This is a genomic window from Bifidobacterium erythrocebi, assembly GCF_012932675.1.
Taxonomy (GTDB): Bacteria; Actinomycetota; Actinomycetes; order Actinomycetales; family Bifidobacteriaceae; genus Bifidobacterium; species Bifidobacterium erythrocebi.
Genome location: NZ_JAAIIF010000013.1, coordinates 1 through 113817, shown reverse-complemented (window position 1 = coordinate 113817; position 113817 = coordinate 1). Strand labels below are relative to the sequence as shown.

Sequence of the window (113817 nt, the reverse complement as noted above, 5' to 3'; positions counted from 1 at the left end):
TGGACGGTTATGCGAGATAGCTTGTCGGAGGGTGTGGAGAACTTGGCGAAGGCCGTCGAGGATTACCGCGACAACAAGCTCGGTATGAACAGGAGCTTCCAGGAGTGTGGCGTGGACGAGGACTTCTTCTGGTCCATCCTCGATCAGGCCGGCATGCGCGCCTACGAGGATCAGTGCACCCCGGCGAACCCGCGTATCCCGCTGATCAACGACATGAAGGACATCGCCGTGGCCGCATACTACGGCGTGCCTCAGGCCGAGGGGCACAAGATTCGCGTGGAGCGCGAAGGCGAGGCTGCCACCGAGGAGACCTCCGAGCGCGTCTGATCGCCGTCAGACAGCCGTTCAGTCGGGAGTCTGCGCATCTCGATCGCTCCATATATATAAGGACGTCGATCATGCGTACGCTCATACTGGTAACGGCTATCGGCAGGCACCGATGAAGAGGTGCCGATAAGACAACAGGAGCCCTGTGGATTCATTCCACAGGGCTCCTTGTCGTTTTTCTATTGCCGAGCGGTACCGTGCAGGGGCGCTATGACTCTGGCGCAATACACGAAATCCATGCGTCATTCTTGTCGTCGAATCAGCCGACGGCATGAACCGGGAATCTGCCACGGAGTTCCTGTAGCGTGGACGGCATGCCTGCATCCTCGAATCCTCGTACGCGCAATAAGAAGAATCTGCACGCCTGCCTGCGTGCATGGCTCCCCGGGCAGCCGGGTGCCGTGATGATGGCCATGTCCCCGGCGCTGGCTGGGTCGGTGACCGCATGGTGCCGCCATGGGTGGTCGGCTGCTTCCTGGTGGCTGACGGCGTGCTGGCTGCTGTGCTATTGCGTGCAGTTCTCCGCCGCGCGCTGGTTCAAGTCGCATGGCAGGCGTCGCTGGCTTGCGCAGCCGCTGGCATACGGCATCATATTGTGCGTCATCGGTCTACCTTTCGTCATCAGGTACCCGGGCATACTGGTCTGGGCCCCGCCTATGGCCGTGCTTGCGGCCATATCGTTCATCGCCTCATGGCAACGCAAGGAACGTTCGCTGTGGTCGAATGCGACGGCCGTGATCGCGGCATGCCTGATGGCCATACTGACCTTCCATTATGGCGAGGCGCCGTCGCCGGCCATTCCACGCATCGAGGGCACGGGCATGCTGTTGGCTTGCGCGTTCGGTGTGGTGCAGTTTGGGTCCGTGCTGTTCGTCAAGACCATGATCCGGGAGCGGGGGAGCGGGAAGTACCTTGCCGCCTCATGGGCATGGCATGTTCTCGCAGTTCTTATTGCGGCGATTGAAGGCGAGGCTTCGCTGGTTGCGCTGTCCGTCATATTGCTGGCCCGTGCGATCACTATGCCGTTCATCTCGATGAAAAGAACCATCAAGCCATTGCATACGGGATTGATCGAGCTCGCATCGAGCCTTCTCGCCTTGGCATTGATCATCTCGGCCGCGGTCTGAATCGGCCTGAAACCATAGCGACACGCCAGGGAAGAGAATAAGGCCGCTTAGTCACGCCCGGATGCTTTAATAAACAAGTTGCCTGTTTTGGGCTCGCAAATTGGAATTAAAAAAGCGAGCGCGGGGTTGCAGCCACGAGAGTGATTGCAATGGGCCGCGCACTGATGATGGATGACCGCCAGTGGACGTATGTCCAACGGAGGCCATGCGCGCCGGTGCCCTTAACACGAAACAGGCTGGTAAACAGTACACGAATCGCTAGAAAGGGCGGACGGCAATGGCGGGACAGAAAATCCGCATCAGGCTTAAGTCCTATGACCACGAGGTCATCGACCAATCGGCGAAGAAGATCGTCGAAACGGTGACGAACGCGGGCGCAACTGTTGTTGGCCCCGTTCCGCTGCCGACCGAGAAGAACGTTTTCTGTGTTATTCGTTCTCCTCATAAGTACAAGGATTCTCGCGAGCACTTCGAGATGCGCACGCACAAGCGTCTTATCGACATCGTGGACCCGACCCCCAAGGCCGTGGATTCCCTGATGCACATCGACCTGCCCGCAGATGTCAACATCGAGATCAAGCTGTAAGGGAGGAGGAACCGCTATGTCGCAAAGAGCAGATCGCAAGGCCCTGCTGGGCAGGAAGCTCGGCATGTCCCAGGTGTGGGATGAGAACGGCTTCTTCGTTCCCGTCACGCTGGTCGACGTCTCCACCAACGTGGTGACCGCTATCAAGACCGACGAGACCGACGGCTACACCGCAGTCCAGATCGGCTACGGCCAGATCGACCCGACCAAGGTGACCAAGCCGCTGGCTGGCCACTTCGCCAAGGCCGGCGTCACCCCGCGTCGTCACCTCGTTGAGGTGCGCGAGGACAACGCCACCGAGTACGAGCTGGGTCAGGAACTCACCGCTGAGGTGTTCGAAGAGGGTGCAGAGGTCGACGTGACCGGCACCACCAAGGGTAAGGGCTTCGCCGGTACCATCAAGCGTTGGGGCTTCAAGTCCTACCGTCGTACCCACGGCTCCCACAAGAACGAACGTCGTCCGGGTTCGGTCGGCGCTTGCGCAACCCCGAGCCGTATTCTGAAGGGCAAGCGCATGGCTGGCCGCATGGGTCATGTGACCTCCACTGTGCAGAACCTCACCATCGTTTCCGCGGATGTTGAGAACGGCATCCTCGCCATCAAGGGCGCCATTCCCGGCCCCAAGGGCGGCATCGTTCTCGTCCGTTCGGCAGTGAAGGGAGCCTGATAAACCATGGCAAACGTTACTCTGAACGTCACTGACGCCAAGGGCGCCAAGACCGGCACCGTTGAGGCTCCTGCTGAGATCTTCGGCTTCTCCGCCGAAGAGGTGCAGGCCCACGTGCCGCTGATCCACCAGGTTGTGGTGGCCCAGCTTGCCGCTGCTCGCCAGGGCACTCACGCCACCAAGACCCGCGCCAATGTTTCCGGCGGCGGCAAGAAGCCGTGGAAGCAGAAGGGCACCGGTCGCGCTCGTCAGGGCTCGATCCGCGCTCCGCAGTGGTACCACGGCGGCGTCGTGTTCGGCCCGCAGCCGCGCAAGTACGACCAGCGCACCCCGAAGAAGATGAAGGCCGCAGCCCTCAAGTACGTGCTGTCCGATCGCGCTAACGCCGGTCGCATCGCCGTCGTTGACTTCGCTGTCGCCGACGCTCCTTCCACCAAGGCCGCTGTTGCTGCACTGACCCCGATCACCGAGAACAAGTTCACCACCGTCGTGCTCACCCGCGACAACGTGAACGAGTGGCTCTCCGTGCGCAACATCCCGACCGTTCACCCGATTTTCGTCGATCAGCTCAACACGTACGACGTGGTTACCGCGCAGTACGTCGTCTTCTCCAAGGAAGCCTTCGAGGCTTTCGTGGCTGCGAAGACCGAGCCGAAGGAGGCCTGATTTAGATGGTCGCTATTCACAAGCCGGCACACGACGTGATTATCAAGCCCGTCGTTTCCGAGAAGAGCTACGCCGCTTCCGATCGTGGTCAGTACACCTTTGTGGTGGCCCCGAACGCGAACAAGGTGCAGATCAAGCAGGCTATTGAAGAGATCTTCAACGTCAAGGTGACGAACGTCAACACCCTCAACCGCGCCGGCAAGCGTCAGCGCACCCGCACCGGTTTCGGCCAGCGTGCTTCCCAGAAGCGCGCCATCGTGACCGTCGCCGAGGGCCAGACGATCGACATCTTCGGTAACTGAAGGCTAGCCGAGAAAAGTTAAAGGAAGAACTACATTATGGCTATCCGCGTATATAAGCCGACGACTGCAGGCCGCCGCAACGCGTCCGTCTCGGACTTCGCCGAGATCACGCGTTCCACGCCTGAGAAGTCGCTGGTTCGCAAACTGTCCAAGACCGGTGGTCGCAACTCCTACGGCCGCATGACCTCCCGCCATCGCGGCGGTGGCCACAAGCGCCAGTACCGCCTCATCGACTTCCGTCGTTGGGACAAGGACGGCGTGCCCGCCAAGGTTGCGCACATCGAATACGATCCGAACCGTACCGCCAACATCGCCCTGCTGCACTACGCAGACGGCGAGAAGCGCTACATCATCGCGCCGAAGGGCATCAAGCAGGGCGACGTCATCGAGACCGGTGCCCAGGCCGATATCAAGCCGGGCAACAACCTGCCGCTGAAGAACATCCCGACCGGTACGATTGTGCACGCCATCGAGCTCCGCCCGCTGGGCGGCGCGAAGATTGCCCGCTCCGCAGGCACCTCCGTGCAGCTCGTGGCCAAGGACGGCGCTTACGCCCAGCTGCGTATGCCGTCCGGCGAAATCCGTAACGTCGACGCCCGCTGCCGCGCAACCGTCGGCGAGGTCGGCAACGAAGAGCACGCCAACGTGCAGCTCGGCAAGGCCGGTCGTGCCCGTTGGATGGGCAAGCGCCCGATCACCCGTGGTGAATCCATGAACCCGGTCGACCACCCGCACGGCGGTCGTACTCGCGGTGGCAAGCCGCCGGTTTCCCCGTGGGGCAAGGGTGAAGTTCGTACTCGCCGTCCGAAGAAGGCTTCGAACAAGATGATTGTTCGTCGTCGTCCGAACGGTAAGAACCGCAAGTAAGGAAGGTCGAGAAGATGACTCGTAGCATCAAGAAGGGCCCCTTCGTCGACGCCCACTTGCAGAAGAAGGTCGACGAGCAGAACGAGAAGGGCACCCACAACGTCATCAAGACGTGGTCCCGCCGTTCTATGATCACCCCTGACTTCATCGGTCACACCTTCGCCGTTCACGACGGCCGCAAGCACGTGCCGGTGTTCGTCACCGAATCCATGGTTGGCCACAAGCTCGGTGAGTTCGCCCCCACGAAGACCTTCAAGGGTCACGTGAAGGACGACAAGAAGGCCCGCCGCTAAAGGAGAGAATGACTTATGGAAGCTAAAGCAATCGCTCGTCACGTCCGCGTGACGCCGCGCAAGGCTCGCCGCATGGTCGACCTCATCCGAGGCAAGCAGGCGACTGAAGCCGTTACCATTCTGAAGTTTGCTCCGCAGGCCGCGTCCCTTCCGGTTCGCAAGGTCCTGGAGAGCGCCATCGCCAACGCTCGCGTCAAGGCCGAAAGGGCTGGCGAGCCGTTCCGCGAGAACGAACTGGTCGTGAAGGAGACCTATGTGGACGAAGGCGTGACGCTGAAGCGTTTCCGCGCCCGTGCCCAGGGTCGTGCCGCTCGTATCAACAAGCGCACCAGCCACATCACGGTCGTCGTTGCCAACAAGGAAGGAGACCGCTAAAGATGGGTCAGAAGATTAATCCCTTTGGCTATCGCCTGGGTGTTACTGAGAACCATCGTTCCAAGTGGTTCTCCGATTCCAACAAGGTCGGCGAACGCTACAGCGACTTCGTGCTCGAGGACGACAAGATCCGCAAGGAAATGAGCAAGGATCTCGAGCGCGCCGGCGTGAGCAAGATCGTGATCGAGCGCACCCGTGACCGCGTCCGCGTGGACATCCACACCGCCCGCCCGGGCATCGTGATCGGCCGTCGTGGCGCCGAAGCCGAGCGCGTTCGCGCCAAGCTGGAGAAGATCACCGGCAAGCAGGTTCAGCTCAACATCTTCGAAGTCAAGAACGCCGCGCTGGACGCCCAGCTCGTCGCCCAGGGCATCGCTGAGCAGCTGACCAACCGCGTGACCTTCCGTCGCGCCATGCGCAAGGCTCAGCAGGACGCCATGCGCGCCGGTGCCAAGGGTATCCGCATCAAGCTCTCCGGCCGCCTCGGCGGTGCGGAAATGAGCCGTTCCGAGTTCTACCGCGAGGGTCGCGTTCCGCTGCAGACCCTGCGCGCCCTCATCGATTACGGCTTCTTCGAGGCCAAGACCACTTACGGCCGCATCGGCGTGAAGGTCTGGATCTACAAGGGCGACATGACCGAACGTGAGTTCGAAGAGCAGCAGGCACAGCAGAACAACCGCTCCGGCCGTCGTGGCGATCGCCGCCCGCGTCGTGGCAACCGTTCCGCAGCCAAGCCGCAGACCGCCGAGGCCCCCAAGGCCGAAGCCGCTGCCGAGGCCCCCGCTGCCACGGAAACGAAGGAGTGAGCAAGAATGCTTATCCCAAAGAGGACTAAGTACCGCAAGCAGCACCGCCCGGTTCGTACTGGTATGTCCAAGGGCGGCAACGAGATCAACTTCGGTGATTTCGGCATCCAGGCTCTGGCCCCGGCCTACGTGACCAACCGCCAGATCGAAGCCGCTCGTATCGCCATGACTCGTTACATCAAGCGTGGCGGCCGCGTGTGGATCACCATCTTCCCGGATCGTCCGCTCACCAAGCACGCGCTCGGTGCTCGAATGGGTTCCGGTAAGGGTACCCCGGAGTTCTGGGTTGCCAACATTCACCCGGGCCGTGTGATGTTCGAGATCGGTGGCGTGTCCGAAGACGTCGCTCGCGAGGCTCTGCGCCGCGCAATCGACAAGCTCCCCATGAAGTGCCGTGTGATTGCACGTGAAGGCGGTGACATCTGATATGGCAGTCGGAACCGAAGAGTACTCCATCAAGAATCTCAACGAGAAGACCAACGCGGAAATCGAAGGCTTCCTGAAGAAGTCCAAGGAAGAGCTGTTCAACCTGCGCTTCCAGTCCGCTACCGGTCAGCTCGACAACACGGCTCGTCTCAAGGCCGTCAAGCATGACATCGCCCGCATGTACACTGTGCTGCGTGAGCGTGAGCTTGGCATCACCGCTGAGCCGGCCGCTGAAACCGTTAAGGAGAAGTGAACATGGCAGAAGAGCGCAACTTCCGCAAGGTTCGCCGCGGTTACGTCGTGTCCGATAAGATGGACAAGACCATTTCCGTGGAGCTTGAGAAGCGTTCGACCCACCCGCTGTACGGCAAGGTCGTTCGTTCCACCAAGACGGTCAAGGCCCATGATGAACACAACGAAGCCCATGTTGGCGACCTCGTGAGTATTATGGAAACTCGGCCTCTGAGCAAGACCAAGCGTTGGCGTCTCGATAGCATTATCGAACGCGCCAAGTAAATAAAAGTTCGGCAAGGCTCGCCGTACACTGGGCGCAGCAGGCGCACCTCTAGGGGTGTTGCTATTGTGGCCATCTGGAAAGATGGTCACTTTGCTGCGCCCAGTGTGCGGGGAGAACCAGCTCGGCTAAGGAGAATCAATGATTCAGCAGGAAACGCGGCTTCATGTCGCCGACAACACGGGTGCCAAGGAACTCCTTGCCATCCGCGTGCTCGGTGGATCGAAGCGACGCTATGCCGGCCTGGGCGACGTCATCGTCGCCTCGGTCAAGGACGCGATCCCTGGCGGATCGGTCAAGAAGGGCGACGTTGTCAAGGCAGTCGTCGTTCGTACCGTCAAGGAGCACCGTCGTGCCGACGGCTCCTACATCAAGTTCGACGAGAACGCTGCGGTTATTCTCGGCTCCGGCCGTGAACCGAAGGGCACTCGTATCTTCGGACCGATTGCTCGTGAACTGCGCGATAAGCGCTTCATGCGCATTGTGTCCCTCGCCCCGGAGGTGATCTGATATGGTAGCCAAGATCAAGAGCGGCGACCTGGTCAAGGTCATCCGTGGCAAGGACCGCGGTAAGGAAGGCACCGTTACCCGCGTGCTCTCCAACGATCGTCTGATCGTCGAAGGTGTTCAGATCGTCAAGAAGCACGTGCGCGCCACCCAGCAGGGTCAGCAGGCAGGCATCGTCTCCGTCGAGGCCCCGATCCATCGCTCCAACGTGATGCTGATCGACCCGGAGACCAAGAAGCCCACCCGCGTCGGCGTGAACGTCAAGGAAGAGGCTCGCGACGGCAAGGTTAAGACCGTGCGTGTGCGCGTTGCCAAGAAGTCCGGAAAGGAGCTGGCATGACCGACACCACTACCGTCGAAGCGCCGGCAACTCCGCGCTTGAAGGTGCAGTACAACGAGCAGATCGTGCCTGAGCTGGAGAAGGAGTTCAAGTACTCCAACCCCATGCAGGTCGCCCGTGTGCAGAAGGTCGTCGTCTCCATGGGCGTCGGCGCTGCAGCCCGTGACTCCAAGCTCATCGAAGGCGCTGTCAAGGACCTCACCGCAATCACCGGCCAGAAGCCGAAGATCACCAAGGCCAAGAAGTCCGTCGCACAGTTCCACCTGCGCGAAGGCCAGGCCATCGGTGCATACGTGACCCTGCGCGGCGATCGTATGTGGGAGTTCCTGGACCGTCTCCTGACGCTGGCTCTGCCGCGTATCCGCGATTTCCGCGGCATCAACGGCCACCAGTTCGATGGACAGGGCAACTACAACTTCGGTCTCACCGAACAGTCCATGTTCCACGAGATCATCCCGGACGAGATCGATCACCAGCGCGGTATGGATATCACCGTGGTGACCAGCACCAAGGACGACAAGGAAGCTTACGCTCTGCTTAAGCACCTTGGCTTCCCTTTCAAGGAGAACTGATATGGCAAAAACCGCTCTGAAGAACAAGGCGGCCGCTAAGCCGAAGTTCAAGGTGCGCGCTTACACGCGCTGCCAGGTCTGCGGTCGTCCTCATTCCGTGTATCGTAAGTTCGGCCTGTGCCGCATCTGCCTTCGCGAGAAGGCTCACCGCGGCGAGCTGCCCGGCGTTACGAAGTCCAGTTGGTAAACATCGACGCTGAAGGTCCGCGGCTGATTCTCCGATAGGGGATAGGCGGCGGAAACCACGGCGAGAAAGGGCACTAGCCCACAATGACAATGACAGATCCGATCGCAGACATGCTTACGCGTCTGCGTAATGCGAGCGCGGCAAAGCACGAGACCGTGGATATGCCGTACTCCAAGTTCAAGGCGAACATTGCCGAGATTCTGAAGCGCGAAGGCTTTATCAAGGACTTCACCGCCAAGGAAGCCAAGGTTGGCCAGACTCTTGAGGTCACCCTCAAGTACGGCCCCAACGGCGAGCGTTCCATCCAGGGCATCAAGCGCATCTCCAAGCCGGGCCTGCGTCGTTACGCAAAGTCCGACTCCCTGCCGATGCCGCTCGGTGGCCTTGGCATCGCAATCATCTCGACCTCGTCGGGACTGCTGACCCAGAAGGAATGCCTCGACCGAGGCATCGGCGGCGAAATCGTCGCTTACGTGTGGTGAGAAAGGAGAGCTGAAACATGGCATCGCATATTGGTAAGCTCCCCGTCACCATCCCGGCTGGCGTGGAAGTCAAGATTGACGGTCAGAATTTCTCGGTCAAGGGCGCCAAGGGCTCCGATTCCTACGTGATCCCCGAGGGCATCACCGCTGCCGTCGAAGGCAATGAAATCGTCCTGACCCCGGCTGATGATCAGCGCACGACCCGTGCAATGCACGGTCTGAGCCGTTCCATCATCGCCGGCATGGTGAAGGGTGTGCACGAAGGCTACACCAAGACCCTGGATATCGTCGGCACCGGTTACCGCGCCGTCGCCAAGGGCAAGGGCATCGAGTTCTTCCTCGGCTACTCCCACACCATTACCGTGAACCCGCCGGAAGGCATCGAGTTCGAACTGCCGAACCCCAACCAGGTGATCGTCAAGGGCACCGACAAGCAGGTTGTGGGCCAGGTTGCTGCGAATATCCGCAAGCTGCGCGCTCCGGAACCCTACAAGGGCAAGGGTGTCAAGTACACCGACGAGCGCATTCTGCGCAAGGCTGGAAAGGCTGGTAAGTGATATGAGCGTAGCTATTCTCGGAAAAGGCAAGAAGGTCGCTCTCAAGCGCCGTCACGCACGCATCCGCAAGCACATCGCTGGTACCGCCGAGCGTCCGCGCCTGGTGGTCACCCGCTCCAACCGTCACATGGTCGCCCAGATTGTGGACGACACCAAGGGCATTACCCTGGTGTCCGCTTCCACTCTGACCGCTGAGTTCGCTGGTTTCGAAGGCACCAAGGTCGAGGCCGCCAAGAAGGTCGGCGAGCTGGTTGCCGAGAAGGCCAAGGCCGCTGGCATCGAGAGCGTCGTGTTCGACCGTGGTGGCAACAAGTACACCGGTCGTGTCGCAGCTGTCGCTGAAGGCGCCCGTGAGGGAGGTCTGGCACTGTGAGCGAAGAAGTGAAGGAAACTCAAGTGGCTGAAGAGACTCAGAACACTCAGGCCGCTCCGGCTGAAGAGAAGTCCAACGACGATCGTCGTGGTGGCCGTCGTGGCCAGCGCGGCGAGGGCCGTCGCGGTGAGCGTCGCAACCGTCGCGAAGAGAACAAGGGCGATGAGCTCCTCGATCGCGTCGTGACCATCAACCGCGTGTCCAAGACCCACAAGGGTGGTCGTACGTTCAGCTTTGCCGCCCTCGTGGTGGTCGGCGACGGCAACGGCACCGTGGGTGTCGGCTATGGCAAGTCCCGTGAGGTCCCGGCCGCTATCGCCAAGGGCCAGCTGGACGCCAAGAAGCATATGTTCAACGTGCCGCGCGTGCGCGGCACCATCACCCACCCGGTCATCGGTCACGATGCCGCAGGTACCGTCCTGCTGCGTCCGGCCGCTCCCGGTACTGGTGTTATCGCCGGTGGTCCGGTGCGCGCCGTCATGGAGTGCGCTGGTATCTCCGACGTCCTGACCAAGTCCATGGGTTCGCCCACCGCGATCAACATGGTGCGCGCGGTCGTCGACGCCCTCAAGAAGCTTGAGGAGCCGGAAGAGATCGCTGCCCGCCGTGGCCTGTCCCTTGAGGAAGTTGCCCCGGACGCCCTGCTGCGCGCTCGCGCCGCCGGCATCGCCGAGGCTCGCAAGGCTCGCGAAGAGGCTGCCGCTGAAGCGAAGGATGGTGAGTGATTCACATGGCTAAGAACCTGAAGATTACGCTGCACCACGGTCTCGTGAACCGTAAGCCGAACCAGCGTGCGACTGCACAGACCCTCGGTCTGCGCAAGATCGGCCAGACCGTTGTCCGCGAGGACACCCCGGCCGTGCGCGGTATGGTCAACGTGCTTCGTCACCTGGTCACCGTTGAGGAGGCTGACTGATTATGGCAGATAACGAAATTCTGCAGATGCACGATCTGAAGCCCGCCCCGGGCGCCAAGAAGGACCGCATTCGTGTGGGCCGTGGTGAAGGCTCCAAGGGCAAGACCTCCGGTCGTGGCGCCAAGGGCCAGACCAAGCGCACGCACGTCCGTCCGGGCTTTGAAGGTGGCCAGCTGCCGCTGTACATGCGCCTGCCGAAGCTGCGTGGCTTCAAGAGCCCGTTCAAGACCGAGTACCAGGTCATCAACATCGCCAAGCTTGCCGAGTTCTTCCCTGAGGGCGGCGAGCTGACGGTGGCCGATCTGGTCGCCAAGGGTGCCGTCCGTGGCGGCTACCCGGTGAAGGTCCTCGGCGATGGCGAGACCACCGCCAAGTTCACCCTCAAGGGTGTGAAGGCCTCCGCCTCCGCCAAGGCCAAGATCGAGGCCGCTGGCGGTTCCATCTCCGAAGACTGATTACGGTTTTCGGTAAGGTGAAATAACTTTGGCCCCCTTGCCTCGTGCAAGGGGGCCTGTTTTTTATGAGATGTGTCCGCACGAAGTAGACACTGTCGACTATGCTCGTGCGGTAGTGAATTTGTTTTATTTGTGGTGTGTCAATTGTGCGCCTAACACCATAAGGGAGGAATCTAGGTGAGGACGTTAATCCAGGCCTTGAAGACGAAGGAACTGAGGAAAAAGATCCTCTTCGTTCTTTTCATCATCATTATTTATCGCATTGGCTCGTTCATTCCTACCCCGGGTGTGGACTACAAGGTCGTGCAGAAGTGCGTTACCACACTGTCCGGCAACCAGGAGAACTTCATCGGACTGGTGAACCTCTTCTCCGGCGGCGCAATGCTCCAGCTGTCCATCTTCGCGCTGGGCGTCATGCCGTACATCACCGCGTCCATCGTCATCCAGCTGCTGCGCGTGGTGATTCCGCGCTTCGAGGCGCTGCATAAGGAGGGTCAGTCCGGCGAGACCAAGCTGACCCAGTACACGCGTTATCTGACCATCGGACTTGCGGTGCTGCAGTCCACCACCATCCTGGTCACCGCCCGTTCCGGTGCGCTGTTCAACTACCAGTGCTCCCAGGTCATCCCCGACGGCTCCGTGTGGAACCTCGTGGTCATGGTCATGATCATGACCGGCGGCACCGGCCTGATCATGTGGATGGCCGAACTCATCACCGACAAGGGCATCGGCCAGGGTATGTCCGTCCTGATCTTCATGTCCATCTGCTCCGGCTTCCTGCCGCAGCTGTGGGAGATTGGCTATGGCACCAACGGCAAGAACGGAGACTGGGGCAAGTTCGCCATCGTGGTGTCTGTGCTGGTGGTCATCCTCATCTTCGTCGACTTCGTCGAACTGTGCCAGCGTCGTATCCCGGTGCAGTACACCCGCCGCATGATCGGCCGCAAGATGTACGGTGGCTCCTCCACTTACCTGCCGCTCAAGATCAACATGTCCGGCGTCATCCCGCCCATCTTCGCGTCCTCCATCCTGGCCATCCCGACCCTGGTCGCGCAGTTCGGCAAGTCCGACCAGTCCTGGGTCAAGTGGATCAACGCCAATCTGGCCAACACCACCTCCGTGTGGTACATCGCCCTGTACGCGCTGATGATCGTGTTCTTCTGCTTCTTCTACACGTCGATCACGTTCAATCCGGACGAGACCGCCGACAACATGAAGCAGTACGGCGGCTTTATCCCCGGCATCCGCGCGGGCAGCGCCACCAGCCGCTACCTGACCTACGTGATGAACCGTCTGAACACCGTCGGCGCCGTGTACCTGCTGTTCGTGGCCCTGATCCCGACCGTGCTGATCATGGCCCTGAACCTCAACACCAAGCTGCCGTTCGGCGGTACGACCATCCTGATCATCGCGGGCGTCGGCCTCGACACCCTGCGTCAGGCGAAGGCCCAGACCGAACAGTTCCAGTACGCCGGTTTCCTGTTCGAGAACACCGACCACAAGGAAGGCAAGTGATAGGCCGTTCCTGACCTAGCATGTTTTACGGAGCGCTACGGAGACAACCTTCGATAGCGCTCCGTTACGTATAACCACCCAACAGAATAGAAAGAGAATTCTCATGCGTCTGCTGATCATGGGCCCCCAGGGCGTTGGCAAGGGCACTCAGGCCGCTCTGCTCGCCGAGCACTACGGCATCCCGGCAATCTCCACCGGTGACATCTTCCGCGCCAACATCAAGGGCAAGACCGAGCTTGGCCTCAAGGTCATCGCCTACACCGACAAGGGCGAACTCGTTCCCGACGAACTGACCAACTCCATCGTCAAGGATCGCCTGGCACAGGACGACACCAAGAACGGCTGGATCCTCGACGGATACCCGCGCAACGCCGCCCAGGTCGAAGCCCTCGATGCCATGCTAGAAGAGCTCGGCACCCCGCTTGACGCCGTCGTCGCCCTTGACGCCGACCACGACGTGCTGATGGCCCGCATCGCCAAGCGCGCCGAGGAGCAGGGCCGCACCGACGATACGCCGGATGCCATCGCCAAGCGCCTGGCCACCTATGCCAAGGAGACCGCCCCGCTGCTGGATACGTACAAGAGCCGTGGCCAGCTGGTCGCCATCGACGGTGTCGGCGAGATCGACGCCATCCAGAAGAACATCGTCGAGGCGCTCGACGCCCGCTGAACCGTTCGCCGCATCCGCATGAGGTAGCGTCATCCGCGCCGCATGACGGATTGGTTTTGGGCCCCCAGGATCATAAGACACGCCGTCTATGATCTTGGGGGCCCTACTGTGTATTCTTGCAAGTTGGTGTTTCTTCGGAAACGTCAAGTAATGCACCCACAAGGATGGACTGGAGCTTATGGCAAAAGACGGTGTGATTGAAGTCGAAGGTCAGGTAGTCGAAGCGCTGCCGAACGCTATGTTTCGCGTTGAACTTGAGAACAAGCACATCGTGCTGGCCACTATCTCCGGAAAGATGCGGAAGAATTACATCCGCATCCTCCCGCAGGATCGCGTGGTGCTCGAAATGAGCCCGTACGATCTGACTCGCGGACGCATTACGTACCGTTATAAGTAAAGGTACAAGTAAAGGAAAACCATGAAGGTCAGCCCTAGTGTGAAGAGGATCTGCGAAAACTGCCGCGTGATCCGTCGTCACGGCCGCGTCATGGTGATCTGCGTCAACCCGCGCCACAAGCAGCGCCAGGGCTGAGCAGATTTCCCTGCGGCATTAGTAACAAGGCACTTTCTCACAGCGCCTTCCCTTGGGAAGCGACGTTGAACCACGGGTACGTAGGCCCGTGCCGGCTTGCCGGACGAGATGGTGCAAGACCTACGGAGAACAGAAGGAATCGCAATGGCACGTCTTGCCGGAGTCGACATCCCTAACGAGAAGCGCATCGAGATCGCCCTCACCTACATCTTCGGTGTGGGTCGCACTCGTGCGAAGCAAACGCTTGCTGCAACCGGAATCAACCCGGATACTCGCGTCAAGGATCTTACCGACGAACAGCTGATTACGCTGCGTAACTACCTCGAAGCCAACTTCAAGATCGAGGGCGATCTGCGTCGTGAGATCGACGCCGATATCCGTCGTAAGATTCAGATCAACTGCTATCAAGGCCAGCGTCACCGTAAGGGTCTTCCCGTGCGTGGTCAGCGCACCAAGACCAATGCTCGTACCCGCAAGGGTCCGAAGCGCACGGTCGCCGGAAAGAAGAAGGCCACCAAGTAGTAGGTGGCACGGCATACGCCACGAGGAGTACACCCTCATCGCGTAGGCCTGCAAGAAATTCGTTACTAGGAAACGAGGATCAATGGCAGCTCAGAAGCAAGCCGCGCGCAAGCCTCGTCGCCGCGACCGTAAGTCGGTCCCGGTCGGGCAGGCGCATATCAAGTCCACTTTTAACAACACGATCATCTCGATCACCGATCCGTCCGGCGCTGTGGTGTCCTGGGCCTCCGGTGGCGACGTCGGCTTCAAGGGCTCCCGTAAGTCCACGCCGTACGCTGCCGGCATGGCTGCCGAGTCCGCTGCCCGCAAGGCGATGGAACACGGCGTCAAGAAGGTCGACGTATTCGTGAAGGGCCCGGGTTCCGGTCGTGAAACCGCTATCCGCTCCCTGCAGTCTGCAGGTCTTGAAGTCGGTTCCATCACCGACGTCACCCCGCAAGCACACAACGGCGTTCGTCCCCCGAAGCGCCGTCGCGTCTGAGCACTATAAGACAATATTCATCCAACGTGCTTATGTTCGGCGAGTGCACCGCCGATCAGAAGCTGAAAGGATACCACAGTGCTTATTGCACAGCGTCCGACTCTTACCGAGGAATCGCTGAATCCTCAGCGCTCCCGTTTTACTATCGAACCGCTTGAACCGGGATTCGGCTACACGCTTGGCAACTCGCTGCGCCGTACCCTGTTGAGCTCGATTCCGGGTGCCGCTGTCACTTCGGTACGCATCTCCGGTGCCCTGCATGAGTTCACCACTCTGCCGGGTGTGCAGGAAGACGTCACCGAGATCCTGCTGAACATCAAGGGCATCGTGCTCACCAGTGAATACGATGAACCTGTTGTGATGTACCTGCGCAAGAGCGGAAAGGGTGAAGCCACCGCTGGCGATATCACCCCGCCTGCCGGCGTGACCATCGCCAACCCCGACAAGCACATCGCCACCCTGGCCGAAGACGGCGAGCTCGAGATCGAGTTCACTGTCGAGCGTGGCCGTGGCTACGTGCCGGCGTCGATGAACAAGCAGGATGCTGAGGAAATCGGCCGCATTCCGGTCGATTCCATCTACTCCCCGGTGCTCAAGGTGAGCTACAAGGTCGAAGCCACCCGTGTGGAACAGCGCACGGATTTCGACAAGCTCATCCTGGACGTGGAGACCAAGCCGGCCATTTCCCCGCGTGATGCGGTGGCATCCGCCGGTTCCACCCTGGTGGAGCTCTTCGGTCTGTGCCGTGAGCTCAACGTTCAGGCTGAAGGCGTTGAGGTTGGTTCCGCTCCCGTCGTGGAGGAGACCAATCCTGAGCATGCCGTGCCGATTGAGGATCTGAACCTCACTCAGCGCAGCTACAACTGCCTGAAGCGTGAGGGCATCCACACCATCGGTGAGCTTGTCTCCCACACCGAGCAGGATCTGCTCGACATCCGTAATTTCGGTATGAAGTCCATCGACGAGGTCAAGGAGAAGCTCCAGTCCCTGGGTCTTTCCCTGAAGGCTTCGCCGCTCGGCGACTTCGACCCCAATAATCTCGAAGGCGGCACTTTCTTCTCCCCGGAAGACGAGTGATCGCATAATCTTCGACCAACCGCTTGACCGGTTCGGATGTTCGGGCTCTTGCCCACCTGAACCGGCCTGGCAAAAGGAGTAACAATGCCTACACCCAAGAAGGGCCCGCGTCTGGCGTCCAGCCCGGCACACGAGCGCCTTATGCTCGCGAACATGGCTACCAGCCTGTTCCAGAACGGCCGCATCACGACCACGCTGCCGAAGGCCAAGCGCCTTCGTCCGCTGGCCGAGCGCCTGATCACCTTCGCCAAGCGCGGTGATCTGCACTCCCGCCGTCGCGTGATGCGCGTCATCCGCAACAAGTCCGTCGTGCATAAGCTGTTCACCGAGATCGCCGAGCAGATGGAGCAGCGCGAGGGCGGCTACACCCGCATCGTGAAGATCGCCTCCCGCACCGGTGACAACGCCGCCGCGGCTATCATCGAGCTCGTCACCGAGCCGGTGAGCCCGAAGAAGGCCGTCGTGAAGGAAGCCGAAGCTGCGACCAAGGTCGCCGCCGAAGCCGAAGCTCCCGCTGAGGAAGCCAAGGACGAGGCCGAGAAGGCTGAGTGAGTCGGTTTTTGACTGACTGAAGAGCCAGGAATCCATGTGGTTCCTGGCTCTTTTCGTATCTTCCGGGGCCGTGGTGCAGCAGGCGGGGGTCGAGTGTGGGGAATGTGTATCTGTCTGTTGGAGGTGGGGCACAGCCTACTACGGCCGAAGGCTCTGGAAGGACGAGGGATTCCGTACTATGGGGGGTTATGAGACTTCGGATTGACTTGGCATATGATGGCGGCGGATTCTACGGATGGGCGGTACAACCCAATATCCGCACGGTTCAGGGGGAGATCGAAAACGCATTGCACCGCATTCTGCGAGTCGCGCCGGACGATGCGAACGAGCCGCTTCGGCTTGTGGTCGCCGGGCGTACCGACACCGGCGTCCATGCCAGTCATCAGGTCTGCCATATCGACCTGTCCGAAGAGGTGCTGGAACGTGCGATCGGGCATATGAAGGTGCCGGCGGTGACGGCGTTGGAACATCGCCTGCAGCGGGTGCTTCCCGACGACATCACCGTCCATCGCATTGCGGTGGCTCCGGATGGATTCGACGCGCGTTTCTCGGCGTTGGAACGCACCTACGTGTATCGCATCGCCGACCGGGGCAGCGAGGTCGACCCACGGCTGCGCGGCTGCGTGCTGCATATCGACGGTGACCTTGATATCGAAACGATGAATCTGGCTGCGGCGCAGACCATCGGGCTGCATGATTTCGGATCCTTCGCCACTCCCAATCCGGGAGGCACCACGATTCGCGAGGTGAAACAAGCCTATTGGGCGAGAGTGCCCGTGCGGCCGTTGATCGCTCAGCCAATGCCGGGGGAGGGGTATGCCGTGCCGACATTCGAATCGGGGCTGGTATGCTTCACCATCGTTGCCGATGCCTTCGCCCGCAATATGGTGCGGTCGCTGGTCAACGGATGTGTGCAGGTCGGGCTCGGCAAGCGCGATCTCGACTGGTTCAGGGGTAAGATGACGGTTCCCAAACGAGAGGGCAGCACCGGGCCAATCGCGCCGCAGGGACTGACATTGGAACATGTTGCCTACCCGGCCGACGATCAGCTTGCCATCCGTGCGCAGGCCATCCGTGCGAAACGCACTCTGTCGTGACTGCATGAAGCGGGGCGAACGGCTTCGCCTCATGTTTTATGGCTTCGCCACAGAGTTTTTCGAGGATGTTTCCAATGTGTCAAGGCCGTAACATCAAGGCCTGCTCGTGGTAACGCCGGTTCACTACGTTCGTTCGTATTGTAGGCGCCGCCAGACGGCGGGAAGCGTTTGAACGAGAGGAAGGGGCCGGGCGAGTGATTGAATCAGCAGCACGCAAATTGGCAAAGGAACTGGTGTCTCGCCGCGAGGAGATCAATCGCGAACTCAGTCGCAACGGTGTGCGTTTCGGCGTGTACAAGGATGGCGAATACCATGACCGGCTGTTCCCCTACGACCCCGTGCCACGCATCATCGAATCCGACGAATTCGACCGGCTCGAGGCCGGTCTCAAGCAGCGCGTGCAGGCCCTGAACGCCTACCTGAACGACATCTATTCCGATAAGCAGATCATCCACGACGGCGTGGTGCCGGAGGAATTCGTCTACACGTCGGCAGGCTACTATCCGCAGGTCAATGGCGTCACGCCTCCGGGCGGCGTGTTCGCGCACATCGCCGGCGAGGACCTGGTCCAGGGCGAGGACGGCCGATGGTGGGTGCTCGAAGACAACCTGCGCATCCCCTCGGGCGCGAGCTACCCGCTGTTCGCGCGCGACATCGAACGGCGTATCAATCCACGACTGTTCCGCGACGTGCACGTGCGCGACAACAGGGACTACTCCCGTCTGCTGCGCAAGGCCATGGATTTCGTGTCCACGGGCGGCATCGCGGTGGTGCTTTCGCCGGGGCGCTACAACTCGGCGTTCTTCGAACACGCGTATCTGGCCGAGCAGACCGGTGCCACGCTTGCATTCCCGGAAGACCTCGAAGTGGTCGACAACAGGTTGTTCTTCCTTGACTATGCGGGCAACAGGCATCGCGTGGGCGTGGTGTACCGCCGTCTGGCCGACGACTATCTCGACCCGTTCGCATTCAATCCGGATTCCGTGATCGGCGTTCCTGGACTGCTGTCCGCCTACCGTGCGGGCAACGTCTCCATCGTCAACGCTCCGGGCAACGGTGCCGCGGACGACAAGGCCATCTACTATTTCGTGCCGCAGATGATCAGGTACTACCTGGGCGAGGAGCCGATTCTGAACAACGCGCCCACCTACATGCCCATGTTCGAGAAGGACCGTGGCGAGGTGCTCGACCGCATCGGCGAGCTGGTGATCAAGGACGTGGCCGAGGCCGGCGGCTACGGTGTGGTGTTCGGCAAGGACCTCGACCGAAGGGAGCGTGGCGAGCTGGCCGATCGGATCAAGGCGGAGCCCAGAAGGTTCATCGCGCAGGAGGTCATCCAGTTCAAGGACCTCGACGTGGTCGACGCGCAGACCGGGCAGACCGTGCCGCGCAAGGCAGATCTGCGTGCGTTCGTGCTGACCGGGCAGAACACGCATGTATGGTATTCGGGACTGACCCGCTATTCGTCCGTGCCGGGGCAGATGATCGTCAATTCCTCCCAGGGCGGCGGGTTCAAGGACACCTGGGTGCTCGCGCCCGAAACGAAGGATGCCGTGCGGCCGGCCGGCGAGGTCACGTCGGTGAACCTCATCCCGCATGTGCGCAAGCATGCCTTGCAACTGGTCACGGCGTCCAAGGCCGATAATCTGTACTGGCTGGGGCGGTACACCGAGCGCGCGTTCACCACGCTGGTGCAGTTCTACCCCTTCTACGACCGTGTGATGGACGAGGACGCCGACGCGTTCCGCCCGTTCGCCCACGCGCTCGACTTGCCTGAGGATTTCGAGGACTTCGACGCGTTCATCGAATCGTTCCTCTACGACGGCGACAATCCGGACTCGGTGCGCAGCGCCATCGTCCGCGCATTCAACAACGCGGTGATCCTGCGCCCGGAACTCTCGTCGCGTCTGCTGCAATACATCGAGCTCGCCCTGACGAACATCACCGATGCCGCGGAGCGCAGCGCCAACGACGAGGACATCTACGCGCAACGCGATGTGGCCGATAACATGCTCGCGTTCTGGGGAGGCATCGAGAATTCCTCGGCGGACAAGGCGCTGAAGGCGTTCATCTTCGTGGGAAAGTACCTGGAGCGCATCGACCTGTACACGCGCTTCCACATGCCCGACGACGATCTTGAACTCGCCTTGCGCAATCTGGAATCGTACGCCCACATGCTTGACGGGCTGCCGTTGCCGCAATGCTTCGTGGACGGGCTGAACTGGTTGCTCGCGCAGCTGCCGCAACGCGGATATGACTGGCTGGTGGTTCGGCTCAAAGCGTTCCTCGACGACTTCCGCAGCCGTGCCATCATGAAGGATGCCAAGGAGAACGGGGCGTTGAGCGCCATGAGCATGGACGCCCACCGCCCGTGATGCACACCGGTGGGTATCGTGAAAGGGCAAACCGTCCGCTCGATTATGGGGCATGATTCATGAAGAAATTGGTGTTTGATTACGAGATGAAGCTGAGCTTCAGCTCGCCGGTCACGAACCACCGTTTCCAGCTGCGCTGCATTCCCGTCACCGGCCCGCGCCAGCAGGTCGTGGATGTCGATATCGCGATGGAACCGCAGGTGGAGTTGGAGACGACGGTCGACGCCTTCGATTCCGTGGTGAAGACGGGATTCATCGCGCAGCCCCATGACGTGTTCAACTACAAGGTCACCGGCATCGCGTTCGTGGACAACGCGCATATCAAGGCCGAACTGTACCGGCCGCTGTATCGGTTCGATTCGGTGCTCACCGTGCCGGGGCCCGCCGTCGAGGCGCTGACCGGGATATGCCAGGCGCGTCTGGAACGCTTGCCGGCGGACGCCACGGAACTGGACCGTGCCAGCGAGATCATGGACGAGGTGTTCAAGGCCTTCGTATACACGCCTGGCTCCACCACGATCAGGACCACCGCGGAACAGGCGCTCGCGCAGCGCAAGGGCGTATGCCAGGATTACGCGCATGTGATGCTGTCCGTGTGCCGTCACTGCGGGCTGTCCGCGCGGTACATCGCCGGCCTGCTCGGCGGGGAGGGGGCGACGCACGCCTGGGTGGAGATATATCACAACGGGCGTTGGATCGGCTTCGACCCGACGCATAACCGCATGGTGGACGACAACTACATCACCATCGCGCATGGGCGTGATTATCGCGACTGCATGCTCGACATCGGCACGTTCTTCGGCGACGATGTCAAGCAGGACCAGTGGGTGAACGCCTCGGTGCACGAACAGCTGCTGTGAGGCGCGGATTGCACGCATGCGGCGTGACACGTCCGACACGATTTGCCGTATTGGTTTTTTATGGCATAATGGACAAGTTGCTTGCAACATATGGATAAGTGTCCGAGCGGTCTAAGGAGCACGCCTCGAAAGCGTGTGAGGGCGAACCCCTCCGCGAGTTCGAATCTCGCCTTATCCGCCATAGCGATGAACCGCAGCCCAACGGCTGCGGTTTTTTGTTGCCTGAAACCGTTGGAATACCGACGTTTGGGCGCACTATTGCGCTATTCGGCAGACTGCGCCAGCATCGCCTCGTCGAGGAGCGGATACCCCAGTTCGTAGGCATGCCAGACGCGTGCCTTGGCCGTATCCGCCAGCCAGGCCAGGGTGTTCTTGGAGATGTGCTTGGAATCCGTCAGCGCGGTGAGGTACGAGCGCGCGCAGTTCATCTCGATTGCGGCGATCGTGGGTGTGTCGAGCTTGGTCGCCGGATCCTGCGTGGTCTGCGGGTTCGCGATCAGATCATCGACCGCATACACCTTCTGCCGCGGGTCCGAGCCGGCGCCGGACAGCGAGAACAGGCGCTGCGCCGCGGTCTTGTGCGCGTCGCTGGCGGCCAGCGTGGCATCGGGCACACCACGTGCGGCTAAAACACCCACCGAGAACCCGGCGCGATCCTCTTCCAGCACGATCCTCGTCAACGTATCGGTGTCCATATCGAGTTTGACCAGCGTCCCGAAATCCACGGTGGGTGCGGAAGCGGGGGAGAGCCCCAGACGCGAGGCGAACTGCTGCGCCATGTAGGAGGATTGGGCGGCATGCACGACGCCTTCGGCGGCGCGAGACGGGCAGGAGGTGGCGACCTTGGACCAGGACGAGGAGGCGATGAGCGCATTGAGATACCGGTCCATCAACGGTCTGCCCGCCGCCATGGCGTTCCTGCCGAGCACGGCGGACTCATAGGCGCTTTCGCAGGTGTCGGGCTTGGCGGCCTCGTCGACCTGCGCTTCGAGATTCGGAGCAGAGCACCCCGCAAGAGACAGAAGAAGGGCCCCGGCCGCCATTGCCGCCAGTGTCTTTACGTCGTGGCGGGAAGTGTCTCGAAGTGTCTGCATAAAACAGTAGAATAAGCACTGACTATGACCATATGAGCCTAGTACGCAATAATTTAAGGGAGGTCTTGCGGAATATGGAACTGGACCTGGCAGGAATTCATAAGCTCGCAGCGGAGCAGGGTATTGACGCTGAAACACTTGATGACGCTCTTTCCGAGGCTCTGCGCCTCGCGTATCTGAAGACGCCGCATGCGGCCAAGCATGCGCGTGTTGAACTTGACGATCGTGCCGGCACGTTCACCGTGTGGGCCGCTGACGAGATTCCCGGAACCCCCACCGAGGACGATCCGCATCCCGCACCCACGCTGGGTGAGGAATACGACGACACCCCCAAGGATTTCGGCCGTCTTGCCGCCGCGACCGCACGCCAGGTCATCACGCTGCTGTTCCGCCATGCCGAGGACGAGAAGATTTTCGGCGCGTTCAGCGGCCAGAAGGGCAAGCTGATCACCGGCATCGTCCAGCAGGACGTCAAGGATCCGTCCAATGTGCATATCGCCGTCGGCGATGTCGAGGCGCTGCTGCCGCGTCGTGAGCAGGTGCCGGGCGAACGGTACCGCCATGGCGAGCGTCTGCGCGTGTACGTGGTGAACGTCGGCCGCGGCCTGAAGGGACCGGAGATCATCGTCTCCCGCTCCCACCCGGAACTGGTGCGCTGCCTGTTCGAACGCGAGGTTCCCGAGCTGGTTTCCGGTGCGGTGTCGATCATGGCCATCGCACGCGAGGCCGGCGCACGTACCAAGATCGCCGTCAAGGCCAACACCGAAGGCGTCAATCCGAAGGGTGCCCTGATCGGCCCCGGTGGCGCTCGCGTCCGTGCGGTGATGGAGAACCTCGGCCAGGAGAAGATCGATATCGTCGACTACTCCGACGACCCGGCGAAGTTCGTCGCGTCGGCCCTGTCCCCGGCAGTGGCTACCGGCGTGCAGGTCATCAGCGACAAGACCAAGACCGCCATCGCCTTCATCCACGACGACCAGCTGTCGCTGGCCATCGGCAAGGAAGGTCAGAACGCTCGTCTCGCCGCCAAGCTCACCGGCTGGAAGATCGGCATCGAGTCCGCTGAGACCCATGCCAAGAAGATGGCCGAACAGGCCGAGCAGGCAGACGAATAATCCATCGCTGTGGGTATGCTTATGCCGGAAATTATCAGGCATAAGTAGGCTCTCAGTCGAATGACGAGGATACACACGAATATGGTTGCACGATGAACAGGCTCACCGTCATCGAGCATTGACTGCGCGGGCGCGTGGTCACAGATAGGAGAACAAGTAGTGGCAAAACCACGCGTATATGAAATCGCCAAGGACCTTGGCCTCGACAGCAAGACCGTGCTGGAGAAGCTGAAGGATATGGGGGAGTTCGTCAAGTCGGCTTCCTCCACTGTCGAGCCCCCGGTCGAGCGTAAGCTCAAGGCCGCGCTGGCTCCGAAGGGCGACGGCGCAGCCAAGGGCAAGGAGCAGCCGAGGGCTGCGGCCCCCAAGGCCACCCCGAAGCCGATGGCCAAGCCGGGCGTGAAGCCCGGTCCCGCCAAGCCGGGCGCGGCAAAGCGCCCCGCAGTGCCAGGCCCCAAGCCTCACAGGAATAACAACAATAACGGCCAGCAGCAGCGCGGCGACAGGCCCGCTGCGCAGCATGGCCAGCACTCGCAGCATGCCCCGCAGGCCAAGCCGGGTGCGCGTCCGGCCAAGCCGGGCCCGAAGCCCACGCCGGCGTCTCATGCCGCACAGGGCGGTTCCTCGGCGCAGCAGCGCCCGCATACCCCGGGTCCGCGTCCGGGCAACAACCCGTTCAGCCGCAAGCAGGGCATGCATACCCCGACCCCCGGTGACATTCCGCGTCCGCACCCGATGGCCCGTCCGACCGTGAACAACAACGAGGACAGGCGCGGCGGCCGTGGCCGTGGCGGCCGTGGCGGCTTCCGCGGAGGACGCCCCGGCCAGGGCCAGGGCGCACGTCCGGGCCAGTGGGGCCAGAACCGCAACGGCGGCGCACAGCGCGGCGGCCAGCAGGGCGGCGGCGCACGTGGTGGCTTCCGCGGCGGCGCAGGCCAGCAGAACAACTTCCCGAGCAGCGGCCCGAACAACGGACCCGCACGTGGCGGCGGCCGTGGTCGCGGCGGCGCTGCAGGCGCATTCGGCCGTCAGGGCGGCAAGTCCTCGAAGGCTCGTAAGAACAGGCTGGCGAAGCGTCGCGAATACGAGGAGATCAAAGCACCGACCATCGGCGGCGTGCGTATTCCGCGCGGCAACGGTCAGGTGATCCGCCTGCGTCAGGGCGCAAGCCTTGCCGATCTGGCCGAGAAGATCAACGTCAATCCGGCGGCCCTGGTCACGGTCATGTTCCACCTTGGCGAGATGACCACGGCAACGCAGTCCCTCGACGAGGCCACCTTCCAGATCCTCGGCGAGGAGATCGGCTGGGACATCAAGCTGGTCTCCGCCGAAGAGGAGGACAAGGAGCTGCTGCAGCAGTTCGACATCGATCTTGATGAAGAGGAGCTGCAGGACGACAAGGATCTCAAGCCGCGTCCGCCGGTCGTCACCGTCATGGGCCACGTCGACCACGGTAAGACCCGACTGCTGGACACCATCCGTCGAAGCAACGTCATCGAAGGCGAGGCCGGCGGCATCACCCAGCGCATCGGCGCCTACCAGGTGTCCGTCACCCTCGAGGGCGAACAGCGCAAGATCACGTTCCTCGATACCCCTGGCCACGAGGCCTTCACCGCCATGCGTGCGCGTGGTGCGGAGCTCACCGACGTCGCGATCCTCGTGGTCGCCGCGGACGATGGCGTGATGCCCCAGACCGTCGAGGCCATCAACCACGCCCAGGCGGCGCATGTGCCGATCGTGGTCGCCGTGAACAAGATCGATAAGCCGGGCGCCAACCCGGAGAAGGTCCGCGGCCAGCTCACTGAGTTCGGCCTCGTGCCGGAGGAGTACGGCGGCGACACCATGTTCGTCGACATCTCCGCCAAGCAGGGCACGAACGTCGACAAGCTGCTGGAAGCCGTGCTGCTCACGGCCGATGCCGAGCTCGACCTGCGCGCCAACCCGGATATGGACGCCCGAGGCGCCACCATCGAAGCCCGACTTGACAAGGGTCGCGGTGCCGTGGCGACCGTGCTGGTGCAGTCCGGTACGCTGCATGTTGGCGATTCGATCGTTGCCGGCACTTCGTATGGCCGTGTGCGCGCCATGCTCGACGAAAACGGCAAGCAGATGAAGGCAGCCGGCCCGTCCTGCCCGGTGCAGGTGCTTGGTCTGACCTCCGTGCCCACCGCAGGCGACCTCTTCCTCGTGGCCGGCGATGATCGCGCGGCCCGTCAGATCGCCGAGAAGCGTCAGGCCACCGAGCGTGCGGCCCAGCTGGCGAAGCGTCGCAAGATCGTCTCCCTGGAGAGCCTTAAGGAGCAGTTCGCCAAGTCCGAGGTGGATATGCTCAACATCGTCATCAAGGGCGATTCCTCCGGTTCCGTCGAGGCGCTGGAAGACTCCCTGATGAAGATCGAGGTCTCCGACGAGGTCGGCATCCAGGTCATCCACCGCGGCGTCGGTGCCATCACCCAGAACGATGTCAACCTCGCGACCGTCGACAAGGCCGTCATCATCGGCTTCAACGTGCGACCGAACCGGCAGGTGGCGGATCTGGCCGAACGCGAGGGCGTGGAGATCAAGTACTACTCGATCATCTACAAGGCCATCGAAGACATCGAGGCGTCCCTCAAGGGCATGCTCAAGCCGGAATACGAGGAGGTTACCACCTCCCACTCCGAGATCCGTGAGATCTTCCGCTCCTCCAAGTTCGGCAACATCGCCGGCGTCATGGTGCAGGACGGCGAGGTCAAGCGTGGTACGAAGTGCCGTATTCTGCGCAACGGCGTGGCAACCGTCAACGACCTGGAGATCTCCTCCCTGCGTCGTTTCAAGGACGACGTCCAGTCCGTCAAGGAAGGCTACGAGGCAGGTATCAACCTCGGCACCTTCAACGACATCGAGATCGGCGACATCATCGAGACCTTCGAGATGCGCGAGATCGAACGCAAGTAGTTGCCGGCCCCGGCGTCGACAACCGTAGTATGAATGGTCAGTGTACGTTCCGTCGCGGCTTTGCCGCAAACCCGGGGCGTGCACTGACTTTGTTTAACGAAGCATATGTCCGGCCCCGCAGGTATGTCGCGGGCCCGGCATTCGGATTCCCGGCAGTCGAACGGCATGGCGTGGGAACCCGCATCACTATCGACAACGCTATGTAAGGATGATTCATGGCAGGAACTAACCCACGAGCCGCACGTATCGCGGCACTGATCCAGCGCGTGATCGCTTCCTCGATGGAAGCCCAGCTGCACGATAAGCGCCTGGCGAACATCACCATCACCGAGGTCCGCGTGACCAACGATCTGCAGATCGCCAAGGTGTATTGGACCCAGCTCGGCCACGAGGGCCATGAGGACGGCGAACGCAAGCGCGCCCAGCAGGCCCTGAACCAGGCCAAGGGACGCCTGCGCTCCCTGGTGGGCACCAAGGCCGGTCTGCGGTTGACGCCGCAGCTGCAATTCGTATTCGACGAGGTGCCCGGCGAGGCGCATGAGATCGAAGACATTCTCGCCGTGGCCCGCAAGCGCGACGAGGAACTCGCCAAGGCCCGCGAGACCGCCCAGTACGCCGGCGAGGCCGACCCCTACAAGCATCCCGAGGAGGAAGCGGACGACGCCGAATCGGATGATTGGGACGACGAAGACGATTGGGACGATGACGACGAAGCCTGATCCCTCCGGCCTGCTTCTGGTGGACAAGCCGCAGGGCGTCACCAGCTTCGACGTGGTCGCGGCCGTGCGTGGAGCCCTGCATATCAAGAAAGTCGGTCATGCCGGCACCTTGGATCCAATGGCGACCGGTCTGCTGGTGATTGCATTCGGTCGTGCCACGCGACTGTTGAGCGCCATTGTCGAGCACGACAAGACCTATGAGGCGACCATTCGCCTTGGGCTGAGCAGCACGACCGATGACGCCGAAGGAACGATCGGTCGCTTCGAGGGTTCCGAAGATTCGGATTCCAACGGCATGTCGTTGCCGAACGACCCGGAGCAGGCGCGCCGACTGGTGGAACGCGCTATCGACGAGCGTTTCCTCGGCACCATCGAACAGGTGCCCAACACGTTCTCCGCCATCAAGATCAACGGAAAACGCGCCTACGATCTTGCCCGCGAAGGCAAGGACGTGGAGCTGAAGGCCCGCAAGGTCACCATCAGCGAGTTCTCCGTGCTCGATGCGCGGCAGGGATATGCCGGTCTGAACGAGGCCGCGGGAGCGCTGGCCAAAACTGCGGATGACGAGCACACGGAGCCCGTGCTGGATGTGGACGTGCGCGTCAGCTGCTCATCCGGCACGTATATCCGTGCACTGGCACGCGATCTGGGCGCTCGGCTTGGCGTCGGCGGATACCTCACCAGGCTGCGCCGTACGCGCGTCGGTCGTTTCGCGCTTCCCGATGATGCCAGCGGCCGTGTCGAATCGCCGGCAGCGCCGGAGCGCGTTATCACGGCGCACGCCGAGACGAAGAGCTTCACGAACCGCGAGGGGGAGCGCATCACCCGCAACCGTGCCGTGCTCGACACGCCTTACGAGCAGGGTGCCGAACGCACCACATGGGTGCTTCGACACGCATTGAGCATGCTGGAGGCGGCTCAGGGGTCCATGCCGACCGTGGCCGTCACTCCGGGCGAGGCGGTGGAGCTGCGATTTGGCCGTCGCATCGAACGTGCGCTGGAACAGGACACCGTGGCCTACGTGCCCGCCGGAACGGAACCGCACGGGGAAGCCGACGTCGTGGCCATCATCGGCCGCGCCAATGCGCACCAGGCCAAGCCGCTCACCGTGTTCCCGGCTCAATGACGCCCGGAACGCCGCCTGCTACAGTGGACGCGGCGCAACGTAAGAACGTGAATACAATCAGCACAACGCGAAGGACATCACGCATGAACATCACGACTTTGATTCCCGACGAGAACGGCGACATCGAATGGCCAGACGTGGATAAGGATCGTCGCATAGTGATCACGCTGGGCTCCTTCGATGGCATGCATCGGGGGCATCAGGCGGTCATCGACCGCGTGGTGGAGCTCGCCAAGCAGCATGACGCCGGTTCCGCGGTCATGCTGTTCGACCCGCGCCCGGCATTCGTGCATGCGCACGGGACCAATGCCCCCGAGGTGGACGCGGACGCGCTCACCGGCGTGGGCGAACGCATCGCCGCCATGGAACAGGCCGGCATCGAACAGGTGTATGTGGTGCGCTACACGCTCGCCTTCGCGGAAAAGTCCTATATCTTCTTCCTTGGACAGCTCACCGGCAAGCTCGGCATGCGCACGCTGGTGCTTGGCGCCGATGCCGCGCTGGGTGCCGGGCGAAAGGGCGATGTGCACGCGATCGCGAATCTCGCAGCCGCCACCGGCGTGTTCGAACTCGACGTGGTGGATGACCGTGGGCCCGGCGAAGTACGCATCCCGCGTGATTGGAAGCCGCAGATGCCCGCCGAGTGGGGCGAGCCGGTCGATCCGCTGGCGAACGCCAACAAGGCGCAACGGCGTGCATGGAGCAAGAAGCATCAGGCCAGGCCCGTGCGTACCTGGAGCTCCAGCAATGTGCGCTACCTGTTGGGCAACGGCAGGATCAAGGATGCCGATGCGATTCTCGGCCATCCGCACGCGGTGACCGGCGAAGTGGTGCATGGCGAGGAACGTGGGCGTTCCATCGGGTTCCCCACAGCCAATCTCGGCACCGACATCACCGGATACCTGCCGGTGGATGGCGTATACGCCGGTTGGTTGGTCGACCTTGGCGAGACTCCCAAGAACGATGATCCCGACGCGCTTGCGGGCCTGGCCCGTGCCGCGGCCAGCGCGCCGCGTTGGCCTGCCGCGATCTCCATCGGCACCAAGCCTACGTTCAGCGAGGCCACTGGCAGGCATGAGCGTGTGGTGGAGGCATACTGCCTGAGCGAGGATTGGCTCGACCTGTACGGCCATACCGTCCGTGTGGAATTCGCCGGCTTCCTACGCCCGCAGGTCAAATTCGACGGGGCGGACGAGCTGGTGGCCGAGCTCAAGCGCAACGTGGAAACCACCAGGCAGATTACCGCCGGCGAGCGGAACTGAATCAAACGGAATCGTCCGGACAATCCGAATCGGCCCGTCCAGTCCAAACAGGACCGGACGGGCCGATTCATATGAGACGAGCCTTCCGCATCATGGATACCCGGCTACTTCGATGAAAGCCCCAACGCGTCCAAGGCATCGCGCAACGAATCGACCTGTATGATATTCAGCCCCGGTATGGCCGTGCGCTTGCGCATGATCGGCACGATCGCCGTGGTGAATCCCAATCGCGCCGCCTCACGCAACCGGTATTCCAAACGCGGCACAGGCCTGACCTGCCCGGTGAGCGAGATCTCCCCCAACGCGCAGGTGGTGCGGGGGATGGGCGAGTGCTTCGCGGCGCTTGCCAGGGCGGCGACGATCGACAGATCGCACCCCGGTTCCTTGGCGATGCCGCCGGCGATGGTGGAAACATACAGGTCATTGCCCAGAAGATTGAGCCTGCCATGGCGATACAGCACCGCAGTAAGCATAGCGATACGGCTGTTGTCCACGCCGTTGACGGCCCGACGCGGGGTGGGAAGCACGGAATCGGTGACCAGCGCCTGCACCTCGATGGGCAGCGAGCGGTGACCGTCAAGCGTGAACGTGACGCAAGTGCCTTCGACGGGAGCGCTGGCGGTGTCGCCGTTCGACGACAGGAACAGGCCGGACGGGTCGCTCACCTCCTCGATGCCCTCGCCGCTCATATCGAAGCATCCGACCTCATCGGTCGGGCCGAAACGGTTCTTCACCGCACGCAGCAGACGCAACGCCGTGGCGCTGTCGCCCTCGAACTGGCACACCACATCCACCAGATGCTCCAACGTACGCGGGCCGGCGATGGAACCGTCCTTCGTCACATGCCCCACCAGCAGCACCGGCACATCCAGCGTCTTCGCGGTGTCGATCAGCGCGCTCGCCACCTCGCGCACCTGCGTGGATCCGCCCGAGATGCCATCGACGTCCTGGGAGATGATGGTCTGCGCCGAATCGACGATGGCGAGCGTCGGCTTGTACCTTTCGATGAGACCGAGCGCCGTGGCAAGGTCGGTGGTCGCCGCAAGCAGCAGATTCGGCTCCACCGCGCCGATTCGTGAGGCTCGCAGACGCACCTGGGCCTGTGATTCCTCGCCGGAGATATACAGTACGGTGCCTTTGGCGTTGCGGCAGGAGCGTGCGATGTTCCCGGCCGTTTCGAGCAGCAACGTGGATTTTCCGATGCCCGGCTCGCCGGCGATGAGCACCACGGAACCTGGAACGATGCCGCCTCCGAGCACCCGGTCGAATTCCTGGAAGCCGGTGGCGACCCGTTCCACGGAATCGGTCCTCACCTCGGTGATCGCCGTGGCGGCGCTCGACGCGATGGCATCGCTCGCCTTGGTACGTGAGGTGCGCCCCGGCTCCGCGGTGCGTGAGCGTGCCGCAGGCCGTGCCTCGTGGAACTCCTCGACGGTTCCCCATTGACCGCACTCGGGGCAGCGCCCCACCCATTTCGGGCCGCTCCAACCACATTCTGAACACAAATACTGCACGGACGTCTTTGCCATGGAACCGACGCTACCGGTGCAAAGCGACAAGTCGGAGCAGGGCATTGAAGCGTCAGACGGCTGTGCCACAATCGGACTATGCCGAATACACGCAGTTCATCGCATCGCAATCTGTTCATCGTCATCATCGCAGCCGTGGTGATCATCGCATTGTCCGTGATGTCGGCCTTCGTGTGGCCGGGTTGGGCATTGAACAAGCAGGCTGATCAGCCGCAGCAGCAACAGCAGGTCGATCAGCCCGCCAAGCCGACCATCGATGCAGTCGCCTTGCCGAAGGATGCCACCGAATTGCTCAAGGCGATGCCCGACAGCGTGCTGAACTTCGCACGGACCAAGGCCGACGAGTCTGAAACCTGGAAGTCGGCTTCGCCATTGGAGGAATACACCCTGACTTATGGCACCGGCAAGAAGGACGGCAACGTCACGCTGGTCGTGGGGCAGTGGAGCGCCTCCGATTCGGCGAAGACGCAGTACGAGTCGTTGATTGGCGAGCTGAGCGGCAAGACGCTTTATTCCGGCGCGGTGAAGGTGCAGGGCAACGAGACGGGCGAGTATGTGATCAAGGCGGATTCCGGGGATGCCGAGTCCGCGACGGCGGTGTGGTACAACGACACGGTGGTGTTCCAGGCCACCGGTTCCGCGGACAACGTGCAGCGCTTTGTGCGCAAGTTCCCATTGTGATACACGAAAGTGGCGCATAGTCCGTAAGAACGTGTATAGTTTGAAAAGTTGCAACTTTACGATTAATCGGAATGGAGGCTTCAGATGGGTTCCGTCATCAAGAAGCGCCGCAAGCGGATGAGCAAGAAGAAGCACCGCAAACTGCTGCGTAAGACCCGCCACCAGCGCAAGTAGTCTTACAAGGCTTTAAGGCATGAAAACCCCGCGAGGCATAACGCCCGCGGGGTTTGTTTTTGCCGTCGGCACATCGACATACAGACTAGTGGATATGGGAACGGCCCGGCGGATAGCGATCCGCCGGGCCGTTCCCATACGCGAGGATAGGTGCGTCACTTATTGGAGTTGGTCAGGATGCGCGGGCCATCCGGGTTGCCCACGATCACGGTGTCGACCATGTTGAGGAACAGGCCATGCTCCACAACGCCGACGGTGGTGATGAGATCTTCGGCCAGCTCGGTCGGGTGATCGATGCGGTCGAGATGCAGGTCGACCACGAAGTTGTTCTCGTCGGTGCGGACCTCCTTGCCGTCCGCGTCCAGACGCAGCACCGGCTTGTAGCCCTTGGCCTCGAACTTCTTGATGACCTGGCCGGCGCCGAACGGAATCACCTCGACCGGCAGCGGGAACTTGCCGATGGTGTCGACGACCTTGGACTCGTCCACGATCCACACGATCTTGTTGGAGTTGGTGGCCACGATCTTCTCCCACAGCAGAGCGGCGCCGCCGCCCTTGATGCCGTTGAAGTTCTTGTCCACCTCGTCGGCGCCGTCGATGGTCACGTCGATGTGATCGACGTCATCGATGTCCACGATCTTGATGCCGAAGCTTTCGGCCTGCTCCTGCGTACGGCGGGAGGTGGTGACGCCGGTGAACTGCAGGCCTTCCTCCTGCACGCGGCGGCCGAGCTCGTCCACCAGGAACTTCACGGTGGAACCGGTGCCCAGACCTGCGATCATGCCGTTGTGAACGAGCTTGGCGGCCTCGATGCCGGCCGCCTTCTTCATGGCGTCCTGTTGTGCCTTATCCATGCCTTCTCCTTGCCTTGTTAACGCTTGTACAGCGTCGTTGCCAATAGTCGCTTCCATCCTACCGTGCGGTGACGGCGATGGCCTGCCGTGTCCATTGTAGTGGGCATGCCGCCTTGCGGTGGCCTATTGCCTGGTGAACGGGGCGTCGGTGATATGCAGGTTGCCATCGCCATCCACGAAGCCGTGCACTTCGATGAACCCATGGACGTGCATGGGTTCCCCGGTGAAATAGGGGCTGGTCTTCGGTGCGGGGAAGAAAACCAGGTCGCCTGAGACATGCAGGCCGGACGAGGCGCCCGTCTGGGCGGTCGATGGGGTCGGTGATGGCGTGGACGGGGAAGCCGAAGTCTCGGTGGGGGAGACGGCACTGGCCTGTGCATGCTGCTGCCCGTCGCTGGCAGGTGCCTGTGCCGGTGCAGAATGTTTCACGGATGGTTTCACGCTATCGTCCGCGGCGGCATCGGCGGTTGCGGCCGTTGTCTTACCGCGATGCTCGTCGTTCCGCGGCACCGCATCGAATCGCGGCCTGAGCGAGTCCGCGCTCGCGGCCCCGTCGAGCACCAGCTGGACATCGGGCGGCACGTCGGTGCCCTTCGCGTAATCGGAGTTCAGCAGAGACCGCCAGCCCTCGATGGGCAGGTACCCGTCCTTGGCCCCCGAACGGCAATCCGAGGCATAGGTGCGCGCCAGCTCGTCGACCAGCTCGTTGCCGGCATTGCCGGCATGGCCCTTCACCCACCGGAAGTCGACTGGTCCTTCGCGCTTGGCGATTTCGGCGTCGATGGCCTTGATCAGTTCGACGTTCTTCACCGGCTTCTTCTGCGCATTCCTCCAACCGTTCCTCTTCCAGCCCTTCACCCACTTGGTCGAGCAGTTGATGGCGTATTGCGAATCGGATTCGATGAGCAGCGGCTCGGTGCCGGGGTGCGCCCGCAGCGCTTCGAGCACGGCGCACAGTTCGCCGATCTGATTGGTGCCGTTGGTGGCGCCTCCGTGATCGTACCCACGTTCATCGTGGTGGTGGCCAGCCGTGCCGCCGGCGTTCTTGGCATGGTCGGCCCAGGCCCAGCCCATGGGGCCGTTGGGATTGCCCAGTGCGGAGCCGTCCGTGGAAATCGTGATTGTCATGCCTATAACCCTACGCCCATCCGGTGCCGCAACGTGTTGTCGAACTCTCCCGGTCAGCCGGCTGAGACCATCACCGAGGCCTGGAATACGCCATCGTTGTGTTCGAAATGGGCGGTGCCATGGTTCCGTTTGGCGATAGTGCATATGGAGGCGGTGCCCAGTCCCTCGCCATCGTGCTTGGTGGAGAGGAAACGGTCGCCTTTGCGGACGATGCGGTTGCCGTAGGAATTATCCACGGCGATGAACATGGTCCGTGGATGCCCCTCATCGAGTCGGATGCGGGCTTTCAGCATTCGTTCGCCCGATTCCTGGGATTGCAGCGCCTCGACGGCGTTCTCCATCAGATTGCCGACTATCGAACACAGGTCGGCGTTATTGAGTCCGATGTCGGCGGGGACAGCCGCCTTGACATCGGGCACCACGCCCAACTGCCTTGCGCGGTCGCAGTAGTACACCAGCACGGCATTGAGTGCGGTGTGCTCGCAGTATTGCATTGGATTGCCGGACGCCATGAATTCATGGTCGGACATCTGCGAGAGGTAGTTTTTCAGCCCCGCCTTGTCGTCCGCATCCGCGAGCACCTGCAGCGTCTGGATATGCTGCCGCAGGTTGTGCCTGACCTGCCGTGCCTCGCGGATGCGGTCGTTCATGTGGGAAAGCTGCATCGTCTGCATGGTGAGTTCGTGCTCATGCTCGGTGGCGACGATTAGCTGCTCGGTCTGCCGCACCAGCAGCCAGAGCAGGGCGTACGACATCACCATGAAGCAGGAATAGACGATGGAGATGATGAAGGCGACTTCCAGCATGCGGCCGTTGAGCAGGATGGTGGTGTTGATGGGGAAGCACCATGTCACCACCGCGGTGGAGACGAACGGCAGCAGCCAGACGAGGTTCCAGAAGCGGTTGCCGATCATGCCGCTGCTGAGCATATGCGGGATGACGACCCGCAGGGGATACCACATCAGGAACGGCATGAGCGTGTCCATGAGCAGCTGGCTGATCAGCCCGGGCCAGCCCACACGCAGGTCGTTCGCCTGCCATCTGAGCACGGCGACATCGAACACCAGCGACAGATAGAAGATGATGGCCACCGCGTAGGCGGCGGAAGCGCAGGCGAACATGGTCTTCGCCAGCGTCAGTCCGGTCAGCCGTTGCAGGGTGAACACGACGATCAGTGCCGTGGGAACGACCAACGCCTGCGTCGGCAAACGGAACGTCGCGCAGACGATGCCGCAGCAGAGAAACCATATCGTGGCCACGCCCATCATGACGCCGCAGGTGCGTCGGGGATTGCTCAGCCGGTTCCAGAAACAGATCAGGCATAGCGCCAGCCCCGTGAGGGCATTGACCTGCTCGCCGACGGCGAACAGGAGATCGTGCGGGGAAGGGATCGTGATCGGTGCGGACGGGAACATCATCGGTCCTTCCGTATGCGCTCGAACATGTACTGCGCGTATGCGCGTCCGGCCTGTGCGGTGGCCGTCTTGGTGATCGGCACGCGCTTGCCGCCGCGCATCACGAACTCGTTGCCGTCGATGCCGGTCGCGTAGTCGAAATTCACCAGTGCGCCGCGTGCGGTCCGGTAGAAATTGCCGAATGAGGTCAGTCGGCGTTCCACATCGGAGAAATTGACGCGTACGCGGATTCTGGAGCCGTTCGAGAAGGTGAATTCCACATAGTGCGCGTGCGAAAGGCAGCATACGATGCAGCGGCGGTCCATGGCGGTGGGCGGCGAGCCGAAGGTCTCCTGCCATGCGCTGGCTTTGCCACCGGGAGAGTTTGGCATCAGCGCGCTGGCCGATGCTCGTTGCGCCATCGTTGCGGTCACGCGATCCATCATCGCCGTAAAGTCTGCACGGTTCACCGGCTTCAGCAGATACCCGCTGGCCTGCACCGCGTAGCCGAGCACGGCGAAATCGCTGCTAGACGTGATGAAGACGATTGGGCAGTCGTCGCGGCATGTACGCAGGGAGCGTGCCACGTCGAATCCGGTGAGCGAATGGGTGTCGGATTCGTCGTCGGTCAGATAGCAGTCCAGCAGCACGAGGTCGAACCGGTGCTGCGACCATGCCTGCAGGAACTCGTCGGCCGTGGCATATGCCTTGATGGTCGGCTGGTCCTCAAGGTCGGCGCGTTCGTCGAAATACGATCGACAGAACAGTTCCAGCACACGGCGTTCGCTCGTGTGGTCTTCCAGTATGGCTATGCGCATCGTTCACCCCCGTTCGGCCTCCCCCGAAGCTTGTGGTTTCAAGGATACTGTGGCTGGGCTTTCCATCATGCGGGATGGGGTGTTTCGTGCTGGAAACCGGTGTTTCGTGCCAACACGCATGAAACCGCCGAATCATGTGGTATAAGGCGGGGAAACGCAAAAGGCGCTTTCCGGATTCTTGCGAACCCGGAAAGCGCCTGTACGGTCTATGACGGCTTATGCGTCGAGTCTGGTCACTCGGCCAGAGCCTTGTCCACGACCTCGGTCGCCTCGGCGAGCACCTTGTCCAGAGCCTCGGGGGACTCGAAGGACTCGGCGTACACCTTGTAGATGTTCTCGGTGCCGGACGGACGGGCGGCGAACCAGTTGTCCTTGGTGGTGACCTTCAGGCCGCCGATCTTGGCGTGGTTGCCCGGGGCCTCGGTGAGCTTGGCGGTGATGTCCTCGCCGGCCAGCTGCGTGGCCTCGACGTCGTCGCCGGTGAGCTTGGCGAACTTCTGCTTCTGCTCAAGGGTGGTCGGGGTGTCGACGCGCTTGTACCAGCTTTCGCCGAAGCGCTCGACCTGCTCCTGGTGCAGCTGTGCCGGGTTCTTGCCGGTCTTGGCGGTGATTTCCGCGGCCAGCAGGTCGGGGATCAGGCCGTCCTTGTCGGTGGTCCACACGCGGCCGTCCTTGCGCAGGAAGGACATGCCGGAGCTTTCCTCGCCACCGAAGGCGACCTCGCCCTTGAACAGCGGGTCAACGAACCACTTGAAGCCGACCGGGACCTCGACGAGCTTGGCGTTGATGGATGCGGCCACGCGGTCGATCAGGGAGGAGGAGACGAGCGTCTTGCCGATGCCGGCGTTCTCCGGCCAGCCCGGGCGGTTGCCGCCGAACAGGTACTCCACGCACACGGCGATGTAGTGGTTCGGGTTCATGACGCCCCAGTTCGGGCAGACGATGCCGTGGCGATCGGCGTCCGGATCGGTGCCGCCGACCAGATCGTACTTGTCCCACGCGCCGTTGTTGAGGGAGTCGACCAGACCCTTCATGGCGTACGGGGAGCTCGGATCCATGCGGATCTTGCCGTCATGATCGATGGTCATGAAGCTCCAGGTCGGGTCGACCTGCGGGCGCACCACGTCGATGGTCAGGTTGTACTTCTCGTTCATGAGCGGCCAGTAGTTGACCGAGGCGCCGCCGAGTGGGTCGATGCCCAGACGCACGCCGGAGGAGCGGATCACGTCGAAGTCGATGACGTTCTCCAGATCGGACACATAATGCTCGCGGAAGTCGAAGCGCTCGACCAGATCGGACTTGATGGCCTGCTCGAACGGCACGCGCTTGACGTTCTTGAAGTCGCCGAGCAGCTCGTTGGCGCGGTCGGCGATGGCGTTGGTGACGTCGGCCGGGGCCGGGCCGCCGGTGACCGGGTCGTACTTGAAGCCGCCGTCGGTGGGCGGATTATGGGACGGGGTGACAACGATGCCATCGGCAAGGCCCTCGCCGGTGAAGCGCTGGGTGCCGTCGGCCGCACGGTTGTGGGTCAGGATGGCCTGGGAGACGACGGGGGTCGGGGTGAAGTCGTCGCGGGAGTCGACGCGCACGCGCACGCCGTTGGCGACGAGCACCTCGATGGCGGTCTTCCAAGCCGGCTCGGACAGGGCGTGGGTGTCGCGGCCGATGTACAGCGGGCCGGTGACGCCGGCCTTCTTGCGGTATTCGGCGATGGCCTGGGTGATGGCCACGATGTGGGCCTCGTTGAACGAGGTCTTCAGGGACGATCCACGGTGGCCGGAGGTGCCGAAGGAAACGCGCTGTTCCGGGATGTTGGGGTCGGGGACGACGTCGTAGTACTTGCCAATGACTTCGTCGACATTGATCAGATCTGCTGGGGTGGCGGGTTTGCCCGCATTAATTGCAACCATGGGCTCTATTGTGCCACGGGCTATGGGCTAATGTGCGGTAATGTCATGTTTTGTTCGTGAAAACGTTGGCATAAATTCGATACACGGCGTGTCGCAAATGATAACGGGCATATGGCGGCAAACCTTTTCTCCACGGCCAAAGGATTTTGCCAAATATGTAAACGTAGTGTAAACTGCTTTTCATTCGATTACTCGCAGGGTTGCTAGTCCATTACGACGCAAGACCTGAGGCGCGGCATTGCATATGCCGTACCTCAGGTCTTTTTTTGTTTTTCGGCGGCAATGTGCGACGACGAAGACAACAAAGAAAAAGGAAGGAAGAGATCATGGCTGAGTCAACCGCGTCTCAGATCATCGCCGCAATCGGCGGTGCAGAGAACGTCCGCAGTCTCACTCATTGCGCCACGCGTCTGCGTTTCGAACTCGTAGATGCCGGCAAGGTCGATCAGGTCCGTCTTGACGGCACCAAGGGTGTGCTTGGCACCGTGCCGCAGTCGGGGGACCGCTATCAGGTCGTCATCGGTGGCGGCGTCGCCAACGTGTACGAGGACATCATGCATCTGCCGGAGATGGCCAATGCCGGCACCGGGTCCGCTGGAAAGCCGAAGAGCACCAGCGAAATGACCAACGCCGAGGTCAAGGCCGCCGAGCGCGCCAAGGGCCGCGGCAAGTTCGCATGGCTTGACTCGTTCTTCGAGTACCTGTCCGACTCGTTCCGCCCGATCCTGGGCGTGCTGCTCGGCGCATCCATCATCATCGCGCTGGTCAACCTGCTCATCTCGATCAACGTCATCCCGAACGACGAGGCCTCCGCCGGCTGGGTCTTCGTGAAGGCCATCTGGAAGGGCGTGTTCTACTTCCTGCCGATCATGGTCGCCTACAACGCCGCCAAGAAGCTGAAGGTCGACCCGTGGCTGGGCGGCGCGATCATGGGCATGCTCATGACCCCGCAGTTCACCAGCCTGATGGACACCAAGACGTTCCACGACACCATGTGCACCACCAACGCCGCACTGGGCACCACCTCCTGCACCGCCAAGATCTTCGGCCTGCCGATGCTGCTGAGCGACTACTCCGGCAACGTGTTCGTGCCGCTGCTCATGGCCGCGGTGCTGGCTCTCGTCTACCACGGGCTGAAGAAGATCATCCCCGAAAGCGTGCAGCTTGTCTTCGTGCCGTTCTTCTGCATGATCATCGTCGGCGCCCTGACCGCCTTCCTCATCGGCCCGCTGGGCGTGTGGGCAGGCAACGAGCTCGGCATCGGCCTGTCCTGGATGAACACCCACGCCCCGTTCATCTTCGCCATCATCATCCCGCTGCTCTACCCGTTCCTGGTGCCGCTGGGCCTGCACTGGCCGCTCAACGCCCTGATGATCATGAACATCAACACGCTGGGCTACGACTTCATCCAGGGCCCGATGGGTACGTGGAACTTCGCCTGCTTCGGCGCCACCGCCGGTGTGCTCTTCCTCGCCATGCGTGACAAGGACCCGGTCATGCGCCAGACCTCGCTCGGCGCACTTGCCGCCGGCCTGCTCGGTGGCGTCTCCGAGCCGTCCCTGTACGGCATCCACCTGCGTTACAAGATGGTCTACAAGCGCATGCTGGTCGGCTGCGCCACCGGTGGCGTCGTCATCGCCATCCTCGGCTGGCTCTTCCCGTCCACCGTCGCCTCCGGCCAGACCGTGCACGGTGTGACCACCACCGCCTTCGCCTTCACCTCGCTGCTCACCATCCCGGTGTTCAACCAGATGTGGGTGTACGGCGTGTCCATCGCCGCCGCGTTCATCGTGTCCTTCCTGATGGTCGCCATGTTCGACTACCGCACCCCGGAGCAGAAGGCTGAAGCCAAGCAGCGCGCCGCCGACTACGCCGCGGAGAAGGCCGCCAAGGCGGAAGTCGCAGCCGCTCCTGCCGCCGCTGCCACTGCTACCGCTACCGCCACCGCAGTGAAGCCCGCCGTGGAAACCACCACCGTCGGCTCCCCGCTGTCCGGCCATGTCGTGTCCCTCGACGAATCCGGCGATCCGGTGTTCGCATCCCGCGCCCTGGGCGAGGGCGTGGCCATCCAGCCGACCGATTCCACCGTGGTGGCCCCGGTCTCCGGCGTGCTGTCCACCGTGGCCGAAACCGGCCATGCCTTCGGCATCAAGACCGATGACGGCGTTGAGGTGCTGGTGCATGTCGGCATCGATACGGTGAAGATGAACGGCGAAGGTTTCGCCGTGGCCGTAAAGACCGATCAGCGAGTGAGTGCTGGTGATACGCTGGTCACGGTTGACTTCGATAAGGTCAAGGAAGCCGGATACAGCACCACCACGCTGATGACGGTCACCAACACCATGGCCCTGGCTTCGGTCACTCCGAGGACGGATATCGATGTGAAGGCCGGTGATGCAGTGCTCGATATCCAGCACTGACGACATCGACGTCGGGAAGGGAACGAAAAACAGTGGAAGTGCTTCGCGTATTCAATAACAATGTCGTCTTGGCAAAGGATGGAAACAGCGAAGTGATTCTCACGGGGCGCGGGCTTGGTTTCCAAGCCAAGCCCGGCCAGCGCATCGACGAGACGAAAGTCGTCAGGCGATTCGTTCCCTCCGACGGGCGTGACCCCGATCATATGGCGGAACTGCTCTCGAACATTCCGCCTGAGATCATCCGTTTGGTTACCGAGGCCATGACGAGGATCGGCATGGACGCTCAGATCGAGCGCCGTCCGGCCCTCGTCATGGCCTTGGCCGATCATCTGACCGGCGCCATCAGGCGCATCAACAAAGGCGTTGAGGTCGAATACCCGCTGCAGGCGGAAGTGCAGTCGCTGTACGCCCATGAATACGAGCAGGCAGAACAGCTCGTAGCCGTATTGAATTCCTATCTCGGCGGCATCCTCCCGGACGGCGAGGTGGTCGCCTTCGCGCTCCATCTGGTCAATGCCGGATTCACCACCGGAGACCTGACGCGCACCTACAAGATCACCGGCGTCATCCAGCAGATGATCAAGGTCATCGAACAGTCATACAACGTCAAACTCGACCAGCACAGCGTCAATGTGGGGCGTTTCATCACGCACCTGCGGTATCTGTTCGTCCGCATCAGCCAGAACAAGCAGCTTGACAGCGAGCCGCAGCCGATCATCGATTCGATCAAGGAAACGTATGCCGACGCCATGCGGTGCGCCGACAAGATCGCCGCGGTCGCTGCGCTGCGCCTGGATGCACGGCTTACCGAAGACGAGATAGCCTATCTTGCCCTGCATGTCTCCCGCGTCACCGCCGATGCCTTGGAGGAAACCAAGGCCAAAGGGCGGCAGACCAAGTAGTAAGCAGTTCTTTGCTCGCGGAAATCCGCGGTTCGGGACGGTCAGGAGACGGAAGGCGTCTCCGGCACGCGCACCGTCAGCGCATGCTTTTCCACGCTGATGCGGATATGCTGCGATTCGCCGAGAATATCGCCGTCGACCTCGGCCAGCGCGGGCTTCTCCAATTCCAGTTCGGCGCTGATGCCCTGGATCTGCTCCACGGTGGAGTTCATGGAGATCGGGTTCTGTTCCGGTTTCTTGGTAACGGTCTGATAGACGATGTCCCCGGCAAGATTCACCCAGCCGATCAGGCCACCGGTCGTATCGAGAATCTCGAAGTCAAGGATGCCGTCATCGTACGAGGCCTCGGGCATCAGGGAGAACATGGGGATCTCCCCGCAATTGCCCGCCATGAACGTGCGGAACGTGAGATTGCTTTTCGAATGGATGCTGCCGTCGGCACCGGTGATGGTGACGGTTCCGTGGTATTTGGGGGCGAACAGGTTCTTCATGCCGCCCACGAAGTACGCGAGCCAGCTGATGTTCTTCTTGAGCTCCGGGTCGGTGTCGTCGATCATCGCGGCGTCGAAGCCGATGCCCGCGATGATGAGAAAGGCATGGGCATGATCCTCGTTCTCGTTGTCCAGAAGCATCATGCGACCCATATCCACGGTGCGTGAGCCGTGCGAGGTGGCCACCGTGAGCGCCGCTTCGATATCACCCACCGGAATGCCCATATTACGTGCGAACAGATTGCCCGTGCCGATCGGGATGATGCCCAGCGCATGCCCTGTGCCGGACAGCGCGCTGGCGACGGTTCGTACGGTTCCGTCGCCACCCACGGCGATCACCACATCGGCACCATGGTCCAGTGCCTCCTGCGCGCAGACGCGACCGTCCTTATCGAGTTTCGTTTCGATGAATTCGATGTCGTTGAGCCCATGATTCGCGCAATACGAGGCGATGAAGCGTCTGTGCTCGCTGGCCTGCGGCTTCGAGGGGTTGATCACGAATGCGTAGTGGACGGAATCATTGTTCCGCTTTCCAAGCACGTCGGCCAATGCGCGACGCTTGCGTGAACGCACCGCGAAAACGATCGACAACACGATGACGATCACGGCCACGATCGCCGCGCAGGTTATAAGCACAGGTTTAGACATGTTCTCTATTTTTGCGAAGAGCCGGGATAAAAAATACATTCTTCGGAACAATCCTCCCCAATCCTGCACGAACGACCCCGGTGCGTCGCTACACGGCACTAGGCTTAGGCTCATGCTTGATATTCAATTCATTCGTGAACACGCTGATGTTGTTAAGGAATCTCAGCGCAAGCGCGGGGAATCCGTCGAACTCGTCGATGAAGTACTGGCCTCCGATGAGGCACGTCGTGCGGCGCTGAGGGATTTCGAAGCCGCCCGTGCGCAGCAGAAGGAAATCGGCAAGAAGGTCGCAGCCGCCTCGGGCGATGACAAGGCCAAGCTCATTGCCGAGACCAAGGATCTTTCCAAGAAGGTCTCCGAATACAAGGCCGCCGCTGATGCCGCTACCGGCGAATACACCACCGCCATGTGGAAGCTATCCAACGTGGTCGAGCCGGAAGCGCCGGAAGGCGGCGAGGACGACTACGTCGTCGTCAAGAAGGTCGGCCAGATCCGCGACTTCGCGGCCGAAGGCTTCGAGCCGAAGGATCATCTGACCCTCGGTCGTGGCGTTGCCGGCATCGATATGGAACGCGGCGTGAAGGTCGGCGGTTCCCGCTTCTACTTCCTGCGAGGCGCCATCGCACGTATGCAGATCGCCATGCTGACCATGGCCGTCGATCAGGCCGAGGAACACGGCTTCACGCTGGCCATCACCCCGACGCTGGTGCGCCCCGAAGTGATGCGCGGCACCGGCTTCCTCAACTCCCATGCGGACGAGATCTACCGTCTGCGCGAGCCCGATGATCAGTATCTGGTCGGTACCTCCGAGGTGGCGCTCGCCGGCATGCACGAGAACGAGATTCTGAACCTTGAGAACGGCCCGCTGCGCTACTGCGGCTGGAGCTCCTGCTACCGCCGTGAGGCTGGTGCCGCAGGCAAGGACACCTCCGGCATCATCCGCGTGCATCAGTTCGACAAGGTCGAAATGTTCGTTTACGCCAAGCAGGAGGACTCCTACAAGGAGCATGAGCACCTGCTGGCCATGGAACAGGAGATGCTGGGCAAGGTCGAGGTGCCGTACCGCATCATCGATACCGCTGCCGGCGATCTGGGGTCCTCCGCGGCCCGCAAGTTCGATTGCGAGGCTTGGGTGCCGACCCAGGGCCGCTACCGCGAGCTTACTTCCACCTCCAACTGCACCGAGTACCAGGCTCGTCGTCTGAACATCCGCGAGCGTACGGAGGACGGCTCCACCCGCGCCGTCGCCACGCTGAACGGTACGCTGGCCACCACTCGTTGGCTGGTCGCCATCATGGAGAACCATCAGCAGAAGGATGGCTCCATCGAAGTCCCGAAGGCCATGCGTCCGTACATGGGCGGCAAGGAAGTCATCGAGCCGACCACGTGGGAGGCCTGATCGGTCGATCAGGACCTATAAAGGTCCAATAAGCCGTTGAGCGGTGCCGGCATTATGCCGGCGCCGCTTTTTCGTATTCCGGCGATATGCCGCATACGGGATATGCGACGTATACGCCGTGTGGGAAGCTCGGGTGTTGATCGTTATGTGGTCGGTTTTCTACATTGTGGATAACTTGTGCATAACTACTGCATGCGGTGGATATGCATACTGTGGATGGCTCTGCGGTGGATAACTATGCCATGCGTGCAGACCTACAGGCCGTGTCGTGGCGGGGAAGGGTGCTTGTACAATGGTCGGAGCGCTTGCCCGGTTATGCGGGTGAGACGATGGGTAGATGTCTGAGCGGTCTAAAGAGACGGTCTTGAAAACCGTTGAGGTGCAAGCCTCCGCGAGTTCGAATCTCGCTCTGCCCGCTTGTTGGGGCTCCGGAATGCCGGAGCCCTTTTTGTTTTGCATGCGTTCCTTGCCGAGTCGATGGTTGCCGAACGCATTCGTATCACTTGTGGTGTTTCTGCGGGATGGGCGCAGTTTCCGTGATGGAAGTGACGAGAAATATGTCATTCCCATCACGGGAATTGTTGTAAAAGACCGCAGAAATCGTCACTGACCCCGCATAGCGATATGCCCCTGCAATGAATCGAAATCAGCGTTGCGTAGCGTGCTCCGACCTCATACGATGCGTCGATTTGCCGCCCATCGGGTCAGTTCGGTGCGGTTCGACAGCTGCAGTTTGCGCAGTACGGAGCTGACGTGTGTCTCCACGGTTTTGACGGAGATGAACAGTTCCGCGGCGACTTCCTTGTATGTGTAGCCGCGCGCGATCAGTCGCATGACCTCCTGCTCGCGGTTGGACAGCCGGTCCAGTTCATCATCGTGGATTGGACCGCCGAGCGCGTTGTTCGTGGACGGGGCGTTCTGGAAGGCGGACAGCACGAATCCGGCCAATTTCGGAGAGAACACGGCGTAGCCTTCATGCACCTGCTTGATGGAGGAGATGAGATCATCGCCGGAAATCGTCTTGGTCACATAGCCCTGTGCGCCGGCGCGGATTACGGAACCGACGTCCTGCGGCGAATCGGATACCGACAATGCCAAAAATACGGTATTGGGGGAGTAGCGACGTGATTTGGCAAGGATCTCCGTTCCGCCGCCACCTTCGCCGCCTGGCACATGCACGTCCAGCAGCACCACATCCGGTTTGGTCTGCGCGATCATCGCCACCGAACCCTCCACGTCGGCCGCCTGTCCGACCACGTCGAAATACGGCTGCAACGTGGCGATGACGCCTGCGCGGAACATTTCATGGTCATCCACGATGGCGATTCTGATGTGCTGTTCCTGCTCGTTCATTGCTGCTCCCTGATGTGATTGGATCGCTGCTGTGCCTGTTGCGTGTGTCGTGCTCATTGTGCCGGCTGCGCCAGCCACTGCGATTGTGCCGGCTGTACTTCCGTATCGTCGTTCGTTGCGGTCGCACCGCCGTCCGCGTCTCCCGTCGCGCCTGAAATCGGCATGTGCATGCGTACCTCTGTACCCCAGTTAGGGCGTGACACGATTTCCACTGTACCGCCACGCCGCTTGACGCGTCCGATAATCGACTCACGCAGGCCCAGACGATTCACGGGCACGGCGTTGATGTCGAAGCCATCGCCATGGTCGCGTACGAACACCTCCACCAGGTTGTCACTGGCCTCGCAGTAGACGGACACGGGCTCACCGCCATGCGTCACGGCGTTGACGAGCGCCTGTTGCGTGGCATCCAGCAGCGCGTCGGTCTGCGCGCTCGGCCGCGCATCGCCCACCGTCACCACCTCGATCGGCTTGCCATGTGTGTCCTCCACCTGCGCGGCGATCTGTTTCAAACCGGCGTTCACGGAACGATCCGACGTGGTGCGCTCCTGGTACAGCCATTCGCGCAGCTCGCGTTCCTGCTGGCGCGCCAACGAGAACACGGTCTGCTGGTCATCGGCATGCAACTGGATCAGTGCCAGCGTCTGTAATACGCCGTCATGCAGATGGGCGGTCATATCGGCGCGTTCCTCCTCACGCTCCTTCAACGCGCGTTCCGTTCCCAAGTCCCGGATCAGCGCCACGATCCATGGCACAATCGCCAGCAGCACGCCGACGAGCAGCGCCAGACCGGCGACCAGCATGGTGAGTGTGGCGTGCCGTGCGGACGGCATCATACGAACATGCGTGGCTATGTAGATTGCATACGCGGCGAAGATGATCGCGATGCCACCGAGCATCGTCCACGATTGGCCCTCTTTCGCATTGAACCGAAACCAGGACACGCCGATGCCGACCGCGCCGAGCAACACCGGCAGAATCAACGTACCTTCGATACCCGTCGCCGCCATCACCGCACACAGGCCCAACGCGATCAATCCCGCCATGGCCAGCAACGCGGGCTTCGGTGCCTGACGAAGCATCTGTTCCAGGCTTTCCGACGATTGCCGGCCGTCTTCCGATGGCGTTTCGACCGTCATGGTGTCGGGTTCCGTCGATTGCGGCCCGACGTGTTGTGTATGTGCCCCATTGTCCGTAAAGCCGTGTGAGCCGTGCCTGCCGTACGGCGCGTTGCCACGTGACAACGGTGCGCTGCCTGCGGATTGGCTGCTCGCGATGACGTATGCCTGCTGTACCGGGTCTCCGGCGGGAATGGTGATCCACAGGAAGATATAGGCGATGAGTCCGGAACCGAAGAAGAAGGACGTGATGACGACGATAAGACGGATCAGATGGACGGACACACCCAGATGCATGCTGATGGCCTTGGCCACGCCCGCGCACACACGTCCGTACGCTGGTCGTAGCAGCGGCAGCCTGGCCGGTCGTGATGGTGTGGGACGGCCTTCGCGCAGGGCCTGCTCGTAGCACCAGCGCATGTAGACCGCGCTGGCCTGATCGTACTGTTCCTGCGTGTACCGCGGTTTGGCTAAGGACTTCATACTTCCATTGTGTCCCGTCAGGGGTGCCGATTCAGGGCTTTCAGCCTGTGTTCAGGGCAGAATCAGGGTGTTCCCTGATACGTATGACAGTTGCGGGTTGCTGTAATGGAGACATGAGCAATGCACATAACAATCCACAGGACGGCTGGCAGGACGCTGGTTCTGCCGGGCCTCAGTCACAGCCCCAGCCGCCGATGTATCAGCCGCAGCCGAATCGCGGCAATCGGTTCTTCGCATGGATCCGTTCCAGCCGGATTACGCGCGGCCGCAACCGTTGGGTCGCCGGCGTGTGCGACGGCGTGGCGCGCCGCTTGGGATGGAATGCCGCCTTGGTCCGCGCGCTGGTGATCCTCACCTCGCTGCTGTTCGGTGCCGGAGCGGCGTTCTACGCATTGGCCTGGTTCCTGCTGCCGGACGAGACGGATGGCCGGATCCTATGTGAGGAACTGATCAACGGCCATTGGGATTGGAACTGTGCAGGCGCGCTGGTATGCGCCGCGGTGGCGCTGTGCCTGCCTGGTGCCGGATGGCTGGCATTCGGCGTGGCCGTGCTGGTCTTCTGGCTGCTGGTGAATCGCCAATCGTATGCTGCAAGCTGGCAGCCGCCGCAGTCGGGCGGACCATGGCCGGGGCAACCCACTCAGCCCGGACAGCCGGTGCAGCCTGCGCAGTCGCAATATGTGCCGCATTCGATGCCGACGGACACGGCCGCCACTGCGGACATGTCCGGCATGTCCGGCATGGCCGGCCAACCGATGCCGCAGCCGACTCGCACCACGTCCTCCGGCTACCAGCAGTATGCGCGTCCCGCCCAATCACCATATCAGACGGTTCAGCAGTCGGTAACCCCTCCGGCCGTGTTCGCCACATCCAATGTGCCACCGACCTTCACCGCGCCGCCGACGGTGGCGGTGCAACCGAAACGCGCTCGTCGCAAGCCCGCCGGACCGCTGTTGGTGCTGGTGACGCTTGGCCTGGCGTTGCTGGCTGTCGCCGGCACCGGCTGGTATACCACCACGGTGACGGTCGATTGGGATTACGCCTTGCGCGTGCTGCGTCTCGCCACGCTATGCTGTGGCGGCATCTGCCTGGGAATCGGCGTGGTGATTGTCGTGCTTGGCTGCATGGGGCGTCGCACCGGCGGCCTGCATCCGCTGGCATGGTGCGCGGCGCTCATGGCCGTGGCGATGACGTTCTGCACGGGTGCGGTGACATGGGAAAGCCGCGATTGGATGATGTCGAATGACTACCACCGAACCGCGGTGTCCGGCATCGTGACATGGAGCGACACCAGTGACGCCCAGATGAAACGGTACGAACAAGGACTGGTAGTGGCCGGCAAGGATTACGCCAACGATGTGCTCGACATCGATCTGAGCGGATATCCGGCCACGCACGGCAAGCACAAGGTCAAGCTCAACGACGGCACATACGGCGAAAGCTCATGCCCGGCGGGGGAACTGAATCTGGTAGTGGTGAACGCCCAAGTGGTGGTCACGCTGCCGGACGGATGCCATTGGTCGGTCAGCGATCCGGACAGCGGCTACACCAATGTCACGGATTACGTGGGAGGGCCGGATGGACTCACGTTCTTCAACGGCACGGGCTTCGTGGGTCTGTCCCTCGATGAGAACAATGATTCGAGACATGGTCATCATGGGACGAATAAGAGCGTTCCGGCGCTCAAGGGCACCACCGATGCCAACGATTCGGACGCGAACGACAACTCTCACGATTCGGTGTATAACGGCATGGATCTCGACAAGGCGTTCGCCACAATCTATGAGAACAAGTGGTATTGGCCATCGGTCGATTCGGACAAGGCACCGGAAGAGCCGGACCTGTTCGTCAACGTCGATGGAACGGTCGGCGGCAGCGTCACCATGCAGTATGCGTCCGACAGCAAGCTGCCATTGGGAACGACGGACGGCCAATCGCATGGTAGCACCGATGAAAAGACCGGCGGAAAGAACGCCGAGCGAAAGAGCACCGACGGAAAGGAAACGAAATGAGTGACGAAGAGACCCGCGAAATGCCGTTGGCGGATGCCATGGGAATCGCGGATGCCGCGGACGAGCCCACGGAACCCCTGCCGGTGCACGATATGCCGGTGCGGAACGAATCGGCGCGTCCGACCGGCTCGGTCGGTCCCTCCAACCTGGTCGACACGGCCGGGCCGACCGACCCCTCCGGCCAGATGCGCATCGGTACGACGGACGGCGATCCGGTGATCCGCCCGTCCGGTCCAAGCACCGGAACCATCGTGCTGGGCGTGTTCTTCTGCCTGATCGGCCTGACGGCCACACTGTGCCTGCTGCCCATCGGCGCGTGGCGGTGGATGCCGAACCCCTCGACGCTGTTCTTCTACATGGTCGGCGGCCTCGGCGCACTGCTGCTCGTCATCTCCGTGGTCTGGGCCGCCGTCGCCGCGGTGCGTCTGCGTCGCCGGGAACGGCAGTCAGCAGAACAGTCCCCAGAAGGCCAGCAGCAGCAACGATAGCGCCGAAGCCAGCATGACGAATACGGATACGATGGTGTGACCGCCGCCCCAACCGGACGTTCCGGTTGGTTCCTTGGAAGCATTGGCATCAGGCTGTGCGCGCAGGTGGGCCGCCGGCACATACGGCGGCCGCGGCAGGCGTACAACGAGATATTCCGTGATCAGCCATGCGAACGCGACGACCTCCAGCCGGCACAACATCACGACGACATGCCAGTTGCGCGCCAGCATCGCCGAATTGTCGGTCAGGGTGATCGCATCCTGCACCACCGTCACCAGGTAGGCAAGGAACACGCAGGTCGCCGCTGCGGCCAGCACCGCATTCACTATGAGCGCGATGCGGCAGGGCAAGGGGAAACTGTAGGTGTTCGCGGTCCGGCGACGGTTTCTGACCATGCCGGCGACCAGCAGCACCAGACCGCCAAGGCAGGCCAGCAGGCAGCAGAGCAGGCATATCGCGATGGCGGACGCCAGCACTCCGAGCGAGGTGACCAGGCCGGGATCGGTCGACGTCGGAGCCGTGAACCGTTGATGTGGCTGGCTCCCCGCGATCATCGGCGTTTTCCAACTGCTCGTCGTGGCTCCGGAGGTGACGGCGTTCACCCAATCCTCCAGATCGTGCGTATAGTGCGCGGCCAACGGCAGTCCGCCATTCGACGTGTCGGACTGCGTGCGCAGCTGATGGTTGGCATCGTAGTACCGCAGCGTCACATTGCGGTTCCCGGCCTTGTTGGCCGCCTGGGTCAGCAGTCGCGCCCCCTGCTCGATTGGCATCGCCGTATCCTGCGTGCCGTAATTGATCAGCAGCGGCATGGTGAGTGAGCTCCGGTAATGCGCGGCGTCGAAATCGGCGTAATTCGGGCCGATGCCGCCCACACTCAGACTGGTGAGTTTGGGAATGATGCGGATGACGGCATCCGGTGCTCCGGCGGTCGTGAGATAGCTGGTGGCCGCCATGGCCATCTGTTGTCGCCCGGAGACCACAGGGGAGGACGTCAATATGGCGAATGCCAGTTCCGGGTGCTCGCTGGTGAGCACGGTCGCGATCCAGGTGCCTTCGGATTCGGCGTAGATGCCGGTTTTTGCGGCGTCGACGCCGGGCCATTGCCTTAGCACCTTCAACGATTGCGCGTAGTCGTTCGCGCTGGACTGGTAGTCCCTGCTCAGCATGGAATAATTGTCGAGTCGTTTGTCCGGCACCAGCGTGGTGATGCCGGCCGAGGCCATGGCGTTGGCGATGTCGCCGAACGCCTCCGACGATCTGCCGGTTCCCGAACCGTGCAGGAATAGGCAGGCGGCATGCCCGCTGGGTGCGCCGATCGGCTCGCGTACGATCGCCTGTGCGGACAGCGTGCCGGTGAGCTTGACGGTGATATGCGTCTCCTTGGTGCGGTAGCGGCCTTCCTGCGGCGTGGCGATGCCGTTGGCGCGGATCGACGTATCGGATGATTGCACCGTGATATGGTCCGTAAACGGCTCTACCCGCCACCGTGGCGTACATGCGATGCCCAAGAGGCACAGCACCGCTGCAAGCACCAGCGCGACCGCTGCCGTCAACGCGACGGTCAGGCCTATGCGTCGGCCTGTTGTATTCAGCTGATGCGGTTTCTTCGGTTCCTCTGATTCGTTCGGTTCGTTCACTATGGCTCGCACAGTTGCCACTGTAGGACGTCCCGATGGCGATGGGGTTGCTTTGCCCGGCGTTTCGCCGCTACTGCGCCGCTTCCGCCTCGTCGAGCCCGGAAAAGCCGCCGATTTGCACCGTGTTCAGGATTGTCTCCTCGGTGAGGTTGCGGTGATTCCCATCAAGCCGCTTCACAAAATCCCGATACAGCCCCAGCGTGCGTTCCGAATAGGTGCCGAGCTCGCCGCGCAGATACGTTTCGAACGACGTGGCGTCGGCGGTGTCCTCGGCCGTGGTGAGCACGCGCATGGCGCGCCCGAGCTTCGGGTAGCGCTCGCGGAATTCGCTCGCCCAACGCACCTGCGTGGCGATGATCCGCTCTTGCACGGCCACGCGGTCGGCGCTAAGCGCCGGGATATACGGTTCGATGTTCTCCGCGTATTCCCCGGGGTGCGTGGAGAACATCATGCGCCCGTATTTTTCGGTGACGAGATTGCGGCCGGCGGCGTCGGCACGTTCAAGATCGTCCCGGTAGCTTGCCAGCAGATCGTCCGGCCATGTCATGAACTGGCTGAGACGCATCTGATGGAACACCGGCCAATTGCCTTGGCAGGCGGCACGGCCTCCCGCGTTGTTCGTATGCTGAAATTCGTTCCATTCCAGGCGCACGATGGATTCCATCAGTTCTTCACCACGGTCGGCGTCATGCCGTGGATTTCGTGCGGTGCGCTCGGGGTTTTCGGTGCTGTTTGCCGTCGCCGGTCGCATATCGTCGCTCGTTTCCATCATCGACCTTACAGACTGTGCAGGCAGGGAGCGGCGGAAACGATATGCTCCTCGACATACGGGCGCTGCCATTCCAGAAACGTCTCGCGCGAAGTCGTCAAATCCTCCCGCCGCAGTTCGTCCACGATATCGGAACAGACGCGTTCGACGATCGCATTGATGCGACTCGCAGCCGGTGCCGTCTCATCGGCTTTGACGGGCATGCCGGCTCCTACTGGTGTATCGGCCATCGCGACGCCGAAGCATGCCGTCGAGGCAAGCCGCGATATTTCCTCCAACTTCGGACACATATCGGCAAGACATGTCGCCATACGGCCGCTCAACCGTCGCAGCGCGGCGAAACGCCACTTGTAGTACGGCATATAACCCACCGATACGGGGTTGTTGATAAGAAACACCAGTGAGACCACGGCCTGCGTGAACTCCTGGATACAGGCCATGGCGGCAAGGCCGTCACCCCGCTTCAGCATGCGCGGCAGATTGTATTGCCCAGCCTGTGCGATCATCCCCAAACGGCGGGAAATCAGCGAAAGCCGCACATCCTCCGGCATGAAGGTGAAACCCTGCCTGGTTTTGGAGAACATGCCGAGCGCGTCGGCGAACACCCGACCATTGGTCGCCGTGGCCAGTGTGGATTCGCTCAACGACAGCCATTCGTGCGGCGCGTCCTGTGCAGGCGCCTCGCGATAGCCGGTGAGTGCCTCGAAGAAATCCCCGATGCGGAACACGCCATCCCTGCGCATCGTGCCCTGTGCGCGCGGGGTAGTGGGGGAGCCATACGAGTTCGCGGAACCCGACGAACGCCATTCGCGTGCGATACGCTCGTAATCCTCCTGTAAGGCTTCGCCGATAGCGGCATAGTCCTCGTCCGTGAGCCACAGGCAGAACCGCGCCGAAAAATCATGATCCTGCGAATACGCGTCATCAAAGCCGAAACATTCCGAGCCATAGCCGACCAAACCGGCCGCTATGCGCCCCGCATATTCGGGGTATCGGGTCTGCAGCATAGGCTTACCCGCCTGCTCCCAGAACTCGCGGGCCAATTCCATGCCATTGTGCGGCGAGCCGGTGGTGTCGGAGGTTTGACTGGCGTTTTGGACATGGCCCTCTGATGCACTGCCAGGCGCAGCGACCGACTGACCGGCGCTCGCTGCCGATTCCAAGGCCTCATGCAGATTGGCTTCGGTGGTGCGCCAGTAATCCGTGTCTCGCCCGTACCGAAGTTCGATGACGGACAGCGCCTCACGGTAGTACCCGGCCGCTTCGCCGAACCGTTGCTGCGCGAATCGGACCTGCGCCATGCCGGCCAGTGCAGCGGCATAATGCGCCGAATCGACGCCATACGCGCGTGCCGTTGCATGGATGGACAACGCCTGCGCCGCGTACCGGTCGGCGTCGGCGGTATTGCCGTCGGCGAGCAGCAGCAACGCCAGGTTCGTGTACGAGCTTGCCAGATCGATATCCGCGGCATGATCGCCGTCCGTGCCGCGAAGGATGCCTATTGCCTTGCGTAGTTCGTTTTCGGCCTTATCCCGTCTGTCGGTCTCGCTGTACAGCATGGACAGGTTGTTGTGCAGCGCGGCAAGACGCCGGTCGCTCGGGGAGAGCGTCTTTTCGGCGCAATGCAGGGCCTGCGTGTAGAGATCTTCGGCCTGCTCGTAGTGTTTCGCCGCACGCATCGCGGTGGCGCAGTTGATCAGCGTCGTGACCCAGGTCTCGCTGCCTTCCAGCCCCATGCGCAGCGCCAATTCGATTGCACGCTGCACGATCCACTGGTTCTTGTCGTGCCAGCCTTGGGAACGGTAGAACCCCATCGTCTCGTTGAGCACGGTAAGCAATCCGGCCTCATCGCCGGCGTTTTCCGCGTCGCTCATGGCCTGCTCCAGATAAGGCCACGCCTCGCTGGACGCGGCATGACGGCTGAATATCGAATCCAGACCTTGCAGGAACCGATCGGTGTCGAAGACGGGAGCGCTATCGGCGTCCTGCCGATCCGACCCTTCGTCTTCGGAACCATTGTCCTGCTGATCGAACTGCTGATCGAACTGTGCGGTGAACTGCGCCAGCAGCGCCTCCTCATCGGCCATGAAACCTCCCTTGATCATTGCCGTGTGCCCATGCCAAGCATCTGCCTCCAGTGTATGAGCCGGTATGGCATGGTGGGGCGGTGAGGGGCGTGAAACGACGAAGCCCGATCCGTTCGACGGCGGATCGGGCTTCAAAGTCACAACTGCGCAACGGCGCAACAGCGCAGTCGGTGTGCGTTTTCTGCGGTCAGACGTGCACTTCGCGCATGCGGTTGATGGCGTCGGTATGTGTCTCGTATCGACGGCTGTAGATGATGAGCAGCAGCACGGCAAGCAGGCTGATCGGCGCGCCGGCGATGCCGGTGAAATGGTAGTTCATCGAGGTCGCGGTCAGGGCCGCGCCGCCGACGATTGAACCGACCGCGTTGCCGAAGTTGAACGCCACCTGCACGCCGGCTCCGGCGATCAGCTCGCCGCCGCCCTCGCCGGCCTGCACCATAAGCAGCTGCTGCGGGGAGGAGTTGAAGAACAGCGCGAAACCGATGACGAACGTCAGAATGGCCGTGGTCACGTGATTACCGGGCAGGAAGAACACCAGCAGCAGGCCGCACAAGGCGATGAAATGCGAGAGCGCCGCAGTGGCACCGGCCTTCCACAGGTCGGTCAAACGGCCGCCGACGATACCGCCGACCACCATGCCGAGCCCCGCAAGCACCATCATCATCGGCACCATCGCGGAAGACCATCCGCCGGTCTTCTGCAGCCACGGCGAAACGTAGCTCCACCAGCAGAAAATGCCGGAATTGCCGAAAAACACCGCCAGCAGAATGAGCCATGGGCCGGGGTGCGTGAGGAAGCGGAACTGTCCCTTGATGCCGGCGTCCTTGATCGGAGCGACGAACGGCACCCATGCGATGACGAGCGCCATCGTCATCAGTGCCCACGCGGCGAGAATGGCGAAGGCCATGCGCCAGGAAAGGAATTCCGAAAGCATGGTTCCGGCCGGCACGCCGAGCATATTCGCCACGGTCTGCCCGGTCACCATCATCGACACGGATTGTGCCTCCTTGCCCTTGTCGGCAAGCGTTTTGGCGATTAGCGTGGCGGTGCCGAAGAACGCGCCGTGCGGCAATCCGGAAATGAAACGGGCCGCGATGAGCATGGGGGAGTTGACGGCGATGGCGCTCAGGGTGTTGCCCGCAAGCGCGATGGCCATGAACAGGATGATGAGGTTCTTCGGCGGCACCTTGCGTCCGAATACCAGCATCAGCGTGCCGAAGCACACGCCGATCGCGTAGGCGGAGATGTAGTGACCGGCGGCCGGAATGCTCACGTGCATGGTTGCGGCGGCCTGGGGCAGGATGCCCATCATCACGAATTCGGCGGCACCGAGGATGAATGCGCCGGAGGCAAGTGCGAGAATGCTTTTCTTCATATGATCCTTTGGGGGTTTGTGCTGTGTGGGAGCGTTCCGAGCATAGATGCCCTGTGTTGCGTGCATGGCACGGTTGTTCCGAATCCGCCGAAGGCGGGTGCTGAATGAACGCTGGAGGGGCAGCGATTCCGGGCAAAAGAAAAGGCGGAACATTTCTGTTCCGCCTTAGTTGTCGGGCTGGCGGGATTTGAACCCGCGGCCTCTTCGTCCCGAACGAAGCGCGCTACCAAGCTGCGCTACAGCCCGTTTGGCAACGTCCGTCAGTCTACAGCAAGGTCCCATGCGGACGCAAATCCGAGTGTCGTTCAGCGTGTCGCGTTGGAATATGGCCGTTTTGCCGATGTGGATATTCGGGGACGTTGGCTGATGCTGGGCGTCGGAGAAGATGATGTCGGATGTTGCCGGATGCCGCCGTGTGCCGAAGCGATTGGCTGGGTGTCTTGAAGGCACCGTCAAATCGCCCGTGTTGCGTACACTTGGCAATCATGTCTGAAGTTGTTGAAAACACTGAGAACGAAGAGGGCGAGAACACCCCTCATATGACCACTGTCGAACGCGCCGAGATGCTGCTTGCGCAGGATGGCGCGATTCGAGACAAGATCAACGACGGTGCCACCTTGGACGAGGCCGTGGACCCGTCCAACAAGGAATTCGGCCCGCTGGCCCACCCGGAGCAGGTGCAGATGCGCGTGGCCAAGCGCGCCATGATGCTCAAGGAAGGCATCCAGCCGTACCCGGTGACTCTCGACGTCACCGCCACCATCGAAGAGGTCCGTGCCAAGTACGACGGCAAGCTCGAAGCGGGCGACGAGACCGAGGACGTGGTCGGCATTGCTGGCCGCGTGCTCTTCCTGCGTAACGCGGGCGGCCTGTGCTTCGTGCAGCTCGCCGCCGGCGACGGCACCAAGATCCAGGGCATGATCTCCAAGAAGGAGATCGGCGCCGACTCCCTGAAGCAGTTCAAGCAGCTGGTCGACCTGGGCGACCACCTGTTCATCAAGGGCCGCGTGATCGCCTCCAAGACCGGCGAACTGTCCGTGTTCGCCACCGAATGGGCCATCGCCGCCAAGGCGCTGCAGCCGCTGCCGGCCCTGCACAAGGAACTGAACGAAGACACCCGCACCCGCAAGCCGTACATCGGCATGATCGCGGACGAGAAGATCCGCAACATGGTACGCAACCGTTCCAAGGCTGTCGCCTCGCTGCGCAAGACCTTCGCCGACCACGACTTCCTCGAGGTCGAAACCCCGATGCTGCAGACCGTGCACGGCGGTGCCGCGGCACGTCCGTTCACCACGCACATGAACGCCTTCGACCTGGACCTCTACCTGCGCATCGCGCCGGAACTGTTCTTGAAGCGCTGCCTCGTCGGCGGCATCGACCGCGTGTTCGAAATCAACCGCGACTTCCGCAACGAAGGCGTCGACGCCACCCACGCCCCGGAATTCACCATGGTCGAGGCCTACCAGGCCTACGGCAACTACGACACCATCGGCGCGCTCGTCAAGCAGCTCGTGCAGGACACCGCCATGGACGTGTTCGGCAGCCACAAGGTGACCCTGCTGGACGGCACCGAATACGACTTCGGCGGCGAATGGAAGACCATCAGCATGTACGACTCCCTCTCCGAAGCGCTGGGCGAGGAGATCGTGCCGAACGGTGGCCCGGACAACCCCGGTACCTCCGTGGAGCACCTGGGCGAGATCGCCGACAAGCTCGGCGTGGAGCGCGATGACGTGGAGAACCACGGCAAGCTCGTCGAGCATCTGTGGGAGCACTTCTACGAGGACAAGCTGTACGAGCCGACCTTCGTGCGCGACTTCCCGGTCGAAACCTCCCCGCTGGTCAAGGGCCACCGCTCCAAGGCCGGCGTGGTCGAGAAGTGGGATCTGTACGTGCGCGGCTTCGAGCTGGCCACCGGCTACTCCGAGCTCAACGACCCGGTCGTGCAGCGCGAACGCTTCGTGGCTCAGGCCAAGGATGCGCTCGCCGGCGACGAAGAGGCCTGCGATATCGATGAGGACTTCCTGGAGGCCCTCGGCGTGGGCATGCCTCCGGCAGGCGGCATGGGCATGGGCATCGACCGACTGCTCATCGCCCTGACCGGCGCCACCATCCGCGAGACCATCACCTTCCCTCTTGTTAAGCCGCTGAACTGAGGCGGAGCCTCAGTTCATATTCGGCTTCACGCGAGGTGCGGCATCCCGCTTGGCAGGATGCCGCCCGAGGAGAAGAACAGTCCTGTGGGCTGTTCGCCGACGAAGGTATCCGTTTCCGCCGGTGCCATCCTCTAAAATCTGTAGCCGCTGAACTGAGGCAAGAAGATCTAAGGGCGTTTCCCGATTGGGAAGCGCCCTTTTCTGTGCCCCAATCCTCTTTTGAAGCCGCATACCCAAACGGGTGACAGCTTCATTGCATCGAACTTCCACCTGCTCTTTGATATGGAAACGGATATGGTTCCGTATTGAAAAGAGGCATGATATGTCGAACCAGGAGAAGGCGGCAGCCACGAAGCGGGATTCCGATTCCGCTGGAGTGCGTGGTTTTCTGCACGAAGTGTTCCTCGACAAGGACGACATCGAGCATGAGCGCAGATTCGATTGCAGGTCACTACCGTTGATCGCCGTCGCATTGGCGGCTGGATGGTTGTATTCGCGCGATGGCAACGCTGCGTATGCGTGCGTCAGCGCGGTGTTCGCGATTGCGTACGCCGTGTATTTCATCGTCAACCGTGGTGCGTATATCGTGCATGTCATCCGTGGGGAGCGCGTGATTCCGGATAGTGCCGGTGCGGGCGCAAAACAGCCATGGAATCCGGCTTGGCTGAGATTGATGACGTCGTTTATCGACAATGACATTGCGTATGCACTCATCGGCGGCTACGGTATTCCGCTGGCCGGCACGGCGGTCATGGTCGTCTACGGCATCTACGGCTGGCATTGGCTGGCGGTTCTCGGTATTGCACTATGTATCGTCTATGCGGCATATTGGCTGTGTTATGCATTCGTCGCCATGCATCGCAGACTGGTCGACGCATTACGTGACCGCAACAGTCGTCTGGAACAGGCGCAGTATCGCATGTCGATGATGGAGCGTGACACCATGCTCGCCAGCAAAACCCACGATACGGTGACCGGCGGGCTGTCGTACATCGCGTTCGTCGCCCAGCAGCATGCGGATGATCCGCAAATCTCCGATACTGAGCGTGCGGCCTGGCAGCGGATCGATGAAACCGCACAACACACGATGGACAATGTCCATGCCGTCATCGACATCCTCGGACATGCCGACGAGGCCGAATCCTTGCGCGCCGATGCTGGGAATCGGAATCGTCTTGCGGTGCAAAACGGCTCGTTCTCCGATACGGTCCGAGCCCATTGCAAAGAAGGCGACAATCGCCTGCATTCGTTGGGATTCGCCGGCGAAAGCCATGTTGCGGAAACAGGGAAACTGTTTGGGATTGGACGCGAACGAACCGACGAATGTGTGCGGCTGCTTGATGAGTTGTACTCCAATATCGCCGGTCATGCCGATCCCAGCCAGCCGTACGCGATATTCGTGAATATCGAGAGCGACCATCTGAACAGCCATCTGCATGTGACGGAAACCAATTCCATCCCCGAATCGGACGAGGGACGTGCATGTCGGAAGCCCGTCTCGGGCAAGGGACTTGCCTTCCATCGTGATGCGATCGAAAGGAGCGGTGGAACGTTGCGTACCTCTCAGGAAGATGACACATGGACGTTGTCTGCCGATATTCCGCTGGAAGGTCGATGATGGAGTATATGAGCGAGCATCCGACGATGCGAATCGGCATTGTGGACAACGACGAGCTGACTTTGGCGGCGTTGTCCGCGTATCTGGAGCATCGGTTCGGCTCGGGAAGTGTCGTCTGGCGATGCGTGCTCGGCAGCAAGGCGGTGCGGCTGTGCCGTGATGAACAGACTCGGCCCGATGTGCTTGTGCTGGATATGTCGCTGTCCGACATGGATGGCGTTGCCGTATGCAGATCGATTCGTAGCGAGAGCGAGAATCTGCCCGTTCTGGCGATCACATCGTTTCCGCTGCATCGGTTCGCGGCGCAGATCGCCGATGCGGGAGGTCAGGGGATCGTGGCGAAACGCAATCTGCGGAACATCGGCATGGCGGTGGAGCAAGTGGCCGCCGGGCTGACGTATATGCCATCTGAATTGTCGGACAGTATGCCGGGGCTGCGGTTCGAAACGGCTGATAAGGCATATGCCAGGCTGTCTCGTGCCGCGGAACGGAAACCCGTTGCACTGTCGGAACGTGAAGAGGCGATCATGCGCGGATACGCGGGTGGCTTGACCACGCAACAGGTGGGTGAACGGCTTGGTCTCTCCGAGAACACGGTCAAAACCCACACCAAGCGTGCCATGGCGAAGCTCAATGCCAGGACGCGCAGCCAGGCAATCGCCATATGGCTCACCGAAAAGTGGGGCCACCCGGAAACCTGAACCGCACGTAGAATGGCGTTCATGCAGTTATCGACTTGGATTCGCGGCGCTCGCCTGAAGACGTTGCCATTGGCGATCGCTCCGGTGATTATCGGCGCCGCGCTGTCATGGCAAGGCGCATTCGTGTATTCGCAGGGCGGCGATCTGCTGCACGAGCCGTGTCCGTTCTTCGGCGGGCAGCATGACCTGGGGGAGTGGAAGCTTGGTTCGTTGGTCGGCGTCTGCCAACGTTCGGTGGGCTGGTTTGCTGTGGTGACGGTACTGTGCGGCTGCGTGGCATTGTTCCTGCAGATCGCCGTGAATTATGCGAACGACTATTCCGACGGTGTGCGTGGCACCGACGAGGGGCGTGCCATCGATTCGGAGAGCCGGCCTGCGGAACGAAATTCAAGACCGGTTTCGGAACCGGATTCGTCTCAAGCGTCGCAGCCCCCGCATGGTCCGGTCCGGCTCGTCGCATCCGGCGTGAGCCCTAGGAAGGTGCTGGCTGCGGCAGGAGTCAACGCGCTGATTGCCTGCCTGTGCGGTCTGGCCGTCATCGCACTGACCGGCTACTGGTGGTTCATTCTGGTCGGCATCGCCTGCCTCGTGGCCGGCTGGTGCTATGTCGGCGGCAAGCATCCCTACGGTTACCACTATCTGGGTGAGATATTCGTCTTCATCTTCTTCGGTCTGGTTGCCACCTGCGGCACGATGTTCGCTCTGACCGGCACGATTTCCTTGGCAGGCGTGTGCGGCGGCGTGAACGTCGGTCTCATCGCCGTCGCGGTCCTGTGCGTCAACAACCTGCGTGACATCGAATCCGACCGTGACCACGGCAAACATACATGGATGACCGCTTTGGGTCGTCGCAACGGTACCGTCTTCACAATCGCGCTGCTGGCCGCTGCCGTGCTGCTGGCCGTCGCGTATGCCAGACTGCAATCGGCATACACGGTTCCGGCAATCATCATGCTGGCGATCACCTGCGCGATATGCGCTGCTGCAGCCGTCGCAATCGCAGGAAAACACTACGGCAAAGCACTGCCGCTCTGCACATTCTCATCGCTGGCGCTCGCCGCCGCATTCGCCGCAACGGCGGCATTCGTTTGAGGCCGACTGCAAACGGTCATGCAGCGGAATGAAAATTGTTTCATGACCGTAACCGAATAATCGTCATCACCGGTTGTGTTGGCCGCACAAGGCGGTAGACTGGCAACTATGACTTACAAACTAGTACTGCTCCGTCATGGACAGAGCGCATGGAATAAAACCAATCAGTTCACCGGCTGGGTCGATGTCCCGCTGACCGAACAGGGCGTCGAGGAAGCCAAGAACGGCGGCCGCCTGCTCAAGGAGAAGAACGTCCTTCCGGATATCGTCTTCACTTCGATGCTGCGCCGCGCCATCAACACCGCCAACTACGCGCTGGACGAGGCTGATCGCCTGTGGATCCCCGTCAAGCGCAGCTGGCGTCTCAACGAGCGTCACTACGGCGCTCTGCAGGGCAAGAACAAGACCGCCATCCGCGAAGAGTACGGTGACGAGAAGTTCATGCTGTGGCGTCGTTCCTACGCCACCCCGCCGCCGGACATCAATCCGGACGACGAGTACGCGCAGAACCATGATCCGCGCTACACCGGCGATCCGGTTCCGGAAGCCGAGTGCCTGGCCGACGTGGTCAAGCGCGTCGAGCCGTACTTCAAGTCCGACATCGAGCCGGAGCTGAAGGCTGGCAAGACCGTTCTGATCGCCGCTCACGGCAACAGCCTGCGCGCCATCGTGAAGATGCTTGACAACCTCTCCGAAGAGGAGATCGCCAAGGTCAACATCCCGACCGCAATGCCGCTGCTGTACGAGCTGGATGAGAACTTCAAGCCGATCAAGCCGCGTGGCGAGTACCTGGATCCGGAAGCCGCCGCTGCCGGTGCCGCCGCCGTTGCCGCTCAGGGCCAGAAGTGATTCATTCCGCTTGTAGCGAATGATGCTTAAGCAAAGCGGGAATCCGTAAGGGTTCCCGCTTTTGCATGCCGGGACGCATGAGGGTGTGCGTCCCGGCGCGGAAAACCGGACCCGAGGAGGAGATGCATGGCTTCGACCACCAAGCGCGCGTTGGAATCGTCGTTGAAAAAGCTGCTGCTCGAAAAGCCGCTGAATAAGATCACTGTCACCGATATCTGCGAGGATTGCGGCATCAGCCGCATGACTTTCTACTATCATTTCCAGGACATCTACGACCTGGTGGAATGGTCATGCCAGGAGGACGCCGGCAAGGCGCTGGCCGGCAATCGCACCGTCGACACTTGGCAGAAGGGTCTGCTGAGCATTTTCAACGTGGTGCGCGAGAACAAGCCGTTCGTCATGAACGTGTACCACTGCGTCAGCCGTGAGCGCGTGGAACGCTACCTGTACGACATCACGTACGATCTGCTGCTTTCCGTGGTCGATGAGAAGGCCGAGGGACTGCAGGTACGCGACGAGGACAAGCAGTTCGTGGCAGGGTTCTTCCGGTATGCGTTTGTCGGCGTGATGCTGGAATGGGTCGCTGGTGACATGAAGGGCGATCCGGAGAAGATCGTCGGCAAGATCGACACCATGATCCAAGGCGATTTCCGTGCCGCTTTGGAACGGTTCGCGATCTGAACATCTAGGCCAGATTAAGTCGTGTTCGGATTGGCGTCGGTGCGGCTGAAACGAAAACAGGGGTATACACATATGTGTATACCCCTGTTGCTTCGCTATCTGCCTTAGTGATGGCTGATTTCGTGTTCGGGAAAACCCTAAGTGACTTATTTGTGGCACCGAATACGGCGTTCCCCAAGTATCGTTGTTGGAATTCCAGCGACGATACTTGGGGATTTCGCCTGCGCATGCCACAAATAAGCCACTTGGCACATATTCGCCGTTTACATGCCGCCGAAGCGTCGGAGCGTCACTTCACGCCGGTTTCCTTGAGCAGCTTCGGAATGTCGGTGTCCTGGATCTTCTTGCCGACTTTCTTGAGCACCAGCTTCTCCAGGAAGTTCAGGTGCATGTCGCTCAGCGGCTTGCCGTCGCGCAGCTTCACCACGGCGTTGAGCAGGTTGCGCACGTCGTAGACCGAGCCCCACACCTCCGGCACGCCGCGATCCACGTCGCACAGCGTGTACACGGCCTCCATGCCGGTACGCATCGAGTATTCGGTGGTGAAGATCGTGTCGCGCGGGGTTTCCGCGAACTGGCCGAGGAACGCGAAGTTCACCGCGCCGTCCGGCACCACATCGGGCCGGTCGCCGGCGGACCGCGGCATGAAGAACGCGTCGATGTACGGCATCATCACTGGCACGGTGTTGGCGTGGTTGCTGGCCAGATCCTCGATCTTGTCGGTCGGCACGCCCATGTGGTAGAGCCATTCGGCGCAGATCTCCTCGCCGGTGCATTCACGCATCGGCTTCTTCACATAGTTGCCCGGCTCGTCGGGGAACAGGCCGTACACCCATACGCACAGCTGATCCTTCGGCTGGTCGCGGAACTGCTGCTGGCGGTTGAGCGTCCAGCTCATCAGCCAGTTGGAGTCCTTCACCGTCACGATGCCGCCGGTCACCACGTGCCCGGTGAACGGGTCGCGCTTGCAGATCTTCTGGATGTATGGCGGGATCTCCATATCAAGCGTGGTGACGGTGGCACTCATCCACTTCGAATGCTCGGGGTCGGAGCAGAACACGTCCGGGTGCCCGAAGCTCGGGTCCTGCTTGGCGATGCGCCGCCACATATCCCAGCCTCCGCCGGGCTTGAGCTCGGGGTTCCATGCGGCCGCGGTGGTCTGCGATCCCATGGAGGAGTTCTCCACGCATCCGCCGTTGGTAATGAACACCAGATCGTTTTCGGTCAGATCGATGCCGATGGTTTCGCCGTCGGAGCCGGTGATGTCGATTCGTGTGGCCTGCTTGCGGGTCTTCGAACTGAAGGGGTTGCGTGCGAATACGCCGGATTCGGCCTGCGCGAGCAGGATCTCGTCCTGTCCGACGCTCGTGTTCGCGCGGACAGGCCCGTCTCCGCCGCCGATGGCGAACTCCACATTCTCCACCTTCGTGTTGTAATGGAACTGCACGCCGTGGCTTTCCAGGTAGGTGATCATCGGCAGGATCATCGACTCGTATTGGTTGTAGCGGGTGAAGCGCAGCGCGCTGAAGTCGGGCAGGCCACCGATGTGGTGGATGTAGCGCTTGATGTACAGCTTCATCTCCAACGCGCTGTGCCAGTTCTCGAAGGCGAACATGGTGCGCCAGTACATCCAGAAGTTGGAGTCGAACACCTTGTCATCGAAGAAGTCGGAGATCTTCTTGCCGTACAGCTCCTCGTCGGGTGTGAAGAACAGCTTCATGATCTCCTGCGATGCCTCGTCCGACAGGGCGAACTTGCCGTCGGTCCCGGCGTCCTTGCCTTGGTCGACGGTGGCTCGGCACAGCGAGTAGTTCGGGTCCTCCTTGTTGAGCCAGTAGTATTCGTCCAATACGGACACGCCTTCGGTCTCGATGGAGGGGATGGAACGGAACATGTCCCACATCACCTCGAAATGGTTGTCCATTTCGCGCCCGCCGCGCATCACATAGCCCAGTCCGGGGATGTTCGCGCCATCGCATGCGCCGCCCGGAACCGGGTCCTTTTCGAACACATGGATGTGATTGCCCGGCATCTGGGCGTCGCGCACCAGATAGCAGGCCGCGGTCAGTGCGGCCAAACCGGTGCCGATGATGTAGGCGTTCTTATGGTCGATGCCCGCTGGCTTCTTCGGACGGGCGAATGCTTCGTAATTGCCGCTGGAATAGTACATGGCTTCCTCCTTTGGAAACGCTTGGCACTGCTGCCATTATGGCTTGGATGGTGCGCGCGTCGCCATGAACAGATGGGGCAATCTGTTCAGTTTTCATGCAAACGGGGCGGATTGTCAGAACGCTGCGTGGCGGAAGTGACGGAAGTTGGCGGAAGCGACGAAGGGAAAAGAAAAACGGCAGGGCCCGGATCGCGTGTGGTGATCCGGGCCCTGCCGCCGTGTCAAAGGGGAGAGCGGAAGTGTATTCGGCGTGGCCTTATTCGGTCATGCCTTCCTTGTCCGGGCCGGGGGTCTTGGACGGGTCGAAGCCGGAGACGATGAACACCACCTGGCGTGCAGCGGAAACGGCGTGATCGCCAAGGCGCTCGAAGAAACGGCCCAGCAGTACAAGATCGATGATCTGCTGCCTGGTCATTTCCACATCCTCGTTGAGTGCCAGGTCGAAGGTCTGCTTGTGCAGCGCGTCGAGCTTGTCGTCGTCCAGGATGATGCGTTCCGCGGTCTTGGCGTCGCGGTCGGCCAGCATGGCCACCACGTTGTCGCTGGTCTCGTCAAGGAACTCCTGCATCTTGGTGAACGCGTCCTTCGCCTCGTCGGGCAGCGGGGAGGCAGGGTATGCGCGGCGGGAGGCTTCCGCCACATGCTTGGCGAGGTCGCCCATGCGTTCGAAGGTGATGGCCAGACGCATGGTGGAGACCACGACACGCAGGTCGGTGGCCACCGGGTTCTGCTTGGCCAGCAGCTTCACGCACTGATCGACCACGCTTTCCTGCAGGGCGTCGAGTTCGGTGTCGCCGTCGATGACGGCCTGCGCGGCTTCGACGTTCGTTTCCAGCAGGGCCTTACCGGCGCCGCGAATGGCTTTGCGTACATTCTGTGCCATGTGGTCAAGGTCGTCGGCGACGGCCTTCATCTCTTCGTTGAAAATAACGCGCATTGTGTTTGTTCGGCCTTTCGTATGTGCTGTGTGCAACCTTGCTCCAGTTTATGCGTTGCACTGCCACCGTGCGAGTGACGACACGTAATGGCAACCGGAAATTGAGGTGCGTTCAACTCGGTGTTCATGTACTGTTCATGTTCGTCACGGTGCGGCATGGGTTTGTCGTCGGTTCGTGTGTTGCGCGTCCTGCGCGCGGCTTATGTGGAACAATGGGCGTATGTCTGATTCTCCTGTCCCCTCGCTGATCGTGTTCGCGGTGTTCGCCATTGTGGGGTTTTGCATTGTCGTACTGCTGGGCACCATGGTGCTCGGTTGGGTCGAGCCGCTGATCGAGCGTTGGTTGGGCGGGGTGTCCTTCACGGAATGGCTGGATGAGCGGTTGCATAAGGTCAGGCGCAAACGCGCGGCGAACGACGACGATGCGGGGCTTGACCAGTCGACGTTCGGCCTGCTGTCGATTCTGCAGAGCGCGTCGCTGGTCGTGGGCGATGACGATGAGGTGATCAACGCGAATCCCGAGGCGTACCGGTTGGGCATCATGCGCGACGATCATATCGTGAACGACAAGGTGCTGGATGCGGTGCACGATGTCCGCGAGCATGGCGGCAGACGTCTGTTCGACATCCAGACCACTACGGTCGCGCGTTTCGAGTCGAGCGCCGATCCGGCGGAGCGCGGGGAGGAAACCGGGGCGTACGGCGTGCAGCGCCCGAACTGGCTGAACGTCACCGTGGGGCGCGTGGATCCCAGCCATGTGGTCGTGCTGCTGGATGATGTGAGCGAGAACGTGCGTTTCAATCAGATCCGCGATTCGTTCATCGTCAACGTGTCCGAGCAGCTGCTCAAGCCGACCGAGGCGCTGAACCGGCTCGCCGATGAGCTTGAGCGCAACGATCTTGACAGTGGGCGCGTGCATACGGCCGCGCATGAGGTGCGCGTCGCCGGCAGTCACCTGAACCATATGGTCGCCGATCTGCTGTTGCTGATCAAGGCGCAGGAGCCGATCGTGCCCAGTGCGGCCAACCGCATCAACGTGATGGAGCAGATTGACGGTGTGGTCGCGTCCATGAAGGACGCCATCCGCGAGGCCTGCCTGCACGTGCAGGTCGAGGGGGATCGTTCGCTGGCAATCAATGGTGATGTCTCGCAGATCAGGACGGCGTTGTCCAAGCTGCTGGAGAATGCGATCCAGTATTCACCGAAGGGCGGTTATATCGGCATTTCCGCCAAGCCTGGCGAAATGGGCGATGATGTGCAGATACGTGTGCTCGACCAGGGCATGGGCATCGCGAAGAGCGAACAGTCGCGTATTTTCGAACGGTTCTATCGCGGTGCCGATCAGGGGGATCGCAAGGTGGACGGCGTGGGTCTTGGCTTGGCGATCGTCAAGCATGTGGCGCTTACCCATCATGGTGCCGTGTCGGTGTGGTCAGTGCCGGGTCAGGGGAGCACGTTCACGCTGACGCTGCCGCTCGCCCGCTGAGCGCTGCCGACCCGTATGCCGCAGGTGCGTCGCGGACTCGCGTGAATGGAGCCGGATATGGTTGTGCCCCGCAGCGAACACTGCGGGGCACAACCATATCCGGCGTTGTTGCTATTGACCCAGACGCCGGTAATCCCAGCGATCGAAGTGTTCCCAGACGAGCAGTATCAGACCGGTGGCCACGCCGCAGATGCACACGATGCAGATCTTCGTCATCTTGAATCCCATCATGTTCAGCACGATGCTGACGATCAGTGCGATGGCCCACAATCCGGTGCCCAGCGAGAACACGATGCGCAGATCCACGCGCACCGGCTTGGGTGCCGGCTTGCGCTGGGCCGGGTCGATGATTGGAGCAAACTTCATAGGCTGTAGCTTACATCCGCTCTGCCACATAATCGATGCAGCGGGTGAGCGCCAGTACATCGGAAGGCTCGACCGAGGGGAACACGCCGATGCGCAGCTGGTTGCGGCCGAGCTTGCGGTATCCGGCGGTGTCCACGATGCCGTTGTCGCGCAGAATGGCGATCATCTGCTTGGCGTTGATCGACTCGTCCAGGTCCACGGTGACTACGGCGTGCGAGCGTGCGCCCTCGTCGGCGACGAAGGGCTTGGCGTATTCGCTGGCTTCGGCCCATGCATACAGCGTGGATGCGGATTTGCTGCAACGCGCTGTGGCCCAGGCCATGCCGCCGTTGTCGTTCAGCCAGCGCACCTGGTTCTCCATCATGATGAGCGTCGCCACCGAAGGTGTGTTCAGCGTCTGGTCCTTGCGGGAGTTCTCCAGCGCGCTGGTCAGCGAGAGGAACGACGGCACCCAGCGGCTTGCGCCGGGCAGGTTCACGTTGGCTTCCACGCGGGCCGCGCGTTCCACGGCGGCGGGGGAGAGGATGGCGACCCACAGGCCGCCGTCCGAGCCGAATGCCTTCTGGGGGGAGAAGTAGTAGGCGTCGGTCTGGCTGATGTCGACGGGCAGCGCGCCTGCGGCGGAGGTGGCGTCGATGAGCGTCAGGGCGCCCTGCTCCTTGCTTCCCTCGATGCGGTGAATCGGCGCGGCCACGCCGGTGGAGGTCTCGTTGTGCGCCCAGCAGTAGGCGTCGACGTATTCGGTGAGTTCCGGCAGACGGTACGTGCCGGGCTCGCCCTCGTAGATCACCGGATTCTCAAGGAACGGTGCGGCTGCAGCGGACTTGGCGAACTTGGCGCTGAACGAGCCGTAGGTGCCGAAGGCCGCCTGGCGTGTGATCAGGGATGCGCAGGCGACTTCCCAGAAGCAGCTTGCGCCGCCGTTGCCGAGTGCGACCTCGTAGCCGTCCGGCAGGTTGAAGAAGGACGCCAGCCCTTCGCGGATGGATCCCACGAGCTGACGCACCGGCGTCTGGCGGTGGGAGGTGCCCAGCAGCGTGGTCGCACCGTCATCGAGCGCGGCGATTTGCTCAGGGCGTATTTTGCTCGGGCCGGATCCGAAACGTCCGTCCTCGGGCAGCATGTCGGTAGGAATCTTCACTGTATTGGCCATAAGCCACTACCCTAGCCATCAGTGCGGATGGGGATGGCGATTCGCCCATGTGCAACGATGCACGTTGTGCATGGTGCGAAATCCGCCGAGCCTCCGGTGTGTCGACCGATGGTCATGGCGGCTTGTACAGTTGGGTGGGAAAGTGGGGACGTGTCTCATGAGGCATGCCCCGAACGATAAGGAGTGATTTGTTATGAGGCATGCTGCGCCAAAAGCGGCCAGGACTTCAAACACCCCGTTCGCCATGATGCGCGCCGCCCGTCCGACCAGGCTGAGCCATGCCGCGCACAGGATCGAAGGCAACGGTGCGGTGCTGGGCCTTGAGCCGGCGGTCGCCGCGAAGCTCAACGAAATCGCGCCTCAGACCAGACGTGCCATGCGTGAGGCCGCTCGTGCGGCCGAACGTCGCAACATTCTTCTCGGCTCCGCGTCGCTCGCCGCTCTGGTGGGCACCGCAGCCACCACCATCAGCCTGACGGGTCCGGAAAGGGTCATGCCTGTGGCGAGTGAGGCCGAATTCACCACCACGCAGGTGCAGAACGTCAAGGCCGCCGCCTCCCGTTCCGATACCCGTGAGGCGTTGGTCTCCAACGAGACCCAGCAGTCCACCAACGAGGGCACTTGGTCCCTGGGCGAAGGCAACGCCAATCTCGACGTGAAGCAGATGTCCCGTTCCCTGGCGAATAACGAGAACGTCGCCAAGCTGATGGACGTGGACGGCGACGCGCTGCCGGCGGGCTTCAACCCGAACCACGACACCGGCGATACCGGCAATGCATACGAATACAGCCAGTGCACCTGGTGGGTGTACGTCCGTCGCCACCAGCTGGGGCTGCCGGCCGGTTCCTATATGGGCAACGGCTGCCAGTGGGCTTCCTCCGCCCGTGCCCTGGGCTATTGGGTGGATAACACGCCTCGTCATGTGGGCGACATCATGGTGTTCCGTGCCGGTCAGGAGGGCTCGGATAGCACGTACGGTCATGTCGCGATCGTAGAGAAGATTAATGCGGATGGTTCCGTCACCACGTCCGAGTGCGGTTCCGTCATGCAGGGCAAGACCTACTCGAAGACGTATCACAACGTCTCCGATTTCGAATACATCCATTACTGACGGTGCCGCCGCGCTGTGTTCCCGTGATGTGAAATGCAGCGGCGTGCAACGTTTTCAGAGGGTGCGTACCTGTGCGGCGTGTTGCGCCATATCAGGCGAACCGTCATGGTGTTGTCCATTTGCACAGGAAACCCTCGCTGGTATTGTAGGTAAACGATGAAGACAGTACAACAAACAGTGTCAATGTTCGTCGCCGCCGTAGCTGTCTGCGCCACATTCGTCGCAGCCGCTCCTGCGGCCGTCGCAGCCGATCAGCCGAGTGTGGTTGCTTCCGAGCGTTCCTTCCCCAAGACCTCCACGGCCCGTAAGGATGTGCTCAAGGAATCCGTATCCACCGACGTCAAGGGCAATTGGGGCGGCATCGAGTCCCTCAATGTGCCGAAGACCAAGTCCCAGGCCGAGAAGGACGCCGAGGCCAAGGCCGAGCAGGAGCGTCAGGAGGCTGCAGCCCGCGCCCAGCAGCAGGCTGCCGCGGCTTCGCGTTCCGCAACCCGTTCCTCGCTGGAATCCTCCAGCTCCGCCGCCATCACCGTGAATCCGCCGGACAGCAAGACCGCCGCCGCGTTGGTTTCCTACGCCGAACAGTTCGTCGGCAAGGTGCCGTACGTGTGGGGTGGCTCCGACACCAGTGGCTGGGATTGCTCCGGTTTCGTCATGTACGTGTTCGCCCAGTTCGGCATCTCCCTGCCGCACAGCTCTGGCGCCCAGGCCGGCTATGGCACCGCGGTGCCGTCGCTTGCCAGCGCACAGCCTGGCGACATCATCGCCAACAGCGCGCATGCCGGCATCTACGTCGGCAACGGCATGGTGGTCAACGCCTTGAACCCGTCCCAGGGTACGCAGATCACCCCGGTCGCATGGGCCTACACCGGCAGCTATTCGATTCGCAGGCTGCTGTAAGCCGCAAAATCGCACAACACGTTGAGGCACGTTCCTGATGGAGCGTGCCTTTTTTTCTACAAAAAACCTGTCTTTGTCGAGTTGAAACATGCCGAGAAGATGGCGGAACACACGGCGTTTCCTTGCTTTTCCAACGATATGTGAAAAACCGAGTTATTCTTGACTGTAGTGACGGCCCATCGTGGGGTCGCCAGCAATCTCAAGGAGGTCGCCATGATCAACGACAAGGCTGTTCTTGTTGGTGTGGATGGATCGAACGCCAGCTACAAGGCCACGTGGTGGGCAGCGAATTACGCCAAGCACGCGGGGCTTACTCTGCAGATCGTCTGCGCCTATTCGCTTCCGAGCTATGCGGCGGTGAGCTTCGATGCCACCTACACCGCTATGGGTGATGACAATGCGGCGCATGCCGACGCACAGGAGATTCTGTCCAAGGCCAAGGCAATCGCCGACGAGCAGGGTGTCGAAGCCACCACGCTCATCGTCACCGGCGACCCGGCCTCCGTGTTCGTGGAGCTGTCCCGCAACTACAACCTCATCGTCATCGGCAACCGTGGCAAGGGCGGCCTTGCGGAGCGTCTGCTCGGCACCACGTCCTCCAGCCTTCCGGCATACGCGTACTGCCCGATCATCGTGGTGCCCTACACCGACGATGACGGCAACCTCATGCACCTGAACAACACCATCACCAAGGTGGCGGTCGGTGCCGACGAATCCAAGTGGGGCGTCAAGGCCCTGCAGATCGCAGGCGATTTCGCCGCATCCTGGAACGCCGAACTTGAAGTGATTTCCGCAGTGCCGGAGGTCAAGGGCGTAAGCGCCGACGACAGCGTCTACGATTCCTACATGGACGATCTGAAGACCCGTGTGGCCCCGCTGCAGGAGAAGTACCCCGACCTGTCCATCAACTGCCGCATCGTGCCGGGTTCCGCCGTGCATACGCTGACTGAGGCCAGCTACAGCCATGATGTCGTGGTCGTCGGTTCCCGTGGCCGTGGCGGATTCACCGGTCTGCTGCTCGGCTCGATCAGCCAGGGCCTGCTACAGCATGCGGTCAGCCCGGTGTACGTGGTGCCGCGCAAGTACGTCGAGGCCGCGGAAAGCCGTCTGGACACGGTTCCGGGCTCTCCGGCGGATGTCAAGCCGAAGCCGCTGGGTGACATCTCCGGTGTCGAGGAGGCTCCGGTGTCCACCGCGTCGAGCGAGGTCGTCTCCGAAATCGAGAAGACCATCGATCCCAAGCGCTGATCCGAACACGCGCTACCGCATCATAACGGAGCGGCATTGTGACGGATGCATAGATGCATATAAGGAAAGCCGACCACCTGCGAAATGCGGATGGCCGGCTTTCCTTATGCTATGCGCTTAAGTCGCTCAGTGCTTGACGGTGACGCTCATACGCACCGGGGTCTCCTGCACATAGGTGTGCTTGACGGTGCACGCCTTGTCCACATGGCGGGAGATGCGCTCGGCGAGCTTGTCGGCGTCCTCGTCGCTCAGTCCGGCACCGGTGGCGTCGACCTCCAGCTGCTCCTCGAAGGCGGTATAGGCATCGTTGTCGGCGTCGTAGGTGCCGTCCACAACGATCTTCGCGCCCTTGCCCTCGCCCAGGGTATGTTCGACGGCGAACTGGCTGGACAGCGCCGCGCAGCCTGCCAGGGCGATCTTCATCAGATCGCCGGGGGTGAACTGGCCACGGCCCTTACCGAACTTGATATGTGCGCCATCCTCGCTGAAGGCGTCCCAGGAACCGTCCTTGTTGCGCTCGACCCACAGTCGCTTTGCCATATGCTTCTCCTTACAACCGATCGGCTACACGTAGCCACGTGACGATATCGCAATCCATTATGCCCCACATGCCGTTCGTGCGGCGCCGCGGTTCCATTCTCGGCGCAATCCCCGTGGCATCATGGTCTCGGCCTTACGTTTGGCTACACTGGAATCCATGGCTTTAACTTCCGAACAACTCGCTCAAATCCGTTCCCGTATCCCCGCCCGTCCCAAGACGGACATCCCCATGCCCTATGAGGATCTGGTACGCAAGATCTTCGCCGAAGGCACGTTGAAGTCCGATCGCACCGGAACCGGCACCATATCGCTGTTCGGCCAGCAGATGAGATTCGACCTGAGCCAGTATTTCCCGCTGCTCACCACCAAGACGGTGTTCTTCAAGGGTCTTGCCTACGAGCTGCTGTGGTTCCTCAAGGGGTCGAGCAACATCAACTGGCTGTTGGAACACAACGTGCACATCTGGGACGAGTGGGCCGACGAGAACGGCGATCTTGGCCCGGTCTACGGCGTGCAGTGGCGTTCCTGGCCGGCTCCCACCCCGGAGGATCCGAACCGCACCATCGACCAGATCTCGAACGTGCTCGACCTCATCAAGAACCACCCCGATTCCCGCCGCATGGTGGTATCCGCCTGGAATCCGGCCGAAGTCGAGAACATGGCATTGCCGCCGTGCCACGCGCTCTTCCAGTTCTACGTGGCGGACGGCAAACTCAGCTGCCAGCTGTACCAGCGTTCCTGCGACATGTTCCTCGGCGTGCCGTTCAACATCGCCTCCTATTCGCTGCTCACGCTCATGATGGCCCAGCAGGCCGGGCTGGAGCCGGGCGAATTCGTGTGGACCGGCGGCGACTGCCATATCTACGACAATCACGTCGAGCAGTTCATCGAGCAGCTGGGCCGCGAACCGTACCCGTACTCGCAGATCCAGATCGACAAGGAGCCCTCGCTGTTCGACTACAAGTACGAGGATTTCCACATCATCGGCTACCGGCACCATCCCACCATCAAGGCCCCCGTCGCCGTATGACGTGGCTGCAGCGGCGCGTCTCCGCCGTCTAATAGACTGGTGAGCCAGTTCCGAGAAACCCAAGGAGTGAGTGAAATGGAGCATGACAGTAATAGCCGCAGCGGCTATCACGAACCCGAGCCCGGAAGTGCCGGGCTGGAGGAATCCGAGGATTGGGGTGACGATTTCCCCAAGACATTCTCGGTGAATTTGATTTGGGCGCAGGCCCGCGACAAGTCGGGGCGGCAGGGGGCCATCGGATACAAGGGCGGTATGCCGTGGCACCTTTCCGAAGACCTGAAGCATTTCCAGGAGCTGACGGTGTCGCATCCGGTGATCATGGGTCGGCGCACATGGGAATCCCTGTCGCCGAAGTACCGGCCGTTGCCGAACCGAGACAATATCGTCATCACGCATGACACGCAGTACCGTGCAATCGGTGCCACGGTCGTCGGCAGCTTGGAGGACGCGCTCGACCTGGCACGCCAGGAAGCCATCCCGGACGACGGGCTCGACCGCTCGGAGATCTGGGTGATCGGCGGCGCGGAACTGTTCCGCGAGGCGATGCCCATCGCCAACAAGGTGTATGTGACCGACATCGACGCGGCGGTCGACGCCGACACCTACGCGCCCGACATCGACGCACTTGCCGAGCGAGGGGAGTGGAGCGTGGTGGATCGTTCGATCCGGTTCACGCCGAAGAACGCGGATTGCGGCATCGACGGATACCGGTTCCGCACGTTCGCGCGTGTGCGCTGAACACAGCCGAACACATCAGACGTTGAGGATGCCGCAGAATCCCTGCGGCATCCTCGCATATTACGAGCCATGAAAAGGAACGATATGACCAACGACACCTATACGGTAATGACAGTCTGCACCGGCAATATCTGCCGTTCCCCGATGGGGGAGATCATTCTGCGGCACTTCTTCAACGAACGTGGCCTCGGCGACCGCGTGAACGTGGAATCCAGCGGTGTCTCCGACGAGGAATGGAGCCATCCGATCGATCCGCGTGCCGTGCACGTGCTGCGCCAGCGCGGGTATGGCGATGAGATTCCGCGCGATCATTTCGCGCACCGCATCAGCCGAGACGAGATCGAACGCACCGATCTGTTCCTGCCGATGACCGCATCGCATATGCATGCGCTGCTGCGCCAGCTGCCGCCGTCGAAGCGCGGCGAGGTGCACATGTACCGCAGTTTCGATCCTGATCTGCCTACGCCGAAGCCCGGTCACGAGAGCCAGATCGACCTGGTCGACCCGTGGTATGGGGGCGAGCATGAGTTCGAGGTTGCCATCGACCAGATCGAGCATGTCGCACCATATATTGTGGATTGGGTGGAGCAGCAGTTGCAGGGCTGAGTTCTCTGTTTGCGAATCTGACCGGCGGAGGCCGGCATACGCATTGACGGTACGTCAAGGCCAATTTGGCCGAACGCACGGTCTTACATCGCGTATGCCGGCCTTCTCTTGTATCAGGGCTATGCGGACGGTTGGTGGCCGTTTTCGCGGTTCTGAGGGGATAGGGGGCGCTGCCTATCGTTCAGGGTGGTGGATGTTGCGGCTTTGGAAACTCATGGAGTTTGGTGACGTGGAATAAGAGACATCACCAAAAGAGGCGGAGATAATGAAAAACCCTCACCGTTTCCGGCGAGGGTTTCAAGTGGTGGCTCCGAGCGGCATCGATCCGCTGACCTAACGATTTTCAGTCGTTCGCTCTACCAACTGAGCTACAGAGCCATAGAGTTGAAAAAACCCGGCGAACCGGGTTCTGACAATTCTAGCGACCCCGGCCGGACTTGAACCGGTGACCTCCGCCGTGACAGGGCGGCGCTCTAACCAACTGAGCTACGGGGCCGTGTTGTTTTCGTTCTTGCGAAGCAACGAGATGTAATATTACAGACTTCTGGAGATGGCGCAACTCTCGGCGTGTCGCGCTTGCGGCAATGTGCTGAAAACGGCTATTTTCCAACGTTTTTGACCTGAAAACACGATATTCGCCCAATCTGGCCGGAGCGCATGGATAATAGAGGACTATGCAGGAAAACAACGAAAAAAACCAGAATATTTCCGACGTGTCGGCGCGTCACGTGCCTGGGCAGGGGGAAAACGGGCATCCCATTCATAAAGTGCTGTCGTTCGTGCGCAGGTCCGGGCGCTTGGATGCGCGGCTGCAGCGTGCGTGGGACAACTATGCCGCTGACTATCTGCTCGACATCAATGCCGGCGAAGGCTCGCTGGACGTGCGCGAGGGGTTCGTGCTCGATGCGGAGTATGCGCGCAAGACGTGGGGCAATGCCAACCCGCTTGTCGTGGAGATCGGCACCGGGCAGGGCGAGAACGTCGTGGCGGCTGCCGAGGCGAACCCCGGCACGAACTTCCTGGCGCTGGAGGTATATGATCCCGGTGTGGCCCACACGCTGCTGCTTGCGGGCAAGAAGGGGCTGAGGAACCTGCGCGTGGCGCAGGTGAACGCCCCCGAGCTGTTCAAGGTCATGGCCGACGGCGTGGCCGCCGAAGTGTGGACGTTCTTCCCCGACCCGTGGCCCAAGAAGAAGCATCACAAGCGCCGCATCGTGCAACCCGAGCTGGCGGGCCAGGTGCGCCGTGCCCTGGCGGATGGGGGAGTGTGGCGCATCGCCACGGATATCGAGGATTATGCGCTGCACGTGCACGAGGTGATGGACGGCCTTGATGGCTGGAAGAACGACGGCGGCCTGACCGTGAGCCTGCCGATCGAGCATGTGGGCAAGGGCAACGCCGATATGGCTGCGGATATGCCGCATGCCGACTTCACCGAATCGGAGCGTTTCGCCGGCCGCGTGCTGACGAACTTCGAGAAGAAAGGTCTTGCGGCCGGCCGTGTGATTCACGACTTCACCTACCGCAAGATATGAGCAGGCGTCTTGCCGGTCGTGGCGCGAGTCCTTGGAAAACAGTGCGACACGCCGTAAGGCCAATCCGATTTGCATGACGTGGCGACTCGTGTATTATTAATCGAGTTGTCAGGCCCCCTTCGTCTAACGGTTAGGACACCAGACTTTCAATCTGACAACGAGAGTTCGACTCTCTCAGGGGGTACCAACACGAGCCGCTGGAAACAGCGGCTTTTCTTTTTATTCCCCAATGGTTTCCGTATTTCGTCCTCTGCCATAATCCCCATGCCTAAGCGTATGTATGACGGCAATGTGTGAGCATGGTGTGGGTAAAAACAAAGACCCGTCGGAATCGCTTCCAACGGGGCCAGTCCATCGAAACACCGCAATCGGCTCGGCTAAAGATTCGCCAGCAGCGGTTTCATATGCTCATAGCATTCCACCGTCTGCAACGCATCGCTCAGGCCACGGTGCTCCTCCTCATCGGCGATGCCGAACCGCTGGATCAGATCCACCAGCCGATGCTGTCGCTCCTGCGGGAACAGCGCGCGGCTCATGCGCAGCGTGTCGATGAAATCGTGCGAGAACGGCTTGCCCAGCGTGCGCATGCAGTTGTCGTACAGGAAGTTGATGTCGAAGTTCGCGTTGTGCGCCACGATCGTGTCATCCGGTCGCAGGTGACCGAGAAAGTCCGGCAGTACGTCGTCGATCGGGCTCGCGCTGCTCACCATCTCGTCGCTGATGCCGGTAAGGCCGGTGATGAAGCCTCCCACGGGCTGGCCGGGATTCACCAGCTTGCTGTATTCGGCGGTGACGGTGCCCTGCTCGACGCGGACCGCGCCGATTTCGATGATGCGGTCGCGTGCCGGGCTGACGCCGGTGGTTTCAAGATCGACGACTACGTAGTTATCCGTCGCGATAAGCAGGCTGTTGCCTTTGAAGTCGCGCTGAGTGGCCATGAATGCTCCGATGTGTGGGGAAGATTGAACGGTGGATGGTGTTGGCGTTGAGGATGTTCAGCGTTCGCTCGCCGCAGTGTGGTTCTGCTTGAGCTCGTCGCGGATCTCCTGCAGCACTGCGAGGGTCTGTTCCTCGGTGGATGGTTCCGTATTCGCGTCGTCCTCCGCGTTGGCCATGTCGCGCAGCTTGTTGATCGGCAGCACGATGCAGAAGTACACGGCCACGCCGATCAGCAGGAAGTTGATGATGGCGTTGAGGATCGCGCCGAACGAGATGGTGGCGCCGTTGAAGGTGATCGTCAGCACGCCGGACATATCCGGCACGCCGCCGATCATGCCGATCAGCGGGCTGATGAGGTGGTTCACGATCGCATTGACCACGGTGGTGACGGCGGAGCCCATGACCACGCCGACTGCCATGTCGATCATCGAACCGCGGGAGAGGAACTTCTTAAATCCCTTGATCGGCCCCTTGTCGGTAAGCGACACGACCTTGCGTGCGGCCTTGTCCACGCTTTTGGCGAGATCCGCCGCCACGGCCTGCGGGTCCGGGTTGCTGTTGTTGCTGCTCATAATCGGACGACTCCTTGAATGAACCTATATAACGTATATGCGTATGGTGTCGTCGACGCCGATGCGGGTTTGCTGATATCGATGCCGACGGACTGCACGCCGTTCTCCATTATGCCCAACCGGGCGAACCCGGGGCGGCTCGTGCGATGCCCCGCGAAATATCACGCGTGACAGTGTGTTGATGTTTCCGTTCACATTGCGACGCGCGTATACTGAATGACTGTTGGAACACGTGAAGAAGCGTGAAACCAAGCAAGCTATAGACAACCGGCTTTCAAAGGAGAATAAGCATATGGTCTACCGCATGATTTTCAACCAGACTGCATATTTCGGCCGTGGCGCGATCAAGGAGATCCCGAATGTCGCCAAGTCCCACGGATTCACCAAGGCGTTCATCGTCACCGATCCGGTGCTGTTGAAGACCGGTACCGTCAAGAAGGTCACCGATGTGCTGGACGAGGTGGGCATGCCGTATGAGGTGTTCGACAACGTCAAGCCGAATCCGCCGGTCGAATGCATCCAGGACGGCGTCGCCAAGTTCGCGGCCTCCGGTGCGGACTTCCTGATCGGTCTGGGCGGCGGTTCCCCGCAGGACACCTGCAAGGGCATCGGCATCGTCACCGCCAACCCCGAGTTCTCCGACGTGCTGAGCCTTGAAGGCGTGGCCGACACCAAGAACCCGTCCGTGCCGATCTTCGGCGTGCCGACCACCGCCGGCACCGCATCCGAGACCACCATCAACTATGTGATCACCGACACCGCCAACAAGCGCAAGTTCGTGGCCGTCGATCCGCACGACATCCCGATCGTCGCCTTCGTGGACCCGGATCTGACCGATTCCATGCCGCGCGGCCTCAAGGTCGCCACCGGTCTCGACGCACTGACCCACGCCATCGAAGGCTACATCACCCCGGGCGCGTGGAGCCTGTCCGACTGCCTGTCCATGCAGACCATCCGCATGATCGCCAAGAACCTGGCCAAGAGCGCGGACGGCGACGTGGCTGCCGGCGAGCAGATGGCCTACGCCTCCTACATCACCGGCATGGCCTACTCCAACGTTGGCCTGGGCCTGGTGCACGGCATGGCGCATCCGCTGGGCGGCCGTCTGGGCGTGGCCCACGGCGTGGCCAACGGCATCCTGCTGGCGCCGGTCATGGAATACAACAAGGACTACACCGGCGAGAAGTACCGTGACATCGCCGACGCCTTCGGCGTGGAGGACGCGTACACCGGAGACATCGAAACAGTGCGCGAGGAGGCCGTGCAGGCCGTGCATAAGCTCACCGTCGACCTGGGCAACCCGACCAAGATCTCCGAGGTCGGCGCCACCGAGGCCGATCTTGAGCCGCTGGCCCACGATGCCTTCCACGACGTGTGCACGCCGGGCAACCCGCGTCAGGCCACGCAGGAGGAGATCCTCAAGATCTACACCAGCCTGATGTGATCGGCTGCGTTGCACCGCCGTCGATCATGCGGGTGCGACGCCAATGATGTGCATGCCCATCGGTCGTCTTCGCGATTCGTGAGACCGATGGGCATGCCGCGTTTTGGACGGCGGAAAGAGAACATATGAAAATGGGGCGTTGCGATTCGTAGGTGAATCGCAACGCCCCATTTGTATGGAAAGCTCTATCAGTAGCTGTGGTGGGTCTGCCAGTAGCTGTAGGCACCCTGCACCGAGCCGTACCGCTGGTTGCAGTAGCTCACGAACCACTTGAACTGGGTCTGGTAGTTGGTTGCCCAATCGGCACCGGCGGAGGCCATCTTGCTACCCGGCAGCGCCTGAGGCAGGCCGTATGCGCCGGAGGAGGCGTTCGTGGCATCCACGCGCCAGCCGGATTCGTGGTTGATGATGTACACGGCGGCGGTGAAGTCGGCCTCGGTGTATCCGTTCGCAATCAGGTAGTCATGGGCCCAGGTCTGCATCTCGGACGCAGGAACCGTGGTGCCCAGGCTGGACGCCGCGCTGGACGACGAGCTCGATGAGGACGAGGATGACGAGCTGGACGAGGACGAGGCGGTGGAGCCGGTTCCCACAAGAATGATCTTGTCGGTCGGAGCCGTCTTGACATACGAGGCGAACGTAGTGGAGGAGACGATCTTGCCGCCTGCACGCGTGACGAGGTTCGTGGCCTCCATCACGCCGTTCTTGCCTTCCTGCTGCACCTTCTCGGTGCCCTTAGGCAGTGCGTCGGTCTCCTTCTTGACGACGTTGAAGGTGATATCCGAATCGGTGGTCTCCAGCGTCGCGCCCGCACGTTCGATGGTGATCACGGTGGATTCGGTGACCTTGGTGTTCAGCGAGGGGGAGACGGTGTCTTCCGGCTCCAGAACGATATCGCCGGCGTCGAGCACGGACTTGACATCCGTGAACTTGGTGCCCAGCACGGTACGGGACTTGCCGTTGATCTTGACGGTGACGTACGACGTGCCGTCCACGGCACCACGCTGGCCGCTACGGGAGACCTCCTTGGAAGCGGCGGTGGCAGAGAACGACGTCGTTGACGCGTGGGAGGAAGTGGAATCCTGATAGAAACTGTGAGAGACGACACCGGCACCTGCAAGCAGTCCGACTGCGCCCACCACCGAGACGAAACGCGTCCATTGACGCTTGCTCAGGGATGCAAGAGTGGGGGTGCTTTTGCGATGTTTCGCCATCTTACTCCTTAACGAAGAATGTGCCTCCGTGGCACACAACCTCTTCCATAATAGCTAGGGCAAAGTACATAGACATATATAAGGCGTATATAAGGCACTGCACGTGCATGGGGCGAGGGGAAGAAGGGGGTATGGAAACCCCATGGTTGCTCTGCGATTGCCCGGTGAACGCCGGTAAATGGAAAAGCGCTTCCCGACGGCCCGTAAGGGATCGGGAAGCGCCGCAAATCCGAAGATCAGTCGACCTTGGCTTCCTTGGCCTGGGCGATCAGATTGTCCAGATCGCCGGCCTGCAGGGCACCGGCCTGCTTGAAGATGATCTGGCCCTTCTTCACCACCATCAGCGTGGGCACGGCCTGGATGCCGGCCGCCTGCGCAATATCCTGGTTGGCGTCGATATCGATCTTGCCGAACACGATATCGCTGTTCTCCGGCTTATCGCTGGCGGCCTCATAGATCGGGCCGAATGCGCGGCACGGGCCGCACCAAGTCGCCCAGAAATCAACGAACACCAGATCGTTGCCGGTGATGGTCTTCTCGAAATCGGCGGAAGAAAGCTGAGTGGTGGCCATGAAGTACTCCTTTGCGCGTGAATCATCTGACTCCACCATCCCACCATAGCCGTAAAACCGCCCATTGTGCGATAGGCGAACACGCGGGCGGCAACAAAACGCGCCATAATGAGACGTATGCCAGTGATGAATGATGAAGTGCCGGAAGAAGGCGATTTTGATGCCGGGCGCGCACGCGGCGAATTCGACCATGTCACGCCCGAGGATTTCATTCGCGGAAACGGTCAGGGCAACCCGCCCGGATGGCTTGGCCCGGACGAAATCAACCGCGTACGCGGCGAAATGCCCATCGCCTATGTCTGCATAGTGCCCGTGCGCACCGATGAGTTCGGCCGCATCAGCCGAATCGGATCGCTGCTGCGCGTCACCGACGACGGATCGGTGGAACGCGCACTGATTTCCGGAAGAGTGCTCTTCCACGAAACCCTGCGCGAAGCCATCGCGCGAAACATCTCCAAGGATCTGGGCGACATCGCCCTGCCGGTCCTGCCGACCAGCCCCCAGCCGTTCACGGTCGCCGAATTCTTCCCGACCCCAGGCGTCAGCGAATACTTTGACCCACGGCAGCACGCCATCGCCCTATGCTACGTGGTTCCGATCGCAGGCGACTGCCACCCGCAGGACGAGACGCTGGACGTGGAATGGGTCGACCCGCATGATGACAACCTCGACGTGTTCCTGCAGCAGATGTGCAACGGGCACGGCCGCATCGCCCAGGCGGCGTTGCGCTGGGCCGGCATCTGAACACGTCACGGCGACTATGCACCCCCACGACCCCAACGACTACGCTGAACGATTGATATACCCGATGGAGCACGGAACACCCCGGAGCGAAAAGAGGAGCACGAATGTTTGAGATTCACAATCGCGTGATCAGGGAAGGCGACGGCACCAGCGCCCCGCTGATCCTGACGAACGCCTACCCGGTGGACGGACGCATGTGGGAGCGCTGCGCGCAACGCATCGCAGCGCTCGCCAACGAGGCCGGACTGCCCGATTTCGCCATCTGGGCCCCCGATATGCCCGGATCGGGGCTTTCGCCGGCCCCCAGCGACGCGCAATCCGGCCGCCGTGCCCCCAACGGCTCCTACCCGGACGCCCTGGATCGCATGGCCGAATCATATGTGGCCATGATGCATGCCGCCGGATACGACAAGGCCGTGTGGGTGGGACTCTCCATGGGCGGCTATCTGGTCACCGACCTGTACCGCCTGCACCCCGAAGCGGTGGCGGGCGTCGCGCTGTGCGACACCATGGCCTCAAGCGACGGCACGGGCGGCGAAGCACGCCTAGAAACCTCCAACGCCTGCGAATCCACGGATTCCGTGCAGCCGGTCATGCATTTCGCGCAGGCCGGCCCCGACGATTCCACGGTGAAGCGTTCGCAGGCGTTCATCGACCAGATGACCGTCTGGATCCACGATCAGAACCCCGCCGGACTGGCATGGAGACAGCGCATGACGTACGGACGCCCGGAACTGGCCGGTGTGCCGGAAAGCATGGACGTGCCGGTCGCGGTAGTCTCCGGAGAGCTTGACCCGACCAGCAATCCCAGCGTCATGAAGCCGCTTGCGCAGCGTATCGGCGGCAACGCCGTGTTCACGCCCATCGCGGATTGCGGGCATTTCAGCGCCGTCGAACACCCCGATACGGTGGCCGCGGCATTGGTCGATCTGATGAAGCGGGTGGACTGACATGGCATTGAATCCTCTGGCACTGACCCAGGTGCTTCCCTTTCTGCCGCTTGCCCAGGGCAATATCGACTATGAGACGGAACGGCGTGGCGAGCCCGATCTGCTACAGACGGTGCTGAACGAGCCGTCCACCACGGTGATGCTGACCCGTGGCGGACTGGTGGCGGTGCCGCGCGGGCAGGGCGCGAAGGCCGACTATGCGAACGCGTCGATGCGTCTGGCGTCTCTTCCTGGCGCATACGTGCTGAAGTCCTTGGCACGGCACCCCGGAGCCGTGGCCATGTTCCTCGGCGGATATAAGGGTCTTGCCGGCACCCAGCATGTGGTCGCGGTCGATATCACACGCATCGACGGCGAATCCGACGGCAATTGCAATGACGGCGATGCCGGAACGGTCGACGGGCAGTTGGCCGGATACGGCGAATCCGGCCAGCCGGGTGCCGACACTGCCGCACAGGCGGATGGAGCGGACATGCTCCAGCAGGCGGCAAGCCGATTCGACTGGGTGGATCTGCGTGGTTTCGCCCCGCACGCCAACGCGCGCGAGGCCGGGCAGGCGACCAGCGCGGTGTCGTTGAGCGTGTGGCATAACCGTCAGCGGCATTGCCCCACATGCGGTGCCCCCGTGCAGGCCGCAATGGGTGGTTGGGCACAGCGCTGCACCAATGAGGCGGACGGCAATCGTCTGCTGTTCCCGCGCATCGAACCGGCCGTGATCACCTTGGTGGTGGATTCCGCCGACCGTATGCTGATCCAGCACAACGCCGCATGGAACAACCCCACGCTGTATTCGGTTTCGGCAGGATTCGTGGAGGCCGGCGAGAACCTTGAGCATGCGGTGCGTCGCGAGGCACATGAGGAGACCGGCATCACGCTGGGGGAGGTCAAGTACCTCGGTTCCCAGCCGTGGCCGTACCCGGCGTCGCTGATGGTGGCGTTCAAGGCCCATGCGCTCGGCACGGATGTTCATGTGGACGGATCGGAAACCGTGGACGCCCGATGGGTGACTAGGGACGAGTACATGGCGCAGATCATCGACGGCAGCATCAGCGCTCCCGGCAAGGCGACCATCGCGCGGTACATGATCGAGCAGTGGCTCGGTCATGAGCTCGCATAGCGTCCGCCATACCCCCCCCGTCGATGTCGGTGAAGCTTGGTATTCCGGCAGTTCACAGTGACCGATGGGAGGGCGTCGTCGTATAGTCTTGGAAGTTAGGGATACAAGAGAAGAAGAACCGAACACAAGGACTACGACAATGGCGAAAGATACGGAACAACTGCATCTGCAGGATTTGGCCGATACCACGGTTATCAATCCGGTGGATGCGAACAAGCCGCAGGGGCTCGATGGCCTGGGCGGTTTCCCTCCTGTGAACGGGGATGGTTTCGTGGGATTCGCCCCCGAAGGTGACGATAACGAGGGGAGCATCGCCGTCAAGGCGAAGAAATCCCATAAGGCGCTGATCGCGGTGCTGATCGCGGTTGCCGTGGTTCTGGCGGCACTGGTCGCGGTGTTCTTCACCATGCGCTGGCATTACAGCGACCGCGTGGCTCCGGGCGTGAGCTTCGGCACGGTCAAGGTGGCCGGGCAGACCCGCGCCGACCTTACCGCCACGGTGAACAAGGCGGTGAAGGATTCGTCCATCGTGGTCAAGGGCGATAACGACCGTCAGGTGTCCGCATCGCTCAAGGATCTCGGCGTGAGCGTGGACGTCGACAAGACCGTGAACGACCTGATGAACGCGAAGAAGTCGGATAACCTGCTGCAGGACATCGTCCGTCTGAACCCGCTTTCGCATGCGAACGTCAAGCTCGCCGCACAGGTGAACACGTATGAGATGAGCAGTTTCCTGTCATCCAAGCTGATCAGCGACGACGAGCGTGCGGTCGCCTCGTCCATCTCCTACGACCCCAATGCGCAGGGGTTCGTCGTCACCGAAGGCCGTGACGGCGATACGCCGGATATTCAGCCGGTCGACGCGGCCGTGGAGCAGGCCATCAAGAAGCCCGGTACCTCCGCCACGGTGGAGATCACCAACAAGCAGGTCGATATGCCCATCACCACGGATGAGGCCCAGAAGACCGCCGACGAGGCGAACCAGCGGCTGACCAACAAGATCGTGCTGACGAACGGCGACGCCAAGCAGTTCGAGATCCCCGTCGACGAGGTGGCGAAGTGGATCAAGCCGAACGGCGATCCGTCGAAGGGTCAGATCACGATCGAGTACGACGCCGAGGCTATCAAGACGTATCTTGCCGCCACGCTCCCGCAGCAGCTCAATCAGGAGGCCGTCTCCCAGGAAGACGTCGTGGATGACAAGGGCAAGGTCATTCTCGAAGCCGCCACCAAGGGCGTGAACGGAGTGACCGTCAAGAACACCGACAACACTGCGGACCAGGTGCTCGCCGCGCTGAAGACTGGTAACGGTGCCACGCTGCAGGTGGAAACGGATGTCAAGAAGTTCGACATCAAGCAGAAGAAGAGCGAATGGCGCATTGTGGTGGACAGATCCAACCAGACCGCCACCGTGTACCAGAACGACCAGGCGGTCAAGACCTTCCCCGTGTGCACCGGCACGAACAAGCATGTGACCGATCTGGGCACGTACACCATCTATCTGCGGTACGCCATCCAGGATATGACGGGTCTCAACGACGACGGTTCCCGCTACCTGTCCAAGGGCGTGAAGTGGGTGAGCTACTTCAACGGTGGCGAGGGATTCCACACCGCCAGCTGGAACAACTACGGCATCGCCCACGGCGACCCGGTGAACTACGGATCGCACGGTTGCGTGAACATGTACGAGGCCGATTCCAAGTGGATCTACGACCACTGCCCGCAGGGCACCATCGTGCAGGTGATCGGCTCGCAGCCTTCCGGCGCGGTTCGCTGACGGCGCAAGACCTGCGCGTGACGATGAATTCGATTTCTTCTGTTAGGGTGTGACACATGAGCGAAGCACAGGATACGCAGTCATTGAATCTCGACGTTCCCGATCATCTGGAATACTCGCAGGACCACGTGTGGGTGGACGCCTCCGGCGACCTCGCGCTGATCGGCATCACCGAATACGCCGCCGAACAGCTCGGCGAACTGGTCTACGTCGATTTCCCCGAGCCCGGAACGCATTTCGAGGCGGGCGACGAACTGTTCGAACTTGAATCATCCAAGGCGGTCGAACCGCTTATCGCACCCGTGTCGGGCACCATCCGCTACGTGAATCAGGCGGTGAGCGACGATCCCAGCGTCGTCAACGGCGATCCGTACGGCGAAGGATGGCTGCTCAAGGTCGAGCTCGACGATGACGAGCCCGACCTGCTGAGTGCCGAGGAATACCTGAAGGTCATTCGATGACCAAGCCCGAAGAAACGGCGGACGCACAGGCCGACGACATGCCCACCGTGCCGATTCCGGCGCGGCATGCCGTCACGACATTCGATGCCGCTTCCTCGCGTGAGCGCATCGAACTCAAGCCGCCGCTGGTGCGTATGGCCCGGCGCGGCATCACCGGCGCGTTCGGGCTCTGGGCGCATTTCGCCACCCGCGCGGCCAAGAAACTCGACTGGTTCCCGCGTGTCAACCCCTACGTGGGGTACGGCACCGAGGAATACTCCAGACTGATCTGCCGTACCGTGTATGCGCCGGAACGCAGCGAATACGGGCGCGCCACACGTGGCATCCGCGGCATGCTGACGGTTCCCGCGCCACATGTCCAGGTGAAGATCCGCATCGACGAGACGCCGCTGGAAACGGTGCAGGTCGGCGACCGAGAAACCTACGACAGGCCCGGCAACAGCCCTGATATCGACAGCGAATACGCCATTTCGGACCGCTCCGGGTATCTGGATCTTCTGGCCGATCACCATCTCGAGCCGGGCGTCCACAAGGTCTCCTACCGCGTGAACGGCCGCAAGCCGGTGAAATCGCACCTGTACACCATCCCCTCGTCGGCGAAGGTCGGCGTGATCAGCGATGTGGACGATACGGTGATGATCACGCAGGCCCCCGTGCTGTGGAAGGCGGCGTGGAACCTGCTGTTCCTGAATCCCTACAAGCGCAGCTCCGTGCCGGGCATGAGCGTGCTGTTCAACAAGATCGCCGACCTGTTCCCCGGAGCGCCGTTCTTCTACCTGTCCACGTCCCCCTGGAACGTGGAGGGTTCGATTCGCCATTTCATCGCCAATCACGGCTTCCCCGAAGGCCCGCTGCTGCTGCGTGACCTTGACCCCCGGCCGAAGAGCTTCGTGCCATCCGGCCCTCAGCACAAGCTTGAATTCGCCGAACAGCTCATGTCCGATTTCCCGGATATGAAGTTCATTTTGGTCGGCGACGACGGACAGCGTGACCCGACCACATACGCCACCATCGCCAGGCGGTACCCGGGGCGTGTGCTTGCCATCGCCATCCGGCAGCTCACCCCGCGCGAGACGGCGCCTTTCGGCATCCATACCAGCCTGACGCCCACGCAGCCCATGCCCGTCACCGATGTGCCGGTGTTCATGGGAACCACCGGGGTGAACCTGATGAAGACCATGCTGCCGTACCTGGCCACGCAGATCGATCTGTAATCCCTTTATGGCACATACGTTTCCGCTTCCGTACTGCCGCTATGCCGGAAGCGGAACGGCAAACCACAGCGGACGCGCTTGCACCCGGTAAACGCTACAATGGACGGCTATGACCGAAAGTGGGAACAGAGACGTACCAGTAGCAAAGCGCGAGCCGTTCACGCGGGAACATCACGGCGATACGTTCGTCGACCCCTATGAATGGATGAGAGACAAGCAGTCGCCCGATGTGCGCGACTATGTGGCGGCGCAGAACCGCCTGTGCGAGGAACGCAACAAGCCGTTGGCATCGTTGCGCAACACGCTGTTCGATGAGCTCAAATCCCATGTGCAGGAAACCGACATGTCGGTGCCCACGCGCATGGACGGGTACTGGTATTTCACCCGGACCCAGCAGGGCAAGCAGTATGCGGTGCAGTGCCGCATGCCGATCGCCGGGCCGGACGACTGGGACCCGCCGCAGGTGGATGCCACGGGCGAGCCGGGAAGCCTGCCCGGAGAGCAGGTCGTGTTCGATGCCAACACCGAATCCGAAGGGCATGATTTCTTCCGCATCGGCGGCATGGATATCAGCAAGGACGGCCGTTGGATGCTGTACGGCGTGGATGTCGAAGGCGACGAACGCTACGACTACCGCATTCGCGATCTGGAATCTGGCGAGGAACTGCCTGAAGTGTTCAAGGGCATTTCCGGCGCATGTTTCACGCCCGACGCGCAGTGGGTGTTCTATACGGTGCTTGACGATGCATGGAGGCCGTGCGCGGTATTCCGTCACCGGGTGGGCACGCCGGTCGATACGGATGCTGAGGTGTTCCGTGAGCAGGACGAACGATTCTGGGCCGGTGTGGGCATGTCATTCGACGAACGCAGCATCGTCATCGGGACGGGGTCGAAGACGACCACGGAAGTGCTGATGCTGCCGGTCGATACGCCGGAAGGCGAGTTCAAGGCGTTCATTCCCCGCGAGAACGGCGTGGAATACGATGTGAGCTTCGCATGCTTCGAAGGGGCAGGGGAGAACGGCGCCGACATTCCCGTCGCGGTGGTGTACCACAATGCGCTGAACCCGAATTTCGAGATCGACGTGATCGATATGCGCAAGCACGAACCGCCGTATCGATTGGGCGAAGGGGTGTGCGTGGCCTCCGGCTCGCCCTACGGGTGCGAACATGGCGATGACGTGGAACCCGGCGCTTCCGCCAGACCCATCGGAGCGCCCTATACCAAGCCTGGCAATCCGGCCATTCTGCAAGGTGCGCACGGCCTGGGCATCGAGGGCATTGCCATCCACCGCAATTTCGTGACGATGTCGTACCGTGCGGAAAGCCTGCCGCATCTTGCGGTGATGACCAAGCAGGCCGCGGCCGAGGACTTCCTTGCGCAGCGCCCGTGGAGGTTCACCGAGCTGGTGCCGCCCGCCCTTGAGAACGACTGGGATGTGGACGAATCCGTGGACGAGGTGAACGAGGAACGTGCCGCCGTATGGCGATCCGTGGGCGGCATGGAAGACGACACCGCCGGGCCGCACGCGGTTCGCGACGCGGCGAATGTGGTCGATGATTTCCAGCGTGCGCAAGGCGACGGCCATGCGGTGCACGGTGCATCCCGCAAGGCGATGACCTCGTCCGACGGGGCGACGGCCGATGCCATGCCTGGTGAGACGCGGCGTCTGTACTCCATTGGTGCCGGCGGCAACCCCTCGTATGACGCTCCGCGTATGCGCTACTCCTTCTCCAGCTACACCAGGCCGGGGGAGCTGCACGATATCGACCCGGCCACCGGCGAGGACCGTCTGCTCAAGCGTGCCACCGTATTGGGCGACTTCGATCCGAGGGATTACATGGAACGCCGTGTATGGATCACGGCCCGTGACGGCGAGCGGATCCCCGTGTCGCTGGTATGGCGCAGGGATGTGCCGACCTGCGATTCGGCCATGTTCATCACCGGGTACGGCGCCTACGAGATCAGCTCCGACCCGGGGTTCTCCGTGGCGCGCATCAGCATGCTCGATCGCGGCGTGCTCTACGCGGTGCCGCATATCCGTGGCGGCGGCGAGATGGGGCGTGCCTGGTACGAGCAGGGCAGAAGACTGAACAAGAAGCATACCTTCGAGGATTTCGTCGACGCCACGATGGCCCTGCAGAACGCGGGGCTGGCGAATCCGTCGCGCACCGTGGCCGACGGCGGTTCCGCGGGCGGCCTGCTCATGGGTGCCGTGGCGAATCTTGCGCCGGACTGCTTCGCCGGCATCGAGGCGGACGTGCCCTTCGTGGACGCGCTGACCTCGATCCTCGACCCGTCGCTGCCGCTCACCGTCACCGAATGGGACGAATGGGGCGATCCGCTGCATGATGCCGAGGTGTACCGGTACATGAAGTCGTATACGCCGTATGAGAACGCGCCGTCCGATGCCGATGACCCGCGTGCCGCACTGTTCCCGAAGATCTTCATCACCACATCGATGAACGACACCCGCGTGCTGTACGTGGAACCGCTGAAGTGGCTGGCCCGCTTGCAGTCGGCCGGCATCGACGCCATCGCCAAGATTGAGGTCGAGGCCGGGCACGGCGGCATTTCGGGCAGGTACAAGCAATGGCAGGAGCTCGCCTACGAGAACGCATGGTGCCTGAGCGTGATGGGAATCACGCATTAGACCGCATAAGACGGCATGTCCACGCAGTGAACTGCTTCATGAGCGGCGGCAACGGCGTGTGTAACGTTCTATGGCATGAGCGAAACAGCAAAGAAGTATAAGATCGCCGTCATCCCCGGCGATGGCATTGGCAAGGAAGTCACCCCGTGGGCGCAGAAGGCGCTTGAGAAGGCCGCTGAAGGCGTGGCCGAATTCGAATACGAGAAGTTCGATCTCGGTGCCGAGCGCTATCTGCGCGACGGTGCGATCCTGCCCGAAGACGAAGAGGAGCGCATCAAGAAGACCGACGCCATCCTGCTGGGTGCCGTCGGTGATCCGCGCATCAAGGCCGGCATTCTGGAGCGCGGCCTGCTGCTCAAGCTCCGCTTCGACCTGGACCAGTACGTGAACCTGCGTCCGTCCAAGCTGTACAAGGGCGTCACCTCGCCGCTCGCCAACCCGGGCGACATCGACTTCGTGGTCGTGCGTGAGGGCACCGAAGGTCTGTACTGCGGTGCCGGCGGCGCCGTCCGCCGTGGCACCCCGAACGAGGTGGCCACCGAAGTGTCCATCAACACCGCCTACGGTGTGGAGCGCGTGGTGCGTTACGCCTTCCAGTTGGCCATGAAGCGCAGGAAGCACGTGACCCTGGTGCACAAGAAGAACGTGCTCATCAACGCCGGCGACATGTGGCAGCGCATCGTCGACAAGGTGGCCGAGGAATACCCGGAGGTCACCCACGACTATCTGCACATCGACGCGACCACCATCTTCCTGGTGTCCAACCCGTCCCGCTTCGACGTGATCCTGACCGACAACCTGTTCGGCGACATCATCACCGACGAGGCCGGTGCCGTGGTCGGTGGCGTCGGATACTCCGCATCCGGCTGCATCAACGCCTCCGACGAATACCCGTCCATGTTCGAGCCGATCCACGGTTCCGCCCCGGACATCGCCGGCCAGAACAAGGCCAACCCGACCGCAGCCATCCTGTCCGCGGCCATGCTGCTTGAGCATCTCGGCTTCGACGATGCCGCCAAGAAGATCCATACCGCCGTGGAGGCCGACATCGAAGAGCTCGGCTCCACCACCCGCTCCACCGACGAGGTCGGTCGCGACATTCTTGCGCGTATGTGACCTGCGTAGGTGATCTGCCGATACAAAAGGCCTGTGGCGAACGCATGCCGTGCGTTGCCGCAGGCCTTTTGGTATTGGTGCGGTTGTGCTCGGGTTTTCGAATGGCTGTGCACAAGGCTGTGCGTCTTGGCGTTTCGGTCGTGTTCTCAATGAATGGTTCGCCCAGGGAGGATGCGAGAATGCTATATTCGGGGCATGAGTGATTTCACTGATCCCAACGGCCAGATTCCTTTCGATACGGGCAACACCGATGTTCCCCAGGCTTCGCAATCTGTGCAATCTTCGCAATCCGATTCATCCATGCCGTCGCCGACCGCGCAGCAGTACATGCAGAATCAGCGGTACGACCAGCCGTACCGGCAGCCCATACAGTCCCAGCCTGCACAGTCGCAATCCGCACAGCCACAGCCTGTGCCACCGCAATCCATGCAGCCGGACTACGGTCAGGCTTCGCCATCCGCACAGTACGGCCAGCCCGCATATTCCCAGACTCCCCAGTACGCACCGCAGTCGCAGTACGCGCAGATGCCCCAGTACGGTCAGCAGCAGCCTCAATATGACCGGACGCAGCCGGCTTACGGCCAGACGCAATCCCAATACAATCAGACGCAGCCGCAATACGGCCAGCCGTACACCCAGCAGTACGGGCAGTATGGGCAGCAGCAAACCGGCTACGATCAGCAGGCATACCGCCAGATGCCCAACTACCAGACCACACCGCAGCCCGCATATGGCGGTCAGCAGAAATCCAAGCTGGCGGCAGGACTGTTCGGCATCTTCCTCGGTGCGCTCGGCGTGCACAATTTCTACCTGGGATTCACCGGCAAGGCGATCGCCCAGCTGCTGCTGTCGTTGATCGGCTGGCTGCTGTTCGGCCTGGGGCCGGTCGTGGCGGGAATCTGGGGATTGGTCGAGGGCATCCTCATCCTGTGCTCCACATACGGGTCGAACTGGCATAGGGATGCCAAGGGAATTGAGCTCACGGATTAAACGCCGCGCGTGGGCTTGCTAGGCTGAAAGCCATGCGAGGCGAATACAAAACCCCCGGCGGCAAACTCGCCGGGGTCTGCGTGGAATACGGTGCCGACGGCCGGCCGCATTGCCGTATCGACGGCGATTTCTTCATCGATGGCGATGACGCCGAGGCGCAGGCCGTCATCAGGGGTATGGAACGACGGCTGGATGCGCAGTTGGATCAGGCTGCCGTACCCGCAGCTATGTCCGCTGCTCACAGGGAAGCCGTGAAACACACTGTGGAACAATCGTTGGCCGAGGTGTTGGGCATGCGTCCGGGGATCCGCATTCTGGGAGCCGGGTCGGACGCCATTGCCACGGCATTCGTTCGCGCGATCGCGCCTGAATGCAGTGAGCGCGGCGAAAACGACGAAAGCAACGAACCTGACAGGAACGAGGGCAAAGGCCGCGCAGCGAAGATCCAGACGCAAAGCCGGCACGCAGGCGGCGAATCGCAAGGCCTGAACCGCGATGAAACAGGGGAGTGGCTGCGCCGCTGGCACGATCTGAGCCCGAACATAGTGCTTGATATTCCGCGCGACCCGGAAGCACAAATGGATACCGATGTGCAGTGGGCCCGCGAGGTGGCGGCCGGGGAACGCAAGCCGACCGTCCGCTTCTGGCAGTGGGCGTCGCCATGCGTGGTGGTGGGGCGTTTCCAATCCATACGCGACGAAGTGCACGAGGACGTGGCGCGGGCACGGGGAATGCAGGTCGTACGCCGCTGCACGGGCGGCGGAGCCATGTTCATCGAACCCGGCAACACCATCACCTACTCGCTGTACGCGCCATTGGAATTCGTCGGCGGCATCGATATCGCGCGTTCATACCAGCTCTGCGACTACTGGCTCGTCCATGCGCTGCGCGGACTGGGACTCGACGCCCGGTTCTCCGGTCTGAACGACATCGCCTCGCAATACGGCAAGATCGGCGGCGCGGCGCAACGCAGGTTCCCGACCCCCCGGGGCGTCGAGACCGCGCACGGGGCGGTGCTCCACCACGTGACCCTCGCCTACGACATCGACGCGGAGGCGATGGAAAGCGTGCTGAACACCTCGCGCGAGAAGATGCGGGACAAGGCCGTACGGTCGGCGGTCAAACGCGTAGACCCGCTGAAACGGCAGACGGGCATGAGCCGGGATGCGCTTGTCGAATATCTGATGGAATCGCTTCGCTCGTTCGCGCGATAGGCGTGCGATGCCGGGCGTGGGCTGCGGATCACGGGCGCGGGCGCGCCGCGAATATTGTGGCTGCGGGTGGAAGGCGCCGGGGATGGCATGGCCATGCTCGCGTTAGAATATGACGAACGGGCGTGCAATCGCCGACCATAGGCGGTTTGAGGAAAGGGCGCAAAGTGTCGGATAAGCCGAACGCAATGCCGGAGCAGGAGAACATTCTGTTTCACACCGCTCTGTTCAGGCAGGTGTCTCCGGAAGAGGCCGGGGAACTGATCGAGCATCTCAATCAGGGGACGTACAACAAGGGTGACGTGATCTTCCGTCAGGGGGCGACGGATCATCGTATGTACCTTCTGGAATCCGGTCGCGTCAAACTGATCAGGGAATCGGCCGACCATCGCGTGCAATTGCTGTCCATCCACGCATCAGGCGAAGTGCTCGGCGAGATCCCGGTATTCGACCCGAAAGGCGGCCCACGCACCGCGTCGGCGCTCGCCATGCACGACGGGACCCATGTGGTGTGGCTGGAACGCGAGGTGCTGTTTCACTGGCTCGATGAGCATCCCAAGGTCGCGGTGGACATGCTGCAGGTGATGGCAGGCAGGATGCGTGAGAACAACGAGCGCATCTCCGATCTGGTGTTCATGGACGTTCCGGCCCGCCTGGCCAAGACGCTGATCAATCTCGCCTCCCGTTTCGGCGAGCCGATGGAGGCCGGTCTGAAGGTGCCGCACGACCTGACGCAGGAAGAGCTGGCGCAGCTGGTTGGTTCGAGTCGCGAAACGGTGAACAAGGCGCTGATGGATTTCGCGAACCGTGGCTGGATCGCACGCGACGGACGGTCCATCGTGATCTACCAGCCCGGCATGCTCATCAGGCGCTCGCGCAGGTAGGCAGATGCGGCGCAGGTAGCGTCGTCCGCACTGTGCGCGGGCGAACCATAAGGCAACCCTACAGAAGGCGGAGTGTCTGCTGAATGCGCGCTGAAGGTTGGAATACCGCTGTTATGCCGTAAATATGTAAGTTGCGTGCATGTTCCGCCAAGACGTCCCATCTTCGTGCGTACGCGTGGCGGAGCGGTACAGTCGCCCCTATAGTATGGGCACCATGCCGAAAAAAGACTCCCTGACACTTCGTCGCGTGCTCTCATTGCTGCTGACCTATGTAATGCTGTGCCTGGGCGGCGGTGTAGTTATGGCCGCGATGTTCGCCCCTGGTGTATTTCTGGCGAACCAGGCGACCAAAGCCGTGGTGCCTTCCCTGAAAGTCGAAGGCGTTGATTTTGATGTGACGTCCCTGCCGCAGAAGTCCGTGATGTACGCTTCCGACGGCACGACGAAGATTGCTGAATTCTATGCCGATAACCGTACCGTCGTCCCGCTGAAGAAGATTTCCAAACCGATGCGTCAGGCCGTGGTCGCCCGAGAGGATCGTCGATTCTTCCAGCACCATGGCGTCGACGTGCAGGGCGTGATGCGCGCCTTCGTGCAGACCTTCGTGAAGAAGGGCAGCATGCAGGGCGGCTCCTCGCTCACCCAGCAGTACGTGAAGAACGTGCTGTCCATGCAGGCCCGCGAAAGCGGCGACTCCATCGCCCAGTACCATGCCTCCGAGCAGACCATCGCGCGTAAGGTGCGCGAGATGCTCATCGCCGTGCAGATGGAGAAGAAGTACACCAAATACGAGATCCTGCAGGGGTATCTGAACATCGCACAGTTCGGAAACCACAACCTGTATGGTGTGGAAAGCGCCGCGAAGCGCTATTTCAACACCACCGCCGCGAAGCTGACCATCGGCCAGGCGGCCACCATCGCGGCCATCACGAAGAACCCCGCGCGCTATGACCCCTCCGAGGAAGGCAACCTGAAGGAATCGCAGAAGCAGCGCGACATCGTGCTCGATCTGATGCTGCAGGAGGGGTATATCACCCAGAAGCAGCATGATGACGCTCAAAGCGTTCCGCTCAAGGACATGCTGAATATCCAGACCGTCGACTCCGGCTGCCAGGTGGCCGGCGACGCCGCGTTCTTCTGCGATTACGTGACTCGTCAGATCCTGAAGAACAAGGAATTCGGCGCGACGGAGGCCGAGCGCAACAAACTCTTGAAGGAGGGCGGCCTGCGCATCGTCACCACGATGGACGTGCACGCGAACTCCGCCGCCATGAACGCGGCCCGCGAGACCATTCCGCCCGATGATCCCTCCGGCTTCGAGGTGGCCATAGCCGCCATCAAACCGGGAACCGGCGAGGTGCTCGGATTCGGTCTGAACCGCATCTACGACGCCACTGACCGTGCCCAGACGGATTCCACCCGTACCGCAGTGAACTATGCCGTCGACGAGGCCGACGGCGGCGGCTGGGGCTTCCAGGTGGGTTCGACGTGGAAGCCGATCAACCTGGTCGCATGGATGCAGAACGGCAAGCCGATCAACCAGGTGCTGCGGACCTCCACGGTCTACAACATCGCCAGCTTCAGCTGCAACGGCTATGGATTCTCGGGATCCTGGTCCGTGCAGAACTCCGGTGGCGGCACCGTGGCGAACGAAAGCCCTCTGCAGGGTCTGGTCATGTCCCACAACACCACCCAAGGCGCAATGGCCCAGCAGATCGGCCTGTGTTCCATCGCGGACGCGGCCAAGTCCATGGGCTACCACAACTCCATCCAGGGCAAGGAGGATGTGTACGATTCCAACTCCTTCCAGGCTCCTATGACCATCGGCGCCGTGCAGGCATCCCCGCTGACCATGGCGAACGTGTATGCCACCATCGCGGCGAACGGTGTGGAATGCACCCCGATCGCCATCACCAAGATGACCAACCAGCGCGGCAAGTCCTACAAGGTGCCGTCCGCGAACTGCCATCAGGCCATCGACCCGAAGATCGCCCAGACCGCCGCATACGCGATCAACCAGGGCGTGACCACGCCGGGCGGCAACGCGGTGGACGCACAGCTGGCCAACAACCGCAAGACCTTCGCCAAGACCGGTACCAACGAGGACACGTACATGCTGACGGCCGGCTTCGTGCCGCAGGTCGCCGCATTCGTGGGCGTGGGCAACGCGGAAAGCCCGCAATCGTTCAACTACAAGACGATCAACGGCGTGACCCGCCCGACCTGGTACGGCATGTACATCGCGGAACCGGCATGGAAGAAGTTCATGCAGACGTACCTGGATACCGCGAAGATCCCCATCGACAACAACTACGGCAATGCCGATGACAAGTACATGACGGGAACCGGGTCGAAGACCGGCACCAGCGTGTCGTCGGGCTCCACCACGACCAACAGGAGCACCACCGGTACCACGATCGGCACCACCAATGGCACGACCGCCAACGGTACGACGACCAATAACGATGCCGCCAACAACACAGGCACCACCAACAACACCGGAACGAACACCAATACCACGAACTAGGCCGCAAGCCTTACGTCCGCTCCGGTAAGGTGCCACGGTGTCTGCCATACGATTTCGCCCGCCATGCACATGCGTGACGGGCGAAACCCGTATGTGGGCCATACGCTAGAATGGGTGCGGACCACCGCACATGGCAAGGAGGGCGCATGGCAGAGGAATTGGATTTCGATTTCCGTGGTTTTGACAGCACGAATCTTCACAAGGAACCGGCAGACAACGCACCGAGCGCTTCGCCGAAATCCGGCAACGATGCCGGCAAGGACAAGACCAACGGCAAAGGCAAGGTCAAAGGCAAAGCCAAGAACTCCGGCGACGGCAAGAAATCCAAGAAGAAGGCCAAGCACGGCGATCGCCCGGCGCTGTTCGAGCCGATGGTGCTGCGCGGCATGACCATCCGCAACCGCGTATGGCTGCCGCCGATGGACATGTACTCCGTATTCGAACGCGACGGACGCCCGACGCAGTTCCACTACCAGCATTACGTATCGCGCGCATTGGGCGGCTTCGGCATGGTCATCGCCGAGGCGACCGCGGTATGCCCGGAGGGGCGCATCTCGCCGTACGACACCGGCCTGTGGGACGACAGCCAGATCGAATCCTGGCGTTGGATCGCGGAAGGCATCAAGGATGCCGGCGCCACGGCCGCCATTCAGCTCAACCATGCCGGGCGCAAGGGGTCGACCGGCTGCTCCGGGCTCGGCTATATCGCCAACACCGTGCCCGCCGAGGACGGCGGCTGGCCCACGGTTGCGCCGAGCGCGATCGCATACGGCAGGTACGCCAAGCCCCGCGCGCTGAGCATCGACGAGATCCACGGCATCACCTGGGCGTTCGCGGCGGCGGCCCGCCGTGCTGTGGAGGCCGGATTCCAGGTGATCGAGCTTCACGCCGCGCACGGATACCTGATGTCGCAGTTCCTCGATCCGCTGAGCAATGTGCGCGAGGATGAATACGGCGGCGACTTCGAGGGACGCACGCGCTTCCTGGTGGAGACCGTGGACGCGGTACGCAGCCTGATTCCGCAGAGCGTGCCGCTGCTGGTGCGCGTCTCCGCGACCGATTGGGCCGCCGGCGGCTGGGACCTCGATCAGACGGTGAGACTGGCCAAGGTGCTCAAGGAGCATGACGTGGACCTGGTGGACGTTTCCACCGGCGGCATCGTCTCCGGCGTGTCCGTGCCGGTCAAGCCGAAGTACCAGGTGCCCTTCGCCCAGCAGGTGCGCGCCCGCGCCGACGTGCCCGTCACCGCGGTGGGCCTGATCACCAAGCCCAAGCAGGCCGAGCATATTCTGGAAAAGGGCGAGGCGGATGCCGTGGAGATCGGCCGTGCCGCATTGCGCGATCCGTACTGGCCGCTGCGCGCCGCGCACAAGCTCGGACTGCCGAAGGACAAGGCCCCATACCCGATGCAGTATGTGCGTGGAGCCTACTGATTGATTGATGGCGTACACTGACGTGTGCCGTTGCGTTGCGAAAGGACGATTATGAGCTACGTTTCCGAGAGTTTCTGGCATGATGCCGTGAACAAGGCCACCACGGACCTGTTCACGTTCGGCTATAAGCACATCATCAAGCCGAATTTCGTGTTCAATGTGCCGCCGGACGAGGCGCACGACCGCATGATCACGTTCTGCAAGGTCACCAAGCGCGTGCCGCCGCTGATGTGGGCATGCCGCGAAATGCTCGACTACACCGATCCGGTGCTGGAGACCGAGGTCATGGGCGTGAACTTCGCCAACCCGTTCGGCCTGTCCGCCGGCCTTGACAAGAACTGCGATATGCCGGTGCTGCTGGACAATGCCGGATTCGGCTTCGAGACGGTGGGATCCACCACGTCCCGCCCGTGCCCGGGCAACCCGAAGCCGTGGTTCCACCGCCTACCCGAATACGATTCGATGATGGTCCATGTGGGCTTGGCCAACATCGGTTCCGACAAGGTGATCGACCGTGCCGAGAAGGCCTGGACGAACGCGCGGAACATGCAGGTCTCCGTCTCGATCGCCCGTACCAACGACGACAAGGTCGGTGATCTGGACGAGGGCATCGAGGATTACTGCATCTCCATGCGCCGTGCGGCCGGCCGTACCGCGATGGTGGAGGTGAACGTCTCCTGCCCGAACACCACCGCAGGCGAACCGTTCACCGAAAGCCCCGAGAACCTCGACAAGCTGTTCACCGCGCTCGATGGCATCGACCGCCCGCAGCCCACACTGGTGAAGCTGCCGCTGAACAAGTCGTGGGGCGAGCTGCATGAGCTGCTTGACGTGCTTGCCGAGCACAACGTGCAGGGCGTGTCGCTGGCGAATCTACAGAAGGACCGCACCGGGCTGGACATTCCGCGCGACTGGGAGGGCGGCCTGTCCGGCGGCCCGTGCACGCGTGCCTCCGAGGCGCTGGTGGCCCAAGTGCGCCGCACGTACGGCGATCGTTTCGCAATCGCGGGCATCGGCGGCGTGTTCACGCCGGAGCAGGCGTATGCAAAGATCCGCGCCGGCGCCGATCTGGTGATGTTCATCTCCTCGCTCATGTACCGCGGCCCGCAGCAGATCACCGTGCTCAAGCGCGGTCTTGCGCAGCTGCTGAAGCGCGATGGCTTCGAGCATGTGGCCGATGCCGTGGGCGCCGACCTGTAATCGCATTCGGAATCATATTCGGACGAAAAACTGCACATATTGCGATATGAAAACGCACAAGCTGTTTTGATTAATGGTGTATTGCGTGCGATAATGTGCACATGATTTCGTCACAACGCCAACATCTGATTCTCAGCCGACTGCGTACCCGCGGAGCCGTTCGTATAACGGCGCTGAGCAAGGAGCTTGGCGTTTCCGCAATGACCATCAGACGCGACATTGCGGAGCTGGCGGACAAGGGCTTGCTCAAGCGCGTGCATGGCGGTGCCGTCACCACCAGCACGCTGTTGAGCGAGCCGTTGTTCTCCGTCAAATCGCAGATGGACATCAGTCTCAAGGACGCCATCGCGCAGGAAGCCGTGAACTACGTGTCGCCCGGCGACGTGATCGCTATCGGCGGCGGCACCACGGCATATGTATTCGCCCAGCACCTGCTGGAAAGCCAGCAGGCCAGCGGCATCACCATCCTCACCAACTCGATTCCCGTCGCGGAACTGGTGCAGGCGCTCGAGTCGAAGGACGTCGAAGTCATTGTCACGGGCGGTGTGACCACCCGCTCCAACTCGCTGGTCGGCCCGATCGCCGACAAGGTGATCGCTTCGCTGCGCGTGAACACCGTGTTCCTGGGCACGCATTCCGTCTCGATCCCCAGGGGCTTCCTCATGCCGAACTCCCTCGAAGCCGCCACCGACATGGCGATGATGGACATCGCCGACCGCACGATCATCCTGACCGACCACACGAAGTGGAGCTGCACGTCGCTGTCGCTGTTCGCCAGATTCGAGCAGGTGGATACGGTGATCACCGACGACGGACTCGACGCCGACACCGCCGCGAAGACGCGCGAACTGGTGAACGAACTGGTATTGGCCAAGCAGATCGAACCGGAAGCCGAGGAGACGACCGGCAAGCGCAAGTAAGGTGTTCGCGATACGTTCGTGAGGCGTTCGCGTGGATTACCGCGATTCGTGCGGATCATGCGAAACGTCTGTGTCGCCTGTAGCGTTTGTGTCGCTTGTACCGCTTGGCACGTCAGCTGAATCCATGGCCGTTTCAATGGACTTCTCCGCGGCCTGCGCCTCGATGCGCTCATCGAGCACGGCCTGCGCCTGGCCGATGAACGAAGCGCAATACATCAGAATCTGCGCGATGAAGCTGAACCAGATCAGCACGCCGATGAACACGCTGAACGGGGCCAGCAGAGGGTTCGACGTCGCACCTCCCAGCAGGCGGCTTCCCAGCAGCTGAAGTATGGAAATCACCAGGCCGCCGATCAGACAGACGAATACGGTAAGACGCTTGTCGCACCGGATGCGGGCCACGAAACAGAACATCAGCGCCATAAGCAGAATATTGAGCACCAGGCCGATGAGAAAGCCGGAAAGATCAAGCAGCATCGAATTCGCAAGCGTGGTGTTGGATTCCGGCAGCATGGCGAGATCGTGAAGCAGATTGACGATGCGGCGTACAATGCCGCCCGAAATTACGCCGGCGATACTGGAGACGACGAACATCAGCGCCACCAGAATGAAGGCAACGGCATCGAAGAATCGTATCTGGATCGGGTCGAAGAAAGGCTTGGGACGATCCATCATCGTCCAGGCGGCGTTGCGCCACGCATCAAGACAGCACAGCACCTTCCATATGAAGATACAGAACGTCAGTACACCGGTCCAGGTCATGGTCGATGAGATTCCATCCACCATCGAATCGGTGATGCTCAGCCCTGGAATAGTGCGTTCAAGAGTGGAGATGAACCAATCGAGCATCGTGGTGTTCTTGGTGAAGAACAGCGTGACGACGGCGAATACCGTCCAGATGCCGGAGAAGAACGCGAACAGCAGGTTGTAGGCCATGCCGTTGGACAATGTTCCGCCGTTGCGCCTGGCGAAACGATTGATGACGCTTCCGGGAAACGAATTGTTCCAGAACACGAACGCGTGGTCGATCAGCGTCAATGCCCGCATGATGATGCTTCTCATGACTCCACTGTAAATGACTTTTCGCCGCCGCGCCGGGTGCGGCACGAGTCTTGCGGTTTGTGATCCGTGGATCACCGATAGGTACGACACGCCCGGCTGGCTTACGAGGAATGTGTATTCGTGATAGGTTGACCACTGTTTTCCAAAACCGCATGGCATAGCCGATATACGAGGTGTGTGCCGTGCGGTTTTTCTTTGCCCCGAGAACAGGCAGTGAGGCCCGGATCCGCATATGGCGATCCGGGCTTTTGCATGCCGGCATGCAACCACATGCAGATGCGCAATGCGGTGACTGGACGGCTCGGGCGAAAGAACCATTGAGATAAGACGAACGAACAAGACGAAAAGAAAGACGAAGGGAAACCGTGTCACAAAGCGCAGCAACGCAACACGCTCCATCGAATCATGATCAACCCCAATTCAAGCATCCGCATAAGGTGATGCTTGGCCTGTATATCGGCGCGTTCCTGGGCATGCTGTCCGAAACGTCCATGAACATCGCCCTGCCCGACCTGTGCGATGCGTTCGGCATCACCACCGGCACCGCGCAGTGGATGGTTGTCGGCTACATGCTCGCCATCGGCGTGGTGCTGCCGTGCGTCGGATTCCTGCTCAAGTGGATCAAGGCCAAGACGCTGGTGCTGTTCGCATTGGTCTGCTTCGCAGTCGGCTCCGCGCTGTCCGCATGCGCTCCGGTATTCGCACTGGTGCTGGCCGGTCGAATCATCCAGGGCATCGGCACCGGCATTGTGCTGCCGACCATGTATGCCGCGATCATGCGCGTGTTCCCGCCGTTTATGATCGGTGCCGCCAACGGTGTGGCCGGTCTGGTGATCATGTTCGCGCCGGTGATCGGCCCGACCCTGTCCGGCATTCTGATCGGCGCGTTCTCCTGGCGTGCGATCTTCGTGCTGTTCGCCGTTGTGGCGCTCGTTGCCATTGTGTGCACCGTGGCCTTCTTCGTCACCCCGATCGAAACGACCCGCCCGAAGGTCGACATCCTATCCGTCGTCGCATCGGTGATCGGTTTCGGCTGCCTGGTTGCCGGCGTGAGCCTGGTGGCCGATATGGGCTTCTCCGCGCTGGTGGTCGTGCTGCTGGTCGTCGGCATCGTGGTCGTCGCGTTCTACGCGTACCGCCAGCTGCACATCGACAATCCGGTGCTGGATCTGCGTGCGTTGGGCATCGCATCCTTCCGTACCCCGGCGCTGATGGTCACCTGCTCCTTCGCCTGCACGTTGGCGATCATGTATCTTGCCCCGCAGGAACTGCAACGTGGCCTGGGGCTTAACTCGTCCGTCGCCGGCATGCTGATGCTTGCGGGCGGCGTGATCAACGCCATCTGCTCGTTCGCCACCGGCCGCATGTACGACAAGGTCGGTGCACGCCCGCTGGTGCGTGCCGGCGCCGTGGTGGCCATCATCGGCTCCGTGCTGTTCCTGGTTATCGGCGTCACCACCGCTCCTGCGTTCTTCGTGCTGGCGCACGTGGTGTTCATGATCGGCATTCCGCTGATGCAGCAGTCCGCGCAGTCCGCGGCATTGAAGGGTCTGCCGCGCGAGCTCGCCGCCGACGGTTCCACGATTCTCAACACCATGCAGCAGGTGTGCGGCGCCATCGGCACCGCCGTGGCCACCTGCCTGCTGGGCATGGGGTCCGGGGCGAGCGAGGCGCAGAGCTTCGTTGCCGGTTCCCGGTACGGCTATGTGTTCGGCCTGGTTCTGGTCGTGATCGTATTCATATTCTCCTTCTTCCTGAAGGAGGATCGCAAGCAGCAGTGAGGTTGCTTTTGCACTGAGGCGGTGGAATGCGATTGTGACGGCGTGAGGCTTGGAACCGCGTAAGGCCGTGATCGTGTGAGATCGCAACTTTTGTGGCGTCGGGTGCGTGTACATACGTGCCCGGCGCTTTTTGTATGCCGTCTTGCGTCGTTATTTGTCGTTGTGTGCCGTGGCCGTACGCCGGGGTTGTATTTGTTTGTCGCATATCGCACGCAATCGCCGCAACTCAGGTCATTTCGCGACAGATCCGGCTCTGTTCTGTCGTTATTTTCAGGTGATCGCCGTGGTTCATGTCATTTTGCGACGGGTTTGCCGTCGTTTCGTCGTGTTTTGCATGTGATAGCGAGGTTTCATGCTGTTTTGCGACATATCCGGCCTTGTTTTGTCGTGATTTGCAGGTGACGATGGGGTTTCATGCTGTTTTGCGACAAATATAGCTTCGTTCTGTCGTAATTTTCAGGTGGCCGTTATGATTCATGTCATATTGCGACGGGTTTGCCGTCGTTTCGTCGTGTTTTGCATGTGATAGCGGGGTTTCATGCTGTTTCGCGACAAGACAAGGGAAGTATGTGCGCTGGCTGTCCGATTCGGGTGAATCGGCTATATAGGGGGCACAGAGAGACGATCGGTTGCCTGATTCGGGCGAATCGGTCATGCGGAGGGGAAGAGGGGGTGCCTGGGTGTCCGATTCGAGTGAATCGGACACCAGTTGCGGGATGCGGTGGGTGCACATGGCCGAATTATGTGGTGTGCCGATGGTTATGCATTAATGCCGGCGATGACATGCCGATGACATACGTCAAACGATTAACGGCGTGTCGTGATTGAGGTTGCGGGCATGGGGTGGCGTGAGCGGTGCGATGAAGCCGATGCCCACGTTTGCATGCCATGCGCGAAGAATGGTCATGAGAGCGCTAACCATTGAAATAATCGTTTAACGTTTTGACATTAAACGATTAACGCTCTATATTGAAATCACTGCAAGGGGAGATCACAAAGCCAGTGATCGAACCGGTTCGCGTCGTTGCGAATCGCATCGGCAAGAACAAGAAGGAACCATAAGGAAGAAGGACAACATGGCACGAAGAAGTGTTCGCGTGCTCGCGGCAATCGCGGCAGTCGCAACCCTGGCCACCACGATGGCCGGCTGCGGCGGAAAGAAGGAATCGACCACCGACGCCAACGGCAAGCCGATCGTCAACATTCTTGTTCGTCGTAACGTGACGGACCATCCGATGAAGGACACCCAGTACTCCAAGGATCTGGAAGCCGCCTGCGACTGCACCATCAAGTGGCAGGAAGTCGCCGACAATGCTTGGGACCAGCAGAAGAGCGCCAAGATGGCCGCCGGCGAATTCCCCGACATCGGCCTGAGCCTGTTCAGCATGGTCGACGCGGCCAAGTACAGCACCTACTTCGAGGATCTGAAGCCGCATCTGGATAAGATGCCGAACGTCAAGAAGTTCCTCAAGAACAACAAGGGCGCCGAAAAGTACGTCACCGACGGCACGAAGATCGCCATGCTGCCCTCCGATCGAGGCAAAGGCTACGAGGTCTCCGGCACCCACATGTTCATCAACAAGACCTGGCTGGACAAACTGGGCCTCCAGACGCCGACCACCTGGGACGAGCTCGAGAACGTGCTCAAGGCCTTCAAGAGCGACGATCCGAACGGCAACGGCAAGGCCGATGAGATCCCGATGAACATCCGCAGCATCGGCTTCGGCCTGTGGAGCCCGCTGACCCTGATGAACTCCGAAGGCGTGGTCACCTCCTTCATGGGCGGTGGCGCCTCCGAGCAGGGCTACTATGTGGACAACGGCAAGGTCAAGAGCTACTACACCTCCGAAGCGCTCAAGGACGTCGTCTCCTACCTGCACGAGCTGATGGCCCAGGGGCTCATCCCGAAGGACGTGCTCACCCGCGATGATTCCCAGTACACCGCACAGACCGTCAGCGACGGCAAGACCGCACGCACCGGTGTCTCCTTCGGCTGGTCCAATTACGCCGAGTACGGCAACGCGCTTGGCGATCAGTACGTCACCCTGCCGCCGCTGAAGAAGGACGCCTCCACCCCTGACTCCCAGGTCAAGTGGGATTACTCCCAGGATGCCTGCCGCTGGGCCTACTCCGGTTCCGGCCTGACCGTCAATCCGAACGCCGCCAACCAGGACGCCATCTACAAGGTGATCAACGCCATGTACGGCGAGAAGCTTTCCGTGGCTGGATTCTTCGGCTCTATTCCGGATATCGTCTCCGATGACGGCGACCACCAGTACACCATCGACAAGGCTAAAGCCTACGCCGAATATCCTGATACCCGCGCCATCGCATTGCAGGACCGTTTCGGCGGCTGGATCCGCGACGACGTGAAGATGGTCAACGACACCAACGCCGATCAGGTCACCGCATCCGATCTGGCCATACGTGAAGCACGCAACCGCGTCGACGGCATCAAGGACGTCGTGCCGATCTACGTGCGCCCCGACACCGAGGATTCCAACACCCTGCAGAACAACAACACCGCCATCTCCAACTACGCGAACAACCAGATCGCCAAGTGGGTCCAGAAGGGCGGCGTCGACAAGGAATGGGATTCCTACGTGAAGAAGGTCAGCGAGCCGACGCTCGGCCTGGACGCCAACATCAAGATTTGGCAGAAGTGGTACGACAAGTACACCAAGTAGCCATAGTTAATCAGGCAGGGTTTGCGGAACGATTTTTTTTAATCCCTTTTTGGAATCAATCGGCAAACCCTGCCTTTGTTTGCCAAACAATCATTGGAGTTTCGATATGCCTGCAATGCAATCATCGAAAGGCGCCGCGCTACAGACCGGAAGCGTCAACGCAGCGGCGGCACGCAATAAGCCCGGTCTGTTCGACCGCATCGCCGATCACTTCCGCCGCTACTGGCAGTTGTGGATCCTCACCGCTCCCGCCCTGTTCTTCGTAGGCCTGTTCGCCTACGTGCCGATGTGGGGCATCCAGCTTGCCTTCCGCGAGTTCGACCCGACCAAGGGCCTGACCGGCGGCAAGTTCGTAGGGCTCAAATATTTCAACGAATTCTTCCATAACCCGCTCTTCGGCGAGATCATGACCAACACCATCCGCATCTCCCTGTGGACGCTGGTCATGGGCTTCATCTTCCCGATCATTCTGGCCCTGCTCATCAACCAGATCGGCTCGAAGAAGATCAAGGGCTTCGTGCAGACCGTCACCTACATGCCGCACTTCATCTCCGTGGTGGTCATCGTCTCGATGCTGAACATCTTCCTGTCCCCGGGCTCCGGCATCCTGGGCCGCTTCTTCGGCGACGAATCGCTGATGGGCTCCACCAGCGCCATCACCGCCGTCTACTGGATCTCCGAAGTCTGGCAGCACGTCGGCTGGAACTCCATCATCTACCTGGCTGCGCTCGCCGGCGTGGACACCTCGCTGTACGAGGCCGCGAAGATCGATGGCGCCGGTCGTCTGCAGCTGATCCGCTACGTCGACCTGCCGGCCATCATGCCGACCTGCGCGATCCTGCTCATCATGAACATGGGTTCCGTGCTGAACGTGGGCTTCGACAAGATCTACCTGATGCAGAACTCGCTGAACATGCCGGCCACCGAGGTCATCGCGACCTACACCTACAAGATCGGTATTCTTAACGGCCAGTATTCGTATTCGACCGCTATCGGCCTGTTCAACACCCTGATCAACTTCGTCTTCCTGATCACCGCGAACGCGATCGCCAAGCGCGTTTCCGATACGAGCATTTTCTAGGAGGCAGCAATCATGTCTGCAACAACAACCGGGGCCGTTGCCCGCAATACGAACGATATTCCCTGGAACAAGCATGTACGGCAGAAGAAGACCCCAGCCGACTGGGCGGTCGACTTCGTCATCGTGCTGCTCCTGGTATTCACCGTGGTCGCAGTGCTCTACCCGCTGTGGTTCGTGGTCATCGCGTCGTTCTCCAATCCGAACGCCGTGGCCGGCGGTGAAGTGTCACTGCTGCCCAAGGGCGTGACCTTCGCCGGCTATGCGAAGGTGTTCACCGACCATCGCATCTGGCAGGGCTATCTCAACACGATCATCTACTCGGTGGTCGGCACCGCGGTCAACATGGCCGTGACCATCCCCTGCGCCTTCGCACTGTCCCGCCGCGAATTCAAGCCGCGCCGCGTCATCATGTTCCTGTTCACCGTCACCATGTTCATCAGCGGCGGCCTGATCCCGAACTACTTGCTGTACAAGGCCCTCGGCATCAACAACACCATGTGGGTGTTCATCCTGCCAGGCGCGGTCTCCGTGTACAACGTGATCGTGGCACGCTCCTTCTTCGAAACCTCCATTCCGGAGGAGCTGCATGACGCGGCGCAGATCGACGGCCTGAGCTACTTCGGCTACTTCTTCAAGATCGTGCTGCCGTTGAGCTCCGCCATCCTCGCCGTCATCGGCCTGTACTACTTCGTCGGCCACTGGAACGACTTCATGACAGGCTTGATCTACATCACCGACGATTCGAAGCAGCCGTTGCAGGTGGTCTTGCAGCAGTTGCTGCTGGTGGCGCAAGGTACCGGTACGAACGTCAACGCCGCGGCCCAACAGCAGGCGGCCGACCAGATCAAGTTCGGCATCATCATCGTCTCCACCCTGCCTCTGCTGGTGCTGTACCCGTTCCTGCAGAAGTACTTCAACAAGGGCGTCATGCTCGGCGCCGTCAAGGGCTGATTGAAAGGGATTCGCCATGCTCGCTCGTTTTTCCGTGGCCTATGAACGGTTCTGCCGTCTGCTGCTCACGATCTTCGTGGTGAACATCGCCATGCTCGTGCACACACTGCTGGGTGCCGTGGTGCTGGGATTCTTCCCATCCTGCGCCGCCGCGCAAACCACGTTCCGCACGTGGCTGCGTGCCGAGGATCGGTCGATGCGTGCCAAGGAAGTATGGGGCATCTTCCACGGCGCATGGAAAAACGAGCTCAAGCAGGCGAATCTCTTCGGCTGGCCGTTGGCCGTATGCTGGGCGGTGCTCGCCATCGACTACTACATGATGAACTGGCATGCACGCGGAACGTTCGACGTGGCGGTTTCCGGCGTACTGTTCGTGCTGGCACTGGTATTGCTGGCCTTCACCATGCTGGTCTGGGTGGTGCGCGCGAACTACGACGAACGTCCGCTGTGGATCGTCCGCACAACGCTGACCATGATCGTGGCCCGTCCGCTGTGCACTCTGCTGCAGATCGGACTCGCACTGCTGGCGATCCTTGCCTGGGCGCAATGGCCGGGTCTGCTCATGGTGTTCGGCATGTCGCTACCGATGTTCTGCACTGCGTGGATCGTGTACTCGTTCGGCCGGATTCCGGGAATGGACATCCATGACCGGGAGCAGCCGGGCATTCGATACGCGAAAAGCTGAACGGCAGAGTGTCGTCAAAGAAAGGCGGGCATACAATGGAATCCGCTTCACAAAGCCGCCAAGCAGACAAGGCAAAACCATTGATATCGATCAAAGACATCGCAAAAGAGGCCGGCGTCTCCATTTGCACCGTGTCATTGGTCATGAACAACAAGGACCGCAATCGCGTCAGCAAGGCGGTGGCGCAACGAGTGCGCGAAACGGCCCAATCAATGGGATACAAGCCGAACTCCGTGGCGCGCACATTACGCACCAGCAGGTCGTATGCCCTCGGCTTTATCACCGATGAGATCGCCACCACGCCATATGCCGGGCGCGTACTGGTGGGAGCGCAGGAGGCAGCGCGCAAACTCGGCTATATTCTGCTCACCGTCAACACGGGAAACGATCGGGAACTGGAGAACCAGGAGATCGCGGCTCTGCGGCAGTACCGCGTGGACGGTTTCCTGTATGCCATGATGTACCACCGTGTTGTGGAGATCCCCGCCGAACTCGAAGGCAGTCCCACGGTCGTCGTCGACAGCGAAGACGAGAATCGCAAGATTCCCTCGATTTACCCCGACGACGAAATGGCAGGGTACGATGCCACCAATCGGCTGATTCAGGCCGGCTGCAAACGCATCGTTTACTACGGTTCCTCAATCACCATTATCGCCCAGGGGGAGCGGTTCGCCGGGTATCGCCGAGCGCTCGCGGACGCGGGCATCCCCTTCGACGAGCAGTTGGTCGTCAACGTGGAAGAGGCCACAAACGCCGCTTCGGAAGCCGGTCGCGTGTTCGACGAGATCAAGCCGGACGGCATCTTCTGCTTCAACGATGTGCGCGCGACCTTCATCTACGAGGCGGCCAGAGAGCGGTCGGTCGGCATCGGCACCGACGTTTCCGTGATCAGCATCGACAACCAGCCGCTCATTACGGACGTGCTCAAGCCCGCGTTGACCACCTTGGAGCTTCCTCACTACGAAATGGGCTTCGAAGCGGTGCAGCAGCTGGTTGCCATGATCGACGATGAAGCCGCCACGGCAAGCCTTGCACGCAGTGAGGATTCGATCAGGCATTCGGAGAACGGTCCGATGACACCGTTGCGTTGCCGCATCATCGAACGCGATTCGATCGTTTCCTGACGGCACTGCGTCTTTGAGTATTTCCATCCATTTTCCATATTCATTTCACACGTGTAGAGGGGTCTACTATGTCGAATACCTATTCCATCTCCATCGAAACCGGCGGCTACCGGCAGCTCGATCTGTTCGCCGAACGCTGTGGCGAGGGGAACGCCGTCGTCACCGTTGCGGACGGCAACGGCGTCGCAATCGCGGCGCACACCATGCCCATCGCCGAACGCAGGCATCATTTCTCCATTGCGGTGCCGCAGAAATCCACCGTCACCGTGGCGGCAAGCGGCCTGGTTGTACGCTTCGGCTACCTTTCCGAATGCGATGACCTGCTTGACAACGGCGTTCGCTACGTGAACATGAATCCAAGCGACACCGATTGGCCTGCACAGCCCACGCTGGAACAGATCTACAACCGTTTCGGGCGTTCGGGCGCGCATTTCGAACCGTTCGCACGTTGGATGAACGATCCGAACGGCCTGTGCCAGTTCCAAGGGCGCTACCACCTGTTCTTCCAGCTCAACCCGTATGGTTTCGGCTGGGACAATATGCATTGGGGACACGCGGTAAGCCGTGATCTGGTGCATTGGACTCATCTGCCGGTCTTCCTTGAACCGCAGCCCGAACTGCACACCGACGAGCGTATCGTCGGCGGCGCGTTCTCCGGTTCGGCCGTGACCGTGGACGAGCATGACAATCCGGTCGCCGGCAACGAGGCAAGCGCCATCCGCCTGTACCTGACCCGTCATCTGGAAACCCGCGGCGACGAATCCTCCGTCACCGAATACCAGACCACCTGCCTGTGCGAGGACGGCGTGCATGTTCGCGTGGAATCGCCGGTGGCGCTGCGTGCGAATGACGATTTTGGCTATGACTTCCGTGATCCGAAGGTTGAATGCGGCATGGGCGGCGAGGCGCTCGACCCGGATCGTGCCTATATGGTAACCGCCACCAATCTGCCGGTATCGGAATTTGGCGCAGACGCCGCCGATAGTGCGGTTCCCGGCATCAGCACCCAGAATACCGGTGGCTGGTTCACCTACTCCCCGCAGGGCAAGCCGGGCGTCGACCAGCCGAATAACGCCACCGTTCCCGCCATGACGTTGTTCTCCGCGAAGAAGCCGCTCAAGCGTAACGTGACATGGCGCTACGAAGGGCCGGTGCTCGCCGATTTCGGCCATCAGCTGTCTCGCACCTACGAATGCCCTGACCTGTTCCAGGTCGACGGTACGACGGTTGCCGTGGGCGCGCTGATGCATTACCGCGACAAGCAGGGACGTTTCCAGCAGGTGCGCTGGTATGCCGGCGACTTGGTGAATACCGATAATGGTCCGAAACTGGATGTCAAGGCCAGCGACTGGTGCGATTTCGGCACCGGATATTACGCCACGCAAAGCTTCGTCGACGATAACGGCCGTCGCATCGTATTCGGCTGGTATACCGACTTCCCGGCGATGCGTGTTGAGCAGCCGTGCCTGGCCAACGGCATGATGTCGCTGCCGCGCGAATTGCATGTGCGTGACGGCAGACTGTACAGCAAGCCGGTGAGCGAAGTGTACCGTGAGCTGCTCGGCGAGCGTCTTGCCGTGCACGGCGATGGCGGGGATATGGTGGTTACGGCTCCCGGCAACGCATACTATGCGAACGTGCATCTGGCGGATGACGCCGATGCCATCATGGTGCTGGCGAAGGGTGTCAACCCGCAGGACGGCAGGCCGACCGAACTGCTGCTGCAGCGCGCTGATGGCGTGACCCGCCTGGTGGCCAAGGGCACTGCGGTGGAGGATGTCGACTTCGACAGCGGCATCACCGATGTTCGCCAGGTGGAGGTGTTCTTCGACCGCAATGTTGTCGAAGTGTTCCTCAATGGCGGTCAGGCGGCAGGAAGCATGCTGTTCCAAGGCGCCGATGGCGACGGTGAGCTTCGCATCGCGTCGTCCGGCAAGATCGATGCGGTTGATGCGCGTGCATTGAACGGTATTTGGCGCTAAGACGCAGAGCCGTATCCGGCGGCCCCGTTCCTGCGTGTTCCTTGTGACACGGCGGGTGCGGGGCCGCTGCCGTATGTGCAGGGGTATGTACACGATATGTGCGAGATATGGGCACGTATGTGCGCTGCGTTGTAATTTGCCGGCGGATGTTGCATGTCATGCTGTGTTGCGACACAGCGCGGGTGAATCCGTGGGCGGTGACGGCCTAGGTAAACGTTTGACCACTGACATGCGCGTGTGGCGTCTCACCATGTAATGCGCAAAGCGGGGGAGAAGGGCGTTTTGGCGCGTGCGTTTCCTATACTTGGGGGCACGTCCGGCAATTCGCCGAGGCGGTAACTGGATATTCGCACCTAACGATTAGGGAGTTCCATGAACAAGGCAATCATCACCGTCGTCGGTCAGGACACTGTCGGCATCATCGCACGCGTCTGCACCTATCTTTCCGCGCACAAGGTCAACGTACTCGACATTTCGCAGACCATCATCGACGGTTTCTTCAACATGATGATGATTGTGGACTACTCCAACGCCGACGAGGAATTCGGCACCGTCGTCGACGATCTCGACAAGCTCGGCGAGGAGATCGGCGTGCGCATCCGCTGCCAGCGTGAAGAGATCTTCACCAAGATGCACCGCGTCTGAGCCGCACGCCAGGCAAGTAACCGAATCTTCGAATCCGAGCAACCATAAGGAAGAACCATGCTGAATATCATGGAGGTCCACGAGACCAACAAGATGATCGAGCAGGAGAAGCTCGACGTGCGCACCATCACCATGGGCATCAGCCTGCTGGACTGCGCCGCCGACAGCGTCGACGAGGTCTGCGAGAACATCTACAACAAGATCACCACCTATGCCAAGGATCTCGTATCCACCGGCCAGGCCATCGAACGCGACTACGGCATCCCGATCGTCAACAAGCGCATCACCGTCACCCCGATCTCGCTGGTCGGCGCAAGCTCTTGCAAGAGCTCCGAGGATTTCGTCAAGATCGCGCACGCACTCGACCGCGCGGCCAAGAAGGTCGGCGTCGACCTGATCGGCGGCTACTCCGCGCTCGTGTCCAAGTCCATGACCCCGGCCGAGGAGATGCTCATACGCTCCCTGCCGCAGGCGCTTTCCGAAACCGACATCGTGTGCTCCTCCGTGAACGTGGGCTCCACCAAGACCGGCATCGACATGAACTCCGTCGAACTGCTCGGCCACATCATCAAGGACATCGCGCACGCCACCGCCGACAACGACTCCTACGGCTGCGTGAAATTCGTGGCGTTCTGCAACGCCCCCGACGACAATCCGTTCATGGCCGGCGGCTTCCACGGCGTGACCGAAGGCGATGCCGTGATCAACGTCGGCGTTTCCGGCCCGGGCGTGGTCTCCCGTGCATTGGACGAGGCCAAGGGCAAGGACTTCGAGTTCCTGTGCGAAACCATCAAGCGCACTGCGTTCAAGATCACGCGCGTCGGCCAGCTGGTGGCTCAGGAAGCCTCCCGTCGCCTTGGCATACCGTTCGGCATCATCGATCTCTCGCTCGCCCCGACCCCGGCCGTGGGTGATTCCGTCGGCGAAGTGCTGGAGAAGATCGGCCTCGAACAGGTCGGAGCTCCGGGCACCACCGCGGCGCTCGCCATGCTCAACGACCAGGTGAAGAAGGGCGGCATCATGGCGTCCTCCTACGTGGGCGGCCTGTCCGGCGCGTTCATCCCGGTTTCCGAAGACAAGAACATGATCGATGCGGCCACCAACGGCTGCCTGAAGATCGAAAAGCTTGAGGCCATGACCTGCGTATGCTCCGTCGGTCTTGACATGATCGCCATCCCCGGCGACACCACCGCATCCACCATTTCCGGCATCATCGCCGACGAGGCCGCCATTGGCATGGTCAACCAGAAGACCACCGCCGTGCGCGTGATTCCGGTGGAAGGCAAGGGCGTGGGCGAGATGGCCAACTTCGGCGGCCTGATGGGCTATGCGCCGATCATTCCGGTGAACCAGACCAGTTGCGAGGCCTTCGTGACCCGTGGCGGCCGCATTCCGGCGCCGATCCACTCCTTCAAGAACTAGCGCATCTTCACGCATGAGTGCATTGCTTCGGCCCCTCCGCGGAGGGGCCGTTGTGTTTGTGTTTGTGTTTGTGTTTGTGTTTGCGTGTGGATGTGGATATGGGATACGCGCTTGGTGGGGGAGTGCGGATTCCAGGCATGTGGATTGTGGCGGGCATGTGACTGTAGGCGTGCGACTGCAGGCATGTGGTTGCGAGCATGCGGCCGTGCGTGCCAAGGAGCGTGGATTCTCAGGAAACTCGCAGAAAAACATGGTGGTTCCTGAAGGTTGGGGAGGTTAACTGTGTCTCAGCTGCAAAAAGCCCCGAACCGCAAGGTTCCCGATAATTGAGTCCCCTTCTTCTCTCTTCTCTCTCTAAAGCCCGGAGGTTGTCGCCTCCGGGCTTTTCTGTTGATTGCATATTTTCTTGATGCAGCTGGTTTATTCGTCTGTTTCCGTTTTGCCTGGCCGGATGGTCGCGGCTCGCGCGATCCGATGGAGTTCGCCTTCCCAGCGTTCCGCGGCCCTGGGGCGCCGGCCGGGCCGGGCCGCGTCCAGGCACAGCATCACGGCCAGGCCGCCCGTCAGGGGCGCGAGCAGCGCGACC

The 113817-nt window shown here is 61.4% G+C and carries 108 protein-coding genes, 6 tRNA genes and 1 pseudogene; 88 read left to right on the top strand and 27 right to left on the bottom strand.

Features of this window, described 5'->3' with window-relative positions:
- Positions 1-24 precede the first annotated feature (24 nt).
- The 35 genes and pseudogenes from G1C98_RS07665 to G1C98_RS07495 all read left to right on the top strand — a co-directional run.
- Positions 25-327 (top strand): annotated as a pseudogene (locus G1C98_RS07665) (bifunctional acetaldehyde-CoA/alcohol dehydrogenase); the annotation flags it as partial.
- 314 nt (positions 328-641) lie between these two features.
- Positions 642-1454 carry a YwiC-like family protein gene (locus tag G1C98_RS07660; RefSeq protein WP_169080636.1) on the top strand — a complete coding sequence of 271 codons (813 nt, stop codon included), beginning with the start codon at positions 642-644 and terminating at the stop codon, positions 1452-1454.
- Positions 1455-1731: 277 nt separating this feature from the next.
- Positions 1732-2040, top strand: a complete 309-nt coding sequence (rpsJ, locus tag G1C98_RS07655) for a 30S ribosomal protein S10 (protein WP_003827292.1) — start codon at positions 1732-1734, stop codon at positions 2038-2040.
- A gap of 16 nt (positions 2041-2056) precedes the next feature.
- On the top strand, positions 2057-2707 hold the full coding sequence (gene rplC / locus G1C98_RS07650) for a 50S ribosomal protein L3 (protein WP_169080635.1): 651 nt from the start codon (positions 2057-2059) through the stop codon (positions 2705-2707).
- 6 nt (positions 2708-2713) lie between these two features.
- On the top strand, positions 2714-3373 hold the full coding sequence (gene rplD, locus G1C98_RS07645) for a 50S ribosomal protein L4 (protein WP_169080634.1): 660 nt from the start codon (positions 2714-2716) through the stop codon (positions 3371-3373).
- Positions 3374-3378: 5 nt separating this feature from the next.
- Positions 3379-3675, top strand: a complete 297-nt coding sequence (rplW, locus tag G1C98_RS07640; protein WP_169080633.1) for a 50S ribosomal protein L23 — start codon at positions 3379-3381, stop codon at positions 3673-3675.
- Between the two features lie 36 nt (positions 3676-3711).
- Positions 3712-4542 carry a 50S ribosomal protein L2 gene (rplB, locus tag G1C98_RS07635; RefSeq protein ID WP_169080632.1) on the top strand — a complete coding sequence of 277 codons (831 nt, stop codon included), beginning with the start codon at positions 3712-3714 and terminating at the stop codon, positions 4540-4542.
- A 14-nt stretch (positions 4543-4556) separates the two neighbouring features.
- Complete coding sequence (gene rpsS, locus G1C98_RS07630) at positions 4557-4835, top strand: 30S ribosomal protein S19 (protein ID WP_003808025.1); 279 nt, start codon at positions 4557-4559, stop codon at positions 4833-4835.
- A 15-nt stretch (positions 4836-4850) separates the two neighbouring features.
- A complete protein-coding gene (gene rplV, locus G1C98_RS07625; protein ID WP_169080631.1) occupies positions 4851-5210 on the top strand; it encodes a 50S ribosomal protein L22 in 360 nt (119 codons plus the stop codon).
- 2 nt (positions 5211-5212) lie between these two features.
- Positions 5213-6016, top strand: a complete 804-nt coding sequence (gene rpsC / locus G1C98_RS07620) for a 30S ribosomal protein S3 (RefSeq protein ID WP_169080630.1) — start codon at positions 5213-5215, stop codon at positions 6014-6016.
- Positions 6017-6022: 6 nt separating this feature from the next.
- Positions 6023-6442 carry a 50S ribosomal protein L16 gene (gene rplP / locus G1C98_RS07615; protein ID WP_169080629.1) on the top strand — a complete coding sequence of 140 codons (420 nt, stop codon included), beginning with the start codon at positions 6023-6025 and terminating at the stop codon, positions 6440-6442.
- Between the two features lies 1 nt (position 6443).
- A complete protein-coding gene (rpmC, locus tag G1C98_RS07610) occupies positions 6444-6695 on the top strand; it encodes a 50S ribosomal protein L29 (protein WP_003827282.1) in 252 nt (83 codons plus the stop codon).
- A gap of 2 nt (positions 6696-6697) precedes the next feature.
- The gene (gene rpsQ, locus G1C98_RS07605) at positions 6698-6958 is read left to right on the top strand and encodes a 30S ribosomal protein S17 (protein ID WP_003827281.1); all 261 of its coding nucleotides are present in this window, start codon (positions 6698-6700) and stop codon (positions 6956-6958) included.
- Positions 6959-7097: 139 nt separating this feature from the next.
- Positions 7098-7466, top strand: coding sequence for a 50S ribosomal protein L14 (gene rplN / locus G1C98_RS07600; protein ID WP_003827280.1), 369 nt, complete (start codon positions 7098-7100; stop codon positions 7464-7466).
- 1 nt (position 7467) lies between these two features.
- A complete protein-coding gene (gene rplX, locus G1C98_RS07595) occupies positions 7468-7803 on the top strand; it encodes a 50S ribosomal protein L24 (protein WP_003827279.1) in 336 nt (111 codons plus the stop codon).
- Complete coding sequence (gene rplE / locus G1C98_RS07590) at positions 7800-8375, top strand: 50S ribosomal protein L5 (RefSeq protein WP_003827278.1); 576 nt, start codon at positions 7800-7802, stop codon at positions 8373-8375. The genes rplX and rplE overlap by 4 nt, the downstream gene beginning before the upstream one ends.
- A 1-nt stretch (position 8376) precedes the next feature.
- Positions 8377-8562 carry a type Z 30S ribosomal protein S14 gene (locus G1C98_RS07585; RefSeq protein WP_003808046.1) on the top strand — a complete coding sequence of 62 codons (186 nt, stop codon included), beginning with the start codon at positions 8377-8379 and terminating at the stop codon, positions 8560-8562.
- Positions 8563-8645: 83 nt separating this feature from the next.
- A complete protein-coding gene (gene rpsH / locus G1C98_RS07580) occupies positions 8646-9044 on the top strand; it encodes a 30S ribosomal protein S8 (protein ID WP_169080628.1) in 399 nt (132 codons plus the stop codon).
- A gap of 17 nt (positions 9045-9061) precedes the next feature.
- Positions 9062-9601, top strand: a complete 540-nt coding sequence (gene rplF / locus G1C98_RS07575; protein WP_169080627.1) for a 50S ribosomal protein L6 — start codon at positions 9062-9064, stop codon at positions 9599-9601.
- Between the two features lies 1 nt (position 9602).
- A complete protein-coding gene (rplR, locus tag G1C98_RS07570) occupies positions 9603-9974 on the top strand; it encodes a 50S ribosomal protein L18 (protein ID WP_169080626.1) in 372 nt (123 codons plus the stop codon).
- Positions 9971-10699, top strand: coding sequence for a 30S ribosomal protein S5 (rpsE, locus tag G1C98_RS07565; protein WP_169080625.1), 729 nt, complete (start codon positions 9971-9973; stop codon positions 10697-10699). Before rplR ends, rpsE begins: the two co-directional genes overlap by 4 nt.
- 5 nt (positions 10700-10704) lie before the next feature.
- The gene (gene rpmD / locus G1C98_RS07560; RefSeq protein ID WP_169080624.1) at positions 10705-10890 is read left to right on the top strand and encodes a 50S ribosomal protein L30; all 186 of its coding nucleotides are present in this window, start codon (positions 10705-10707) and stop codon (positions 10888-10890) included.
- A gap of 2 nt (positions 10891-10892) precedes the next feature.
- Positions 10893-11345 (top strand): 50S ribosomal protein L15, encoded by a 453-nt coding sequence (rplO, locus tag G1C98_RS07555; protein ID WP_169080623.1) that lies wholly within the window; start codon positions 10893-10895, stop codon positions 11343-11345.
- A 177-nt stretch (positions 11346-11522) separates the two neighbouring features.
- Positions 11523-12860 carry a preprotein translocase subunit SecY gene (gene secY / locus G1C98_RS07550; protein ID WP_169080622.1) on the top strand — a complete coding sequence of 446 codons (1338 nt, stop codon included), beginning with the start codon at positions 11523-11525 and terminating at the stop codon, positions 12858-12860.
- Positions 12861-12963: 103 nt separating this feature from the next.
- Positions 12964-13530 (top strand): adenylate kinase, encoded by a 567-nt coding sequence (locus G1C98_RS07545; protein ID WP_003827270.1) that lies wholly within the window; start codon positions 12964-12966, stop codon positions 13528-13530.
- Positions 13531-13708: 178 nt separating this feature from the next.
- Positions 13709-13927 (top strand): translation initiation factor IF-1, encoded by a 219-nt coding sequence (gene infA / locus G1C98_RS07540; RefSeq protein ID WP_003827269.1) that lies wholly within the window; start codon positions 13709-13711, stop codon positions 13925-13927.
- Between the two features lie 21 nt (positions 13928-13948).
- A complete protein-coding gene (gene rpmJ / locus G1C98_RS07535; RefSeq protein ID WP_003808136.1) occupies positions 13949-14062 on the top strand; it encodes a 50S ribosomal protein L36 in 114 nt (37 codons plus the stop codon).
- Positions 14063-14206: 144 nt separating this feature from the next.
- A complete protein-coding gene (rpsM, locus tag G1C98_RS07530) occupies positions 14207-14584 on the top strand; it encodes a 30S ribosomal protein S13 (protein ID WP_169080621.1) in 378 nt (125 codons plus the stop codon).
- Positions 14585-14666: 82 nt separating this feature from the next.
- The gene (gene rpsK / locus G1C98_RS07525) at positions 14667-15065 is read left to right on the top strand and encodes a 30S ribosomal protein S11 (RefSeq protein WP_003827267.1); all 399 of its coding nucleotides are present in this window, start codon (positions 14667-14669) and stop codon (positions 15063-15065) included.
- A gap of 78 nt (positions 15066-15143) precedes the next feature.
- Complete coding sequence (locus G1C98_RS07520) at positions 15144-16142, top strand: DNA-directed RNA polymerase subunit alpha (protein WP_169080620.1); 999 nt, start codon at positions 15144-15146, stop codon at positions 16140-16142.
- An 84-nt stretch (positions 16143-16226) separates the two neighbouring features.
- Positions 16227-16694 carry a 50S ribosomal protein L17 gene (rplQ, locus tag G1C98_RS07515; RefSeq protein ID WP_169080619.1) on the top strand — a complete coding sequence of 156 codons (468 nt, stop codon included), beginning with the start codon at positions 16227-16229 and terminating at the stop codon, positions 16692-16694.
- A 188-nt stretch (positions 16695-16882) separates the two neighbouring features.
- Complete coding sequence (truA, locus tag G1C98_RS07510) at positions 16883-17791, top strand: tRNA pseudouridine(38-40) synthase TruA (RefSeq protein ID WP_169080618.1); 909 nt, start codon at positions 16883-16885, stop codon at positions 17789-17791.
- A 194-nt stretch (positions 17792-17985) separates the two neighbouring features.
- Positions 17986-20166, top strand: coding sequence for a circularly permuted type 2 ATP-grasp protein (locus G1C98_RS07505; protein ID WP_169080617.1), 2181 nt, complete (start codon positions 17986-17988; stop codon positions 20164-20166).
- A gap of 59 nt (positions 20167-20225) precedes the next feature.
- Entirely contained in the window at positions 20226-21026 is an 801-nt protein-coding gene (locus G1C98_RS07500; protein ID WP_169080616.1) for a transglutaminase family protein, read from the top strand.
- 92 nt (positions 21027-21118) lie between these two features.
- Positions 21119-21207, top strand: a tRNA-Ser gene (locus G1C98_RS07495).
- An 82-nt stretch (positions 21208-21289) separates the two neighbouring features.
- Here G1C98_RS07495 and G1C98_RS07490 read toward each other — a convergent pair.
- Positions 21290-22120: a hypothetical protein gene (locus tag G1C98_RS07490; RefSeq protein ID WP_169080615.1), complete on the bottom strand. Its 831-nt coding sequence runs from the start codon at positions 22118-22120 to the stop codon at positions 21290-21292.
- A gap of 74 nt (positions 22121-22194) precedes the next feature.
- Here G1C98_RS07490 and nusA point away from each other — a divergent pair, with 74 nt between their 5' ends.
- From nusA to ribF, 5 genes are all read left to right on the top strand, one after another.
- Positions 22195-23235, top strand: coding sequence for a transcription termination factor NusA (gene nusA / locus G1C98_RS07485; RefSeq protein WP_169080614.1), 1041 nt, complete (start codon positions 22195-22197; stop codon positions 23233-23235).
- Positions 23236-23394: 159 nt separating this feature from the next.
- Positions 23395-26172 carry a translation initiation factor IF-2 gene (gene infB, locus G1C98_RS07480; protein ID WP_169080613.1) on the top strand — a complete coding sequence of 926 codons (2778 nt, stop codon included), beginning with the start codon at positions 23395-23397 and terminating at the stop codon, positions 26170-26172.
- A gap of 215 nt (positions 26173-26387) precedes the next feature.
- Positions 26388-26891 carry a 30S ribosome-binding factor RbfA gene (rbfA, locus tag G1C98_RS07475; RefSeq protein ID WP_169080612.1) on the top strand — a complete coding sequence of 168 codons (504 nt, stop codon included), beginning with the start codon at positions 26388-26390 and terminating at the stop codon, positions 26889-26891.
- Positions 26875-28017 carry a tRNA pseudouridine(55) synthase TruB gene (gene truB, locus G1C98_RS07470; RefSeq protein WP_169080611.1) on the top strand — a complete coding sequence of 381 codons (1143 nt, stop codon included), beginning with the start codon at positions 26875-26877 and terminating at the stop codon, positions 28015-28017. The genes rbfA and truB overlap by 17 nt, the downstream gene beginning before the upstream one ends.
- Before the next feature lie 83 nt (positions 28018-28100).
- Positions 28101-29279, top strand: coding sequence for a bifunctional riboflavin kinase/FMN adenylyltransferase (gene ribF / locus G1C98_RS07465; protein WP_169080610.1), 1179 nt, complete (start codon positions 28101-28103; stop codon positions 29277-29279).
- A 104-nt stretch (positions 29280-29383) separates the two neighbouring features.
- On the opposite strand, the gene radA is transcribed toward ribF, so the two are convergent.
- Entirely contained in the window at positions 29384-30808 is a 1425-nt protein-coding gene (gene radA, locus G1C98_RS07460) for a DNA repair protein RadA (RefSeq protein WP_169080609.1), read from the bottom strand.
- A 78-nt stretch (positions 30809-30886) separates the two neighbouring features.
- On the opposite strand from radA, the gene G1C98_RS07455 reads away from it, so the two are divergent.
- On the top strand, positions 30887-31489 hold the full coding sequence (locus tag G1C98_RS07455) for a hypothetical protein (protein ID WP_169080608.1): 603 nt from the start codon (positions 30887-30889) through the stop codon (positions 31487-31489).
- Between the two features lie 84 nt (positions 31490-31573).
- On the top strand, positions 31574-31663 hold the full coding sequence (locus G1C98_RS07450; RefSeq protein WP_004268639.1) for a 30S ribosomal protein bS22: 90 nt from the start codon (positions 31574-31576) through the stop codon (positions 31661-31663).
- Positions 31664-31818: 155 nt separating this feature from the next.
- Here the strand turns inward: G1C98_RS07450 and rpiA are convergent, their stop codons facing one another.
- The 5 genes from rpiA to pgm form a co-directional block, all read right to left on the bottom strand.
- Entirely contained in the window at positions 31819-32517 is a 699-nt protein-coding gene (gene rpiA / locus G1C98_RS07445) for a ribose-5-phosphate isomerase RpiA (protein WP_169080607.1), read from the bottom strand.
- A 123-nt stretch (positions 32518-32640) separates the two neighbouring features.
- Entirely contained in the window at positions 32641-33645 is a 1005-nt protein-coding gene (locus tag G1C98_RS07440; protein WP_169080606.1) for a ribonuclease H family protein, read from the bottom strand.
- A 53-nt stretch (positions 33646-33698) separates the two neighbouring features.
- Positions 33699-35063, bottom strand: a complete 1365-nt coding sequence (locus G1C98_RS07435; protein ID WP_240944963.1) for an ATP-binding protein — start codon at positions 35061-35063, stop codon at positions 33699-33701.
- Complete coding sequence (locus G1C98_RS07430) at positions 35060-35857, bottom strand: LytR/AlgR family response regulator transcription factor (RefSeq protein WP_169080605.1); 798 nt, start codon at positions 35855-35857, stop codon at positions 35060-35062. Before G1C98_RS07430 ends, G1C98_RS07435 begins: the two co-directional genes overlap by 4 nt.
- Positions 35858-36090: 233 nt before the next feature.
- Complete coding sequence (gene pgm / locus G1C98_RS07425; protein ID WP_169080604.1) at positions 36091-37767, bottom strand: phosphoglucomutase (alpha-D-glucose-1,6-bisphosphate-dependent); 1677 nt, start codon at positions 37765-37767, stop codon at positions 36091-36093.
- Between the two features lie 326 nt (positions 37768-38093).
- On the opposite strand from pgm, the gene G1C98_RS07420 reads away from it, so the two are divergent.
- Complete coding sequence (locus tag G1C98_RS07420) at positions 38094-40187, top strand: glucose PTS transporter subunit IIA (protein ID WP_169080603.1); 2094 nt, start codon at positions 38094-38096, stop codon at positions 40185-40187.
- Positions 40188-40219: 32 nt separating this feature from the next.
- Positions 40220-41089: a PRD domain-containing protein gene (locus tag G1C98_RS07415; protein WP_169080602.1), complete on the top strand. Its 870-nt coding sequence runs from the start codon at positions 40220-40222 to the stop codon at positions 41087-41089.
- Positions 41090-41130: 41 nt separating this feature from the next.
- Here the strand turns inward: G1C98_RS07415 and G1C98_RS07410 are convergent, their stop codons facing one another.
- Positions 41131-42228 carry a diacylglycerol/lipid kinase family protein gene (locus tag G1C98_RS07410; protein ID WP_169080601.1) on the bottom strand — a complete coding sequence of 366 codons (1098 nt, stop codon included), beginning with the start codon at positions 42226-42228 and terminating at the stop codon, positions 41131-41133.
- Between the two features lie 112 nt (positions 42229-42340).
- Between G1C98_RS07410 and serS the strand changes: the two genes are divergently transcribed.
- Positions 42341-43627 carry a serine--tRNA ligase gene (serS, locus tag G1C98_RS07405; protein WP_169080600.1) on the top strand — a complete coding sequence of 429 codons (1287 nt, stop codon included), beginning with the start codon at positions 42341-42343 and terminating at the stop codon, positions 43625-43627.
- A gap of 331 nt (positions 43628-43958) precedes the next feature.
- A tRNA-Ser gene (locus G1C98_RS07400) sits at positions 43959-44043 on the top strand.
- A 256-nt stretch (positions 44044-44299) separates the two neighbouring features.
- Here G1C98_RS07400 and G1C98_RS07395 read toward each other — a convergent pair.
- Positions 44300-44980 carry a LuxR C-terminal-related transcriptional regulator gene (locus G1C98_RS07395; protein WP_169080599.1) on the bottom strand — a complete coding sequence of 227 codons (681 nt, stop codon included), beginning with the start codon at positions 44978-44980 and terminating at the stop codon, positions 44300-44302.
- Positions 44981-45033: 53 nt separating this feature from the next.
- On the bottom strand, positions 45034-46581 hold the full coding sequence (locus tag G1C98_RS07390; RefSeq protein ID WP_169080598.1) for an ATP-binding protein: 1548 nt from the start codon (positions 46579-46581) through the stop codon (positions 45034-45036).
- A 113-nt stretch (positions 46582-46694) separates the two neighbouring features.
- Between G1C98_RS07390 and G1C98_RS07385 the strand changes: the two genes are divergently transcribed.
- Together G1C98_RS07385 and G1C98_RS07380 are read left to right on the top strand one after the other, a co-directional pair.
- Positions 46695-48593 (top strand): PspC domain-containing protein, encoded by a 1899-nt coding sequence (locus G1C98_RS07385; protein WP_169080597.1) that lies wholly within the window; start codon positions 46695-46697, stop codon positions 48591-48593.
- Positions 48590-49081, top strand: coding sequence for a hypothetical protein (locus G1C98_RS07380; protein ID WP_169080596.1), 492 nt, complete (start codon positions 48590-48592; stop codon positions 49079-49081). Before G1C98_RS07385 ends, G1C98_RS07380 begins: the two co-directional genes overlap by 4 nt.
- Here G1C98_RS07380 and G1C98_RS07375 read toward each other — a convergent pair.
- The 5 genes from G1C98_RS07375 to G1C98_RS07355 all read right to left on the bottom strand — a co-directional run bounded on the left by G1C98_RS07375 (position 49040) and on the right by G1C98_RS07355 (position 55199).
- Positions 49040-50734, bottom strand: coding sequence for an alpha/beta hydrolase family protein (locus tag G1C98_RS07375; protein ID WP_335341298.1), 1695 nt, complete (start codon positions 50732-50734; stop codon positions 49040-49042). The two genes, G1C98_RS07380 and G1C98_RS07375, sit on opposite strands and share 42 nt — an antisense overlap.
- Positions 50735-50792: 58 nt before the next feature.
- Positions 50793-51386, bottom strand: a complete 594-nt coding sequence (locus G1C98_RS07370) for a DUF4125 family protein (RefSeq protein WP_240944965.1) — start codon at positions 51384-51386, stop codon at positions 50793-50795.
- A gap of 113 nt (positions 51387-51499) precedes the next feature.
- A complete protein-coding gene (locus G1C98_RS07365; RefSeq protein ID WP_169080595.1) occupies positions 51500-53578 on the bottom strand; it encodes a DUF4037 domain-containing protein in 2079 nt (692 codons plus the stop codon).
- A 187-nt stretch (positions 53579-53765) separates the two neighbouring features.
- Positions 53766-54953, bottom strand: a complete 1188-nt coding sequence (locus G1C98_RS07360) for an MFS transporter (protein WP_169080594.1) — start codon at positions 54951-54953, stop codon at positions 53766-53768.
- Positions 54954-55125: 172 nt separating this feature from the next.
- A tRNA-Pro gene (locus G1C98_RS07355) sits at positions 55126-55199 on the bottom strand.
- A 239-nt stretch (positions 55200-55438) separates the two neighbouring features.
- Between G1C98_RS07355 and lysS the strand changes: the two genes are divergently transcribed.
- The 6 genes from lysS to G1C98_RS07325 all read left to right on the top strand — a co-directional run bounded on the left by lysS (position 55439) and on the right by G1C98_RS07325 (position 62053).
- Positions 55439-57112, top strand: coding sequence for a lysine--tRNA ligase (lysS, locus tag G1C98_RS07350; RefSeq protein ID WP_169080593.1), 1674 nt, complete (start codon positions 55439-55441; stop codon positions 57110-57112).
- Between the two features lie 322 nt (positions 57113-57434).
- A complete protein-coding gene (locus G1C98_RS07345) occupies positions 57435-58730 on the top strand; it encodes a hypothetical protein (protein WP_169080592.1) in 1296 nt (431 codons plus the stop codon).
- A gap of 8 nt (positions 58731-58738) precedes the next feature.
- Entirely contained in the window at positions 58739-59431 is a 693-nt protein-coding gene (locus tag G1C98_RS07340; protein WP_169080591.1) for a response regulator transcription factor, read from the top strand.
- A 12-nt stretch (positions 59432-59443) separates the two neighbouring features.
- Complete coding sequence (menA, locus tag G1C98_RS07335) at positions 59444-60523, top strand: 1,4-dihydroxy-2-naphthoate octaprenyltransferase (RefSeq protein WP_169080590.1); 1080 nt, start codon at positions 59444-59446, stop codon at positions 60521-60523.
- Positions 60524-60631: 108 nt separating this feature from the next.
- Positions 60632-61372: a phosphoglyceromutase gene (locus G1C98_RS07330; protein ID WP_026646464.1), complete on the top strand. Its 741-nt coding sequence runs from the start codon at positions 60632-60634 to the stop codon at positions 61370-61372.
- 126 nt (positions 61373-61498) lie between these two features.
- Positions 61499-62053, top strand: a complete 555-nt coding sequence (locus G1C98_RS07325; RefSeq protein WP_169080589.1) for a TetR-like C-terminal domain-containing protein — start codon at positions 61499-61501, stop codon at positions 62051-62053.
- Between the two features lie 289 nt (positions 62054-62342).
- Here the strand turns inward: G1C98_RS07325 and G1C98_RS07320 are convergent, their stop codons facing one another.
- Both G1C98_RS07320 and phoU read right to left on the bottom strand, forming a co-directional pair.
- Positions 62343-64223, bottom strand: coding sequence for an oleate hydratase (locus G1C98_RS07320; RefSeq protein ID WP_169080588.1), 1881 nt, complete (start codon positions 64221-64223; stop codon positions 62343-62345).
- Between the two features lie 256 nt (positions 64224-64479).
- The gene (gene phoU / locus G1C98_RS07315; protein WP_169080587.1) at positions 64480-65160 is read right to left on the bottom strand and encodes a phosphate signaling complex protein PhoU; all 681 of its coding nucleotides are present in this window, start codon (positions 65158-65160) and stop codon (positions 64480-64482) included.
- Positions 65161-65380: 220 nt separating this feature from the next.
- Here phoU and G1C98_RS07310 point away from each other — a divergent pair, with 220 nt between their 5' ends.
- Positions 65381-66646 carry a sensor histidine kinase gene (locus tag G1C98_RS07310; RefSeq protein ID WP_169080586.1) on the top strand — a complete coding sequence of 422 codons (1266 nt, stop codon included), beginning with the start codon at positions 65381-65383 and terminating at the stop codon, positions 66644-66646.
- Positions 66647-66757: 111 nt separating this feature from the next.
- Here G1C98_RS07310 and G1C98_RS07305 read toward each other — a convergent pair whose 3' ends face one another.
- Positions 66758-67012: a DUF2530 domain-containing protein gene (locus tag G1C98_RS07305; RefSeq protein WP_169080585.1), complete on the bottom strand. Its 255-nt coding sequence runs from the start codon at positions 67010-67012 to the stop codon at positions 66758-66760.
- 10 nt (positions 67013-67022) lie between these two features.
- Positions 67023-68165 carry a phosphoserine transaminase gene (gene serC, locus G1C98_RS07300; RefSeq protein ID WP_169080584.1) on the bottom strand — a complete coding sequence of 381 codons (1143 nt, stop codon included), beginning with the start codon at positions 68163-68165 and terminating at the stop codon, positions 67023-67025.
- Between the two features lie 193 nt (positions 68166-68358).
- Here serC and G1C98_RS07295 point away from each other — a divergent pair, with 193 nt between their 5' ends.
- From G1C98_RS07295 to G1C98_RS07285, 3 genes are all read left to right on the top strand, one after another.
- Positions 68359-69276 carry a CHAP domain-containing protein gene (locus G1C98_RS07295; RefSeq protein WP_169080583.1) on the top strand — a complete coding sequence of 306 codons (918 nt, stop codon included), beginning with the start codon at positions 68359-68361 and terminating at the stop codon, positions 69274-69276.
- Positions 69277-69459: 183 nt separating this feature from the next.
- Positions 69460-70176 (top strand): C40 family peptidase, encoded by a 717-nt coding sequence (locus G1C98_RS07290; RefSeq protein ID WP_169080582.1) that lies wholly within the window; start codon positions 69460-69462, stop codon positions 70174-70176.
- A gap of 213 nt (positions 70177-70389) precedes the next feature.
- On the top strand, positions 70390-71424 hold the full coding sequence (locus G1C98_RS07285; protein ID WP_169080657.1) for a universal stress protein: 1035 nt from the start codon (positions 70390-70392) through the stop codon (positions 71422-71424).
- A gap of 126 nt (positions 71425-71550) precedes the next feature.
- Here the strand turns inward: G1C98_RS07285 and G1C98_RS07280 are convergent, their stop codons facing one another.
- Positions 71551-71964 (bottom strand): OsmC family protein, encoded by a 414-nt coding sequence (locus G1C98_RS07280; RefSeq protein ID WP_169080581.1) that lies wholly within the window; start codon positions 71962-71964, stop codon positions 71551-71553.
- 229 nt (positions 71965-72193) lie between these two features.
- Between G1C98_RS07280 and G1C98_RS07275 the strand changes: the two genes are divergently transcribed.
- From G1C98_RS07275 to G1C98_RS07265, 3 genes are all read left to right on the top strand, one after another.
- Positions 72194-72994, top strand: coding sequence for a thymidylate synthase (locus G1C98_RS07275; protein WP_205831943.1), 801 nt, complete (start codon positions 72194-72196; stop codon positions 72992-72994).
- Positions 72995-73069: 75 nt separating this feature from the next.
- Complete coding sequence (locus G1C98_RS07270; protein WP_169080579.1) at positions 73070-73732, top strand: dihydrofolate reductase; 663 nt, start codon at positions 73070-73072, stop codon at positions 73730-73732.
- An 84-nt stretch (positions 73733-73816) separates the two neighbouring features.
- Positions 73817-74338, top strand: a complete 522-nt coding sequence (locus G1C98_RS07265; RefSeq protein WP_169080578.1) for a low molecular weight protein-tyrosine-phosphatase — start codon at positions 73817-73819, stop codon at positions 74336-74338.
- 302 nt (positions 74339-74640) lie between these two features.
- Here G1C98_RS07265 and G1C98_RS07260 read toward each other — a convergent pair.
- Positions 74641-74716, bottom strand: a tRNA-Phe gene (locus G1C98_RS07260).
- A 44-nt stretch (positions 74717-74760) separates the two neighbouring features.
- A tRNA-Asp gene (locus G1C98_RS07255) sits at positions 74761-74834 on the bottom strand.
- Positions 74835-75012: 178 nt separating this feature from the next.
- On the opposite strand from G1C98_RS07255, the gene trmB reads away from it, so the two are divergent.
- Positions 75013-75873 (top strand): tRNA (guanosine(46)-N7)-methyltransferase TrmB, encoded by an 861-nt coding sequence (gene trmB, locus G1C98_RS07250; RefSeq protein ID WP_169080577.1) that lies wholly within the window; start codon positions 75013-75015, stop codon positions 75871-75873.
- Positions 75874-75985: 112 nt separating this feature from the next.
- Positions 75986-76060, top strand: a tRNA-Glu gene (locus G1C98_RS07245).
- A gap of 190 nt (positions 76061-76250) precedes the next feature.
- On the opposite strand, the gene G1C98_RS07240 is transcribed toward G1C98_RS07245, so the two are convergent.
- Both G1C98_RS07240 and mscL read right to left on the bottom strand, forming a co-directional pair.
- Positions 76251-76811, bottom strand: a complete 561-nt coding sequence (locus G1C98_RS07240) for a 3'-5' exonuclease (protein WP_169080576.1) — start codon at positions 76809-76811, stop codon at positions 76251-76253.
- A 57-nt stretch (positions 76812-76868) separates the two neighbouring features.
- Positions 76869-77384, bottom strand: a complete 516-nt coding sequence (mscL, locus tag G1C98_RS07235) for a large conductance mechanosensitive channel protein MscL (protein WP_169080575.1) — start codon at positions 77382-77384, stop codon at positions 76869-76871.
- 292 nt (positions 77385-77676) lie between these two features.
- On the opposite strand from mscL, the gene fucO reads away from it, so the two are divergent.
- On the top strand, positions 77677-78828 hold the full coding sequence (gene fucO / locus G1C98_RS07230; protein ID WP_169080574.1) for a lactaldehyde reductase: 1152 nt from the start codon (positions 77677-77679) through the stop codon (positions 78826-78828).
- 188 nt (positions 78829-79016) lie between these two features.
- Here the strand turns inward: fucO and G1C98_RS07225 are convergent, their stop codons facing one another.
- The gene (locus tag G1C98_RS07225; protein ID WP_169080573.1) at positions 79017-80042 is read right to left on the bottom strand and encodes an aggregation-promoting factor C-terminal-like domain-containing protein; all 1026 of its coding nucleotides are present in this window, start codon (positions 80040-80042) and stop codon (positions 79017-79019) included.
- Positions 80043-80278: 236 nt separating this feature from the next.
- A complete protein-coding gene (trxA, locus tag G1C98_RS07220; protein ID WP_169080572.1) occupies positions 80279-80614 on the bottom strand; it encodes a thioredoxin in 336 nt (111 codons plus the stop codon).
- Positions 80615-80731: 117 nt separating this feature from the next.
- Here trxA and G1C98_RS07215 point away from each other — a divergent pair, with 117 nt between their 5' ends.
- From G1C98_RS07215 to G1C98_RS07145, 15 genes are all read left to right on the top strand, one after another.
- Positions 80732-81358 carry an NUDIX hydrolase family protein gene (locus tag G1C98_RS07215; protein ID WP_205831942.1) on the top strand — a complete coding sequence of 209 codons (627 nt, stop codon included), beginning with the start codon at positions 80732-80734 and terminating at the stop codon, positions 81356-81358.
- Positions 81359-81462: 104 nt separating this feature from the next.
- Entirely contained in the window at positions 81463-82308 is an 846-nt protein-coding gene (locus G1C98_RS07210) for an alpha/beta fold hydrolase (protein WP_169080570.1), read from the top strand.
- Position 82309: 1 nt separating this feature from the next.
- Positions 82310-83425, top strand: a complete 1116-nt coding sequence (nudC, locus tag G1C98_RS07205) for an NAD(+) diphosphatase (RefSeq protein ID WP_169080569.1) — start codon at positions 82310-82312, stop codon at positions 83423-83425.
- Between the two features lie 139 nt (positions 83426-83564).
- Complete coding sequence (locus G1C98_RS07200) at positions 83565-85202, top strand: L,D-transpeptidase (RefSeq protein ID WP_169080568.1); 1638 nt, start codon at positions 83565-83567, stop codon at positions 85200-85202.
- Positions 85203-85258: 56 nt separating this feature from the next.
- Positions 85259-85663: a glycine cleavage system protein GcvH gene (gcvH, locus tag G1C98_RS07195; RefSeq protein ID WP_169080567.1), complete on the top strand. Its 405-nt coding sequence runs from the start codon at positions 85259-85261 to the stop codon at positions 85661-85663.
- Entirely contained in the window at positions 85660-86877 is a 1218-nt protein-coding gene (locus G1C98_RS07190; protein WP_240944961.1) for an App1 family protein, read from the top strand. The genes gcvH and G1C98_RS07190 overlap by 4 nt, the downstream gene beginning before the upstream one ends.
- A 109-nt stretch (positions 86878-86986) precedes the next feature.
- Positions 86987-89530 (top strand): S9 family peptidase, encoded by a 2544-nt coding sequence (locus tag G1C98_RS07185; RefSeq protein ID WP_169080566.1) that lies wholly within the window; start codon positions 86987-86989, stop codon positions 89528-89530.
- 75 nt (positions 89531-89605) lie between these two features.
- Entirely contained in the window at positions 89606-90646 is a 1041-nt protein-coding gene (locus G1C98_RS07180) for a 3-isopropylmalate dehydrogenase (protein ID WP_169080565.1), read from the top strand.
- Between the two features lie 195 nt (positions 90647-90841).
- Positions 90842-91636 carry a TM2 domain-containing protein gene (locus G1C98_RS07175; RefSeq protein WP_169080564.1) on the top strand — a complete coding sequence of 265 codons (795 nt, stop codon included), beginning with the start codon at positions 90842-90844 and terminating at the stop codon, positions 91634-91636.
- Positions 91637-91668: 32 nt separating this feature from the next.
- Positions 91669-92850: a lipoate--protein ligase family protein gene (locus G1C98_RS07170; protein WP_169080563.1), complete on the top strand. Its 1182-nt coding sequence runs from the start codon at positions 91669-91671 to the stop codon at positions 92848-92850.
- 185 nt (positions 92851-93035) lie between these two features.
- Positions 93036-93731, top strand: coding sequence for a Crp/Fnr family transcriptional regulator (locus tag G1C98_RS07165; protein ID WP_169080655.1), 696 nt, complete (start codon positions 93036-93038; stop codon positions 93729-93731).
- 214 nt (positions 93732-93945) lie between these two features.
- A complete protein-coding gene (locus G1C98_RS07160; protein WP_240944960.1) occupies positions 93946-96258 on the top strand; it encodes a transglycosylase domain-containing protein in 2313 nt (770 codons plus the stop codon).
- 146 nt (positions 96259-96404) lie between these two features.
- Entirely contained in the window at positions 96405-97691 is a 1287-nt protein-coding gene (locus tag G1C98_RS07155) for an NADH:flavin oxidoreductase/NADH oxidase (protein WP_169080561.1), read from the top strand.
- A 51-nt stretch (positions 97692-97742) separates the two neighbouring features.
- Complete coding sequence (locus tag G1C98_RS07150) at positions 97743-98891, top strand: quinone-dependent dihydroorotate dehydrogenase (protein WP_169080560.1); 1149 nt, start codon at positions 97743-97745, stop codon at positions 98889-98891.
- A 101-nt stretch (positions 98892-98992) separates the two neighbouring features.
- The gene (locus tag G1C98_RS07145; protein WP_169080559.1) at positions 98993-99811 is read left to right on the top strand and encodes a DeoR/GlpR family DNA-binding transcription regulator; all 819 of its coding nucleotides are present in this window, start codon (positions 98993-98995) and stop codon (positions 99809-99811) included.
- 36 nt (positions 99812-99847) lie between these two features.
- On the opposite strand, the gene G1C98_RS07140 is transcribed toward G1C98_RS07145, so the two are convergent.
- On the bottom strand, positions 99848-100873 hold the full coding sequence (locus G1C98_RS07140; RefSeq protein WP_169080558.1) for a YihY/virulence factor BrkB family protein: 1026 nt from the start codon (positions 100871-100873) through the stop codon (positions 99848-99850).
- Positions 100874-101313: 440 nt separating this feature from the next.
- On the opposite strand from G1C98_RS07140, the gene G1C98_RS07135 reads away from it, so the two are divergent.
- The 9 genes from G1C98_RS07135 (at position 101314) to G1C98_RS07095 (ending at position 113231) form a co-directional block, all read left to right on the top strand.
- On the top strand, positions 101314-102654 hold the full coding sequence (locus G1C98_RS07135; protein WP_169080557.1) for a DHA2 family efflux MFS transporter permease subunit: 1341 nt from the start codon (positions 101314-101316) through the stop codon (positions 102652-102654).
- Positions 102655-103730: 1076 nt separating this feature from the next.
- Positions 103731-105341: a type 2 periplasmic-binding domain-containing protein gene (locus tag G1C98_RS07130; RefSeq protein WP_169080556.1), complete on the top strand. Its 1611-nt coding sequence runs from the start codon at positions 103731-103733 to the stop codon at positions 105339-105341.
- Between the two features lie 115 nt (positions 105342-105456).
- The gene (locus G1C98_RS07125) at positions 105457-106422 is read left to right on the top strand and encodes an ABC transporter permease (RefSeq protein ID WP_169080654.1); all 966 of its coding nucleotides are present in this window, start codon (positions 105457-105459) and stop codon (positions 106420-106422) included.
- 12 nt (positions 106423-106434) lie between these two features.
- Positions 106435-107373, top strand: a complete 939-nt coding sequence (locus tag G1C98_RS07120) for a carbohydrate ABC transporter permease (RefSeq protein WP_169080555.1) — start codon at positions 106435-106437, stop codon at positions 107371-107373.
- A gap of 16 nt (positions 107374-107389) precedes the next feature.
- On the top strand, positions 107390-108058 hold the full coding sequence (locus tag G1C98_RS07115; protein ID WP_169080554.1) for a YesL family protein: 669 nt from the start codon (positions 107390-107392) through the stop codon (positions 108056-108058).
- 35 nt (positions 108059-108093) lie between these two features.
- A complete protein-coding gene (locus G1C98_RS07110; protein ID WP_169080553.1) occupies positions 108094-109182 on the top strand; it encodes a LacI family DNA-binding transcriptional regulator in 1089 nt (362 codons plus the stop codon).
- Positions 109183-109250: 68 nt separating this feature from the next.
- Positions 109251-111164 (top strand): glycoside hydrolase family protein, encoded by a 1914-nt coding sequence (locus G1C98_RS07105; protein ID WP_169080552.1) that lies wholly within the window; start codon positions 109251-109253, stop codon positions 111162-111164.
- A 372-nt stretch (positions 111165-111536) separates the two neighbouring features.
- A complete protein-coding gene (locus G1C98_RS07100) occupies positions 111537-111809 on the top strand; it encodes an ACT domain-containing protein (protein WP_003827114.1) in 273 nt (90 codons plus the stop codon).
- A 57-nt stretch (positions 111810-111866) separates the two neighbouring features.
- Entirely contained in the window at positions 111867-113231 is a 1365-nt protein-coding gene (locus tag G1C98_RS07095) for a PFL family protein (RefSeq protein WP_070122717.1), read from the top strand.
- Positions 113232-113817: the final 586 nt, after the last annotated feature.

Bases quoted from the DNA above. Each gene is read 5' to 3' on its own strand.
- G1C98_RS07180 (WP_169080565.1), top strand. From the start codon at position 89,606: ATGAGCGAAACAGCAAAGAAGTATAAGATCGCCGTCATCCCCGGCGAT.
- G1C98_RS07165 (WP_169080655.1), top strand. From the start codon at position 93,036: ATGCCGGAGCAGGAGAACATTCTGTTTCACACCGCTCTGTTCAGGCAG.
- G1C98_RS07145 (WP_169080559.1), top strand. From the start codon at position 98,993: ATGATTTCGTCACAACGCCAACATCTGATTCTCAGCCGACTGCGTACC.
- G1C98_RS07365 (WP_169080595.1), bottom strand. From the start codon at position 53,578: ATGGCCGATGAGGAGGCGCTGCTGGCGCAGTTCACCGCACAGTTCGAT.
- ribF (WP_169080610.1), top strand. From the start codon at position 28,101: ATGAACATCACGACTTTGATTCCCGACGAGAACGGCGACATCGAATGG.
- G1C98_RS07545 (WP_003827270.1), top strand. From the start codon at position 12,964: ATGCGTCTGCTGATCATGGGCCCCCAGGGCGTTGGCAAGGGCACTCAG.
- G1C98_RS07305 (WP_169080585.1), bottom strand. From the start codon at position 67,012: ATGAAGTTTGCTCCAATCATCGACCCGGCCCAGCGCAAGCCGGCACCC.
- rplC (WP_169080635.1), top strand. From the start codon at position 2,057: ATGTCGCAAAGAGCAGATCGCAAGGCCCTGCTGGGCAGGAAGCTCGGC.
- G1C98_RS07455 (WP_169080608.1), top strand. From the start codon at position 30,887: ATGCCGAATACACGCAGTTCATCGCATCGCAATCTGTTCATCGTCATC.
- G1C98_RS07340 (WP_169080591.1), top strand. From the start codon at position 58,739: ATGAGCGAGCATCCGACGATGCGAATCGGCATTGTGGACAACGACGAG.
- G1C98_RS07320 (WP_169080588.1), bottom strand. From the start codon at position 64,223: ATGTACTATTCCAGCGGCAATTACGAAGCATTCGCCCGTCCGAAGAAG.
- G1C98_RS07240 (WP_169080576.1), bottom strand. From the start codon at position 76,811: ATGGCCACTCAGCGCGACTTCAAAGGCAACAGCCTGCTTATCGCGACG.
- fucO (WP_169080574.1), top strand. From the start codon at position 77,677: ATGGTCTACCGCATGATTTTCAACCAGACTGCATATTTCGGCCGTGGC.
- rplN (WP_003827280.1), top strand. From the start codon at position 7,098: ATGATTCAGCAGGAAACGCGGCTTCATGTCGCCGACAACACGGGTGCC.
- G1C98_RS07175 (WP_169080564.1), top strand. From the start codon at position 90,842: ATGAGTGATTTCACTGATCCCAACGGCCAGATTCCTTTCGATACGGGC.
- menA (WP_169080590.1), top strand. From the start codon at position 59,444: ATGGCGTTCATGCAGTTATCGACTTGGATTCGCGGCGCTCGCCTGAAG.
- G1C98_RS07150 (WP_169080560.1), top strand. From the start codon at position 97,743: ATGAGCTACGTTTCCGAGAGTTTCTGGCATGATGCCGTGAACAAGGCC.
- G1C98_RS07500 (WP_169080616.1), top strand. From the start codon at position 20,226: ATGAAGAAATTGGTGTTTGATTACGAGATGAAGCTGAGCTTCAGCTCG.
- G1C98_RS07285 (WP_169080657.1), top strand. From the start codon at position 70,390: ATGATCAACGACAAGGCTGTTCTTGTTGGTGTGGATGGATCGAACGCC.
- nudC (WP_169080569.1), top strand. From the start codon at position 82,310: ATGGCATTGAATCCTCTGGCACTGACCCAGGTGCTTCCCTTTCTGCCG.
- radA (WP_169080609.1), bottom strand. From the start codon at position 30,808: ATGGCAAAGACGTCCGTGCAGTATTTGTGTTCAGAATGTGGTTGGAGC.
- rpsS (WP_003808025.1), top strand. From the start codon at position 4,557: ATGACTCGTAGCATCAAGAAGGGCCCCTTCGTCGACGCCCACTTGCAG.
- G1C98_RS07100 (WP_003827114.1), top strand. From the start codon at position 111,537: ATGAACAAGGCAATCATCACCGTCGTCGGTCAGGACACTGTCGGCATC.
- rplB (WP_169080632.1), top strand. From the start codon at position 3,712: ATGGCTATCCGCGTATATAAGCCGACGACTGCAGGCCGCCGCAACGCG.
- G1C98_RS07430 (WP_169080605.1), bottom strand. From the start codon at position 35,857: ATGCGCATAGCCATACTGGAAGACCACACGAGCGAACGCCGTGTGCTG.
- G1C98_RS07295 (WP_169080583.1), top strand. From the start codon at position 68,359: ATGAGGCATGCTGCGCCAAAAGCGGCCAGGACTTCAAACACCCCGTTC.
- G1C98_RS07360 (WP_169080594.1), bottom strand. From the start codon at position 54,953: ATGAAGAAAAGCATTCTCGCACTTGCCTCCGGCGCATTCATCCTCGGT.
- G1C98_RS07215 (WP_205831942.1), top strand. From the start codon at position 80,732: ATGCCAGTGATGAATGATGAAGTGCCGGAAGAAGGCGATTTTGATGCC.
- lysS (WP_169080593.1), top strand. From the start codon at position 55,439: ATGTCTGAAGTTGTTGAAAACACTGAGAACGAAGAGGGCGAGAACACC.
- G1C98_RS07420 (WP_169080603.1), top strand. From the start codon at position 38,094: ATGGCTGAGTCAACCGCGTCTCAGATCATCGCCGCAATCGGCGGTGCA.
- rpmJ (WP_003808136.1), top strand. From the start codon at position 13,949: ATGAAGGTCAGCCCTAGTGTGAAGAGGATCTGCGAAAACTGCCGCGTG.
- G1C98_RS07105 (WP_169080552.1), top strand. From the start codon at position 109,251: ATGTCGAATACCTATTCCATCTCCATCGAAACCGGCGGCTACCGGCAG.
- G1C98_RS07435 (WP_240944963.1), bottom strand. From the start codon at position 35,063: ATGATGTTCCCGTCCGCACCGATCACGATCCCTTCCCCGCACGATCTC.
- rplV (WP_169080631.1), top strand. From the start codon at position 4,851: ATGGAAGCTAAAGCAATCGCTCGTCACGTCCGCGTGACGCCGCGCAAG.
- rpmC (WP_003827282.1), top strand. From the start codon at position 6,444: ATGGCAGTCGGAACCGAAGAGTACTCCATCAAGAATCTCAACGAGAAG.
- G1C98_RS07140 (WP_169080558.1), bottom strand. From the start codon at position 100,873: ATGAGAAGCATCATCATGCGGGCATTGACGCTGATCGACCACGCGTTC.
- G1C98_RS07115 (WP_169080554.1), top strand. From the start codon at position 107,390: ATGCTCGCTCGTTTTTCCGTGGCCTATGAACGGTTCTGCCGTCTGCTG.
- G1C98_RS07385 (WP_169080597.1), top strand. From the start codon at position 46,695: ATGAGCAATGCACATAACAATCCACAGGACGGCTGGCAGGACGCTGGT.
- G1C98_RS07395 (WP_169080599.1), bottom strand. From the start codon at position 44,980: ATGAACGAGCAGGAACAGCACATCAGAATCGCCATCGTGGATGACCAT.
- truA (WP_169080618.1), top strand. From the start codon at position 16,883: ATGAGACTTCGGATTGACTTGGCATATGATGGCGGCGGATTCTACGGA.
- G1C98_RS07185 (WP_169080566.1), top strand. From the start codon at position 86,987: ATGACCGAAAGTGGGAACAGAGACGTACCAGTAGCAAAGCGCGAGCCG.
- phoU (WP_169080587.1), bottom strand. From the start codon at position 65,160: ATGCGCGTTATTTTCAACGAAGAGATGAAGGCCGTCGCCGACGACCTT.
- G1C98_RS07135 (WP_169080557.1), top strand. From the start codon at position 101,314: ATGCTTGGCCTGTATATCGGCGCGTTCCTGGGCATGCTGTCCGAAACG.
- rplE (WP_003827278.1), top strand. From the start codon at position 7,800: ATGACCGACACCACTACCGTCGAAGCGCCGGCAACTCCGCGCTTGAAG.
- G1C98_RS07125 (WP_169080654.1), top strand. From the start codon at position 105,457: ATGCAATCATCGAAAGGCGCCGCGCTACAGACCGGAAGCGTCAACGCA.
- truB (WP_169080611.1), top strand. From the start codon at position 26,875: ATGACGACGAAGCCTGATCCCTCCGGCCTGCTTCTGGTGGACAAGCCG.
- rpiA (WP_169080607.1), bottom strand. From the start codon at position 32,517: ATGGATAAGGCACAACAGGACGCCATGAAGAAGGCGGCCGGCATCGAG.
- G1C98_RS07265 (WP_169080578.1), top strand. From the start codon at position 73,817: ATGACCAACGACACCTATACGGTAATGACAGTCTGCACCGGCAATATC.
- mscL (WP_169080575.1), bottom strand. From the start codon at position 77,384: ATGAGCAGCAACAACAGCAACCCGGACCCGCAGGCCGTGGCGGCGGAT.
- rbfA (WP_169080612.1), top strand. From the start codon at position 26,388: ATGGCAGGAACTAACCCACGAGCCGCACGTATCGCGGCACTGATCCAG.
- rplR (WP_169080626.1), top strand. From the start codon at position 9,603: ATGAGCGTAGCTATTCTCGGAAAAGGCAAGAAGGTCGCTCTCAAGCGC.
- infA (WP_003827269.1), top strand. From the start codon at position 13,709: ATGGCAAAAGACGGTGTGATTGAAGTCGAAGGTCAGGTAGTCGAAGCG.
- G1C98_RS07120 (WP_169080555.1), top strand. From the start codon at position 106,435: ATGTCTGCAACAACAACCGGGGCCGTTGCCCGCAATACGAACGATATT.
- rpsM (WP_169080621.1), top strand. From the start codon at position 14,207: ATGGCACGTCTTGCCGGAGTCGACATCCCTAACGAGAAGCGCATCGAG.
- G1C98_RS07450 (WP_004268639.1), top strand. From the start codon at position 31,574: ATGGGTTCCGTCATCAAGAAGCGCCGCAAGCGGATGAGCAAGAAGAAG.
- G1C98_RS07095 (WP_070122717.1), top strand. From the start codon at position 111,867: ATGCTGAATATCATGGAGGTCCACGAGACCAACAAGATGATCGAGCAG.
- G1C98_RS07110 (WP_169080553.1), top strand. From the start codon at position 108,094: ATGGAATCCGCTTCACAAAGCCGCCAAGCAGACAAGGCAAAACCATTG.
- trmB (WP_169080577.1), top strand. From the start codon at position 75,013: ATGCAGGAAAACAACGAAAAAAACCAGAATATTTCCGACGTGTCGGCG.
- rpmD (WP_169080624.1), top strand. From the start codon at position 10,705: ATGGCTAAGAACCTGAAGATTACGCTGCACCACGGTCTCGTGAACCGT.
- G1C98_RS07280 (WP_169080581.1), bottom strand. From the start codon at position 71,964: ATGGCAAAGCGACTGTGGGTCGAGCGCAACAAGGACGGTTCCTGGGAC.
- G1C98_RS07410 (WP_169080601.1), bottom strand. From the start codon at position 42,228: ATGTCTAAACCTGTGCTTATAACCTGCGCGGCGATCGTGGCCGTGATC.
- G1C98_RS07440 (WP_169080606.1), bottom strand. From the start codon at position 33,645: ATGACAATCACGATTTCCACGGACGGCTCCGCACTGGGCAATCCCAAC.
- G1C98_RS07310 (WP_169080586.1), top strand. From the start codon at position 65,381: ATGTCTGATTCTCCTGTCCCCTCGCTGATCGTGTTCGCGGTGTTCGCC.
- rpsH (WP_169080628.1), top strand. From the start codon at position 8,646: ATGACAATGACAGATCCGATCGCAGACATGCTTACGCGTCTGCGTAAT.
- G1C98_RS07130 (WP_169080556.1), top strand. From the start codon at position 103,731: ATGGCACGAAGAAGTGTTCGCGTGCTCGCGGCAATCGCGGCAGTCGCA.
- rplF (WP_169080627.1), top strand. From the start codon at position 9,062: ATGGCATCGCATATTGGTAAGCTCCCCGTCACCATCCCGGCTGGCGTG.
- G1C98_RS07380 (WP_169080596.1), top strand. From the start codon at position 48,590: ATGAGTGACGAAGAGACCCGCGAAATGCCGTTGGCGGATGCCATGGGA.
- G1C98_RS07330 (WP_026646464.1), top strand. From the start codon at position 60,632: ATGACTTACAAACTAGTACTGCTCCGTCATGGACAGAGCGCATGGAAT.
- rplP (WP_169080629.1), top strand. From the start codon at position 6,023: ATGCTTATCCCAAAGAGGACTAAGTACCGCAAGCAGCACCGCCCGGTT.
- G1C98_RS07290 (WP_169080582.1), top strand. From the start codon at position 69,460: ATGTTCGTCGCCGCCGTAGCTGTCTGCGCCACATTCGTCGCAGCCGCT.
- rplD (WP_169080634.1), top strand. From the start codon at position 2,714: ATGGCAAACGTTACTCTGAACGTCACTGACGCCAAGGGCGCCAAGACC.
- rplX (WP_003827279.1), top strand. From the start codon at position 7,468: ATGGTAGCCAAGATCAAGAGCGGCGACCTGGTCAAGGTCATCCGTGGC.
- G1C98_RS07325 (WP_169080589.1), top strand. From the start codon at position 61,499: ATGGCTTCGACCACCAAGCGCGCGTTGGAATCGTCGTTGAAAAAGCTG.
- serS (WP_169080600.1), top strand. From the start codon at position 42,341: ATGCTTGATATTCAATTCATTCGTGAACACGCTGATGTTGTTAAGGAA.
- pgm (WP_169080604.1), bottom strand. From the start codon at position 37,767: ATGGTTGCAATTAATGCGGGCAAACCCGCCACCCCAGCAGATCTGATC.
- G1C98_RS07370 (WP_240944965.1), bottom strand. From the start codon at position 51,386: ATGGAATCCATCGTGCGCCTGGAATGGAACGAATTTCAGCATACGAAC.
- G1C98_RS07270 (WP_169080579.1), top strand. From the start codon at position 73,070: ATGGAGCATGACAGTAATAGCCGCAGCGGCTATCACGAACCCGAGCCC.
- G1C98_RS07200 (WP_169080568.1), top strand. From the start codon at position 83,565: ATGGCGAAAGATACGGAACAACTGCATCTGCAGGATTTGGCCGATACC.
- G1C98_RS07275 (WP_205831943.1), top strand. From the start codon at position 72,194: ATGCCCTATGAGGATCTGGTACGCAAGATCTTCGCCGAAGGCACGTTG.
- serC (WP_169080584.1), bottom strand. From the start codon at position 68,165: ATGGCCAATACAGTGAAGATTCCTACCGACATGCTGCCCGAGGACGGA.
- G1C98_RS07585 (WP_003808046.1), top strand. From the start codon at position 8,377: ATGGCAAAAACCGCTCTGAAGAACAAGGCGGCCGCTAAGCCGAAGTTC.
- rpsQ (WP_003827281.1), top strand. From the start codon at position 6,698: ATGGCAGAAGAGCGCAACTTCCGCAAGGTTCGCCGCGGTTACGTCGTG.
- G1C98_RS07190 (WP_240944961.1), top strand. From the start codon at position 85,660: ATGACCAAGCCCGAAGAAACGGCGGACGCACAGGCCGACGACATGCCC.
- G1C98_RS07345 (WP_169080592.1), top strand. From the start codon at position 57,435: ATGTCGAACCAGGAGAAGGCGGCAGCCACGAAGCGGGATTCCGATTCC.
- G1C98_RS07490 (WP_169080615.1), bottom strand. From the start codon at position 22,120: ATGCAGACACTTCGAGACACTTCCCGCCACGACGTAAAGACACTGGCG.
- rplQ (WP_169080619.1), top strand. From the start codon at position 16,227: ATGCCTACACCCAAGAAGGGCCCGCGTCTGGCGTCCAGCCCGGCACAC.
- G1C98_RS07225 (WP_169080573.1), bottom strand. From the start codon at position 80,042: ATGGCGAAACATCGCAAAAGCACCCCCACTCTTGCATCCCTGAGCAAG.
- rplW (WP_169080633.1), top strand. From the start codon at position 3,379: ATGGTCGCTATTCACAAGCCGGCACACGACGTGATTATCAAGCCCGTC.
- G1C98_RS07170 (WP_169080563.1), top strand. From the start codon at position 91,669: ATGCGAGGCGAATACAAAACCCCCGGCGGCAAACTCGCCGGGGTCTGC.
- rpsC (WP_169080630.1), top strand. From the start codon at position 5,213: ATGGGTCAGAAGATTAATCCCTTTGGCTATCGCCTGGGTGTTACTGAG.
- G1C98_RS07210 (WP_169080570.1), top strand. From the start codon at position 81,463: ATGTTTGAGATTCACAATCGCGTGATCAGGGAAGGCGACGGCACCAGC.
- G1C98_RS07155 (WP_169080561.1), top strand. From the start codon at position 96,405: ATGGCAGAGGAATTGGATTTCGATTTCCGTGGTTTTGACAGCACGAAT.
- G1C98_RS07390 (WP_169080598.1), bottom strand. From the start codon at position 46,581: ATGAAGTCCTTAGCCAAACCGCGGTACACGCAGGAACAGTACGATCAG.
- rplO (WP_169080623.1), top strand. From the start codon at position 10,893: ATGGCAGATAACGAAATTCTGCAGATGCACGATCTGAAGCCCGCCCCG.
- trxA (WP_169080572.1), bottom strand. From the start codon at position 80,614: ATGGCCACCACTCAGCTTTCTTCCGCCGATTTCGAGAAGACCATCACC.
- rpsJ (WP_003827292.1), top strand. From the start codon at position 1,732: ATGGCGGGACAGAAAATCCGCATCAGGCTTAAGTCCTATGACCACGAG.
- rpsK (WP_003827267.1), top strand. From the start codon at position 14,667: ATGGCAGCTCAGAAGCAAGCCGCGCGCAAGCCTCGTCGCCGCGACCGT.
- G1C98_RS07660 (WP_169080636.1), top strand. From the start codon at position 642: ATGCCTGCATCCTCGAATCCTCGTACGCGCAATAAGAAGAATCTGCAC.
- gcvH (WP_169080567.1), top strand. From the start codon at position 85,259: ATGAGCGAAGCACAGGATACGCAGTCATTGAATCTCGACGTTCCCGAT.
- G1C98_RS07160 (WP_240944960.1), top strand. From the start codon at position 93,946: ATGCCGAAAAAAGACTCCCTGACACTTCGTCGCGTGCTCTCATTGCTG.
- nusA (WP_169080614.1), top strand. From the start codon at position 22,195: ATGGAACTGGACCTGGCAGGAATTCATAAGCTCGCAGCGGAGCAGGGT.